The sequence below is a fragment of the Methanomethylovorans sp. genome (assembly GCF_041447285.1).
In the GTDB taxonomy this organism is placed as follows: domain Archaea; phylum Halobacteriota; class Methanosarcinia; order Methanosarcinales; family Methanosarcinaceae; genus Methanomethylovorans.
Window position 1 is genome coordinate 1 of the sequence record NZ_JBGMEB010000018.1, and the last position, 98,954, is coordinate 98,954.

Sequence of the window (98,954 nt, forward strand, 5' to 3'; positions counted from 1 at the left end):
TGAAGAAATTAAGGCAAAAAACTACTGGAATCAAGTAAAAGAGGTTAAAATCAAGTTATTGATACATAACCTTGACAGGCATGTCAAAGTTATATGTATTGCTCAAATGAGGATTTCTACAAAGCCGTTAATTGAGTATCCCATTCAATTTCCCGTATAAGATTGGGATCCATGTATCGTACAACAATAATTGTACCTGCAACCGAATCGACATCTAAGCTTTTTGTTATGGGATTAGCCGCGATCAATGCAGGTCCTTCTGGTGTATTAATCATACCACTCATATAACTGAGATTTAGTGGTTTAGAAAATAGTTTTTTATTGGAATCAATTGTTTGCAACAACCCAATTGATACATCTGTTTTTTCATAAGTATCATGATTAACACCGACAATATGATACAATTGACCATTGATATCGTAAAAAAGCATTGCATCTATCTGAAGGTTAGCAATCGCATCAATATCAAGGTTATTGGTAACATAATATTCCGATTCTCCAAGTAAGAAATAATATGTATCGTCCCACTGCCCCCAATCGCTTGCAATAATTGCAAGGTTTTTAGATTGTGTATTTATTGCTGCGGTTGCCCTTGCGACATTCTTTGTAACTTCCTCTTGCTCCAATTCGCCAAAACTATTGCCAACAATCTGGTCAGCAGTAACGAACAATAATAAAACCAGGCAAAAGAAAGTTATTCCCAGAATAGTCAAAGTCTTATTACGGATTTTCATAGGAACAACACGCATAGTAGACAGAAAGTACACATACTACCAACAGAGCAACTATTTATTGTGAAATAATGGATTTTTTTCAATCTGTTCCCCTTGCTTGATCAGATTAATATTATCGATAAATTACAATCTTATTGCAATATGTTCAGGCAGTGAATAAATATGAACTTTTTGGATGTAGTCTATATATATAATTTCTTAATTATCTAAGGCATTAAATATTATATACTAAAGATATCTGCGGAGTAAAATATCATCCACAATAAAAAAACTACATCTCGGATTCATAGAAAGTATATATAACTCCATCATGGATAGTGAAATAAACGCCTTTTTTGTCATCATGGATAACTCTCATATCCATTTCCGAGGCTGTATCCACAAGCCCCTGAAGTGAGGTTAACTTAACCTCTATCAAGTCTTTGTGTTCAACAGGTATTTCTCCTTGGCTTATCCAGCTGTTAAACTTTGCAAGGTCAGCTATTTTTTCCAGCTGAAGTATTTCAGATGGATCAACTGGTTCTCTTGACCTTAATTTCCTTAAAACAAATAAACAAGTAGCAGAGACAATCAACAATAATAAAAGAATGGCAATTCTTGCTAAATGAGGCGAATCCCTTATAGTTTGTGTACTGTAAGTATCCACAGTATTATTTGATTCAAGCTTTTTAGCTACCTGGTAGTAAGAGTCTGTGGTTAGGAGAGGCACCCTGTACTCTAAAACCTCGTCTATATTCTTTCCGTTGATGCTACCTTCAAGATCAACATAAGTAATAATAGTCAAATTTGTTTCCTGGGTGTACTGCAAGTCATCCTTAACGGCTTGGACAACAGCATCTACCTGTGCTAAATTTATAGAAAAATTATGTGATGCTATGTCACCGTTTGAAAGCCTCGCATCACCTGCGTTTACAACAGGAAATTCTTTCTGCCATAATATAGATTCCTGTATTTGCTCATAACTTTCTGCTGTTGCCAGAATAATGGTTTTTCTGCTTACACTTACATCAGCCGAATCGGACGCATCGATATCAAAAGTAAATCCCATATTTAAGATTGGAGACACTGAGTAGAAATATGCAGGTTGATCAGGAGGAAGCACAGTGCCTACAGGATATAATGGATTAGAACCATTCACATAGGCTGTATAAGTATACACCCCTTTAGTGGAATATGAGGAGGTTACATATTCCTGTTCAACATAAGAAGGTATGAAAAGAGAATAAGCCATCAAAATAACTGATAACAGAATTACAATAGAAAGAAACGTGTTTATGGGCTTATATTGTTCAATAATTATGTTCTGTAACTTAAGAAGTTCAACCTTCAAACTTTTTCCTCCATCTCCAATATATACATAAGTTACAGATAATGCATCTTATTGGTATTTATTAATACTGTTTGGTTCAGACAAAATGAAGATAACGCCTTAGTCGATACAACCTCTGCCTATAATTTTGTCTCTTCTTTTTGATTATTTTCCTATACCATATAGGTAAAGTTAGTAAGAGAATTAACGTTGTATATAAAATAAAGATAGAAATCATAGGCATCAAAGGATGTAATTGAGAAAGGGAAATTATCCAGAAAACCGGTAGAATGTATGGCACATAGGAAACACTGGTTCTTGCTTCCTGTTTAAGATCCATAGTGGTGGAATTAGAGGGGGAGATAACACTATACCCTGGATAGAAAGGATTTTGTATGCCATTCTCGCTTGTCAGTACAAGCACAGATGATAGTTCGTTTGGATTATTTTTTGTATATTCATTTGGCAGGGTGAACCAGCCATTAGCACCAAAATAAGGACTAAGCAACAGCAGGAATAATATGCAACATAAACATGTTATAGAGACTAGATACTTGCTCTGAACAGTGTAAGAGGTGCGTCTTGACAGTTTTCTTTTCCTTTTCTCTGCTTTGCGGGCCTTTACCGGATTGCTATACAGGACTATGTTCTTAATCTCGTCAAGTATGAGTATCGTGGCGGGCAAAAGTATAAGGAGAACAAAAAGTGTCTTGTTCTTTGAATTTTGAGGCAAGTATCCTGCATATGGAATTACAAAAACGATCTTACCTTTAACAGCATCTCCTGAAACAAAGAAAGGATCCAGATCCTCGTTAGCATCACCTTTTGTCTGAAAAACCAAAGGATCTTCGCTGATTATGGAGATAATGCGATGTGTTACAAACACATCTTCCTCTGCAGTAGGTGGGTGGAAAGTTATCACATCTCCAATAACAAGATCATCTGGTGAGACCGATTGTGATATTACAATATCTCCTACTCGCATGAAAGGATGCATACTGCCACTGAGCACAATCAGGGGAAGTGCTGAACCATTGAAAATCGGCATAAGGAAGTGTAAGAGTATCAGCAAAAGGAAAAAAAACACAACAGCTGACAGCATTCCTTTGCTTTTCATGAAAATATATTAGCATCTGTACTATTTTAGGTATTCGGAGCACTATACACAAATTAGACTATCATTATAGTTTATGTATGTGTGGGAGCTGGTGCACCTTGCTGTATCAGGAGCACATCAAAAACAAAATTTGCTGCAGTGCCTTGACCTTCAGTTACATCTTTATCCATAGAATACACGATAGGTAGATCAATAGTTTCGCCAGCACCAAGAGTACCTATTTTTATGTACTCATCACCTAGTTCACGTTCATATCCATCAACTGGAGTCGTCGCTGTGAAATAGTTGATGCAATCTTTATTTTCAGAACTCATTTTAATATAAAGATCGCCTGTAACAGTCCCATCGTTCTTTATTGGTATTGAACCGGAGACTGATTGACCAGGAACTAGGTATGCATCACCACTATCAGTGATTGTTTTTGTTGTTTGCATCTCCAGTTTAAGAGTTCCAGCTGTAAGCGCGTTTGAACCGCTTGTTTCTATATCGCTGAAGTACGCCCACGTACCTGCACTTGCCATAGATGCGATTGAGAAAATGGTAAGTATACTCAAGAATATTTTCTTGTTCATACTAGCTAGTTATATATTATATTTTAATGGATATCAAGTTGTTGGAAGTAGTGTATAGACGACATATCTTGAAAAAGAGTTTTATATGTGCGTATATTTGATATTCTCACATACCGGAAGCTACAAAGAAAAATAAGTTGCTATAAATAATCCGACAAACATTGAAGATACAGATACACTTGGAAATTAAAAAACTATAAAGATAATTCTCTAGGATTCATCAATATCTGTACCATTTAGGTATCAGTAGAATTTCCAGTTGCTGGGCTATCAGTAGTATCAGTTGTGTTGTCAGAAGCTAGATTCTCCAGAGAATCAGAAGTATAATCAGCAGCTGGTTTATCTGTAGGGTCAGTGGTATTTCCACTCGTTAGATTATCTGTGGGGTCAGTGGTATTTCCATTAGTTGGATTATCAGTGGGGTCAGTGGTATTTCCACTCGTTGGATTATCTGTGGGATCAGTGGTATTCCCACTTGCTGGATTATCTGTGGGATCAGTAGAATTTCCATTCGTTGGATTATCTGTGGGGTTGGTAGTATTTCCATTCGTTGGATTATCTGTAGGATCAGTGGTATTTCCACTCGTTGGATTATCTGTGGGGTCAGTGGTATTTCCACTCGTTGGATTATCTGTGGGGTTGGTAGTATTTCCATTCGTTGGATTATCTGTAGGATCAGTGGTATTTCCACTCGTTGGATTATCTGTGGGGTCAGTGGTATTTCCACTCGTTGGATTATCTGTGGGGTTGGTAGTATTTCCATTCGTTGGATTATCCGTGGGATCAGTAGTGTTCCCACCCGCTGTAGTGTTTGTAGTCTCCGTTATGTTGCCTACAACTGTAGTATTTATGAAATCAGTAGTATTGCCAACGACTGTAATATTTAGGCTTGCAGTAGTGTTGTTAGCAGCTGTAATATTAGAAGTATCTGTAATATTGCCAACCACTGTGGTATTTATGAAATCCGTAGTATTACCTGCGACTGTAGTATTTGTATTCTCTATAGTATCATCGGCATCTGAATGATGAGAAGAACCTAAACTGCCCCCGCTACCTGCAGTCTTATATGTAGATGTATTATTGGAAGACAGCATAGTGTCAATAGAAAATGAATTATCTGGAATGCTCATTGGAGCGAAGTATGGTTGCTGTTCCTTAGTATCCCATACACCTGCTTGTAGCGTATTCGAGGAGGTGGATGTGGTATCCCCTAAATAAGAAAAAGTGCCTCCTATAGAGACAATGGTAATTAGCATGAGGCTCAACAGTATCAATTTTGCAGCTGTCCTCATTGTGATTCACCTTTCATTAACCTTTCATTATCCTTTTGTAGGCTCCATACTAGTGCCTGATACCAGTATAAAATCAAAAATTTCAGTAAAAAACAATGAAGTTACAATCTGCAACACGATTATGAGTACTACATAAACTAAAAATATGTCACTAACTGTAATATTCATGTCTATTAATGGAAATTAGAAGGATAAGAAAACTCCTATCCTTTTGTTTATCTTATTCTACTAAATAGATTCATACGTTATTGTCCTTGACCTTGACCTTGTCCTTGACCTTGACCTTGACCTTGTCCTTGACCTTGACCTTGACCTTGTCCTTGACCTTGACCTTGACCTTGTCCTTGTCCTTGTCCTTGACCTTGACCTTGTCCTTGACTGCCTGTATTGAGTGTTGAAGGAGTTAGATCTTTCTCATCCTGTATAAGTATGAAATCAACTGTGAAGTGTGTTGTACTGGTCTGTAGAGCATTTGTTGTAGCTGGATCAAGTGTGCATTTAAATGTTAGTGTAGAACCATGACCCCCTCCTATAGTATCAACATAAATATAACTGTCAGTCAAGGCAGACTCACCAATAACTGAGGAGTCAACAGTGAAATCTAAGTTATCATTAAGGGCACTAGAATCTGGAGTTATCTTTGCATAAAGTTTTCCCGGAACGTTTCCAGCGTTGCGTACAACTAGATGATCTGTGTAAGAATGTCCTGGAAGTATCATCCCTGCATTATCGAAGATTACTTCTGAGGTTATTTCCTGATTGATCTTAAGAGTTCCTGTTGTAAGAGTGTTTGAAGCAGTTGTTTTCTCATCACTAAAGTATGCCCATGTGCCTGCACTATACATATCTAAATTATACCTCTAATTTTCACAGTTGTTTAGTAGTATAATATTAGTTGAGTATGTTAGTCGCCTATCACGCTAAAGGCACTGTTGTGGTATAGTTATTGGCGCATTAAACACAAAAAACCAGGAGAAATGATAGATTACCGGTATCAGAAGACAGGGTAATTTCTCGCACTCTAAATAGCTCATTAACAGAAGTAATGTTATATTATCTTTTAGTTGTTTAATGATATAACAATAGAAGACTAACATAATATTAGCGAACAGAACTAAATGTGAGATGATAATGTAGCAAGAGTCTATATTTAACCCATAAGTTTTGAGAAATGAGTGATTACCAATATCAATAGAACTAGTAATCCAATGTTTTCAATAACTCATTAACAAGGGTAATGGTTTATTTTTTCTTGTAATGTTTCATTCTATTCACATGGACAATGGAAGCTCCAAGGAAGATCACATTGGTAAAAACCAGCCAGTAAATACTGTAGATCCACTTTACAAAATTAAAAGCTATGGAAATAGTGCCCATAACTGCAACTATACTGAAACCCAGGTAAAAATGGCTCCAGGGGATATCCCCTTTTTTCACTGTTTCCAGATACAAAGTAACCCCTTCTGCGGCAGGAGTCAATTCTAATCTATCACTGTCTCTGTTATATGCAATTATACCCATGTTCTCCATTTTTGGTACATGGGTTTGCAACATAGAGACATATATGCTTTTGCGCACGTTGCTCACAGGCTCATTGGAATTAGATTCAATCCTTGCTATGGTTTCTGATATATCACGGAGGCTTTTGGGTCCATCCTTGTGAAGGATTTCCAACATCATCCTTCTACGTTCATTTTGCAGAACTGAAAAGATCTCGCTTTGGTTTATAGCTGGTTTCTGCTCTATCTCCAAAGGAGCTTCATTATCGTTATTAACCACCTATACACCTCCAATTCGATTTTATTTGTAATTATTATAAAATAACTTACAGTATTTCAAGAGTTATTCCTGCAATTTATTTTCTATGTTTGATATACTATATTTCTCAATAAAAATATTCCGGTATAGCTATATAAATTTATACACTAAACTAATATACAACATTATTTTTAATATGAAGCAAAATATCCAACTAAATATAGCAAGACCATTAATAATCGAGCTTCAATGTAGAGTTTGATTATTAATTGACGTTATCATTATAGATGTCAACAATTAATCATTCACTTTATATTCCTTGACACTGTTAATGGATCTGTTGCTTCAATTAGTCTCATTTGCTTCTAGATTGGAGAAAGAAGTACTGTTAAGGTATAGTTATTGCTACATTAAACAGATATTTTGAAGAGAAATGGGAAATTAACATTATCAATAGAACTGGAACTTCATACTTACAAAAGTATAAAAGAAGTGTATATTTAATAATTTCTTGAAAAGTGTAGTACTCATGAATTCTTAACAAGTATGGAAAGACATAAACGGAAAATGTTTTATCAAAAAAGACGTTTAGCCTTCCATTCAAATTCTCCTTTTTGTAAATTATGGGGCTGTCTTACGATGGATGTTTCTGAATTGGTAAACAAACTAAAGTCTTCAAGAAAATACGAAGGCCAGATAATGCACATTGAAGACATACCTGCAAAGGAGCCCGTTTATAGCTCTGCTGAGCTAAAACCACTTCTCAATTACGCTTTAGGTGAAATGGGAATAAAACAGCTGTATATGCATCAGGCAGAAGCTGTGGAGAAATCCAGGGAAAGAAAAAATATAGTGCTGTCTACCAGCACCGCCAGCGGAAAATCCCTCTGCTACATGCTCCCCATATTTGAGACCATTATGGAAGATCCTTCAGCAACCGCGCTTTACATCTCACCCCTGAATGCACTGGTAAATGACCAGCTCCAAACTTTCAGGAATTTCAGTCAGCTTATGGGATTGGACATCAACATAAACAGGTTCATTGGAAGTATGCCTAAAGATGAAAAGGATGCTGTCAAATACAACAACCCAAGGATAGTTTTCACCAATCCTGATATGCTTCATCTAAGCTTTCTGCAGTGGAAGCACCAATGGAAACGTTTTCTTTCAAATCTCAGGTACATCGTCCTTGATGAAAGCCATACATACAGCGGTGTAATGGGCAGCCACATGGCAAATCTTCTCAGAAGACTGAACAGGGTATGCGATCATTATGGTGCACATCCGCAATACATCTGCTGCACAGCCACAATCGGTAACCCTGTTCAACATACTTCTGCTTTAATAGGCAAAGATGTGGTGCTAATAGACAACGACAGCTCCGGCAGAGGACTGCAGAAATTCGTTTTCTGGAATCCCCCATTGTACCTGAAATATGGTAATTTCACCATGAGAAAAGCCAGTTTTGGAGAAACTGTAGATATTTTCACAACATTTGTCCAGAGCGGCTTCCAGACAATCGCCTTTGCAAGATCAAGACAGAAAGTGGAAAGGATGTATATTGAATCAAAGAACACTCTTGCTCACAGAGGTGTTGAAAAAAAGATAAGTCCGTACAGAGGCGGTTACCACGGGAACGAGCGTGAGGTAATCGAGAAGGGTCTGTCCAATGGAGAAATTGCAGGAGTTATTTCCACCAATGCCCTTGAATTAGGTATCGACATTGGAGGACTTGATGCCTGTATTATGGATGGTTTTCCAGGAACAATAATGAGTGCAAGGCAGCAGGCAGGAAGGGCAGGGCGCGGATTTGCTGAAAGTATAGTAGCGCTTGTTGCAGATCCTAATGCTCTTGACCAATATTACATGCGAAACCCACGAGACTTTTTCAGAAGACAGTGTGAAGAAGCTGTGATCAATGTTTCTAACCGTTACATTCAGGCAGGCCATTTGCTGTGTGCCGCCAGGGAGATCCCTTTGAGAGAAGAAGATGTACAGTATTTTGGAAGCGAGTTCAGCCGTATAATAACAGTGCTTGAAGAAGAAGGATTACTGGAAGGTACTTCTGAAAAGAGGTCACTTGATACAAATGCTCACATGCATGTATCCATACGGGATATTGACAGTGATGCTTATACTATTATTGACAAGGCTTCCAAAAGACCTCTGGAGAACTCTCTTAGCAGGCTGCAGGCATACAGGGAAGCGTTTGAAGGTGCAGTATATATTAACAAAGGAACAGCCTATGTTGTCACTTCACTGGACCATGAAAAAAGGCAAATACACGTAGAACACACTCAGGATGAATACTATACAAGATCAATGGTATCCTCAGACGTTTTAATAAGAGATGTTATTGAAACTAAAGCGCTGGAAACCTGCCCAGATGTAAAGGTCGGTTTTGGAAGCGTGGATGTGACACAGCAAGTAACAGGGTACAAGAAGTTGCAGCAGCGCACAGATAAGGAACTTGGACAATCTGAACTGAAAATGCCAAAATTCACTCTTGAAACCGAAGCCCTCTGGCTTGAACTGCCCGGAAGAATGATGGGATCGGTTGCAGTATATGATAGAGATTTTGCTGGTGGGATTCATGCTATCGAACATGCCATGATAGCAATGTATCCTTTACACCTGCTCGCCGACCGCAATGATGTGGGAGGACTTTCCACACCAGAACACACTGACCTGGGAGGCAACAGCGGCATATTCGTATATGACGGACACCAGGGAGGTGTTGGTTACGCTGAAAGCGGATATGACAAGATCGGTGAAATGCTTGAGGTCACTTTGAGGTCAATTGAAAGCTGCCCTTGTAGTGAAGGCTGCCCTTCCTGTATACAATCTCCAAAATGTGGCAACAATAACAATCCGCTGGACAAGGATGCTGCCATAATTATACTTCACAAAGTTCTCGGAAAACCCGACTATATCCCTCAGAAGAAAAAGACCGCTGGCGAGATGAAAAAGCGGGAAAAGAGTGTTATTGATATCCCTGAGAACAAAGAGAAAGTGGAGCAGAGATTTGATCCGATTAATGCTCTTAACCGAGCTCGGAGAAAACTTCGCCAGAGGCAGACAAGCACAGCAGCCGAATGGATAAAGGCCGGCATCTTGGCAGGGAAAGATAAAAAAGATCATGAACAGGCGTATGAATGCTTTGAAGCTGCTTTACAACTTGATCCAGACAATCCCAGCGCACTTCTGAACAAGGGTATAACCTGCTTGAATCTTGGTCAGAATCAGGCTGCACTTACATGCTTCAACAGGCTTCTTAATCTGGGTGCCAACCAGAGCGTAGTATGGAAAAACAAAGGCACTGCATTATATAGACTGGGAGATATCAAAGGAGCTGTTGGTGCATACGATGAAGCCCTCAGACTGAAACCCGACGACCAAAAAGTGCACGAACTAAAAGAAAGAGCAAAAAAGACGTTAAGGTAACATTAAGAGGAAAGAATATATCTCTTATAACCATTAACTAAGTGGACCAAAACTTTATATAATGAAAGTGTCACCTATTGACAGATTTTTAAATCAAGCAGTAAGTAGCGAATTATTCTTAGAAGCTGCGTAATGGATGGAAAATGTCGGTCAAACATCTTGCAAACCTGTATGCTTACAGACAACTGATATGGCAATTAGCTTGGAGCGAGTTCAAACTAAGGTATAAGAACTCTATTTTAGGATATTTCTGGTCTTTGCTAGAACCTCTGCTAATGCTTACGGTCCTTTATTATGTGTTTTCACACCTTATGAAAATGCAGATAGAAAATTACCAGCTTTTCCTTTTATTGGGTATTATTATCTGGAATTTCCTAAGCAGAGCAACCAGCATAGGAATGAACTGCATTGTTGGGAAAGCAAGCCTCATTAAAAAAGTATATTTCCCCAGGGATATATTTGTGATCTCAGCGTGCATAACCGCATTGCTCATGAGCGTGTTCGAGTCACTGGTTTTCATAATATACATGATCTATTTTAAAGTGTCTCTCTCTGTGTACATACTTGAAGCCCCTATCATTTTGATTTGCCTTTTGATCCTTTCCATCGGTCTTTCTTTGGCCTTAGCAGCTCTTAATGTGCTTTACCGGGATGTGCAATTTATCTGGGCTGTACTTTTGCAGGCAGGCTATTTTGCAACACCTATAATGTATGCCGTTGATATATTCCCGGAGAATTTACGTGCGATCGTACTTCTCAATCCGGTTGCAAGAGTAATTGTTGCTGCACGACAGACAATAATCTATTCAGCATCTGCACAAACAAACGATCTGATATTCATGGGTGTTGCATCGATAATTATTCTGTTCATAGGGTATGCTATATTCAATAAGATAGAAACTCGATTTGCGGAGGAGATTTAAATGTCAGTGATCGAAGTTGAGAAACTGGAGAAATCTTTCCGCATCCCACATGAAAAAAGAACTACACTTTTCGAGGCTCTTACTGGTGTATTCAAGCCTGAATCATATGAAGTGTTCAATGCTTTGCAGGACATTAATTTCGATGTTAAAGAAGGTGAATTCTTTGGAATTATTGGAGAGAACGGAAGCGGTAAAAGCACTCTCCTGAAGATAATTGCAGGTATCTTGTATCCTTCAGCAGGTGATGTGCGTATCCGCAAGAAAGTTACACCTTTCCTTGAGCTTGGCGTGGGATTTCAACCCGATATGACAGCCGTAGAGAACATAAAAACCTATGGTACTATAATGGGAATGTCAAAGCACGATATCAAGTCAAGAACAGATGACATTTTAGAATTTGCGGGGCTGGAGAAATTCAGGGATGCTAAATTAAAGAACTTTTCTTCCGGAATGCAGGTAAGACTTGCTTTTTCCACTGCGATCCAGACAGATCCAGAGATATTGCTGATGGATGAGGTACTCGCGGTAGGCGATATGGATTTCCAACAGAAATGCCTGGATGTCCTGAACAATTATCGCAAACAAGGAGTAACGATCGTATTTGTTTCACATGACCTTGGTTCTGTCAGAAGGTTCTGTGACAGGACTTTGCTACTGCATAAGGGGCAGCAAGTTGCATTAGGTGAAACGGGTGAAGTAATAGATAAGTACGTTTATGGGGAACAAGATAAAAACATTCAAGAACCTGCTGCTACTGCTGTTGAAAACAATCCTGGAACCCAAATAGAAGATACAAGTATCGTTAACAACTCCCGATGGGGAGACCAAAAGATAGAGATAGAAAAAGTAGAATTCTACGATAAGTTCGGTAATGTAAGTAACAGGTTCAATTCCTTTGATACAATGACCATAAGGATCTTTTATCATGCTCATGAAAAAGTTCTTGACCCTATTTTTGGTATTGCTCTGTATTCTGAAAAAGGAGAGAATCTTTATGGTACGAATACGGAACTTAGAAACATAACGATCGATTCTATTGAAGGTAAAGGCCATATAGACCTTAAGATAGAGAGCATCTCTATGCTCTCCGGAAGATTTCTATTAACTGTAGCTATACATAGTCGTACACATAATCCTTATGACTGGCATGATAAACTATACCATTTTGATGTGATCCCGACAAGCAGGGATGCAGGCCTATTCGATGTGCCTTGTAAATGGATAATATAATGGTGGGAATTACATTTATGAATACTTTTGAGATCAATGATGAAGAAGTGAATGTTGAAGAAATCATGAGAATGATCCGTGAAAACATCATTAAGCGGAAAGAACAAGGGACCTATCCGCCCCCACTTGAAGAAGCCAACAAACAGCTGATCTCAAATCAAAAGATTTCAATGGGAGAAATAAAAGGAGAGGTTGCTGATGACCTTGCTGCCCTGAATAGAAACTGTGATATTCAGAATAACAGCTATGTTATTAGTTCCCATCGTCCTGTTGTAGGAAAAGTACTCGTCAAAGGCAGAGAAGTCGTACATGGGGAAGTACGAAGATATGTGGACCCGATGATCTTTAAGCAGATTGAATTCAACCAAAATGCTTCTAAAGTGCTTACTAATACAGCTAATCGGCTTTCATTGATCGAAAATGAAATTGGTTTTGAAAGTGAAGAAGCAAAGCAATCCTGTTTTGAATCCAAGAGCCTGAAACTGCAACTTAAAGAGACGAATGAGAAACTCTTACAATTAGATAAAGAAACCGATGAACGACTATTTGAGGTCGAAGACAGGTTGCGTGCCCTGAAACAACAGATCAGTGATGAGGTAGCAGTCAACAGAAAAATGTATGAAATGGCCGAGCAGGTCCGAAATGATGTAAACACACTTCTTTCCCAGTTGAAGAATGAAATCAGGGAAGAAAACGAAGAGAGAATTCATTCACTTGTTTTGGCAATGAGTGATGATATCAGGACAAAAGCATGGCTTAGTAATTTGCTTGATGAAAAGAATTCACGTGGAATCTCACAGACGGAGATATTTTTACAGCCACCTCACGTGGATACTGGGGTGAATTACTTTGTTTTCGAGGAAAAGTTCCGTGGGGCCAGAGAGGAAATTGCTCAACGACAAACTGCTTTTCTCAGCTATTTTGAAGGGTGTAAAAATGTACTTGACATTGGCTGTGGTAGAGGAGAATTCCTTGAAACTATGCATAAACACGGAATAGGTGCCTGTGGAGTGGATCTTGATGAAACAATGGTAGATTTCTGTCGTTCAAAGGGTCTTGAAGTGGAACTAGAGGATGCATTTGATTATTTGGAAAAACTAGAAGATGCAAGTCTCGATGGTATATTTATAGACCAGGTGGTTGAACACCTTGAGCCTGCATATCTTGTCAGATTACTGAAACTGTGCTTCCAAAAGATGAAATATGGATTTTATCTTATAGCAGAGACAGTGAATCCATTATCATTCTCCTCGTTTGCAAATTTCTATATTGATCTTACCCACATCAAGCCTGTTCATCCGGAAACATTGAAATTCCTGTTAGAGTCCACAGGTTTTAGAGAAGTCAGACCTGTATTTTCATCACCGCTACCAGAAACCATGAGACTTCAGAAGCTTGTGCCAAATGAGGGAGTTACAGATATAGAAAGACATCAGGTTGATGTTTACAACCGGAACATAGAAATGCTAAATAATACTCTTTACGGGGCACAGGATTACGCGATGATTGGAAAGAAATAATCTAATCTAAATATTATATGTTGGCAGTGTGCAAATCCTTGACTGATAAAATGAAAATAGCGTTTGTTATACCATGGTATGGAGACATTCCCGGCGGTGCTGAGGCAGAGTGCAGACTCACTGCCGAAAACCTACAAAAGAGTGGAGTGGATGTTGAAATACTCACCACCTGTGTGAAACAGTTTTTAAGTGACTGGAATACAGATTACTACAAGGAAGGAACATACATAGAAAACGGCATAACCGTAAGGCGTTTCATTGTTCGTAAAAGGGATACTAACAAATTTGACCAGGTAAATTTCAAACTAATGAATAATTGCAGTATCTCTCCAATAGAAGAGCAGATCTATATGGAGAATATGATAAACAGCGATAATCTATACTCATACATAAGAGATCATGGTAATGAATATGATTATTTCTTCTTTATCCCATATATGTTTGGAACCACTTACTATGGCTCACAAATATATCCTCATAAATCGATATTGATACCCTGCTTGCATGATGAAAGCTATGCATATATGGACATCTTCAAAGATATGTTCAAAGATGTCAAAGCAGTAATATACAATTCTGAGCCCGAGAAAGAACTTGCAAATCAAATCTATGATATCAAAGGGCATCAACTCGTTCTGGGTGCAGGAATGAATACAGATATTTCGCATAATGGCCAGAGGTTTCGAGAAAAATATGATCTAAAGGACGATTTCCTCCTGTATGCAGGAAGAAGAGACTCGGGGAAAAATGTATCTATGCTTCTTGAATACTTTACCAGATACAAAGAGTCATATGGTGGCGAACTGAAACTGATACTTATAGGCAAAGGGGAAATTGATATTCCTAAAGGGCATCAGCATGATGTCATTGATCTGGGATTTGTTCCACCTCAGGATAAATTCGATGCTTATGCGGCTGCAACCTTGTTCTGCATGCCATCACTTAATGAAAGCTTCTCTATTGTAATTATGGAAGCATGGCTCTGTGGTACACCTGTTTTAGTGCATGCAGGCTGCGAAGTGACTAAAGATCACTGTATAAAAAGTAATGGCGGACTCTATTTTGGGGACTATGATGAATTCGAAGAATGTGTTAAATATTTCCTGACACATCCCACCAAGAGAGATCTGATGGCACAGAATGGAAAGAAATATGTGATCGGGAACTATAGCTGGGAAACAGTTATAAGGGGATATAAAAACCTATTAGGTGTGGTCTAAAATGGAGATTCATCAAATATTACCAACAATATCTTCTGGGGATGCAATTGGAAATGAAGTATTACTAATAAGGGATATTCTAAGGGGTTGGGGATATGAATCTGAAATATATGCACAAAATGTACATAAATCAATTGATTGTGCAAGTTTTTATCTGGATCACGAAAAGAGATCTTCTAAAAATAACATTCTGATTTATCATTTTTCCATAGGGTCAGAGGTTTCAAAATATGTAATGAAAGCTCCCGATAAAAAGATAATGATATATCATAATGTTACTCCTCCTCATTTTTTCTATAATATAAATGATAACCTTGCAATGGCTTTAGGAGCAGGAAGAGATGAGCTTAAATTGCTTGCTGATAAAATAGATATAGCCCTTGGAGTATCAGAATATAATCGTTTAGAACTGGAAAAAATGGGATATCGTGAAACAGAAGTATTACCTTTGATCATTGATCTCTCAAAATATGATAAATATAACCAAGGATTGATAACAAAATATAATGATGGCTGGACGAATATTCTCTTTGTAGGGAGAATAGCTCCAAATAAAAAACAAGAAGATATCATCAAATGCTTCTACTATTATAAGGCCATTAATCCACGTTCAAGGCTCTTTTTAGTTGGCGGGTTCAACGGATGCGAAGTTTACTATGAACAGTTGCAGAATTTAATCAAAGGACTGAAAATAAAAGATATACATATAATAGGAATGGTTGATTTTGCAGACCTTATTTCTTATTACATGCTTGCTGATGTATTTCTCTGTATGAGTGAACATGAAGGTTTTAGTGTACCTTTGATAGAAAGTATGCATTTTGGTATTCCCATCATTGCCTATAACTCAACGGCTGTGCCATATACAATGGGTGGAGCTGGTATTTTAGTAAACAAAAAATGCTATCCGGAAATAGCTGAAATGATCGACTTAGTAATTACAGATGATAATTTCCGGGACAAAATAATAAGAAGACAGAATATCAGAATAAAGGACTTCAGTTATGAAAAAACAATGGCCCTCTTTAAAGATCAGCTAAATAAGGTGATCCACAAATGGTAAAGAGAATTGGCCATGATTCAAATGTTCTTTTACCTGAAGAAACACAAGATCAAAATAAGAATAATGATCAGATAAGAAAATCTTATAAGATAGCATTTGTTGTCCAAAGATATGGACTTGAGATAAATGGAGGTGCGGAATTCCTTTGCAGGGATGTGGCAGAGCACCTTTCAAAATATTGTGACATAGATGTAATTACTACATGTGCAATTGATTACGTCACATGGAAAAATGAGTATGAACCCGGAGAATCATGCATAAATGGTGTATATGTCAAAAGATTCCCAGTAGATTTCCCAAGAGAAACAAAACGCTTTAATAAATGTTCTGAAAAAGTATTATGCAAAGAGCATTCTATCGACGAAGAAATCGAATGGATGAAACTGCAAGGTCCTTACTCCTCTAAACTTTTCCAGTATATCGAAGAGAAAAAAGATATTTATGATTATTTCTTTTTTTTCACATATCTGTATTGTACAACCTTCTTTGGGCTCCCACTTGTTGCTGATAAAGCGATTCTGGTTCCTGCTGCACATGATGAACCACCCATTTATCTTTCTATTTTTAATGACTTGTTTCATAAACCCAGGGCAATCATGTACAACACAAAGGAAGAAAAGGATTTTGTGTTACGAAAATTCCAGAATGGAAACATCCCCTATGATGTGGCTGGTTCCGGAGTATCTCTTTCTGAATATCTGGAAAACAATAATTCCAAGATGAGCATTAAAGAGAATTTCATAACCTATATCGGCAGAATTGACGAATCTAAAGGATGTGGAGAATTATTTGGATTTTTCAAAAAATACAAAGAAGAGAGTCATTCTCCCATTAAACTTGTAGTTTTGGGAAAAGCTATTATGAAAATACCGTCTCACCCAGACATTGCATACTTAGGTTTTGTTTCTGAAGAGGAAAAATACAACACCCTTAAAAATTGCGATGTGCTTATAATGCCATCAAAATACGAGAGTTTATCCATAGTACTACTTGAAGCATGGCTTTGCAAAAAACCTGTGCTGGTAAATGGACAGTGTGAAGTGCTGAAGGGACAATGTATCCGAAGCAATGGAGGTCTTTGGTATGAGAATTACGAAGAGTTCAGTGAATGCCTTAATTTGTTGCTTGCTGATGAAAATCTAAGAGATCAGCTTGGCAATAGGGGCAGGGAATTTGTGGATATGAATTATAGCTGGGAAAACATTGAGAAGAAGTACCTGGATTTGATAGAAATAATGACAGAGCAATAAAGTAATGTAAGTTACTGTCTTATTTATTCCTATTTAGTACTTTCTTCAGAAGGGAGAAAAATTAACCAGAGATTACAAAGCTTTTTCCTATACCACCAGACAAATATTGTTAGCCCAGAAAACCATCAAAGAACCTTGCAGAAGAACAAAGGACATCGTAATAAGGTCTTCTAAAAGACGGTTTTTAGTAATGCCAGCAAAAAGTATGTAAATTGGAAAAATGACTGAAATAAATCGGGGCATAGACATGATTCCCGTAGAAAGTGGGATGAAAATAGAATACATACAAAATAACCAATAAGAAAATCTGATCTTCCTGTAAGACAGTAGAATGATAAAACTAAATAGCAAGGTGAAGATGGCCTCAAAGGCTGTGTAAACACTACTTTTATAACCGGTGATAAGAACATATAGAGGATTTGTAAGATGACGATCCCATGCCAACTGAGCATGTGCAAAAGCCATAAAGTCTCCAGTTAAATAATAGTTAAATATCATGAAAAAAATTAGACCTAGTGGAATCAATAAAAGATAAAAAAGAGGACTTATTTCTTTCCTAGAGAATTTAATGCTTCTTAAATTCTTGTTTTCATTTAGCAATGGCACTATACCTTCATAAAGTAAAGGCAAAACAACAAGAACACCAGTAGACCTTGTTAGAGCTAAGAAGAAACCTATTATTCCAACCGTTTGCCATTTACCTGTCCTTGCATAATAGAAGCAAATCACAGTAAGGGCAAGATATAATGACTCAGAGAATACACCTGAAAGGATAAACGAAGTTGGGAAAAAAAGCAGATATTTTACCGATTTACTGGCAGTATATTTATCGAAATCAAGTTTTACTAACTTGTACAAATAAATGCAAGATATGAATAAACAAATATTTGATATAATTAATCCTGCAATATAATGATTTCCTAAAATATAACCAAAGAACCTCATTAGTAAGGGATATAAGGGAAAAAAAGCAATATTTGTCTGCTCTAAAATCAATTGTTCAAAAGGCCCAGCAGTATAACCATTTTGAGAAATAGTCATATACCAGCCAGCATCCCAAACTCCCCATATGTCTAGCCAGATGTTACCTGTCCAATAAGACTGACTTATACCAATTGACTCGTACCAAGTAACACCAAGTAACATGAAAACTTTGCGAGACATCACTCCGATTACGCTCAACATTATTCTTGTACTTAAGAGCATAAATAAGATATAGGTAAGTTCATGATTTTTCCAGTATTTAGATAATAATTTGACATTCATGTACTATAATTTCCTGAAAATGTATAAGCATATTGCATATTAACAAGATACAAATACTTGGCTTATTATTTAAAAGTCCTCATGGCTTCATTTTAAACTTATTAATTAAGGATCTCCACAACATTGAGTGGGTAAGTTAATATGTTATTTCATCTAAACCCTTTTTAATGGAAGACAAATATCTCATTCAACTTGCTCTGGGAATAAATCTCCCTGGTTTGTAAAAGAACTAAATCTCGATACTTCTAGAAAAAGATGGATATTTACCTTGATTTTATAAAAGGAAGCAAATTCCTCTGTCCTGTATGTAATGAATTGTGCCCTCTTCATGATACAAAAGAAAGAGTATGGAGACACCTGGATTTCTTTCATTACGAAACCTATCTTCATGCAAAGGTTCCTAGAATAAAGTGTAATTGACATGGTGTGAAGTTAATTGATCTTCCATGGACCAGACAGAACACTGGATTCACCCTGTTCTTTGAAGCATTGATCGTTACCATGTGCAAAGAAATGTCAGTAGCTTCAGTAGTTGATACTGTAAGTATTCATGAGGATTCTGTCTGGAGAATACTTAGTCATTATGTAGACAAAGCAAAAGAGGAAAGGGATATATCAGATCTTAAAACAATTGGAGTAGACGAAATCGCTGTAAAAAAAGGTCACAACTACGTCACTTTGTTCTATGATATGGATGAAGCAAGAGTCATACACATTGAAAATGGAAAAGGAAAGGATATTTTCGAAAAATTAAGGACAGAGATCTCTAACAAGGTGGATCATGAACAGATCCAATGCATATCTATGGATATGTATCCGGCATTTAAAAGTGGAGCCAGGGAATATTTCCCAAAAGCTACTATTGTTTTTGATAAGTTCCATGTGATCAGGATGATGAATGATTCAGTTAATAGAGTTAGAAGAACTGAATCAAAAGAAAACCATGTTCTTAAGAATACCAGGTTCATGTGGTTAAAGAACCCTGATAGATTGTCAGAGAAAGAAAATGTTATCATGGATTCAATCAAGAACCTTGATACAAAAACTGCTAAAGCATACCAGTTTAGATTGGCTCTTCAAAGATTGTGGACAATAAAAGAGATATCAATAGCAAGGGAGTATCTCGATAAATGGCATTTTTGGGGAACACATAGCAATATTCCGGAGATAATTTCAGTGTCAAAAGCAATCAAAAAACACTCTCAGGGAATTCTTGAAGCAATCAAGAACTGTCTAAACAATGGGGTTGCAGAGGGATTGAACAATAAAATTAAAACTGCCTTTAAAAGATCTTATGGTCTCAAAACGGAAAAATACAGAAATACCATGATCTATCTGATGGCGGGGAAATTGAGATTACCCACACGATTTGAAGAGAGCCATTTAAAAATAATTTACGGTAAAATGTGCGGCAAAGAGGGAGAACATTGCATCTATTATAGTTTATCGAAATACTTTTATATTAAAATGGTTATTCGCATTGTGTGAGTAGTTCAATATGATTAGTATGTTAAAAAAAAATATAGCGTTGATAGCTTCAATAGGGATATTATGGATAACAGTCGCATCCTTATTAATTACGTCAATTAAAATCAATCAAGGACATATCGCTTACGCTCTGGATGACGCGTATATTCACATGTCAATTGCAAAAAATTTTGCCCTACATGGCGTTTGGGGTATAACCCAGTATGATTTTGCATCATCATCTTCATCTTTACTTTATACCTTATTACTGTCTTTCATTTATTTCTTGTTCGGCGTAAATGAGGTAATTCCATTAATACTAAATATAATATTTGCAACACTTTCAATTTGGGTCATTTATTGTTTACTAAAACAAAATAATATAAAAGATATATACATATTCATTCTACTGCAGCTAATAATCTTTTTAACTCCATTACCAGCACTTATATTCACTGGCATGGAACACACATTACAGATACTCATTACAATACCATTTGTATATCTTTCCGCCAAAATAATTTCAGAAGGTAACTCAAGTAATAGAAACAACACTTTTCTTTTTATACTAGGAATATTTGTAACCATGGTGCGTTATGAAGGAATATTTTTACTTCTTGTTGTGAGCAGTCTATTCATACTGAATAAAAAGTGGAAATTTGCAGTTGGTTTATTAGTATCTGGATTTTTTCCAATAGTAATATATGGAATTATATCTTTATTAAAAGGTTGGTATTTTTTACCTAACTCTATCATTCTTAAGGGCAACACACCAACGTTCTCTATATTAGGACTCATTAATTTTTTTACAGTTTTCATTCATAAGATCATTGAAACTAGTCATATTTTTGTTCTTGTTTATGGAGCATTAATTCTTTTTATATACCAATTTCATAAACAAAAAAAGTGGTCAGATTCTACAACAATACTAAGTGTCTTTATACTCACTTCTATTTTACATATAATGTTTGCAAGTACTGGCTGGTTTTATAGATATGAAGCTTACCTAGTATGCCTTGGGATATTTGCAATAGCAATTGGTTTTCAAGAAAGTTTATCTCAAAATTTATCACTTTGCATCACTAAGAATATACTTACAAAATATATTGCAATTATACTTTTGGTGCTAATTGTGATTTCCCCTTTGACTGACAGGGGTTATATTTCATTGACACATGTTACTCAAGCTACTAACAATATTTATGAACAACAGTATCAAATGGGTCTATTCCTCAAACAGTTCTATGGAAAGGAGAGTGTCGCTGTAAATGACATTGGAGCTGTAAGTTATTTAAGCGATGTAAAAACAGTTGATTTAATTGGATTGGGAAATATAAAAGTAGCAAAGCTAAGAAGGGAGAATATTTACGATATTCAAAAAATACAAGATTTAGCTACAGAATACGATGTCAAAATTGCTATTATTTATGACAGTTGGTTTACTAAAGGTATGTTTGCTGAAGGTATACCATCAGATTGGATTGCGGTTGGCCAATGGACAATACCAAATAACGTAGTATGTGGCGGGGATACTGTTACATTCTATGCAACCAATCCTGAAGAAGAAAGGAAATTGAAAGAGAATCTGAGAATATTTTCTTCAAACTTGCCAATTGATATTAAACAGAGTGGGAGCTACTTATTGTAGATGTGGCCATTTACATTCCTTAATTTGAATCGACTTCAATATTTTGATAGTTCTATATTTTGACCGTGGGCATGTTTCAAAACTTCCCCCTAAACTTTTTCAAACCTAGTATGAATCATGCAACCCACTTTCCGCAGATGTCTTTTTATTTTTGGTAATTTTCATACAAACCTGTAAATACAGGGATTTGATATTGAATCTTTGATTCTTATGCACATTACCACTAGCTCTCTTGATCATCATGGTATAGTTTCTGGAATTTATGATGAACTTGAAATTGGTAGTGTCATTGATGAAGTGCTGCCCAAAGTTGGGCAGCACAAGTTAGCACATTCACATGTATTGAAAGCCATGATCCTTAATTGTCTTGGTTTTACTGATAGCCGATTGTACATGTACTCTCAGTACTTCGAAACTATCCCTATTGAAAGACTTCTTGGTCCAGGGATCAATGCATCTGACCTTACCGATGATGTTTTAGGCAGGACACTGGATAGCATCCATGATGTTGATCCAACTCAGCTTTTCATGAAGATCGCTCTGAAAATGATGGAAAAGATCAAACTAAAAACTCAACTACTGCATTATGATACCACGAATTTCAGTGTTTATGGTGATTACGAACATAGTAGTGATGGCTCTACAATTGAGATAACATATGGTCATGCCAAAGACAAAAGGGATGATCTGAAACGTTTTGGATTAGGGATGATCACAAATCAGTGTGGAATCCCATTGTTTGCAAAGGCTTATTCTGGTAACACTTCAGACAAGGAGAGTATAATCGAAGCCATGAAAAGACTTAAGGATAACATAACTTTTCCCGATGACGTTTATTACATTGCTGACAGTGCTCTGTATTCTGAGGATAACATAAGATCAATGGGAAAAGACATGAAGTGGATCACCAGAGTTCCTCAAACGCTCACTCTTTCTAAGGAGTTATTGAGTTCTGATCTGAAATTCACAACAGGAGAAGATCCTCGATACTCTTTCTATGAAACTTGTATTAACTACGCTGATGTAGAGCAAAAGTGGGTTGTTGTTCATTCTACTGAAATGCAGAAAAGAAAGGATGCATCTTTTGATAAGAAGGTTGAAAAGCACTTGCAGCAAGCTCAAAAAGAACTTAAACATCTTAAGAACATAGATTTTGCATGTGAGAATGATGCACGATCTTTTGTAGAAAAATGGAAGCAAGAGAATCCTTACTGTTCATTGGGAAATGTGGAGATATCGGAAGTTTCCAAAAAAGAAAATGTCAAAAGAGGACGACCGAGAAAAGATGAAAAAGTCATCAAGTGCTATGTTATCAATGCCGAAGTATCCAGGAATGAAGAATTCATACAACATGAAGCCGAATACCTTGGAAGGTTCATTATCGCTAGCAATGATCTGAATATCAGTGCTGAACAGATGCTGAACTATTACAAAAAACAGAGTAAGGTGGAGCAAGGGTTCAGATTTCTAAAAGATGGGAATTTCAGGGTTTCGGAGGTGTATTTGAAAAAACCAGAACGAATTGAAGCATTAACAATGGTAATGGTCTTGACACTGATGGTTTATTCTGTGGCGGAATGGAAGTTAAGACAGAGGTTAAAGGAAACAGGAGATTCAATACCTGATCAAGTAAAGAAACAGACTCAAAACCCAACATTAAAATGGGCCTTCATGTTGATGAAAGGTATCACAGAAGTAAAAGTAAGAATGGACTCAAATGTCCAAATGCAGATTGCAAATATGGATATGATTAAAGAGAAGATTATAAGGGTAATGGGAAAAAGCTGTGAAAAATACTATTTCTAAGGAGACATCTGCGGAAGGTCAGATGCAATATCTAACTTAGGTTTAACAATTTTCACTACTTGGTGAAGATCTTAGTTTATTTTTATGCCAATAGTTTCTTTTTCTATACATAAAATCTCTTTTACATTTTTGGCAATTTCATGTAAAATTCTATGGTATAGTCCTATTTTGCATTAAGATCAGTGTGTTTATGGCATCAAAGTCAGTATAAATATAGTTTTTCGCCTGGAATTTCAAGAAACAGACTGTAACTGTCAAATTCAATAAGCTTTTTTTGATGAATTTCGTGGACTTATGCTTGAGTTCCTTGAATTCATATCGCGCCAGCGATATGAACAGTTGTGCAATAAACCCTATAATCAAGGTACAATAAATACTATTCTCAGCTCACACTCTCAATGGTTTTATCTCAATCTCGTTCTTGAGAGAATGGATATCTTCTCGATGGCGTCTTCTCTCCGATATGTTTGAAGAGCTGGTTTCACTGTCAAATTCTTGGCTCGATTTCAGGCAGAAAAATCCTTCTCTGCCTAAGATTGAAACTCCCTACTATTTGTAAAGGACACATAAAAACATTAAATAAAGTAGTATCAATCATTTATGAATTTTCCCGTAATCATATAACTTGTAAAGCGGTTGCTTAGCATCAGTTTCACTGTAAAATAACTCATTGTTAGCATTAATGTAAATAAAATGATGTAGAAATTTAAGCTTGTAGGAAAAATCGAAAATCGGGGAAATATGCATATAAGAAGGAAATAATGGAAAAGTGCATGAATTAAAAATATTCCGTAAGAATATTCTCCAATTTTTTGCAATATTCCTAATCTTGGCTTGTATATTAATAAGAAATACAAACAAAACATAAATATGCATATATGAAGTATATGTGTGCTTACCAATGCCAGCTGATAATAATACGGAATGGAATTTGAGAATTGTGTGCCGCATCTAGGATCAACGAAAAGAAACATAGAAACAAATGGAAGAATTAAAATTAAAGCACCCAGTAATATAACTTTTTTCATCGTTATTCTTTCTAAAAGCCGGTATATTTTATCATAATTATCATTTGTGTATATCCCAAATAAAAAATATATCAAATACTTAAACGGTGTGCTTAGTGCAAATCCGAATGAAGGTATAAACGATCCTAAGAGATACATTATTAATATAGGTGAAAAAAGTGCAGTGACTGTATAAATTCCAAAACGATCTGTTGTAATCTCGTAGTAAGCAATGATGATAGGATAAAAAACATAAAATGTCAATATGAGTTTAATATACCAAAAATGGCCCGCTGCGCTGAAATTAAAAATACTAGTGATAACTGAATTTAATGTAAGTGTTGGAACTAAACCCAATTGTACAAATACTATACAGTAAACTACAGAGAAAATAATATAAGGGATAAGTATAGACATAAATCTTTTTTTATAGAAGTCCTTAACTAATAACTCTGATTTATATTTATTGTACAGAACAAATCCGGATACAAAAATAAACATTGGTACAGCAAACCTAACTAACTCTTCGATATACATAAGAGAAAAAGTCAATCCAGTTAAATTCTTTACTTCGGCTGTATTGTCGGTGGTATGTATAATGAGTACCCCTATGATAGCTATGGCTCGCAGATAGTTTATTTCTTCAAACCAATTTTTTGAAGACCTGGTCAATATAATTTTTCCTCCTAAAATAATGTAGTTTACTGCCCTCGCAACTGTTATATTTTTCTTTAACTTTTCTGTACTTCAGGACTACCTAATAGGTGTTTGCATATAAAAAATACGGGTCTGTGTATATATTGAAATTAGGAACTATATCATAAAGCTTGTTACAAAGCTATCTCCAATCCATCTGGACCGATATTTTGGAGTGTGGAGAAACAGGACCATTTGGACTAAATGAAATACCTGTTTTTGGTCAAAAACATGAATATTCAGAGTTTTTTAACCTGCTCACATTAAACTGATCAGCCCTTCCTTTAACCCATTTACAACATTCAATAAGGATTCCATTCCTTTACCTCTGGGAATTCAGGGAACTTACCATACTCATAAGTATCAAATAGCTTTCCCCATTCGGTTTTCTTGAAGTCATCAATATGCTTCTTTCCGGTGGTGGGATACCACAATTTATCATGGTAAAATCCTGATGCAAAGATAAAAGTCTTAAAGACGGGGGAATGGAACAAAATATTGTGCAGCCAATGTATGTTGGCAGTTCCCTTTCTCAATCTTTGGTCCCATTCGACTACAGGACTTTTGGCAGTAGAGAATTTAAAGTTCAACTTTTCTAACTCTTGTTTATCCATACCGCTGATCTCGATCTGGTCATAGTCGCCCATTCCAAGACCCTTATCATGGGCAATCCTGATATAATCAATATCTAGTGGGTCAAAGCCCATTATTTTGGCTGATATTGCATCGATAGCAACCTGGTCCTCGCTTGCCAAAAGCACATTCCCTATAAAAGGCTCCATAGTGCGTGGGCCAGCACCATTTCCACATACTCCACCATCCATGACCGCAAAAATACCTTTGTGGATCTCTTTCTGGATCGCCAGTAAGTCCACAAGTACTTCATGGATCTTCTTATGGGCATGATGCCTATATTTAGGTATAAGGCCACCGAAAGCATTTTTCATAGATCCGGTGGTAGTGGTGTGACCATGTGTCTTAACAGTGGGAAGATGAATTACATTGCTCTTGAAGAACTTTTTAGGCACAAGGATCTCTCCGAAAAGATCGTTCATTGCAAGCATTTCAGCTTTTGGTTTAAATGGAACCCATTCGGCATTTGTCAGAGGAACATAGTCTACATCATACTTTTTAAGAATAGGAAGCCATTTGTTCCCATAAGCTCCTTTCCATGGATGTGTAACAACTGTCTGATTTTCCACACAGGTTATGTCCTTGTAACTATCCTGGCGAAGTTTGCTTAATACTCCGTCAAGTTGCCATGGAGGAGTTGAACATGCAGGATAGAACAAACTCCATGAAAGATTTATTTTCAAGATCGTTGCATTGTCTTTTGGAACAGCTGATTTGTAATCTGCCAGATCCATCAACTTTTGATAGTCATCCAATATTGTCTTTGGTGACGTCTTTAGCACACTAACATTTGACATTTAATCCCTCAATTGATGATAATTAATCTTTATTCAGTCCATTTCCATTATTTGGAATGATCTTCTTTCTGAAAAGCAGGTATACAGCAAGACCTAATATCACACCGTACCAGAAAGAACCGAGGCGCACAACAAGTGCAGTGCCTATAGCTATAGTTGGACTAAAAGCATAATGTTGCAAAAAGCCTGTGATAGTGACTTCAGCGAGTCCTATCCCACCAGGAATCATACTTACACCACCGGCAAGTGAAGCAAAGCTGAAGATAAATGTTGAAAGCGGAATACTAAGAGATTGATTAAAACCCATTGCAACGAAGTAAAAACCAAGGCATTCGCAGAACCATGCTAGAACATTCAAGAGAGAAAGTGAAATAAAGATCTTTGGTTGCATCAGTTCCTGAAAAGTCCCATGCATGTTCTTAACATTACCTGAGAACTTTTTTGTCTTGTTCTCAATTAATCCAATGACTTTTTCGGAGACTCTCTTTGATGTGATAGAAATGTAAAAGATCAAGATCATCAAAAGTAATACAACTAAAAGATATATTCCTTCCTTATAAGAGAGAATCCCAAAAGCTGAAAGAATAACAAGACTTAAAACATCAGTTACACGATCCATTATGACTACTGGGACCGTTTTGTTAAGATCATCTCCGGAAATATCCTTAATAAGCCAGGCTTTCCATACCTCGCCAAGTTTTCCCGGGGTTACGATCATTGAAAGCCCACTTATGAATACAAAGAAATTTTGCTTGAAGGAAAGATGCACACCAGCTTTTTTAAGGAAAATATCCCATTTAAGATACCTGAAAAGGTATCCTATGCTTGTAAAGAGTAATAGGAGAGTGAAATAAGACCAATGAAACATCTGCATAGCAGCAGTCAGTTGACTGATATCGGCATAAATGCCCATTGCTGCATAAACAATCAATGCAAAGAAAATGATCAGAATGGTTTTATTTTTCGCCATAATTTAAGTCCTTTAGTGAAAGCATGGTTATATATACCACTTCGTTTACCAAATATTTCGATTTTTCTTGAGAGAATAGCTTCCCGTATATCTTCATCATCGGTAATTATTCCTGCATTACCGATCTCATTACTAAAATGGGCATCACTTCCGGCTGTAATAGCAAGTTTATGTTTCTTCCCAAATTCAATTGCATCCATGTTACTTTTCTGGTAAACATTCCTTGCATTGAACCCTTCTACCCCGTCAAGATATTTAACATCATCTTCTGTAGGCCTCAGTGCTGATTTTCTCAGTGTATCAAAAGGATGGGGGACAACTGCAACACCATTCTGGTCATGGATCTCTTCTACAACATCTATAAGATCAGTTGATTGAATCTCCTCTGACAGGAAAAGTCCGATCACTTCTCCTCTGGATGTCATTACCTCAGAGCCAATAATTATCTCCAGAGATTTCTCTGCATATTCCCTAGCCTTCACACTCCCTTTGATTGTATCATGGTCAGTAACCGCAATCCCATCCAATCCTCTTTTACGTGCAATTTTGACGAGGGTCTTTGGTTCCATAAACCCGCAGCGAGGTGAGTAGTTTGTATGTGAATGCATATCAAATTTCATAGAAACCCGCCATATAGGACAAAAATTGTAAGAAATGTCCATAGAATTAGATTAAAAATGAAAGGTTTGTCTATTAGCAATAGTTCTGTTTCTTCCCCGATGCCTTTCAAGTGCATGAGTTGAACATACCGGAAGATGCCATAGAATGCGAATGGAAGAGTTAGCATCATTGCAGAATTTATTGAAACCGTATAAAGAGCATATGACATCAATAGCAGTGAAACTGAGGTATTCAACATGCTCTCACTCATAGTGATGTTGTATTGTGACAAGCTATTCCTTGAATTTTGATCTCCGTCTAGTTCATGCCGTCTCTTTCCGAATGCAAGAACCAGTGCCAGAAGAAAAACACATAGTATCAACCATGGAGAAATAGTTACATTGATTGTAACACAACCAGCGATCGCCCTTATGACAAACCCAACAGCAATGAAAATAGCATCAACAATAGCATACTCTTTAAAGTAGAACGAATATACTATACTATTCGCAAGATACATAAAACTTACAAGTCCTATCAACTTTCCCATTGAAAAAGCAATGATGAGAGAGGTTACCATTATTGTCAAAGATATAACAAGCGCGACTTTAGCTGGAATTATCCCTGCTGCTATTGGTCTATATTTCTTCTTGGGGTGAAGCTTGTCTTTTTCTACGTCTTTTACATCGTTTAACATGTATTGTGAACCCGCAAGCAGGCAAAATACAATAAAGACCACAACAAGATCCATCCACATTTGTGGATTAAAAATATTCCTTGAAAAGATGATACAGATAAAAATAATAAAATTCTTGTACCACTGATGGGGACGCATGGATTTGATTACTGCTCTGAGCATTATATTCCTCATATACAAAATATTAAAGGAAGTGTTTTTAGAAAAAGTGTATCAGTTATTTAATTTAGAATGATGCACGGATCTTTTCAGCTAATTCTCCCAATTTGCTGGTATCCGGATTATTCTCCACTATACTATGCATAGATCCGCCATTATCCCCTTCTTTGCGTGGAATAATATGTACATGCACGTGCTGAACACTCTGTCCTGCAACTTCCCCTACATTCATCCCTATATTCATCCCTTGCAGATTAAATGATTTACACACGGCCTTAGAGATTTTATGTACTGAAGAAAACAGGTTTGCAGCATCAATTTCATCCATCTGAGTGAATCTTTCAATATGTCTTTTTGGAAGTACTACAGTGTGTCCATCTGAACACGGATAAATATCAAGGAAAGCAAAAACGAACTCATCTTCATAAACCTTGTAAGAAGGGATAGCCCCTGAGAGTATCTTGCAGAAAATGCATTCCAAGTACATCGCCTCAATCAAACGCCATAATCGCTCATATAAGATAAATATAACGCAATAGCCCCTTTGAAAAGTAAGCTCTATAAGTGGTTAAAGGATTAAAAAACAAAATATTGGGTCTTTCATGACCCAATTCAATGAGATCTTTCGATCATGTAATCCGCTATTGCGAGCAGTATTTCTTTTGCTTCTGAGTCTTCTAGTACATCCAGTTTCTTTTTTCCTTCACAGATATATGAAACAGCCGTATTTCTTGCATATTCAATGGATCCAGAATCTTCAAGCTGCTTTATAGCTTCTTCTAGCTGTCCCTTTGAGGCTTTACCCTTGCCAAAAATATCCAACTTTACGTCAGCATTGAGGGCATGAATAGCTATCAGAGTCTTTTTTCCTTCCATTATATCGCTGCCTCTTACTTTGCCAAGCACCTCTTCAGGGGTCACAATGTCCAGCACATCGTCATATATCTGGAAACCAATGCCTATCATGCGACCAAACTCGTACATCTGGTCCGCTATATCAAGAGGGGCACCGCCAAGCAAGGCGCCGATCTTACATGCAGCTCCATATAGCACAGCAGTCTTTTTCTCTACCATTTGCAGATACTGTTCTTCAGTGACTATGCTCCTATCCTCAAACTCTATATCCAACCACTGCCCTTCGCATATTTCTGTGCATGTTCTTGCTAGAAGGTCAATACATTTTACGATACGTACTGGATCGTTATCCATAGAGGTTATTATCTCAAAAGCCTTGGAATATAATGTATCGCCTGCAAGGATAGCTGCAGGCTCTCCCCATTTAACATGTACTGCAGGCCTTCCTCTGCGTACATCATCCTTGTCCATGATATCATCATGTACCAAGGTGAAATTATGTACCAGTTCTACTGCAACAGCAGCTGGAAGCACAGTTTGAAGATCAGATCCAACGGCTTCTGCAGCCAGTATGACAGCTGCAGGCCTTAGTCTTTTTCCACCTGCATCCGGCAAATATCTCGCAGCTTTGTATAATTCTGCAGGATGTGTGATGGGGAGCATTTCGCTGATTCCCTCATCAACATGTGAACTCCGTTTTTTTATTTCTTCTATCAGGTTCATGATACCCTCGTGAGTAGATGCGATATTAGTCTTCTATATATAATTCTTCTCCATTCCTTAACAGGTGAAGTGTGTCTCCCAGCACATATCCTGCATCTTCTGCCATTTCAATATATGCCGAATGCATTTCTATGGTTCCATGAGCAGGAATGACATGTTCAGGTTTAACCATTCTCAATAGTTCCCAGTGGTCCTCTCTGTATGCGTGTCCTGACACATGTACATTATCATAGATCCGTGCCCCTTTCATCCGAAGCTTTGTTTCCAAAGCATAGCGGTTAGCTTGTGTAAGAGGATTTGGGATTACATTAGCGGAAAATATGACCTTGTCTCCCGGTTCTATCATGTAAGGGGTATCGCCATTCGCTATGCGTATTAATATGGAACCTGGCTCTCCCTGATGTCCGGTAACAATAGGCAGATATTTGCTTTTACCTTCCCTCATTACTTTTTCCAAAGCCTTTTCAACTTCACGGCGCTGCCCATATATTTCTACATTCCTTGGAAGCTCAACGTATCCAAGTTCTTTGGCTGTGGTCATGTACCTATCCATGGACCTGCCCAGCAGGATAGGTATACGTCCCATTTCTTCAGCAAAGGAAATGATGGAATTCAGGCGGGATATGTGAGAAGCAAAAGTTGTGATTATCATTCCAACATTCGATTCTTCAGTACCCAGCAGTACATCCTTTACCAGGTCGTGTGCTATTTGTTCGGAAGGTGCTTTACCAGATCTTCCGGCATTAGTACTTTCGGTGATTAGTGCAATTACTCCCTCTTCTCCCAAAGCTTTAAGCCTGTTGAAATCCGGTGCTTCCCCCAAAGTAGGTGTCCTATCCAGTTTAAAGTCACAGGCGTACATTATAGCGCCTTTTGGAGTATGGATTACCACAAAAACAGTATCAATTATACTGTGCTGAGTATTAATGAACTCAATAGAGACATCTTTTGTTACTTCATAGGTTTCCCCGGCTTTCATAGAGATTAAATTATTCTTTACACCAAACTTGCGTTCCGAATCTATTTGGTGTTTTACCAGAGCGGTTGTATAAGGTGTACCAATAATAGGAGCAGTATAACGATGTGCCAGCTTTGAGACTGCACCAATATGGTCAAGATGGCCATGTGTGCATACAATAGCACGTACGTTCCCATTGACATCATTCATTATCGTGTCATCTGGTATGGCTCCCATATTGATAAGCTCAAGGGAATGCATTTTATCTATTTCTACATCTTCGTGGATCTGTACTCTATCTAATCTCAGACCCATATCCAGGATGATTATATCCTCATCAACTCTTATAGCAGTCATATTGCGGCCCATTTCATTGTAGCCTCCAACTGCTATTATTCCAATTTCTGTCATATTAAATCCTCAAAATCTAATTTTATTATCCCTTAGAAATGAATTTTATACAATCTGTAATTCACTACGGTTTGAGCGTAAAGCGAATTCTTTTACATTGAATCCACGTAATTCAAGATACTCTCTTGTCCACCCGGTGATCACTGTGGGTGTGGCATGCAATTTACACAGGTCTTTACATCCGCAGAGGAACATCGCGACTTTAAGCTCGTTCATCATGAGCTTTAGCCTGTTGAGCACCATGTCTTTTCCTTCTAGTGCCGGGGCTACAAAAGGAAGTGCTGCACTGGCTACACTAGCTCCAATTGCTATTGATTTTGCAATATCCATTCCTGTTCTTATTCCACCTGTGGCTATTATCGGTAAAGATACATTGCATTCTACTACACTTGCAGCCGTTGGGATACCAAAATCCCAGAATAGTTCGCCGATCATTTCTGATATTATGTCCTTTCTGTCCCTGGCTCTATATACTTCTACTCCGGACCAACTTGTGCCGCCGACTCCGCCTACATCAATAGCAGAAACACCTGCTTTCTTCAATAGCCATGCGTCCTCGTGGGAAATTCCAGCGCCTGTTTCCTTTACAATGATGGGTATGTCCAGGGAGCAGATTTCCTTGATAGCATCAAGAGCACCGCCTGCATCGGTATCTCCTTCAGGTTGTATTGCTTCTTGCAGGAAATTTAAATGGATTGCCATTGCATCTGCATCAAGCATTTCCACCAGATTCTCTATTTTTTCGATGCCATATTCTTTTATCTGGGCGGCTCCTATATTTCCATAGATAAAGGCATCTGGTGCAACATCTCTCATTATGGTGAATGAGTCTTCCTGAGTTGGATCTTCAATAGCAGCTCTCTGACTTCCCACACCTATACCAATGCCCATTTCCTCAGCTGCTTGTGCAAGAGCAGCGTTTATAGGCTTTGTATCAGGATGTCCTCCGGTGATCGAAGCTATAAGAAAAGGCGCTTTCATACTCTTTCCCAGAAAATTCGTATGAAGGTCTATGTCCTCTATATCAAATTCCGGAAGAGCCCGATGTACTAGCATTATGTCTTCGAGGCCGGTTCCCTTTACTCTAGACTCAACAGGACTTGAAGAACATAGCTTGAGGTGTTCTATTTTTCTCTGGGATGTACTCATATTAAAACCTACAATTCTAGTGTTCATTTGTTATAGCTGTCCCTATTTTCTCGCCTTTAAGAAACCGTTCTACATTTCCAGGCTTTCCAGCATCGAATATATGCGAAGTTATATTCGTACTATTACTGAGGTCCAGCATCTCTTTGACTTTTCCCAGCATACCGCCTGTAACATCAATATTTTCAGAGCCTTTTATATGCATTTTCACATTTTCGAAGTTCTTTGATGATATTATTGGAATAGTCATACTTTTATCGTCAAGAACTCCTTCTGTTGCACTCCCAATACCTAAAAGAGTTGCTTTCATCTGTTTTGCAATATAAGGAACTATCTGATCACCAGAAATGACGGATGTTCCAAGACTGCTATCCATTACCACATCTCCGTGTAAAACAGGAACAATCCCACGTTCCAGCATGCAGTATATATGGTCAAGGAACATAGTCTTAATTCTTCCATTATCTGCGAGCATGCAGCACATAGGATGAACTCCTACAGCACATGTACCATTTTCATTAAGTACATCTACTACTTTTCTGCATAGTTCTTTCACTGAGAGGTGGGTTACTATGGAGCCACTCACGTTAAACCCTTCGTTAAGGGCATATTTTTTTGCCTGAGGGTGTCCAAAAGAGCCGGCTCCATGTACTATTATCAACTTTCCTTTGAAACCGGATATTTCTTTTGCTATCCTCTGAATCTCATTTACTTTAACAACGCCATCTTCGGCTCTCTTATCGGTGATTACACTTCCTCCAAGTTTAAGTATAGTGAGATTTTCAGATGAAACCATATTAATTCTCCACTTTCACTCCATGTTCAGTTACTTTTGTTATAATGGCTTCTCCTCTGGCTTGTGATATCGCAGAAGCTATTTTTCCAACATCAGAAGGACGAGTTAATGCAACCATACATCCTCCACCTCCTGCACCTGTTATCTTTGCACTATATGCACCGTTGTTGCGGGCTGCATATATAAGATTTGCAAGCTCCGAACTGCTGACGCCAATAGCATCAAGAAGCCCCTGGTTTATATTCATGAGATTTCCTATAGATTCATATTCCTTCTTAATTACCAATTCTTCTCCGGTAATTGATATCTTTCCAATGGTTGAAAGAATAGGATCTATTATTTCAGGATAGTGTTTTTTAAGTAGTGCCACATTGGACACCAATTGCCTGGTAGAAGAGAACCTGCCAGTGTTTCCTATCACTATGCCACAATCAATGATATCAAGCTTCTTTTTCATAGGTACCATGATAACTCCGCCCATGGTACTGACATAAGTATCAGTTGGACTGGCAGCACCCTGTATCTTTCTTTCAATGCTGTGCCCAAGAGTTGCTATATCTTCTAATTGTAACCCATATCCAAATAACATGTTCAATGCTTGGATGGTAGCTATGGTCACTGCTGCAGATGAACCAAGGCCTGAGCCAACAGGTATATTAGACTCTATATGCAGGTTTACACCTTTGATGTCTGCTATTTCTGACATCTTTTCTATTACCGTTGAAACGTACGGGTACTTGTCGTAGTCAATTCCGGTGTCCCCTAATACAGAACTGATCCTTATGGTATCGCTGATTTCAGCCTTTACCCGGGTACGCAGATCTACAGCACAGCATATTGCGCTTTCTCCGTAAACTACTGCATGTTCACCGAACAGGTATATCTTCCCAGGAGCAGAGCATGTTATTGTTTGCGTCATATTCCACTCATTCTAAAATTAACGAAGCGTATCCTACTACAGCTGAATCATCGCCAGTCACTTCTCCGCTGTTTCCATACTTAAGAAGTTCTGCTCTGCCTGCTCCAAGCTCCTTTGTTGCAGTGATAGTTGCTGCAATAGGTCCAAAACCACATGCTGATATATCTTTTTCATACAGCCGATTGTAAAATTCATGCACGTTCATATTTAAAATGGATTTAATTAGATATCTGTCATTACTCTCTGCTACATGTGCAGGTTGATAATGTGTAAAATCGCTTGAAGCAATTATAACGGCTTTCCTATCGGTGTCCATGACTGCTCTAGCAATTTCCATGCCAACCTCAATGGCCGTTTCCTCATCCTGCATTCCCATACAAATAGGAAGTATCTTGAAATCATGCTTAAAACGGTACTGAAGGAAAGGTATCTGCACTTCGATCGAATGCTCATACCGATGAGCAAGCTCATCTTGGTCTATTATACTGCCAGCTATCTCTTCTTTCAATTCATGGTCTACTTCTACTTTTCCAAGAGGTGTAGACCAAGTGTCGATTGAAAGAGCAACTGGGGACCCATAGCCCGTGTGATTTGGGCCGAGCATTACATAAGTATCTGCTGGCGGCAGTACAGCATATGAGCGAGCTGCAACCCTTCCAGAGTAGATATAGCCGGCATGGGGTACTACCGTACCCTTTATGCCAGACTTCGCATCAATTCGGATGTCATTGAAACAATTATCTAACTCTTTTTTCAACGCAGTTGGATTAGCAGGGTAAAATTTACCCGCAACAATAGCCTGTCTCATACTACATCACCCCATGTAAATATTATGGGGCCATTATATATGTAGTATGCTTCCAAAGCAGGCTTTTTAAATGCCTGCTTCGAAGTCTTCAAACTGGTAATTGAAGTGTGTACCGTTTGCCTTTGCAATTTCTCTTGCGAGCAACCAGTAGATGAGTGACAGAGCCTTTCTTCCTTTGTTGTTGGTTGGTATTACCATATCTACATTGGAAGTCATATTGTTCGTATCACAAAGTGCAACTACTGGGATACCAATGTTAACAGCTTCTTTAATTACCTGTGCGTCTCCTGCAGGGTCTGTGACTATGATCACATCTGGCTCAAAGAATGCCTCTACAGTTGGGTTTGTGAGAGTGCCGGGTATAAAGCGGCCAACCATTGCCCTTGTTCCAATAGCTTTTGCGAATTTCATTGCCGGGTATTGACCATACTGTCTTGCAGAAACCACAAGTATCCTTGATGGTTCGTACTTGGAAAGGAAATTTGCTACCATCTTAATCCTTTCGTCTGTAGACTGGATGTCCAACACATAAAGTCCGTCGGTTCTTACTCTGTACACGAACTTCATCATGTTCTCTGTCTTCTGCTGGGTACCAATATGCACACCAGCTGCCAGATATTCGTCTATAGGAACGAGTGAGGTAGATTTCTCTGCATCTGCACTCACATCTAGCATCTTGTCATCACTACCCATATTTGCATTATCAGTAACACGTATTTCTTCTGTAGTCATTAAATCACCTTAAATTTATAGTCCCTTTTAACAGTAATGGGGATAACCCCAAGCTCTAATTCTTTCTTCGCTATATACAGAGATTGAGTACTGGAATCATCTATCAGGACGGGTGCGCCCATAGAGATTTGCAGGGATCTAGCGCCAATAATCCTTGCTCGCTCATATCTAGTATAATGTTCTGTGCTCAAAAAATCACCTTAAGGAATGATAGAACGTGATCAGTATTGTATTATTTCAGGTATCGTCAACTAAAAGCTGCATAGGTTACGCTTTATATCTGTGCGTGTTCTTTCCATACCTGAGATAGTTTTATTCGGAATCCCTCCGAATGTGGTCATACTTCTATTCTGTAGGCCAGTCCATATTTGCAGTAAGAGTAAGGGAAATGGGACCGCTGAGATTTGAACTCAGGTTCCGGCGTATTCCGCGCACTTTCAAGTACGTCCCGAACGCCGAAGGATGGTCCAGGCTACCCTACGGTCCCTTACTGATATGGTGCCAGTGTATCTACAAGCTCTACATGGGACAGGAGCATACGACGGCAACAGTAGCGTGTGATTCCCAGGTCATCCATGACCTGGGCAGGATCTTCGCCGTCTTTTGTTCTCCTTTTGTATTCATCCCAGCTGCTCGCGATTACTTTTCCACAACTGAAACAACGGACTGGTATCATCTATGTATGCCTTACCTGTATGATTTCTGATATTTAGCACGTGCACCAGGTCCACCAAACTTCTTAGTTTCTTTCTGCCTGGAGTCGTTTACAAGGAGGTTGCGGTCATATGCCATATAAGCATCACGAAGGTTAGTATCATTGGTCCATTCAACTATACCTCTTGCAATGGCTGTTCTTATAGCATTGGCCTGCCCAATTATTCCTCCACCACTTACTTTCACATCGATATCTATTCCCTCTGCAATTTCTCCTGCAAGCATCAGGGACTCATAGATCTTCATCTTTGCGAATTCAGGTTCATATATCTCGACAGGTTTCTTGTTAATGCGAGTTCTTCCTGCCCCTTTCTTGATAGTAGCACGGGCAATTGCGGTTTTGTTCTTACCTGATGAATTTACTACTTTGTTTGACATGATAATCCTCCTTAGAACTTGCCGCCTATTTTTGTGCTTACATCTCCAAGTCTCATATACTTGTTAGAACTAAGCCTTTTCATATTTGCTTCGGCAATCTGTATAATTTCCTTATCCTTTAGTTCAAGAGGAATTCCTACGTGGACCTTCAGGCGTGCCATTGCATCGCGTCCTCTTGCTCTCCTGTATGGCACCATTCCCCTTACAGTCCTCTTCAGTATACGATCAGGTCTTTTAGGGAAGTGAGGGCCAAATTCAGTTGAGCCGATATCGATCTTATTTCTGTATTCTGCAATTGTATCGAGCTTGGAACCGGAAATTACTGCCTTTTCAGCATTAACTACGTCAACTTTCTCTCCTGCAAGCAGTCTTTTTGCCACGTCGCTTGCAAGCCTTCCCAGAATAAGCCCATTGGCATCGATTATTGTCATCTTCAACACCTCTTACTGCAGTATCCTTATTTTAGAGCCCTTGGGGTTCTCTTCAAGGACCTGCTCGATTGTCAGGTATTTGCCACCAATCTCATTTATCTTATCAATAGCTGTGCCACTGAAATCAAGTGCAGCAATTGTCACTGATGTCTTCAGCTCACCCGCACCCAGCACTTTGCCGGGGATAAGCACAACTTCTCCTTCCTTAGCATATCTGTTGATCTTACTAAGATTGACCTGAGCATACTTACGGCTTGGTTTCTCAAGTCTCTTTGCAATGTCTCTCCAGATAAGAACATCATTATTCCTTGACTCTTCTTTAAGAGTGGATATTAGTTCAGGTATTCTGGGGTTAGTTTTTCTTGTAATTTTTCTTTGTGTCTTATTTCCCATAATGTCCCTCCGCAAGATCATCCGGACCTTACTCACGCGGGTAAACCACGTTCGAACATCCATGAGTGTTCTTCAGGGTATTCCATGTCCATAAAGGACATCTGAGTCTTGAATACTATTACTAGTACATAAAGATTGTGTGGCTCATTCCATATTTGGAAACATGCCTGCCATTACTTTAGGATAGATTTTGCTGATGTCGCATCCCATTTCTTTGGCTACAACAAGTGCTGCAACTTCTATATCCACCATGTCCCCCAAATTTTCCTGTTTCCTGCTTATCAAAGCAGCAACATTCCTGTTGTCCATTCCGGAACAAGCAGTGATCATTGCCATGATCTGTTCTATAAGTGGCTTTTCATGAAATATGCTTTCTGAAGGACGAAAACCACGAGGTATCTCTATTTTTTCCACATTAAATGTAGGAGCAAGCTTGTTGTCATTCAATTCCAACAGCTTCAAGCTAAGAGCAGCATCCCTCACCTTTGAAGCATTTTCTGGAGACATCCACTTCAAGCCAAAAGAAAGAGCAAATTCAAAATCCCTTATGGAAATAAAACTTGCAGCATGCTGCTTGAATGGTGCTGCTACAACATATAGGAACTCATCCATCAGGATCCGCGCCTAATTTCTTCTATTATGGTATCTGCAACTCTCCCGGCTTCTGTCCTGCCAGGCCCTTCTATCCTATGTATCTGAAGGACTAGCACTTCGTTCTCAAGGATAGCACGTACAAGATAAATATCCCCTCTAAAAGGCACACGGTTATATTTCCCATCCAGGTAACTATAATTAAGTGTCACCTTGAAATCAATTATACCTTCAGGTTCAATGGTATCGATCATCTGGTCTACATTCTTATAATTGAGTGGTTCAAAGTCCACTCCATTGCGCACAATTTCTACACTGATCTCTCTTTTTGCCTGTATCCTGTGACCTCTCTGTGCAACAGATTCAGTGACGAACATTCCGAATTTCCCGTCCATGTTCGCCATCACTTTGACAAAATAAGGAAGATCCGAGTAGTATCGGTACTTCTGCTCGAACTCGATCTCCCTATGCGGGAATTTGTGGTATATGCGCTTTCTCATGGTCTGGACCTTGGATGGGTCATATTACCATATACATCATTTAAATATTTATCTTCATCAGAGCTTGACGAGCTTTGCAGTAAGTATTCCATCAACACTACGCATTTCTTCCAGAATGGCAGGTGATACTTCAGAGTCAACATTGAGGGTCATAATTGTAACTCCTCCTATTGCTGCTCTGCCAACTTGCATTCCAGATATGTTGATGTTGTTCTTGCCAAGTACCATGCAGCATGGTCCTATTACGTTAGGCCTGTTGATGTGCTTTGCAACTATCATATATCCGGATGGAATAATGTCAACGCGTTCTCCATCGATTCCAATTATTCTAGCTTCGTTTCCTATGATGGTTCCTGCAACAGACACAGACTCTCCATTGTTGCTTAGTTTGATATGAATCTCAGAAGCCCTTTCTTCGGAAGTTTCTGACTTGCTCTCTCTTACTTCTATCTTTCTTGACTTTGCCACTGCAGGTGCATTCACGTAGTTCACGCTGGAGCCCATTGCGCTTTGCAGCATTCCCTTCAAGGCGGCAACTGTAACCGGCCTTGTGTCCTTCTCAGCTATCTCTCCATTATATGAGATTTCCACTTTCTCATAACTGGTTCCAAGTAACTGGGCACATACATCTGCCATGGTCTCTGCAAGATTGATATAAGGTGCAAGAACTCTCATTACTTCTGGTTTTACAGAAGGTATATTAATTGCATTCTTTGCAGTTCCGCCATTAAGGACTGAAATCACTTCCTCAGCTATGGTGATAGCTACATTGATCTGTGCCTCTTCGGTGGAAGCTCCCAGATGAGGTGTCATAATTAGGTTATCACATTCAAGCAAGGGGCTGTCCTTTGGGGGTTCATTGATATATACGTCAAGTGCAGCTCCTGCAATCTTGCCACTCTTGAGTGCATCAGCAAGAGCGTCTTCATTGATGATGCCTCCTCGTGCACAATTGATTACCCTTGCATTTTTCTTCATGACATTGAATTCTTCAGCATCAAGGATGTTTCTTGTTTCTTTGGTAAGAGGTGTGTGTACTGTGATAAAATCAGCAGCTTCTGCGATCTCTTTAACTGTAGCAAGCTTTATTCCAAGCTCATGTGCTTTTTCTTTTGAGATGTATGGGTCATAGCCCATTATAGTCATATTGAGCCCTTGTGCCCTTTTTGCCACTTCTGCCCCAATGCGTCCAAGGCCTATGACTCCCAGGATCTTGCCGTTGACTTCAACACCCATGAAGTTTTTACGTTCCCATTTTCCAGCTTTCATGGAAGCGTTTGCCTGAGGTATGTTCCTTGCCATGGACATCATCATAGCGATAGTGTGCTCAGCAGCAGAAAGCATATTTCCTTCTGGTGCATTGGTAACGATTATACCTTTTTCAGTAGCTGCTTCAACATCCACATTGTCCACACCTACTCCTGCACGGCCTATGATCTTCAGATTTCTGGTAGCTTCAATAACCTTTCTTGTAACCTGTGTTCCACTGCGGATAACCAGAGCGTCGTAGTTTACTATTTTTACTGCTAGCTCACTTTCTGACAAGCCCGTGATAACATCTACATCGAAATGTTTCTGGAGCATTGACAAGCCTTCTTCGGACAATGGATCACTGACTAATATCTTCATCTGTATGTCTCCTGTAATGGATGATATGGTTATGGCGATTTAAGCCAATTTCCACCATTTGAGCAAATTTATACATTTCTAACTACTATGCAAGCATATTTAGCAGTTGTTGTTTCAATGTAGAGCAGAAAAGATATTTTACATACATATATCTTCCTTCTTTACTCTGATGATACCTGTCATATATGCCAGAATCAGATACTAATAATCAACTACTCTTTGAAGCGGAAATATACTCTTCTGTTATTCTTACCTTTATTTTCGGCTTTGAATACTTCTATATAAGGTATTTCGCCAGTATTTGCAACATGTGTCCCTCCACAAGCCTGCCTGTCTATTTCAGGAATTGTGATAACTCTGATGCGTAAGGTTTCTGGAGGAAAAGCATCCTTAAGCTTTACTACTGAAGGTATTTGAAAGGCCTCTTCGCGATCCATTATTTCAATGCTTACAGGGATCTTTTTATCAATTATGTTATTAACTTTTGTCTCGTAGGCCTTCAGCTGTTCCCGGTCGAATTCCTCAAGAGAGAAATCCACTCTGGTTTTATCCTCAGATAACTGATTCCCGCTGATCTTTGCACCGGTTTCGCTATGTATGATGGCACTTAGGATATGGCATGCCGTGTGGTAGCGCATCAGCAAGTATCTCCTATCCCAGTTTATTACTCCTTTTACCGAATCTCCTTCCTTTAAACCAATAATCCCAATTTCGTGGCTTACTTTTCCATCCACTTTCCTTACGCTAATTACAGGATATTCTTTATCTTCACAGTACAGGAAACCTATGTCGCAAGGCTGGCCTCCGGCTTCAGGATAGAAAGCCGTTTTATCCAAGATCACATATTTGTCATCAATGACACTTTTTACAATCGCATTGAACTCTTTAAGATAACAGTCTTCAAAATACAGTTCTTCCATGCCTATAAATGATGATGTATGACATAAATGTATTTCTTAGGTATCTTTTGCAAAATTTCTAATATCTACAGATTCAATATCTTGAATAATGGCCGAATCCAAGATTTCCATATATCCTCTGCTTGCTGTTAATTTCATTGGTACCCTTGGTTTGAGCCTTGTTCTTCCCTTTCTTATTTTCCTTGTGGAAAGGTTCGGAGGCAATGCGATTATCTATGGTCTGACTGCTTCCATGTATCCAATTTTTCAACTATTTGGAGGGCCACTGCTTGGTCGATGGTCTGATATGTATGGTAGAAAGAAAATACTCTTGATAAGTCAGGTAGGTACTTTCATTTCCTGGATAATTTTTCTGGTTGCTATGTTAATTCCAGTCACCAAGATCATCGATGTTAAATCTGAGATATTGGGTACTTTTGTCCTCACAGTACCTTTGATTTTTATTTTTATAGCCCGGGCTTTTGATGGTATAACCGGAGGGAATGTATCTGTTGCTAATGCATATCTTGCAGATATCACCAGTGATGCAGACAGAAGCAGCGTATATGGTAAGCTTTCAGTTTCAACTAACCTTGGGTTCATATTTGGTCCTGCACTTGCAGGTATATTGAGTGTGACAATATACGGTGAAATACTGCCTGTTATTGCTGCAGTTCTTATTTCATTAGTAGGAATTTTGATGATTATTTTTCTACTGCCCGAATCCCCGGAACATACTATACACATGGCTCCTCATATTAGGGGCAGTAAAGCAGAATCTGGAATTCTAAAAGAAAACATATATTCTGTATCAAATAAAATGGGTTTTCTAGAAATAATGAAAATGCAAGGCATTTTCCGTATTTTGTCCATTTATTTCCTCATATTCCTGGCTTACAATGTTTTCTATACTGCTTTTCCTGTACACGCTGCAAATAATCTTAAATGGAATGCAGCTTCCCTTGGCTTATATTTTTCTATCTTGAGTTTGTTGCTTGTCTTTGTTGAAGGACCCTTGCTTTCATGGGTAAGCAAAAGATATTCGGATTATTTGCTTCTTACTTCTGGAAGTTTCATGCTAATTGCTAATTTTGTGCTGCTTGTTTACAGTACTGATTTTCTCACATACGTTTCACTGGTTTTCTTTGCACTGGGTAACGGATTCATGTGGCCTTCACTAATGTCCATCCTCTCCAAAACAACAAAAAAGGAATATCAAGGGGCTGTACAAGGAGTTTCCACCAGCTTTACAAGCCTGGCAAGCATTGTAGGACTTGTAGCTGGGGGTTTCATGTTCTCTTTTTTTGGTACAGCCACCTTTGTAATTGCAGCTTCGATCTTATTCGGTGTTTTTCTATTATCTTTAAAACTGGATTCTTCAAAAAAAGAAGACCCATAGAATAGGTAAATTTACTTTTGATTATTATTCCGATCAGCTGTGTTGAATCCTATAAGCAAATAAGGTGTACAGTGTCTTGTCATACCTGTAAAAAGTCCTGTGAATGCTACCAACGCTGTAATCCATTTCCATAATCCAGGTTCTATCAGGTCCATAGCAAGTGTAACTATTGCTACGGAACCTATCAGTGCTCTTAATAACAGATCATATCCTCCCACGTTCTGTTGGGTCAATACTTCTTTAAGGTTCACACAATACCTCCTTTTTAGCATTAGCAAGTGTCCCAATATTAAGATATGGAATGAATCGCAGATTATCTCACAGTGAAGGAAGAGATATGAATAAACATGACAAAGACGTTGATAGTTTACTTGGTTCCCTGCTGGGAAATGAGCTCTTTGCTGTGCTTGCCACTAAAGCTCCGCAATATCCTTATACTAACCTTGTGGCTTTTGCAGCTACTGAAGATCTACAAAAATTGTTATTTGTGACCACACGGTCCACACGTAAATATCTTTACCTTATCACCGATGAAAGAGCTTCTTTGCTTATTGACAATAGGTCAAACCGTTATACTGATCTAAAATATGCAATGGCAGTCAATGCAATGGGAAGGATAAGAGAAATTGACCGTGAGCAATATCCAGATCTTTGGGAAATATATCTTCATAAGCATCCTTATCTAAGTGATTTCTTCAGTTCACCTTCATCAGCTCTGATGTGTATGAAAGTAGAAAAATACATCATTGTACAGCAGTTCCAGAATGTAATGGAGATTGATATGTGATGCAATTGAACCCTTTTATCAATGCTCTGTTTGAAAATTTTACACAGTAGTTACCAATAATTATATTTATTGCCACATATTATATTTGATTGATGATAATACCAGTGGTTATCCTTTGTCTTGTTTTTTTCCTGACAATTACCAGACAGATAGGGAATGTTCGGCTTGACCTGTGGCAGATAATGGGTTTGGGTGCTCTTGCTGTGCTGCTGAGTGGTCAGATTCCTCTTCAGGAAGCTATGGAATCTATTAATGTTGATGTCATGTTGTTCCTTTTTGGTGTATTCGCAATTGGGCAGGCACTGGAAGCAAGTGGTTATCTTTCTCAGGTCTCATATAATTTCTTTAAAAGTGCCAAGAACATGGATGCTATTATACTCTTCGTACTCTTTGGAATGGGTTTAGCATCAGCTTTTCTTATGAACGATACTCTGGCAATTATAGGTACTCCCGTAGTGCTTTTGCTTGCAAGACAACATCAAATCAATCCGAAGGTACTTTTGCTTGCATTGGCTTTTGCAGTGACTACTGGCAGCGTTGCAAGTCCTATCGGTAATCCTCAGAATCTCTTAATAGCATTAAATAGTGGTATCAAAGACCCTTTTGTAGTCTTTGCCCGATATCTACTGTTACCAACTATAATCAATCTTATAGTGGTATATTTTGTGCTCAAGTTCTTTTTCAAAGAACATTTTTCTACAAATGTTTTGAACCATTCACAACCTCAGATATGTGATGCAAAACTCGCGGATTTGTCCAGATTATCGCTTATTTTGCTTATCTCGTTAGTATGTGTGAAGATCCTCATCCAGTTATTTTCCATCTCATTTGATTTCAGGCTAACCTACATTGCTCTTATAGCTGCTGTTCCGGTACTTGTCTTTAGCAAAAAGAGATTTGAGATCATTAAAAAAATGGATTGGCATACTTTGTTTTTCTTTGCTTCGATGTTCATACTCATGGAAAGTGTATGGGACTCAGGTTTTTTTCAGGGAATCCTGGTAAATACAAAACAAAATGTTGTTTCTATTCCTATGATCTTAAGTGTAAGTGTGGTATTAAGTCAGTTCATTTCGAATGTACCGCTTGTAGCCCTTTACTTACCTATCCTCTCTCATGCTTCAGTAGATACAGGAGGATTATTGGCACTTGCTGCTGGTAGCACGATTGCAGGAAATCTTTCTGTTCTGGGAGCAGCAAGTAATGTTATCATTATTCATAATGCAGAGAAAAAAGGTAATGTGACACTCAGTTTTATAGAATTTGCTAAAATCGGAGTGCCTCTTACAATAATCCAAACTGGAGTTTATTGGTTTTTCTTATCCCTTTAGGATTAGTCAGGAACAATCTTCTTATTTGCTGCAATCAACATTTAGGGTTCAATATGTAAGTCCTGAACACAGCCTTGGCTTTTTCCGGTCCTAACTTTTCGGTGACCAGATCGATAAATACCTGCATGTAATGGGGAGGCACACAGCTAAGACTTTCGCTTCCGTTTTCAATTAGTGATAGCAAATACTGCAGGTCTTCTAAAGTAAGTTTCTCTAATCTGTCTTTGAAATCACTCTCATTCACTGCAAAATGGTTTGCAAGAGGCGGTAGGATAGATTTATAGCTAGAACCGGAACCAGCACAGTCCAAGTCATTACACTCCGGGGCTAGATGTTTTAAGATTTCTATATCTTTTTGAGAAAGCTGTCGTGGCACTTCTATTCTCCTCTTCTCGTTTGTTTTTCTCTTATCTATTATGGTCCGATGTTATTTACCTACTCCTCTAGGCAATGTGGTTAATAATTATTTTCCAAGTGTTCTTTCTGTAACGATGTCTGTAGTTAATGTAAATAAAAAAATTCAAACCGCACACTCTTATATACTTAAGTGCTCAAGGACGTTCTAAGTTGGTGGAAGATATGAAGGACAAAAGGAATAAAAAGGGTAAAATCAAAAATAAAGGTTCTTTTAATGAAGTTTTTGGCCCAGATTATTTCAATCATATAGATTCTCTAATAATTAGGATGAAACAAAATCTGGGGACAGGTTTTAACAGATTCCCAGCACCTTTTATTTATGGCTTTTCTGTTATCGGGAATTCAGAAGAGGAATCTGAAATAAGGGAATTCGGTAGTCTGTATCTGGTATCTGGGGATGAATCAGGTGGGGAACAAAAATGCTTAATCCAAAAACACAAACCTTTGATAGATATAGTAGAAAAAGAAAATGAAATTTACGTTACTGCGGAGCTTCCCGGTATATCGAAAGGTCAGATTATTCTCAAAGCTACGGATAGTATCCTTGATTTAAAGGCTTCTCACGGCGAGCGCAAATATTCGGAGCAGATTGTACTTCCTTCAAAAGTTGACCCCCATAGTGCACGGGCCACTTGCCGCAATGGCATACTGGAGGTCATTTTAAAGGTATTTGATGCTGAAAAAACAGTACTTGTGTGCATAGAATAGGATGCTTTTTAAATCGCATTTTCTTCTCTATTGATTTTGTTATGATCTTTTTTTAGGTAAATCTTTCATATTTTATCATATCACTTTTGACTATATATAGTCTCCAATCTTCATTAAAAACAATTATATATGCGTGTGGTTATGGGGGTAGGCATGGACCCTTTCACATCGATAACATCGGCGGTATTTCTGCCATTTGTGTTGGCAGCTGTGGTGCCAGCATTAGAGAAGTTATTAAAACATAGAATTGGCTGGTTTGCTTCACTAATTGCTTTCATAAGCTTTCTTTTGATCGCCAGTATTATTCCTGTGGTAATGCATAATGATCCTTTTCAAGCTTCTGTGGAATGGCTTCCTTCAATGGGCGTGGACTTTAGCATATATGCAGACGGCCTAAGTGTTTTGTTCGGTATCATTATAACAGGTATAGGCATAATTATTATGTCCTATTCCACTGCTTACATGGGGCATAAAGAAGATTTGCCTCGATATTATCAATGGCTTCTTCTCTTCATGGGTTCAATGCTTGGAATGGTGTTCTCTGCCAATACTATAATGCTCTTTATATTCTGGGAACTTACCAGTATCACCTCTTTCATGCTCATCGGTTATTGGAGGCACAAACCAGAATCAGTCTATGGTGCTACTAAGTCTTTGCTTGTGACAGCAACTGGCGGACTTTTCATGCTTGCAGGTTTTATCGTGTTGCGTGCTATTACAGGCACATTTGATCTGCCTACAATCCTGCAAAATGAGGCACTTATACAGGCATTACAAAGCCACAAACTGTTCCTTGCAGCTCTTGTACTAATCTTCATAGGAGCAGCATCAAAATCTGCTCAGGGTCCTTTCTACATATGGCTTCCTAATGCGATGGAAGCTCCAACTCCAGTAAGCGCATTCCTGCACTCAGCTACGATGGTGAAAGCTGGTATATATCTCGTTGCCAGAGTCCATCCAATATTCTCAGGTACTGAAGCCTGGTTTGTGTTGGTTAGTGGTACAGGTATCATTACAATGCTGGTTGCAGGGTTCCTTGCATTCAGGCAGACTGATATAAAAGCCATACTTGCATATTCCACTATCAGCCAGTTGGCATACATAATGACCATGTTTGGCTACACCACATATCAGGAACCCGGAATGGGTGTTGCTGCTGCAACTTTCCACTTGCTCAACCATGCAACTTTTAAAGCATGTTTGTTCCTTGTAGCAGGTATTGTTGCACATGAAGCTGCAACTCGTGATATTACCCGGCTTGGTGGCTTAAGGCACGAAATGCCTATCACGTTCATTATCGCAACCATTGGTGCTCTTTCTATGGCAGGAGTGCCGCCTCTTAACGGATTCTTAAGCAAGGAAATGTTCTATGAGTCTTCCATAGAAATGGGACATGCCCTTGGAAGCCCTTTCACATTCATTATGCCTGCACTGGCAGTCGCTGGAGGAGTCTTCACTTTTGCATATTCAATAAAGTTCATAGCAGCTATTTTCTTGGGTAAGCGTCCTGAAAAAGGATTGCCACCTCATATCCACGATCCATCTTTTGTTATGATCGCTCCAGCAGCTTTCCTTGCCGGACTCATTATACTTTTCGGACTTGTACCATCTCTAGCTGTACAAACCTTCGTGGAACCTGCAGTTTCTTCCATTATGATGGAGACTCAGAATTTACATGTCCAGTTATGGCATGGGTTTACCACTTCTCTGGTAATGACCTTAGTTACGTTCCTGCTAGGAGCCTTGGTATACACAAAGTATGATTCTATAGCAGAATGGCAGAACAGCTTTAATCGTAAGTACCCACTGATCAGTGTAAATTATGTGTATGATGGTCTTGTAAACAACGCAAAAGGCACTCTAAAAGGCTTTTCGTCTTTCATGCAGCCAGGCCCTGTAAAGAATTATATGCTTGCCTTTTTGGGATTAATGGTCTTGTTGTTTGCAATACCTTTCTTCAAACTTGCAGGAAACTCCATGCCTGTCCTGAACTTTGATGTAGAACCTTACGAAGCACTTGTATTCATATTCATGATTATAGCTGCTGTAGGTGCAGCAGTATTACCTAAATATTTGCAGGCAATACTCTCTCTCTCCGCTCTTGGTTATCTCGTAAGTTTGTTCTTTATATATCTCTCAGCTCCAGACCTTGCACTTACACAGGTACTTGTAGAAACTCTTTCTACGATCATTTTCTTGCTTGCCATTGTCAAGATACCACAAACGTTCAAGGAGCATATTTCTCCATCTGTGTTTATTAGAGATGCTCTGATATCGGTTGTTGTAGCATCTGTTGTATTGATACTGTTGTTATATGCAAACCAGGGCATCGTACCTCCATTTGAGTCTTTGTCTTACTATTTCATAGAAAAGAGCTGGCCTCTGGCAGGTGGTCATAATATTGTTAACGTGATTATAGTAGACTTCAGAGGATATGATACATTGGGCGAAATATCTGTTATGTGCCTTGCAGCATTGGGTGTTTATAATATTATACGCAGCAGGGGTGAGAGTCAGTGACTACTGTAATTACAAAAATGATCACTAGAGTATGTTTACCTTTAGCGATATTATTCTCTATTTCACTTTTACTTGCAGGACATAACACTCCAGGAGGAGGTTTCATCGGAGGCGTTATGTTCGTTGCCGTGGTGGCTCTTACATATGTGGTGTATGGCATTAAAGAGATCAAAAAATCATTCAATCCGGATTGGGGTAAATGGTTTGGTTTTGGATTAACCATATCTGCACTAACAGCTTTTGCAGCCCTACCATTTGGTCATAACTTTTTCAGGAGTGCAGTAGAGTTTATTAATATACCGTTTGTAGGTGAGATTGGATTAGTTTCTGCCGGGTTATTTGATATAGGTGTGTATTTTGTGGTAATAGGTTCCTTGCTTACTATATTCCAGATGGTTGGTGAAGATAAATGAATAACGCATTGCTGTCCTTCATAATAGCCGTGCTTTTCGGGATAGGGACTTTCCTGATCCTGCGCAGAGACATTGTGAGGGTAATAATTGGTTTAAGTATAATGTCTCATGCTGTGAACTTGCTGATAGTATCTGTAGGAGTATTTAGCGGAAAGCAGATACCAATTCAAACAACAGATGAAGTCATTCCAACAAGCACTATATTCATTGACTCTCTGAAAACTGGTGTGCTTGCTCCAATATTGAATGGGACTGCACCAACTCAATATGTGGATCCACTTGTTCAGGCTTTGGTCCTGACAGCTATAGTAATTAGTCTTGCGACAACTGCTGTAATCATTATACTTGCATATCGTCTCCATGAAGAATACGGTACTACTGATATACAGAAAATAAAGAGGTTGTGGGGATGAGCTCGATAGTTGTTCATTTCCCTATTTTGCTGATAGCTACTCCTATATTAGCTGCAGCTTTTTCAATGATGCTGCGTTCAAAACCCACGATTCAGGCAGGACTCAGTTTACTGGTTTCTTTTTCACTTGTGGTCATGAGTGCCATTCTACTTCTGATAGTATGGAATTCAGGGATACAGGTTTATGAAGTAGGAGAATGGGGTAAGTACGGAATTGTACTTGTGGCAGACCTGCTCAGTGCAGGTATGGTTATGCTAAGTTCAAGTCTATCTTTCCTTTCGCTCATATATTCTCTGGATTATATTGAGAAACGCTCCTTATCCACTTATCATCCTCTGTTCAATCTCTTAGTAGCAGGATTGCATGGTTCTTTCCTCACAGGTGATATATTCAATTTATTCGTGTTCTTCGAAGTACTCCTGTTGTCATCCTGCGGACTTGTAATGGCCTTGGAAGCAGATGGAGTAACAAAGAGTTCGGATAAGTTAGAAGCAACTTTCAAATACCTTATTTTGAACATGCTAGGTTCTATAGTGATGTTAATAGCTGTTTCTTCATTATATGCGACCACAGGAACACTGAACATGGCTGATATCTCAGTAAAGCTCAGTGCAATGCAAGCTGCAGGGACCCTTCCGTGGTATATATTTCCCATTGGTCTGATGTTCATAGTCGTTTTCGGAAACAAAGCAGCTATATTCCCCCTACACTACTGGTTGCCGGATGTACATCCAACAGCGCCGTCCCCCATAAGCGCCATGCTAAGTGGTGTGCTCATAAAGGTAGGTGTCTATGGCATGCTGAGGGTATTCTTCTTTATATTCAGAGATGTACAGGGAATGTTCCAGTCTATCATAATTGTACTTGCCTTGTTTACAATAGGAGTTGGTGCTGCATCTGCAGTTGCCCAGACAGATGTTAAAAGATTACTTGCATATTCCAGTGTGAGCCAGATAGGTTATGTGTTTTTAGGCATTGGTTTTGGAAGCGTTGGTGCCGTTGCAGCTTCTCTTGTATACCTGGTCAATCATGCGCTTGCTAAGACTTTGTTGTTCCTTACTTCAGGAGGCATCATCCATCATGCAGGAACACGTGATATGCATAAAATGGGTGGAATGGTAAACAGTTCCCCTTTCATGGCAGCGGCTTTCCTAATAGGTGGAATGTCCATAGCAGGACTGCCCCCAATGGGAGGTTTCATTTCCAAATTCGTTCTCTTTGATGCCGGTATCGTTGGAGGACACTATACAGAAATAGCAATAGCTCTTCTGTTCGCTATATTTTCACTGTTTTATATGTTCAGAGCTTGGTTGCTTATGTTCTGGGGTGAAAAGAGAGATGTAAATGTACATGGGGAATATTCAAAACATGCTGCATCGCCTATGATGTACGTGCCAATTGTTATTCTGGCATTGATGGTGGTCTTTATTGGTGTGTATTCGGAACCTTTACTATCCCTGGCTCAGGCAACTGCGGCACAGATACTTGATCCGCAACCTTACATAGATGCAGTTCTCACGAGGGTGGTAAGATGAAAAAATTTATTCCTCTGGCAGCTCTGTTTGGAATAGTATGGTGCTTCGTGCATGGTACTTTCAGCATTAATAGCCTTGTGTTTGGCTTACTGGTAGGTTTGGTCTGCATAAGGCCATTCAAGTTCCTTTACAAGCCAGAATCAAATTTCAAATTATTCTCTCCTCCAACCCGCATAATTTCAATTATACGGTATTTCATGGTACTTATAAAGGAGATTATCAAAGCTAATATAGTGGTAGCTAAGATTGTATTAAAACCGAAAATCGATATAAAACCCGGTATTATTGCCGTACCTATCAGATGTAAGACAGATATGGGTATTACTGCAATAGCAAACACAATAACGCTTACTCCTGGTACTATTACTGTAGATATATCTGATGATAAATCACTTCTATATGTGCATTGCATAGATGCATCGGATCCCAAAGCAGTAGCTGCATCTGTTCGCAACGATCTTGAAAAATATGTACTGGAGGCTTTTGAATGATCAGTTTACTGGATTTTTCACTAATACTTATGGTTCTCGCATTCATACCCTGTATCTATCGTATAATTAAGGGCCCCACTATCGCTGATAGAGTTATATCTCTGGATGCTCTGACAACTGTAATTATAGTGATGCTTGGGGCATATTCATACGATCATAACTCTGCATTCTTCATGGATGTGGCTCTTGTTCTGGCAGTGATTTCCTTTGTGGGTACTGTAACTGTAGCCAAATATCTGGATGAAGGGGTGGTTCTGTGAGCATGATCAATACATTCTTGAATGTTCTGAGTGATATAGTGCTGCTAATAGGTTTGTTTTTCGTGTTCCTTGGCATGCTAGGTCTTCTGCGCTTGCCGGATGCCTACAATCGTTTGCATGCGACGGCCAAGATCGGTACCCTCGGAGCCTTTGGTGTAATGCTAAGCATAGTTCTGAGGACCGGATTCTCGCCTCTGGGAGTCAAGGCTATAGCTGTTGGTCTGTTTTTACTTCTCACAGCTCCCATAGCGGCTCATATGATAACAAGAGCAGCACACAGGCATGGAGTAGGGCTTTGTAAAGAATCTGTGGTAGATGAATATGGAAAGGCATGTAAGCTGTCAAAAAAATAAGACTTCATACTTTCATTTTTTTATTTTTAACTCGATGAGAATTTAAAAGAGCATGGAATAAGAAAAAATCCCCTTTTAGAGGGGAACCATTTTCTTTCCATACATTTCATTCAATACCTGGCCAAGTGCGGCGTATATGGCTGAAAAGCCTGTGAATATTCCTTCGAATCCAGCTATCTTAAGTATTGTAGGGTTGTTCAGATAGTTTCCTATGGCTAGCAGGAAGAACAATGTTGCAAGTGCCAGGAATATGACCTGCAGGGATCTTGTTGCTTTGAGTGTGCCTACGAACATGAAGAGAGTAAAGATTCCCCACATGAAGAGATAGGCTGCAAAAGCTGTTTTGACCGGAGCGAGCCCAGCAAAATTATCTCCTAGTTTTGGAAGTAGAATGAGTCCTACAAGGGTGAGCCAGAAAAGTCCATATGAAGTAAAAGCTGTAGTTCCAAATGTATTACCTTTTTTCCATTCCATTATTCCGGCAATGATCTGAGCTAGTCCACCATAGAAAAAGCCCATTGCAAGGATCATTGCATCCATAGGGTAATAACCTGCATTGTGCAAATTCAACAGTACTGTGGTCATTCCAAATCCCATCAAACCCAGGGGAGCAGGGTTTGAGGTTAGGTCCATTATTTTGACATGGTTTATGTCTGTATTAGTTGTGCTTTGACTCATTTTTACACTCCTTCCAGCTAACCTTCATATTTACCAGAAACTGGCGATCACCATTTTGTTTGCATATCTGGCAATTATTGGGTTGTTTTCGTGGCGCAGTGATAAATATCATTATTAATACTTATAGTTAAGCGGAATATGTATATTATTTATGATATATTTTGTGTGTTTCTCCAATATTGTCATTTATGTCTGAAAAGTTGTAGGTATCTTTGGTAACAAGAGTTGTTGATATCTTATTTTTACAATTCGCGAGTAAAAGAAATGTGAGGCTTAGACTGAAAAGTTATAACCATTACTTTTTCAGGATCATCTCTTGCATAAGTGTATCAACTACTTCTATATTTAAAGCTCGTAATCTTCAGCAGTTTCGAAAAGTTAATATGATCAAAATTAATATTTTAACTGGATTATATTATGAAGAAAATAGGATTGTATTTGTTTGTCGTTGTGTCAATTTTGGTCAGTGGTTGTATCTCTCTTTCAGTTGATTCAAAAGTGAACAGTAAAGGTGAACTGCTTAAATACAATATGGTAATAGACACGAATTCGTACGTTTATAATTTATTGGACTCAAATTCATATAAAGAATCTGGGAATTCATTGAGGGATGATATTACCTCCAGGGGTTTGAGATACAATGAGGCATGGGATGGGGATAATGTTAAAATAACCATTAATGGCAGTTCCTCGGACACGGTCAAAATAGAAAAAGTGGATGGTTATCTTGTGTACCAAGATAATATCACCTCTCTATCACCAAGTTATCAAATGGAAGATGGCTTTTTTGGCCTGAGTGATGCTGTAGATTCTGCAGTAACTGTTCACTATTATCTAGAAATGCCAAATGATATTATTGATTCCAATGCTAACGCTGTCAGTGGAAATAAAGCCGAATGGCACATGCTTAAGGCATCTCAGATGAGGGAAGTCTATGCAAAGTGCGAAACCCCTCTGTTGCCCGGAATTAGAACATTCGGCACTTTGTGCGTGCTTTTTCTTTCATTTTTCATATTGAGGAAAGAGTAATTCATTACTCTCTTCTTTCATATTCTAGTGAATAACTATCATGAACAAGTCATAACTTGCGTAGGATGAGTAAACTATCTATTGGGTTAAAACGCTTAAAACTTAAATTAATCATAAAATCTAAAGCATTTATTGATTTCAAAAGAAATAAATAAACACGCCTTTGTACAAAGGCATATACATATTTGAAATACATCAGCCGGGATTCGAACCCGGGTTCTAGCGTTGGCAACGCCAGGTGATAACCGCTACACTACTGATGTGCATTATTTTGGTGCCCAGACCCGGATTTGAACCGGGGACAACTGCCTCTTCAGGGCAGCGCTCTCCCAGACTGAGCTACCTGGGCCTTTTGGAGGGCCAACATAGCACCTTAATGCTGTTTTCCAATTTAAACTTAACTGTTTGATTGTTTTGCTGATGGGCCCGCTGAGAGTCGAACTCAGGACCTCCGCCATGTCAAGGCGACGTCATAACCAACTAGACCACGAGCCCTTATCGGCACCACTCCTACATTGACATAGTACATAAATCTTTTGTTCTGTCTATTCAAAAAAGGCTATCTTGTTGATGGAGGGTACTTACTCTATTTATACTCAGCAGTTTTATAGCATTGACAGAGTGAAAATTCAGGCAGTTTCAACAAAATACATTTCCATATGCCTGTATTTTTGCAATCATTATCCTCATTACATTGTAGTTAACTGGGCGATAACTGCGGCATCCTTTATGTCTCCCACAGTTTAGAATTTTTGATTTTCCCAGGCAGGAATCAGTAATCGAGTATTCTTATTATGTAATTTTAAATGTGGTTAATAGAATATGTTAGATGTTGATTCTGCATTCACTATCTGCTTGGTTGCACCACTTGGATAAACCAATATCAACAGGTCAACTCTTGAACCCAGTTTTCTGGAATCGTGTAAATAATATCCATCGCTGAAGTTGGACACATTACTGACGCTGAGTATTGCATAGTTTTTACCGATCTCAGAAATTGTGACCTCTCCAAAATCGCTGAACATATTTCTTATATCGCCTTCAAGGTTGTGGCTTCCCATTAGTAGCGTATAAGCCTCTGCAAATGCATCTAATTTGAAATAGATAGTTATAGTAGCATTTGTGCCACTGAATTTCATTGTCATCTGTTTGTAGTGTATATATTCAGTATCTTCAGTTGCTGCTGTTACAGGCAATGAAATAGTGATTATTACCAGCAGGAAAGCAATAAGTATATGAATAATGGATCGCATTTTCTAAACGCTTTCTGCATATCACCCTTAATATTCATATAGTTTTGCAATATAAAATGATACATTTGTTTTATATAGCATCTATTTATGCAGAAAAAATGAAAACAAGGAATAGTCAGGTTGACAACAGAAATCATAACTGTGAGCAAACCATGGATACAGAGATGACTACTATTGATCAGAGCGAACTTTATGATATCGATTTCAATACTACGGATTCGATAGATGTTCCAAAGTTATTGATAGATCAGATCATCGGGCAGGAGCGTGCTGTGGAAGTGGTCAGAAAGGCTGCAAGCCAGCGTAGGCATGTGATGATGATTGGTACTCCCGGTACTGGTAAATCATTGCTAGCTAAGGCTATGGCAGAACTTCTACCCAAGGAAGAACTACAGGATATCCTTGCTTACCCAAATCCCGAAGATCAGAATAACCCCAAGATTAGGACAGTGTCAGCTGGGAAGGGCAGGGAAATTGTTATGGCCCATAAAATGGAGGCCCAGAAGAAAGCCCAGTCCCGCAATTTGCTGATGATGTTACTCGTCTTTGGTATAGTCATATATTCTTTCTACGTTGACCAACTGTTATGGGGAATCATAGCTGCTATTATGATACTCCTGCTTACACGCCAGTTGCTGCCAAAAGAAGAAATGATGGTACCAAAACTCATTGTAAATAATTATAATAAAGAGCACGCTCCCTACATCGATGCAACAGGTACGCATGCCGGTGCACTTCTTGGTGATGTACGCCACGACCCATTCCAGTCAGGAGGACTTGAAACACCTGCACACGACAGGGTAGAGAGTGGAGATATACACAAATCACACAAGGGTGTTTTGTTCATAGACGAGATCAATACCCTTAGCCTTGAATCTCAGCAAAGCATGCTGACAGCGCTACAGGAGAAAGAATACGCTATCACCGGGCAATCAGAACGCAGTTCCGGTGCTCTGGTAAAAACAGAGCCCGTACCATGTGATTTCATCATGGTAGCTGCAGGTAACCTCGATGCAGTAGAGAAAATGCATCCAGCCCTCAGGTCAAGGATAAAAGGTTATGGGTATGAGATATTCATGCGTGACTCCATGGAAGATAACCTTGAGAACCGCAGGAACCTTGTACGCTTCGTCGCTCAGGAAGTAATGCGCGATGGTCACATTCCACCCTTTGATAGGTCAGCTGTCAATGAAGTCATCAGGGAGGCCAGGCGCAGAGCAGGAAGGAAAGGACACTTGACCCTGAAACTAAGGGATCTAGGCGGCCTTGTGAGGGTAGCCGGAGATATTGCTCATGCTGAAAATGCTCCCGTGACTACTGATAAACATGTACTTGCAGCAAAGAAAATAGCCCGTTCCATTGAACAGCAGTTGGCCGATAGTTATCTCGAAAGACGTAAAGATTACCAGCTGTTCCAGAAAGGTGGTTCAGCCGTGGGCAGGGTCAATGGTCTTGCTGTTATGGGAGGAGATTCTGGTATCGTATTGCCTATCATGGCCGAAGTGACTCCTGCTCAATCCAGTTCAGAAGGACGTGTCATAGCCACTGGTATGCTCAAGGACATAGCAAAGGAAGCTGTCCAGAACGTATCTGCTGTGATAAAGAACATCACCGGAAAGGATACCGCAAACCATGATATCCACATACAGTTCATAGGGACCTATGAAGGTGTGGAAGGAGACAGTGCGTCCATATCCATAGCTACTGCTGTGATCTCCGCCTTGGAGAACATACCTGTGGACCAGTCTGTGGCAATGACGGGTTCTCTCTCAGTCAGGGGAGATGTATTACCCATCGGTGGTGCCACCTACAAAATAGAGGCTGCAGCCTTAGCAGGCATCAAGAAAGTAATAATCCCCAAATCCAATGAGGATGACGTGCTTATAGAAGAAGCCTATAAGGGTAAGATCGAGATAGTGCCAGTAACGAACATTATAGAAGTTATGGAGCACAGCCTTGTGGGAGTCGATAAAAAGAGAATAGTGGAGAAGCTTACGAAACTGACAAACCTTAAGCTCAATCTCGATATTCCTGAAGTGGTTCCCACATGAGGATATTGGTTTTAATATGACCCACATGAAAAATGTTGACTTTTACGACGTAAGAGTGGTGGATGCCACTACTACGTCTATAATTATTGACAATGGAAATGTTGAAGAGATTTCTGTGAACTATACACGGGGTGGGGGTATCCGCGCTCTGTGCGGTGGTTCTTGGGGCTTTACTTCAGCTGATGGTTATTTCGATGAAAGAAAAGCACTAAATGCTGCTTCTGAACTTGCTATCAGCATGAATTCCCGGAATCCTAAGGAAAAAGTGGAGCTTAAACCAGTAGGGACACCAAAACTGAATAACATTCCCCGTATAAAGATAGACCCCAGGGATATAGCAATTGAAGAAAAGGTTGAACTGCTCAAGGAAATGAGCAAACGGGCCAGGCTTGAAGGGATCAGCAGCACAAGTGCTGTTTATTCTGAATCAGAAGTAAAAGTATGTTATACTAACATTGATGGACTGGATTGTGAGTATGAACTTATTAGGTCAGGCTTTGCCGTTAGTGCAGTAGCTTCAGAGAACGGTGTTTACCAGGCGGGAAGAGAAAGCAAGTTTGGTGTCAAGGGATATGAGATATTCGATGAGAACAATGCTCTTGATCTTGCAACAACTGCTGCAAACTCGGCTCTCGAACTAATACGTGCCAAGCCAGCTAAAGGCGGTAATATTCCGGTGATACTTGACCAGGAGTTGGCAGGTGTGTTCGTACATGAAGCTGTAGGTCATGCTTCAGAAGCCGATCTGGTGCTTGAAGGCAGTTCTATCCTTGAGAATATGGTGGGAAAACAAATAGCTTCGCCACTTATTACTATAATGGATGACCCCACTCTCCACGAATATGGTTACTTCCCATTTGATGATGAAGGGGCACAGGCCCAGAGGACCACAATAATAAAAGATGGTGTATTAAATTCATTCCTGCATTCCAGAGAGACGTCTGCAAAGCTTGGAGGAGAACCCGGGCACAGCAGATGCCAGGGTTATTCCATGCCTATCGTACGCATGAGTAATACCTATATTGATAATGGCAAGTCTACCTTTGAAGAAATGCTCGAGGAAATAGGCGACGGTATGTATCTTATTGGTTCAAGAGGGGGACAAGTCAATACAGGTGAAGGCATATTCCAGTTCAATGCCGAAAAAGCATATCTCATTGAGAAAGGAGAGATAACTACACTCATGAGAGATGTGTCTCTTTCTGGAAAAACACTTGAGATCCTCAACAATGTCACACATGTGGGCAATGATCTCAAAATGACCTCTGGCAGATGTGGAAAAGGTGGGCAACTGGTACCTGTAAGCGATGGTTCACCACATCTTTGTATTTCAAAGGCTGTTGTCGGAGGTGCCTGAATGTATGATCTTGCAAGGAGAGCCCTTAATGCTGCCTTAAGGGCCGGTGCTGATGAAGCTGAAGTTTATCTGGTAAAAAGTGAAGTGACCAGTATAGATATCCGCAAAGGTGTTATCGAAGGCTCCAAAGAGAACATCAATCAGGGCATGGGAATTCGTGCAGTTGTTAATGGTGCTGTTGGATTTGCAAGCACTAATATAGATACACGAATGGAAGATACCGCCAGGACTGCAGTCTCTTCGGCCAGGATACGAGGTACCGATCCGGAATGGAAATCCTTCCCCACCGATGGTAAATATCCTGAAATAAAGGGTACATTTGATCCCCAGATCAAAGATATGGAACTTGATGAATGCATAGAGCTTTCTTCAAATATGCTGGAGGGTGCATCATCATTACCTGAAGTACTTGTGACTGCAGGATCATTTTCCCGTGTAGCAAGCAGACGTTTAATACTCAATAGTAACGGTATTGAGGTAGAGGATAGGGGAACTGCAATAAGTGGGTTCGTAGACGTTATTACTGGTCAGGATGAACCAACTACTGCTTATGATTATGATATGTCCAGAAAAATGGACATTGATTTTTTTAATTTAGGAAAATCCGCAGCTGAACTTGCATCGAAGTCCAGGCAAGGCATTTCGATTGAACCTCATCGTACCGAAGTGATTCTGCATCCTTTTGCAGTTGCTGACCTTCTTACCGGAATTTTATCCTCTGCCATCGATGCGGATAATGTCCAAAAAGGAAGATCCAGCCTTATTGGCCGTAAAGGAGAAATGATCGCCACCGAGAAGCTCTCTATTATCGATGATGGATTGCTTGAAGCAGGTCTTGAGACAGCAATGGCAGATGACGAAGGTTTTCCCTCACAGACAACTCCTGTTATAGAGAAAGGTATTTTCAAGTCTTACCTTTACGACAATTATACAGCAGGTAAAGAAGGTACACGTAGTACAGGGAATGCTTCCAGACACTCCTATTCTGCACCTCCTTCTGTGGGTATTCGTAATTTTATCATTAAATATGATCAGAGCGACTTAATAGAGGAAACAGATAAAGGCATCTACATTAACACTGTAATAGGTGCGCATACTGCTAACTATATTTCCGGGGACTTTTCTGTAGAAGCAAGAAATGCTTTTATCATTGAGAAAGGAGAGCTCGTTAAACCAATTAAGTCACTTATGTTATCAGGAAATGTTTTTGATATTCTTAAGAGCATTAATGGTGCAGGCAAAGATGTAAGGCAAGTGGGTGGAACAGTCACACCTTCACTTAGAATAGCCGATATGAGTGTAGTCGGCTAATCTTTATTTTTAAGTTTCATTTTTAATCCATTTAGTAATATTGCATTAGAGTGCTCTATTCAAGGCTAAATAATATATCTAATAAACTGGATATTATATATGTTCTATTATGGAATTATATGAAGCTTTGAGAGTGGTATTTTAGTTATTTGCGTTTCAAAATGCTTTCCGCCAAAGCTAGAAAACTATTCAATTTAAACGCATGGATCTGATCAGATGGATTTTCGTATACTTGCAGATAATTCTAACGATATAGTGGTTGCATTTAATGAAAATATGGAGTGTTTGTATGCAAATGCTTCTATGGAACAAGCCACTGGGTTAAGTGCACGGCAGTTGATTGGCAAAAAGTTGCAAGAGGCAGAAATTCCGGAAGATGCAGTTAACTACTTGGAATATAAGATACAGCAAACATTTCTTACAGGTAAAGGTACAGAATATGAAATCCAGCTGCAACTCTCCAGTAAAAGTGGTTATCATAGCTGGCAGTGGCAATTAATTCCAGAAAAAGGTTCCAAAGGAAATACATTAACTGTTTTTTTAGTTGGAAGAGACATTACAGAGAAGAAACAATTAATAGATGCTCATTTTTTTGCAAGAAACAGATTCTATTCCCTTTTTGAGAACATTGTGGATATCTTTTTTGAAACCGATAAAAAGGGTACAATAACGTATATTAGCCCGCATGTAGAAAAATATGGATTTCAGGCAGAAGACATTATTTCCACTAATATCCTGGACATTGTTATTCCAGAAGATAGGGAGCATGTAACAAGAGCGTATCTTAAACTCAAAAGGTATGGACGAATATTTCCTGTGATCCTGAGGATCAAAGAGAAAAATGGAAAGGTTTGTTGGTTCGAGTCTAGGTGTTCAAGGCAAAAAGATGCAAATGGAACTTTTCTGGGTATTACGGGTATTCTAAAAGATATCACGGATCAAAAAATCACTGAAGAACGATTGTTGAAGATCAATCAGTGTTTATTGGCATTCACTACTGATCCTCTTGAGGCTATCGATCGTTTAATTGCAACATCTGCACAGCTTCTTGGAGCAGATCATGCTCGCTATTATTGGATCGGTGGACACATATCTCACAGCCAGGAAAAAGCCATTACAGTTTCTCAAAAATCTTACAATATCATTTCAAAAAAAATAAGTATTGGGGACGAACATATTAGTACCATCTTTCTTTATTTCCCCCATGAATATGTCTTCTTGCAGGAAGATGAATGGGTTCTGAATACCATAACTGCAGCAATAGCTTTGGAAGAAAAACGAAGAAAATCTTTAGAAGCGTTAAGGGAATCAGAGAACAAATATAAAATAATCTTTGAAAACTCTCCAATAGGCATTTTCTATATGGATCCCAGTGGCAAGATCCTTAATTGTAACGATGAATTGGTAAGAATAATTGGCAGCTCAAAAGAATTCATTCAGGGTTTGAATATCCTATCCGTACTTTCAAAAAATCCCTCTATTAAAGAAGGATTAAATAATATTTTAGGTGGAAAGCCATTTAAATATAGAGGAGAGTATATATCTCTTTTTTCAGGAAAAACAACTCCTATTGAAGCTTCATTAAGTACGCATGTTGCTGAAGACGGCAGTATTTTGGGTGGTATCTGCACAGTCCAAGATATCAGCGAACATCAGGAAAAAGAACAAGTGATACAGATACTTGAAGCTGTGAGTCTGGCAGCAAGTAAATTCCTGCAGATGGGTTCATCTTCAGAAAACTTCAATGAGGTTTTGGCTCAACTCGGAAAGGCCACGGATGTTAGCAGACTATACATTTTCCAGAATGAGATAGAAGAAGACGGAACGCTGTTGATGTCCCAAAAATACGAATGGGTAGCCCATGGAATCTCTCCTCAGATAGATAATCCACTTTTACAGAGGCTACCATATAGATATGCAGCTCCACGCTGGGAGAAAATAATGAAAAGACGGTACCACATTGCAGGTCTTATCAAAGATTTTCCAGATGAAGAGCGTGAATCACTGGGGGAACAAGGAATACTTTCGCTTGCAACTGTGCCTATATATGTTGGAAAAGAGTGGTGGGGATTCATTGGATTTGATGACTGTAAGCATGAAAGAGAGTGGTCTATGGTTGAAATGGATGCTCTTTGGGCAGCAGCCGATACCATAGGAGCTGCGATCCACAGACAACAGATCGAAGCGGAGGTGAAGAAAAGTCAGGAAAGGCAGAAGAAGATACTTGAAGCTGTCCAGGCTGGTGTCATGCTAATCGATGCAAAATCTCATACTATAGTCGATGTAAACCCCGTAGCAATGCAATTTTTAGGAAGGAAAAAAGAGGAAATGGTAGGGAAGGTTTGTCATGAATTCATATGCCCCGCAGAAAAAGGAAAATGTCCTATTACAGATCAGAAGCAGGTAATAGACTCTTTAGAACGTGTGCTTCTTACTGCAAAGGGCGAAAGATTACCCATTCTCAAGAAAGCAGCGTATATTGAACTTGATGATAGGCAGCTTATAGTGGAAAGTTTCCTTGACCTTTCTCATATTAAAGAAGCTGAAAGGGCACTTATGGAAAGCGAAGAGAAATTCAAGACTCTTTTTATGAGTGCTAACGATGCTATTTATATATATGATGATATGGGAGGCAAGATAAAAGAAGTCAATGATATCGCTTCCGATATGCTGGGGTATAGCAGAAATGAATTGCTGGGCATGTCTCCGCGGGATTTCAACGCACCGGAATATGCTGTAATGCTGCCGGATAGGCTGAAAGAACTTAAGAATAGGGGACATGCAATCTACGAAACCATCTATGTGGATAGTTCAGGTAAGAGAATTCCGGTGGAAGTCAGCAGCAGGGTAATTGAATATAATGGGCAAAAAGCAATTCTGACGGTTGCAAGGGATATAACGGAAAGAAAAATGGCAGAGGAAGTCCAGAAGAAGGAACTGCTTCTAAAAGAGATACACCATAGGGTTAAAAATAACCTTCAGGTGATTTCCAGCCTGCTGAACCTGCAAGCAAGGAACTTTCAAGAAAAAGATATCAAAAAAGCTTTCGCTGAAAGCCAAAACCGAATACGTGCAATGGCTATAGCTCATGAGAAACTGTACAAGTCAAAAGACTTGGAAAATATAGACACTGTAGACTATGTAAAAAATTTGGTAAATTATCTACTACAATCTAATTCTATAGGCACAGGAAAAGTTAGCCTTGAGCTCGATACCGATGAGATTTACCTGGATATAGATAAAATCATACCCATTGGCCTTATAATAAACGAAGTTATTACAAATTCTCTGAAATATGCTTTTAACCCAGGTGAACAAGGTATTATCAGAGTTTCTTTTAAAGTTTCAGATACTTCGCTTATACTTACTATCAGCGATAACGGTAAAGGCATACCTGAAACTATCGATATCTTCAACACAGATTCTCTAGGTACGCAACTGGTCACTACTTTGGTAGAGCAACTGGGAGGAAAATTAGAGCTTGATAGAAGTTCAGGTACTAGGTTCATTATGACTTTTAAGAACTTCAAAAGCCTTTGTCATTCCAATTAGGTTCAGAAACCTTATTCATTACTATTATCAGTGAAAAAGCCATCATGGCAGCACATACATAGAAAGGCATCGTAAAAGACACATATCCTCCAAGTAATCCCCCTATAAGAGGCCCAAAAGCCGTGCCTGCTGCCTGTGCACTGGTAATGAAGCTGACTCTCGAACTTATGGACGTCCCTCCTGCGATGTCTACTGCAAGAGCCATGACAGGTGTTTCCACGGCGGCCATACAAAGTCCCTGTACTGCACGCAATACTATAAGTTCCTCCACTCTGGTGACATATCCTAATCCAAGAACTACTGGTATATTGAGGAGTAAACCATATACTATCAGCTTTTTACGTCCATATCGGTCCGAAAGCACTCCCATGGGGGTTTGCAGTATTACTCTTGATATGACGTAGGCCGATACTGCAACGCTAAGTGACAGTTCTGAAGCTTGCAGACGAAATTCATATTCCGGAAGGAAGGCAAATATGATCATAATACCTACCATTATTATGAACATAGCTAGGGCCAGTGCATAGAACTGCGCTGTATCGGCATCATTCCTATTCAGTACTGTTTGTTTTTCATGCTGCTCATGCGTCTCGCCTACAAAAAATTGCACCAATAGCAAGCTTATCAGACCCAGCAGAGCACATAGGTAAAAACCAGCAGTATATCCGTAGTAAGTGGCTACAATTCCGCCAACCATTGCACCTATGCCATACCCAAATCCCCTCATACTTGAGTATATACCAATGGCTCTGCCTCTTGTACTTGATGTTGAGAAGTGTGTCACCATTGCCACGATAGCCGGTACTGTGGCACCCACAGTTATGCTCTGTATCGCCCTTAACAATACAACATATTCGAACACATGAGCACGGGAATAAAGCAGTGAAGCTGCCATAAATCCCGCAAGGCCAATGATTACAAAAGGCTTCCTTTTATCTAGCCTGTCAGACAACCTGCCTAAAAAGGGTTGGGAAAATGCATTAAAAATGCCATATACTGTGGTTACAATTCCCGCTTTTACCACATCAGGAATTTCAGGAGCAAAGATGCTATGTGTTTGCACGATGTAGAGTGGTATGAGAAAAGCAAGTATTCCTGTACCCAGGTCCTTGAAGAATTTGGAAATAGAAAGGATGTAAAGCTTAGGGTCGAGTTTCTCATTGTCAGAATCATTTTCCACCATCTAATGCCCTCTGCATATAAAACTCAGATCATATAGGACCACAAGTTATTCAATTCTTCCTGCACAAGTATATTTATGAATGAACCTGTTTTCCTGCGCAGGTATCAGCAAGTTGAGAAGAATGAACTGCTTCCAAGGTATAGGATAACCAGTTTAGTACCTGTATCATTCGAAAAAAACTCTTCTATGGAGGAACTATGGGATATTCATCAGATGAAGATGCAGGATTACCGGCAGCTTCTGGTATCGATAGATACTAATGGATATACTCCTCATCTTAGTGATCATAAATCTTCTCTTCTTGACCTGAAGGTTGCAATTATACAAAAGATGCTTGAAAATTGCTGTTTCTGCGAACGCAGATGCGGTGTTAACAGGAAAGAGAACCATAAGGGTTACTGTCGTGTCGGAGCTGTTTCAGGATATGCATCAGAATTCCTGCACACCGGCGAAGAGCCTGAACTTGTGCCTTCTCACACAATTTTCTTCGCAGGATGTGTATTTTCATGTATCTATTGCCAGAATTGGGATATAGCTACTCATCCGGAAACGGGTAAGATCGCTGATCCGCTGGAACTTGCTAAATTGATAGAAAAGCGCCATATGCAAGGATCAAAGAACGTGAACTTTGTCACTCCTACTCCACATCCGCATACAGTGCTCAGAATTATCAGAAATTTGTCAGTAAACATCCCTGTTATCTGGAACTCTAACATGTATCATTCCAGGGAAGTAGCAGATTTGCTGGAAGGTGTTGTAGATGTTTATCTCGCTGACCTGAGATATGGTAACGACGAATGCGCTGATAAATATTCAAAAGTTAAAAATTACATGCAGGTGGTCACTGAAAACCTGCTTAGAGCATATTCAGATGCAGAAATACTCCTGCGCCATCTGGTCTTACCCGGACATATTGATTGCTGTACAAGGCCTGCAGTGAAGTGGGTAGCAGAACGTATTCCTCATGTTCGGTTTAATTTGATGTTCCAGTATAGTCCACATTATCTTGCTTACAAATACCCAGAGATGAACAGACATCTTACTAAGCAGGAAATTGAAACGGCTGCGGAGATAGTACTCTCCGCTGGCCTCGAAGATGTGCTATTGTGACTTATTCCACTACTATTATACCGCCTTTTGTATAGGGATGTGTTGCAAGATAGCAATTGTATGTTCTGTTCTCATAGAACGTGTAGGTAAAGGTCATACCTTTGGTCAGAGTAGGGGACTGGAATGCACTGCTTTTGACAATATATGCCACAGAATCATTATTAGTCCACCGCACAGTATCCCCTCTGGAAATGGTAAGTGTTTGTGGATGGAAGTTATAATCGTCAATATAGATTTCCACGTATTCTATATCTTCAGCAGATGTATTGTTGCTAGTAACAGTCCCGTTCTCTTTATCCGCACATCCTGAAAATGCAAGAACAGCTATCAGCAAAATAGCTACGAATAATTTATTTCTCATATGTTTTGGGTTATGGTCTGATAGGTATAATAGTTTTTGAAACAAAAAGAAGCTATTGACTTTTTGCAGTTCCTCATTTACGCTGTGTCCTGTACATATCCTCAAGACGTTCCAGCGTATCAACTTCTTCTATTGACTTATCATCCCTTACACGCACAAGTCTTGGAAAGCGCAATGCATATCCGGATTCATAGTTTGTGCTCTTTTGTATCTCTTCAAAAGCCACTTCAAAGAGAACATGAGGTCTGATCTCCACAACAGTACCGGATTCTGAAATAATATGTTCCTTGAAAAGTTCTGTTAATTCTGATAATTGTTCATCAGATATCCCGGTAGCCACCTTGCCCACAGGCAGGAATCTGCCAGTGTCAGGATCATGGCAGGCCAATGCATAAGAACCAAGAAAACTTGTTCTTCTGCCATAGCCCCATTCAGCTCCTACTACCACGAGGTCCAGTGTTTCCATAACTGGCTTTTTCTTAAGCCAGTTCTTTCCCCTTTTTCCGGGTGAATATGGAGAATCAGGGTTTTTTAGCATAATTCCCTCATGCCCTGCTTGAAGTGCCTGCTCATACATACTGTTTATCTCTGAGATTTCCGATGTTATCAGCTGGTTATCCACACGCACAAGATCACTGTTCTCTACTGATGATACAAGGAATTCTCGTCTCTTTTGAAGTGGAAGCTCTATTAGGCTTTCACCTTCAAGATACATTATATCAAAGAGATTAAGAGTTAAAGGTATGTGACGTACTTTGTTTTCCACGTCATATTTTCTTCTGAAGCGTTTGAGGATCTCCTGGAATGGTTTAGGTCTGCCATCTTCATCAATAGCAACTGCTTCACCGTCAAGTATCGCAGAATTGGCCTTTACAGCTTTCTTCACTGCAGATACGATATCAGGGAGTGAGTCTGTTATATTCTCAAGACGGCGGGAATAGAGGGTGATTTCATCACCATTTTTATGTATCTGCACTCTTGCCCCATCGAATTTCCATTCTGCTGCAACGATGCCCAGGTCTTTGATAGCTGTTTCTATATCAGGTGTTACCTGAGCAAGCATCAGTTTTATCGGTCTGCCTACCTTCAAGCCAAGATTTAAAAGGGCGTCATTGCCACCTTCCTTAGCAGTGACAGCCACAAGTCCCATGTCATTGGTGAGCATATAACTCCTCTCAACCGACTCCACAGGTACATCAAAAGCTTTTGCAATAGCATCCCTTACAATACCTTCACCCACGCCTATTCTCATATCTTCAATGGCAAGTCTGGCTATATACCCAACTTCGTCAGGAGATGCCGAATTAAAGAGGTATTGTAAATGCTTTATCCTGGAGGTCTGGGATCCTTTGCCAGTTGCACTAGCTATATTTCTGAACCTTTCGAATACCTCCATTATGCTAAGTTCCACAGGTGTGTCCAGGAAAGATGAGAAGGTAGCCTGCCCTTTAGATATTTTGCTCAGGGCTTTCACTGCGGTTTTACCTATATCGCCGGTTTCCCTTACTATATCTTCTATCTTTTTAACTGAAAGACCTGAAGATTTGGAAAGGGCATTGAGAAGAAGCCCTGTTCCCAAACCGACCTCTTCATCGCTCCAGGCAGGGAATACCTCCCCCATGACAAAATGAGTGACAATCGGCAACTCTTCGCTTGTCACAAGGGAAAATAGTTCAGAGACAAGAGCTGTCATATCCAAAGATCCGGATGTCTCTTCTATGACTTTACATACCCTGCAGAACTCCTTGAAGCTTGTCATTCGATCAGCTTTTTTAATTCATGTAAATGGAAATAATGTCACTGAGAATGGCACTTGCAGTCTCTACTGACCCGGCGCCCCTGCCAACAACTGTTACAGGTCCCGCAAGGTCCGTTTGCAGTGAGGCTACATTCAGAGTTCCTCCAACTGCAAGTGGATGTCCTTTAGGAACCAGCCTCGGAGCTACCTGGATTCTCTGCCGGTTAACTTCTCCAATAAGTTTTACTACATATCCATTTGTCTCAGCAAGCATTAAAGCTTCAGGAGTGATGCGGGAAATGCCGGTGACATGTACATCTTCATATGCCACATTCATTCCGAATATAGCATTTGCAAGAATCACAAGTTTGCATGCTGAATCTATGCCTTCTACATCATATGTAGGGTCTTTTTCTGCTATGCCTAATTCCTGTGCTTCTGCAAGCATAAGTTCATAGGTTGCATGCTCTTCCATCATGCGGGTAAGAATATAGTTACAAGTACCATTGAAAATGCCTTCTATACTTATAACTTCGTTACCAGCAAGAGTATCCCTCACAAGGTTAAGTAAAGGCATTGCACCTCCGGCAGTTGCCTCAAACCTAAAAGCACATCCGCATTTAGAAGCTAGTGCTGAGAGCTCATTATATTTTAATGCAAGCGGACCTTTATTGGATGTTACAACATGTCTTTTTTTATTGAAGGCCATTATCATGTTCTGCAGACCCACACCGCCTGTATTAATGTTAGTAGGTGTTGTTTCTATGACAAGATCATGGTCTACATCACGAATAATGTCATGACCCGTGGTATTTGCATCGCCTACAATTCCTTCAGATACTTTACGCTCAAGGACATGGGCAAGGTCCAGGCCATTCATGTTGACTACAGAAGTTTTTGAGTCAGCAACTGCAACAACCTTAATATCAAGGCCCATTGACCTTAATTCTTCATTTTTACGAAGCAATACTTTTGCAACTCCCTGCCCAACAGAACCAAAACCAATGATTGATGCCTTTATTGTTTTCATGTTTAAAACCTCACAGGATCTCACTCTCAATCGGCTCTATCAGCACAAGGTCTTTCTTAATAGCAATTGATCTGAGTAATGATATAGCATCTTTCAATTCTTTTTTCCCTACCGCATCAATCTTGAAGGAGGCAGAAGATGATTTATTTATACTAGGCATTGAAAGGTGAAGTTCCACTACTTCTGCATATCCTGTCTTATCAATTGTATCAATAGTATCTTCTAGGTCCGTGTGTACTATATGGCCAATAAGTACGACTGTTCCCTTTTCGAGATATTTTTCCTCATTTACCCGAATTACTCCTACGCCGAGGTTTTCCAGCTTTCTGATAAGAGGAGATACGTTAAAGGCGTCTGTCTCAAATACTACCTGGACAGGAATAGTGCCACGGGGCGTTCTTTTCTCATGATGATGTACCACAGAGACAAGGTTACCCTTGAACTCAGATATTGGTTTTAGTGCCTGCACCAGTTGCCCTGGAGCATCCTGTAATTCTATATCCATAGAAACTCGCATCAGGTTGCCTCGTTTGATTTGAAATGAATATTAATCTCGAAAAGCATAGGTACTTAAAGCAATTATAAATTTTGGTGATCGTTCTCTTTAAGGACTATAATGTTGCCTCTGCCTTTCTTGAATTTCTCTACAATACCTCTATTTTCAAGATCTGACACCATTAGACTTACTTTCGCTTCAGAGTAACTCATTTTACTGCGAAGATCTCTTTGCGTTATACGTCCACCGTTGTTCTTGATTATATCAACTACTTGTTGAAGATCATGTGGCAATGAAGTTCCATCATCTGTTAAGGTTTCCTGATCTGTATATTCAAAATCATATAATCTGGTTTCAGGTTCGTTTTTCTGCGATGCTTTTCTCTTCGTTAATGCAAAAGCAGCTATTGTGCCAACAATAACTATAGCGCCCGCAGCTATCAGATAAACCGTGGTTTTAGATTCATTTCCATCCAGAATAAGAGATTTATTTTCAAGTCCTGTTGTAATTTCTGTAAGATCACTATCATTTAAGCTGCCTTTAGGATAAGCTGGCAGAAGCAACATGTCAAGAAGATAATCTCCACCGTCAGTAATATTGAGATTTTCTTCTGCGTAATATACCAATTCCCCATCCTCATAATAACTTGCATTGAGCAGGTAGATTCCCACTGGCAGATCAAAGGAGTACAGGCCGTATTTCGCTACTTGTGACTGAGGAGGTGTGGAATTGACTTCAACAATCGTATTCTCCAGAAGCTTAAATGTTTCCCATTCATATATAGCTCCATGGACAGTTGCTACTTCTGCGGCTGATGTTGTTTGAATAAAAAGCAAACATAAGATTGCAACTATCAATAAGTTACGTATTTTAGTTATAGTTTTTTTGAAAGGCACGGTTTTATATTAAATTCCAATATATGTAAATCTTTTCCAAGACCTTGTATCTGGGTGTTCATAAAGTTTATTCAAGTAAAATCAAGCCCATACCTCCTTAGAATTATCTTCGCATGAAGTGAAAGTGTCCCTAAAGTAAAGTATGCTTTTATTCGAATATTCGAACATAGTGTTTGACGAAAAACGTCTGATGTAAAAAAGGAGAAGTATAAATGAGAACCATACAAAAGATAGCATACGTTTCCGTTGCACTCCTGATTGTCAGCATGCTGGCGATTGGAGCAGTTTCTGCAAAAGCCGGAGAAGGCGGAAATGGAAAGATGTTGAATAATAATGGTGATTGTATCTGTGATGGGGTTTGCCCAAATGCTGGTGACTGTCCAAATGATGGCCAATGCGTGAACACAGGAGTATGTATACCTAATAATTATGGTGCCGACAACGTTCCTAATGACTATAATTATGGCAACAACTAAGTAATTTGTTTAATGTATAGTCTCTGTTGATCATGCAGAATATCTGATTTGTTTTATTTTGGATTTCTGCAGGATCGCTAATTTATTGAATACGTTAAAATCCATAAATATATATGCAAGGGGAGATAAAAACGAAAACCATGAAATTAATTGCTTATGTGGCTGTTGTGTTGGTACTTTTTAGTGTTCTCTCTACTGATGCTCTTGCTGCACCAGGGGAAGGCAATGGCAATTCCAATGGTAATTCTAATAGTGATTCCAATGGTAATTCCGGGATGGGAAACCAGGGCGGTGAGGCGAAAAACCAGGAAAGGGAACAAAATCGGATTTCTGTAAACTATAGCAATGATACAGACAATAACGGATCCTTTTTAAGATTAAGGGAATCAAAAAGAGAGTATTTTTCTGCAAAGGAAAAATTACAGCAATTAAATGCTAAAATGAACAGTGGCAAAATCAATGCTTCATCAAAGGAGGTATTTGATGTCAGACAGGAATACTTGCTTGAAACCATTGATTATACTGTATCCAGTTTAGAGGATTTGAAACAGAAAGTGGATGCATCTGAGAGGAAAGATGCCGACGTGGTGCTCATTGAAATTGATGGATATATCTCTGAACTGGATGCTGAAAAGAGCAATGTTGAAAATGCAACTACAACTAAGGAGCTTGCCAGATCTGCAAGAAATATCCGTGATATATGGAGAGATGCAGTTAAGCATGCCTCTAAGACACGGGCAGGATTCGTGGATGATAAAGTTGGTCTTTACCTGAATAAATCTGTGTCTCTTTCAGAACGTCTTTCTAATGAAATAAGACAACTTGAGCAACAGGGTGAGGATACCGCAGAGCTTGAGAAGCTGCTTGGAGAATATAATGACCTCATAGATAAGGCCCGGCAGAACAGGGAAAGTGCAAAAGAAGCTTATGGGAATGGTGATGAAACAGCATCCAAGGAATATTGGAACGCTGCAGCGGAAAACCTAAAAGATGCAAACTCTGTGCTTGTTGAGATATCTCAAATTCTTAGAAGTTATAGGCAAGGGCTAGTTTCTCTTAATGGGGATGGTACACTCAAGGCCATAGGTAACGGTACCGCAGTACTTTCAGGTGACATAGAAGCAGAGATGCAAATAAATGCTTCACAGCTTGTGATCAAAGATCTTGCAGGTGATGCAAAGATAAGGATCATTAGCAATGAATCTGAAGTTGTGCTGGAGCTGGATAATTCTCAGGCTGATGATCCAAAGAGGGCACTTGTCTACTCTAACCTTACAGGGAAAGTAAGTATCTCTGGAAGTAGGCTTACTGTCATGGTCAGAGGAAATATTCTTGATCTGGCAGTGGAAGGTACCGGAAACGCTGTACTCTCAGGAGATGGAACATATACTGCAGGCACTGGGGAAGACAGCAAACATTGGGCATCTCAATTTGATAGTGTATCTGAAGAGAATAATTCGCAGGAGGACTAAAAATGAAGTATACTAGTATTTGCATCTTAGCTATTTTCATCTGCGGTCTCGCATTCTCCGGATGTGTAGATAAAAAGGATAATAGTTCTGAATTGGCATCCTCTGCAATGATTTCTGTAAATGATACTGCAACTGCAGATGCGGTTCTTGCTGAAGGTAATGTAAGTATAACTGATACTGAGATACTGGACATGAACCAGGAAATGGAAGAACTGGAAGCTCTTATTAGCGAAATGGAAAAGGAAGAGAACATTACTATTGAAGATGTTTGATCTTTTCTCATTCTTTATTTTATATTTATTCTGATCGGGCATCTTTTTATAGATGAACATACATATAATCTATGCAAATTTATGAGAACTCGCCTAATGAGATCTATTGAGGAAATATAATATGGGAAACATGCTGAAAACAACTCTGTTATTGGCATCTTTGACCGGTTTGCTGGTCATCGTCGGAAGGCTCATCGGAGGCTTTTCCGGAATGATTATAGCATTCATATTCGCTATAATTCTGAACTTTGGTACCTATTGGTACAGTGATAAGATCGTATTGCGCATGTACAGGGCAGAAGAGGTTTCTGCTTCTGAGCACCCGCAATTGTATGGCATAGTAAAGAAACTTGCAACTCTTGCAGATATGCCTATGCCTAAAGTCTATATCGTGCATACTTCTATGCCCAATGCCTTTGCAACTGGAAGAGATCCAAAACATGCAGCTGTAGCAGCCACTACAGGTATATTGGATCTTCTCTCAACTGAAGAACTCGAAGGTGTTCTTGCACATGAAATGGCACATGTGAAGAACAGAGATACGCTTATAAGTGCAATTGCAGCAACCATTGCAGGTGTCATATCCATGATAGCCACATGGGCACAATGGGCAGCTATCTTCGGTGGATTTGGTGGAAATGATGATGAAGGGGGCAATAATATAATTGGCCTTATCGTGTTGGCTATTGTGGCTCCTCTGGCAGCTACCATTATACAGCTTGCCATATCCAGATCAAGGGAATTTGCTGCAGATCAAGAAGGAGCAAGGATCTGTAAAAAGCCATGGGCTCTTGCAAATGCTTTGGAAAAATTGGAATATGGTAGTGCTCTATACCGCCCAAGAAGAGGAGATGTGCAGGCATCAGATAGCACAGCACACATGTTCATAGTCAATCCTCTAAAGGGAGGCGGCTTGAGCAACTTGTTTAGAACACATCCTGCCACAGAAGAGAGGATAGCTCGTCTGCGTGCTATGTAATTTAATAATCAGGAGAAGCAACTTAAATCCATCTGGCCTGTTTCGGTCAGATGTATTACTTTTATCCCCATCTGTTCTAAATATAGTGCAAGATAACGCCTATGGCAGTCTTTTGGATTTTTTTCTGCACACATTAATACCACTTTCCCTCCCTTATTGCCAATCTTCTTTATGTACTCGAAGAGCTGTGCAGCACTGTTCCTAAATTCGCCAGTACCCATATATTCGATATATGTGGAGTCCCGGAGACCTCCAACTCCTTCACAATGGGCATATATTATGTTATTGAGAGGAAGAGATCTTTCCAGCGACTCTTTGTTATATTCTTCAAATGTTGAGTGTGGATACCTCCGGATATCTATAAGGTTAGTTATTCCGTTTTCAACAAGAATCTGCACAAAGTCATCAAAGGATCTGTTAGCATATCCTATACTGTAGCATTGAGCTTTTTCAACCATCAGTAAAGCTAATTATCTTTAATCTAATTTAATACTTCGAAAGAAAGAACGTTTGAGCAACAAGTTCCATGACTTCATTGGGTAAAAGGCTATTTTATTCATCATTTTTCTGATCAGGAATGGTAAAAATAAAAGTACTTCCTTTCCCTTCCTCGCTTTCTACCCAAATCTTTCCTTTGTGCATTTCAACGAACCTCCTGGTAAGCGCAAGCCCCAGGCCGGTACCACCGTATTTTCTCTTGTTTGATGCATCAACCTGTACAAATGGATCAAAGATCTCTTCGTGCATATTTTCAGGAATTCCAATACCTGTATCAGAAACCGATACTTCGATAGTATTATCGTTTTTCTTTGTAATAATTGATATCGAACCATTATCCGGAGTAAACTTGATAGCATTGTTGAGTAAATTATACATTATTTGTTTTATCTTCGTTTTGTCAGCAAATATCTCAAGTTCCTTACTTTTGTCGTGTATGCTTATCTCAATACCTTTCTTTGTAGCCAGAGGATAAAGGGCCTTTTTAACTTCCTCTATTAATCCGATAAGAGAGAAGTATTCATATTCCAGTTCCATTTTACCTGCTTCAATCTTCGACAGGTCCAGAACATCATTTATTACATCAAGAAGATGTTTTCCGCTATTATAAATGTGAGTTACAAAATCAAGTTGTTTCTTATTTAATTCACCATAATGCTGAGTGTTAAGAAGATCTGAAAAACCAATAATTGCTGTAAGTGGAGTACGTAGCTCATGGCTCATGTTTGCCAAGAACTCTGATTTCATGCGATTATTTTCTTCCGCCATCATTTTGGCTTTTACAAGAGAATGCTCAGCTTTCTTCTTTTGTGTGATATCGCTTGCAAATAGAAGATAACTGTTTTCTGATAACTTGCATGCATCTATTGCCAACCAACAAACTGTACCGTCTTTATGCGCAAAGGGTAGTTCAGCAGAACCGAAGCCACTGTTTTTAAGATCTATGAAATTCTGATATGCTTTCTTCCTGCATTCCTGGGTTATTAAGTCATTAAAATTCGTCCCTGTTAATTCTTCTTCTGAATATCCTGTTAACATACAGGCAGTTCTGTTGACTTCAAGGAACTCTGCATTGGCATCAGTTATAAGAATACCATGAGGTGCATTCTGAACATAGCTCCTGAATTTCTTCTCGCTTTCCTGTAAGGCTTTTTCTGCTTGTTTGCGATTGGTGATATCATGGACTATAGAATGAAGTAACTCTTTGTCTTTCATTTTTATAGTGCTGCTGAATACTTCAACATCCCTTATTGACCCATCTGCAAGACGATGTTTGAATTCAAAACAGATATTTTTTCGATTTTTAGCCCTGTTCATTTCCGACTTTATTTCTTCAGGAGTTAGAGTGTTAATCTGCTGGATACGCATCTGGCTGAGTTCTTCTCTGCTCCATCCGTAGTAAGCTGCAGCCGCATGATTACTCTGAACGATCTTGCCAGTATCGGGGTCAATAAGAAGTTTGATCGCGGAATGATCTTCAAATAATCTTCTATAATCTTCTTCACTTTTACGTAGTTCTTCTCTAGCCTCTAAAAGGGCATTTTGTGATTTCCTGAGAGATTCAATGCGCGGTTTAAGATATAGGTAGAATAATAATCCTGTAACAAGGACAAAAGCCCATCCTTTGTAAGTTTGCAGTCTGGCATAAAGGACCATGTCCGGAGCAAACAACTCTAAAACGGTATCAGAGAATCTGATCCAGATACTCGCTACAAAGAGATACAAAAGAGTAACTGCCCAGATCATTTTTATGTCCTGTTCGACATTGTTTTGCTCTTCCATATTATTACCTTATCTTATCTTCTGTAGACACTTCATTTATACATATCAAATGATAAGTTAATCCGTTATCTTGGACATTTTATTTCTGTATCTAAATGAAAGACGATTTATTACTTTATATTGCTAAGCACCATTATATATCAGAAAAGACATTCTAAAAATCAATTTTTAATAAGATGCTTTTTGATAGTTTTATATGTTCTAAATACAGCTTGGGACAGATATGTATAGATACCTATATATATCATCACTTCATGCTTGGATTCAAAAACATGCAAACGCTGCTGTTTATGAATACGATATCTGATGCATAAAATTCTGGTAACTTTTATCATATGAGGATAACATGAAAGTATCTGCTGGCATCTCTAAGATTAGTGGTGAGTTATTTGCACCCACATCAAAAAGCTATACGCATCGAGCTATTGCTATAGGTGCTCTTTCCAATGAATGTATTGTCAAAAAACCCTTATTGTCGGCAGACACCTTAGCAACTGTAGCAGCCTGTGAAAAATTAGGGGCTAAGATAGAAATAATCAATGGTGACCTCCATATAATAGGCATGAAAGGGAAACCAGGAGTACCTGATGATATAATAGACGTGAAGAACTCCGGTACTACTTTGCGCCTCATGACTGCCATATCTTCACTGGCAAACGGTGCTACAGTACTTACAGGTGACCATTCCATAAGGGGGAGGCCAAATCAGCCACTTCTGGATGTGCTCAACAAGATGAATGTGGAAGTTTTTTCCACACGGAATAACGGATGTGCTCCCATTGTAGTAAGGGGAGGGCTCAAAGGTTCAGCTGTGGAAATAGATGGTTCCATGAGTTCACAATTCGTTTCTGCACTATTAATGGCTTGTCCACTTGCTGCAGAAGATACTATTCTTTCTATTAAGGGTGAGATGAAGTCCAGGCCTTATGTGGATATTACCATTGAAATGTTAGCAGAAGCCGGCGTAAGGATATTAGTAGATGAAACCAATGGGATTAAATTCATAATTCCTGCAAATCAGAAGTATGATCTTAAAGAGTACACTGTGCCGGGCGATTTCTCTTCAGCTTCCTATTTACTTGCGTCTGCAGCAATGCTTGGTTCGCGTATCATTGTTCGTAATCTTTTTCCATCAAAACAGGGGGATTCTGAGATCATCAATGTGCTCAGACTGATGGGAGCTGATGTGCAATGGGATACAGAAACAGGCGTTGTGACCGTTATCGGCAAAACTTTAAAGGGAATAACATTCGATGCTGGAGCAACTCCGGATCTCGTGCCAACTGTGGCAGTGTTGGCTGCTGTTGCTGATGGTGTGACCGTTATCGGCAATGCTAAACATGTGCGTTACAAGGAAACGGATAGGCTGCATGCTATGGCAGTTGAGCTTTCAAAAATGGGTATTTTGGTCAAAGAAGAGCCTGATAGTCTTACCATCACCGGTGGCAAGCTTACAGGAGCAGATGTGCACGGATGGCATGATCACAGGATAGTAATGTCGTTGACCTTAGCAGGAATGGTAGCTGGAAACACCACTATAGATACCGCAGAATCCGTATCCATCTCATACCCTAACTTCTTTGAGGACATGAAATCCATTGGAGCAAAAATAAAAATGCTTGATGAATGATCATTTTCCGGAGTATGATCCATCAAGCGACTTGCTGAAGCTGAATGCCTTTTTACGCATATAGTCTGGAATGCAGTTCTTATCCATCACTATGCGGGAAGTTCCCACGCCTACAACAATGATCTTTGTTTCCATAGGCATCTCTCCTTCAGTTATCGCCATATCTTTTCTGGTGATGTCGATCTCAACCTCGTTATTGCAATAGCCCGCCGCTATCATGTAGTCCATTACCATTTTTTTGCCGGTATCCGTTGCGAATGCTATGGCATCAGCATGATCTCCAAAGGCCTTTCTACCTTCCGGAACGAAGACAAAATATTCAACAACTTCTTTTGCTTCTTTCAGTTCTTCATCCGAAACTCCTTCACCTGTAATAGGAGCAAAATGTTTCTTGATGAGGATCTCCACTCTCTTTATTCCCTTGCCTACCAAAGCACCTGCAGCATTGCCTACATCCGCATTTTCAGGCACAATGAACTGTGCATCAATGAGTTTTTCCATTTCTTCCTTGAATGCCCAGACAGGTCCCCCTAAAAGGACAACAGGTGTTTCTACTTTAAACTTTGTGAAATTCTCTCCGGATAATATCCTATCTACAATATCAGCAGGTATACCTTCAACAAGATAAGATATCAGATCAACCGCCATATTCCTTGCAACTTTTTGTTTAATTTGTCGGCATAGTTCGATCTTATCGACCTGTAATATTTTTGCGAGCTTTTCTGCACCAACAACAGAGGCTTCACCATTCCATTTCTGCAATTCTCCAAGTACATGGAGCATGTCAGTTGGAGTAAAACCAATGGGTTGTATCAGACGCTTTTTAATTAGATTATCTATTGCATAAGTGCTTGGCTGTTTTTTCATCTTCTGGAAGAGTTCAACATAGGACACAGGCGTGTGCAGAATGTAGTCATATATTTCGTCTTCACTTTTTGAAAGTCCAATTGGTTTAAAGCCGGTACGTACAAAGAATTTGGTAGCCTGTACGTTTTCGTCAAGAATCTTCTTTGAAGGACTCTTGCTTTCCTTAAGCTGTTGAAGGAAACCCGGATACTGCTGTGCTGCACGGCAGAGAGGGATGACCCTGCGAGGTCCCACATGGAATTTGTGGTCGCTGATCCATACATGACTGTCACCGCCAGTAGCTGAGGTTTCCATGCGGACAGCTTTCACCATGGTCTTCCAGCCTCCTACAATGGCACCATGTTCACTGAGTTCAGGCACCCCGTTCTTGATAAGGGCGACATCGGTACTGGTACCCCCTACGTCTATCATGGCGCAAGTGTCCAGTTTTGCAAGATATGAAGCACCTACAAGACTTGCGGCAGGACCCGAGAAGATAGATTCTATCGGACGTTCCAGCGCCTCTTCCATACCTACCACAGAACCGTCACACTTAAGCATAAGCAGGTTTGCATCGATCCCCCTTGCACGAATATCTTTAAGTATGGACTGTATGAACTGGTGTGTGATCGGGAGCAGCTGGGCATTAAGGTATGCGGTTATCGCACGATCATATGCTCCTACTTCCTGGGACAGTTCATGACCACATACCACAGGCAGCCCTGTTAGTTCTGTAATTATCTTCTTTACCCTTAGCTCGTGGTCCGAATTCCTATTGCTGAAGAAGGCAGAAACCGCAAAGGCAGCTACCTTGTCCTTTACCTCCAGAGCGAACGTCCTTACTTTTTCCTCATCCAGGGGAGCAGCCTCTTCACCATTGCTTGTATGACCGCCGTTCACCATTATATAGTCAGGAGTGGGGAACCCTTCCTGTGGTATGGCATAATCCCCAACGAGGATAGCAGCCACAGGAAATCCGGTGTCCTCAAGGATAGTATTGGTGGAAAGTGTGGTGGAAACCGATACCAGTTTGACATTGCGGACATATTCCTTATCGAGTTCATCGATGGCCCTGCTTATCCCGTCCAATGGATCAGGATATGTGGTTATTACCTTTGTTTTCTGCACTATCACCCCATCCGTATCACGAATGAGGACAGCATCTGTAAAAGTTCCGCCGGCATCTATTCCCAGACTATATTGCATAGGTGACACTCCATGAAAACGGGCACTATAAGCCTAAATGTACTATATGGAGAGGAATTGCATGATATATAATACTTAGGAAAGACAGCAGAATAAGCCGCTGAAATACGGATCTGTAGTAATGGAAAAAGAGAAAAAAGTAGGCATAAAGCCTACCTGTGTCTTATCTTTGGATTTACTTTGCCGGGATGATGAGTGATCTCTCACCAGCAGGCATGAACTCGCGCAGTGCGCCCCTACCGAATTCCTTCCTTGGTGCGGTAAAGTCAAAGGGCAGGAGGCTGTCTGCGAAACAGACCTTGATGAGTGGGTTCACTGCATATGCGTCGCCGCGGCCTGCGTGTGCTGCAGATGCTATTGCAGCATATCCACCCTGGTGACCTACGTTCATGGCGTAGTTGGGGTAGTTCGGTCCACGCAGCTCAACAGGCAGACCCTCGTCGGACTGGTAGGACAACACATTGGTTGCACCACACTGGTCCTGCAGGTCGAAACCGAAGAATCCGAGACGGCCATATGCTTCCTTGTGCAGGTACATGCAGAGGTACCATCCGGAAAGACCGGCGTTCCCGTTACCAGTTGCGATAGCTGTTGCGACACCTGCTGCTGCGGAAAGCACGGTTGCCCTCTGGGAACCTCCAAAGTGGTCCTCAAGTGCAGTCGGGTATTTCTCGTAGTTCTCAAGACCATACAGAGTGGACTCTGTGGCGATGTCCTTGACAACTTGCAGAGTTGCCTTTACCTTGTTGTCTGTACCCTTCTTGGCTGCGCCGTTGTACTTGTCGTTGATGTAGTCTACATCGTAGTACAGGTTGTCATCCAGGATATTGTTGGTGTATGCAGCGGTTGCGTACTGTGTGAAACCGACACCACCGGACATGTATGAACCGAGCCAGATCTGGTCGTAGAGCATACAGCCTGCACCGATTACCTCAAGGGCTACGTGTGCTGGGTCTTCTGGGTCTATACGGCTGGTCTGCACGATATCTGCGAGGTGACCGAAGGAGATACCTCCTGGCTCGTTTGGACCACGTGCACGCCTTGCTGGAAGCATTTCACCCATGGAGATGACACCAGCATGCTTTGCTGCGTATGAAAGGTCAGCGACCGCTGCCTCACCGGCACACATGCTGTATGCGGAGATGAAGGACATACCGACCTGCATGGCCATCCATCTGCTGGTCTGGGCACCATCTGTTACCCTGCTGACCACGGTTGGAATGTGAGCTGCCTGCCAGGTTGTCTTTCCGATAGCTGCCTTAAGCTGCTCTGCCTGTTCTGCTGGGAATTCCTTGTTGATGTCGATGAGGAACTGCTTGTCTATTTCGTCTGCAAGCTCATCGTCACCGGTAAAGATCTTACAGTAACAGTCGTCCACAAGTGCGGGGTGGGTCTCGACCATGTGTTCCTGGACCACTGCACCGCCTGGGAGGGCGTGGTTGAGGGTCTCAAGGTAGAAGTTGATGGTCTCTGGTGTAACTTCGATACCCAGTCTCTTCTCAAGGGTCTCGTGTGCAAGGTCGATACCGACAATTACAGTTCTCCTGATGTCGTCCCACATCTGCTGCATTGCTGCGTTGTTCACGTAGTGCAGATCGTCGATCTCCACCATCATGTCAGTGCCTGATATGAAGGATGGGGTAAGAGCTCTCTGACCGAGTGGTATACCACCGCAGTGCATCATTGGGTTGTATCCGACAAGTCCCCTCTTCTTTGCGATTTCCTGACCTGCCTTCTTCATTTCAAGTTTCCTTGGGTTCTGATCAACACCGAGCCTGTAGTACTTACCAACCATGTCGGTGATCTTTCCACCCTCCATCTTGTTGGTACCGTGCTCTTTTGTGAACTTGATCTCCAAGTGTTTTGCGAACATCTTCTTTCTGTCTGCTACCATTTATGTCACCTCGATTATTCCGGCTTGAATCCGTATTTTGTTCTCTGGTCGAACACTCTGTGGACCCATTCAAGAACCTCTTTGTCGCTTCTGAATGCAACGTTGTCCACGCGGTAGATGGTTGTCCTCTTTGCTGCTTCCTTTGGAGACATTGGTTTTCCCATCTCAACCTTCTTGTCGATAGGTCTTCCTACCTGGTCTTTGTGCATCTTCACTATGCCGTCTTTATCGAGTCTTGCCCTGTCGAGCATGTCGAACATTACACCATCTTCTGGAAGTCTCAGGGAGTGGCCGTGCACAGTTGCGCCTCTAAGGCTTGAAAGTGCTGGGTCGAACATCTCAGTCTCGATCTGGAACTTTGCAACCTGTTCCATGTCTCTCTCACGAGCCTCAACGACCTGACGTCCGGAAAGGGTTCCTGGGTCCACACCTCTGAATTTTATGGCTGCACTGTAGGACCTTACGTATGGTACTGAGGTACCGTTATACATTGAGTCTACGAACTGTACGTACCTTACTCTGTCACCGGCTTTTGCTCCAGGGGTTGGTTCGACAGTCTGTCTGATTGAGCACTCTGGCTCACCCATTTCTGCAAGTGGTGGGTGTGTGCTGCGGTAGTCGCTTCCGGGTGCGCGGTGTCCGAGGACCATTACGAGATCGTCATCGGAAATCTCCCTGAGCTTTTCCACATCGCCAGACATGTGTTTCCTTCTGTTTGCTGCAACAGATGTTGCACCTGGGTAGTATTGTGGTTTATATGCCATAATCATACACTCCTAACATCTAATGATTTCATTGTGGTTTTCACGGCTTTCACGAGTTCGTTCAATTTTTCCCTTGAACATGATTCTCCTCGTGTGACGCCTGTCACAATTTCCATTACTTTTCCTTTCGTCACAATATCCTTTTCTTTTGGTTTCACAAGCCTTGTCTTCACGCCTGCCTTTGCAAAATCCTCGAAATCAACGGGGGTTTGGCAAACAATAACGGCAGGAATATTCGCTTGTTCTAGTATAGCCCTTACTTTCTTTATCACATGGTCCCTTACGTTGCCTGTATGTATGACCGCAAGTTTATGCCTTGAGATCTGGGCTACTTCTTCGGGGTTTATTCCGAAGGTACCGGAACCCATGTTAGTGTCGGGTATACCCGATCCTGTATTCAGCACCAGGACACTCACCTGTATTTCTTCGCGACGCATACCGTATGTAAGTTCGCATACAGGTTTTGTGATATGCCTTCTTCCGGGACTCATTGCTATTGCAATCACATCGGATCTTCCGGTTTCGGAGAGTGTGCCTCTTTGTGCAAGACCACCGCCTCTTCCAAGCCCCATCCCATGTCTGCAATCAACAACTTGCGTTTCCCGGTCAAACATAACATCACTCCTTTTTAATGATGCATACCTGGTTTTTCAGTTTGCCTTTCGGATCAGTGATCCCAAGCATAAGTGGGTCTTGATCAGGTCCGAATCGCGCATAACCTGTGACTGTCTGCCGCCTTAGCATGAAATTACCTTCCCTGAACTCAAATGGGAAAGAGAATATCTTCTCGCATATTTCATGCACCTGTTCTTTCACGTCAGCATCTGTTACTTCCAGACGGATGCTACCTACACTGACCATCAATTCCACTGTATTGCCTTCTATTTCTATAAGGCGTCGGGAATCATGGGTCATAGGAGTTCCCTTTGCAGGACCATACGGCACTGTTCCGGGTAATCTCGGGCCATGAATGAACAGCCTGACGACTCCTTTCAGTTCCAGAATCTCATTAAGAAGAGTCTGGGCGGTTTCCGGCTTTAGCAAACGCTGAGGAACTATTTCAAGCTGCAAATGCTTTGTTGTGTCTGAAGACGTATCTGTCATCTGATTACCTTTGATATTATGACTAAGGTATTAATGGATTTAGAGGGCTCCTGCAATTGCCTTGATTGGTTCTCTGAACTCCTCTATTGAACCAAACACGTTGCCCACAAGTGAAGATGTCTTCTCAATAGTGAACATCTGGGTACCTGCATCAAGTGAAACTGCTGCACATACACAAGGAATTGCAAATCCTCTGGAGTGTCTGGTAACTACGTGGTTACCGTTGAAGATACCTGGTCCGCCTCCACCGTAGATTGAGTGGCTGAAGAAGGAGAATCCGACTGCTGTACCCTGGGCCCTTCCCATGTCACAGCCTGGAAGTCCTGTCTCTTTCTCTAAGATGTCGTTGAAGTACAGGATAGTTGAAGAAACGTTCTGTGCTGCTCTTCCTGCACCACAGTTTACCATGGTTGCTGCAAGCAGACCTGCTGCTGCATATGCGTTCCACTTTGAAACATCATTTGCCTTGTAGAAGTTGTATCCGGATGGTGCCTTCTTGTCAACTGCAATGACGCCGTCCTCGATAGCTCTCTCTACTGTGGACTCAATTACAGTACCGATTGTACCGTTCTTGTTCTTAGTAACAATGTCACATACCATGTTGTTAGCGTTCAGACCCTGGTATGCAAGACCGAGGAGCTGGTGCCTCTCAAACAAACCGACAGTGTTACCCATCTCGTACATACTTACCTGCTCGAAGATGGATGAGAGTGCTGCGGCGTTCATGGCCTTCTTACCTGTGATGGCTGCAATGTGGTTGGTGGTGATGTTCCTCAGAGAGTAACCAAGACCTTCGTTGTTCTGTGGGATACTGAGGATGGATGCAACGTTGCTGCCCATCATGTCCATTGTCTGTGGGTAGCTTCCCCAGACTGCTCCCTTAACGATAGGTGCGTCGAACATGTCTACCTTGTACATGTCAATGATGGTTTGTACTACAGCTGCTGCACCTACAGTGCTTGCTGAAATGTAGTCTGCACCTATTGCGGTCCTTATGGATGGAACCTGCACGCGTAGCTGCTTTCCGCCAGCAAGTACTTGTACATTGGTGTCATCATCTTTGTTGACTCTTATTAATTTCTCAACAGAGTCCTGGATGGCACTGGCATTTGCAACTATGTCATACTTAAGTCCTCTTCCAAGGATACGGCGGCCTGCGCCACCCATTTTACCACTGGCAAGAGCATTCTCGATACCTGCAAGGTTAACTGCAACAGTCCTTTTGGTGTCTTTGACGATATTCTGTATGGCTGCGTTTCTTGTTGGCGCAATGTCCATAAGATCGACGCCGCTTTCCAACAGCTTACCTTTGTCGTCGTAAATGTCTATTTTATCAGACACGTATGTTTCCTCCTATTTGTTAAGATCCATCCTGGAAAAAGTACAGACAACGAGTTAAGAAAAAATCTGTACAATCGTTAAAGAGTACGATATTTTCCATCGGGATTACCCACTAGTTAAGAGTAATTAGGTTTTAAACCTTTTGCATCAATATCCTCTCTGCTTTCAATGTTTAGATAAATGATATATATTATAAATTATATACTGTCTTGGCAAGTTCAGTGCTACAAAGGGGAATGCTTTTCCAATCATTTTTAAGCTATATGGTTATTTTTATTCACATAAAGTAATATTTATCTTATTAACTAAATATATATGTGTACCATGTCTATTTTAAAAATAACGTTTTTCTGTGTTATCACAAAGGTTTAAGTAATACCTCTGTTATGACACGATACAAATGGAAATAGTAGCCGATGTTGGTGGAAGTCCGGGCATAGACTGCAATGGATTCTGTACCTATTGTTATTTCAAGAAAGTAAAAGAAATAACACCCTTTGGGTGCAAGTATTGTTTTCCTTTCCAAAAAGGTTGTGATTACTGTACCAGGGGTGTGAAGGAAGCTTATAGTGGCTTTAAACCTATACAGTTTGTTCTTCATAGTCTATCAGATATCTTCAGGTTCAGAGCTAATGAGATCACAAAAATAACCATTAGCGGAGGAGGAGATGTTAGTTGTTATCCACAATTAAAGGAACTTGTATCTATGCTTTCACAGCTTGAAAGACCGATACATTTAGGGTATACCAGTGGTAAAGGATTCAATTCCCCTGATGATGCACGCTTTTTCATAGAGCACGGTGTAAAAGAAGTTTCTTTTACTGTATTCTCCACCGACCCCAAACTTCGTGGAGAGTATATGCGTGATCCGAATCCTGAAGCTTCTCTGGAGGTACTAAAGGATTTCAGTAAACATTGCGATGTCTATGCTGCTATTGTGCTCTTACCGGGTATAAATGATGGGGAAGAATTGTGGAAAACACTTTCCGATCTGCAAGAAATGGGAACAAAAGGAGTTATTCTCATGCGCTTTGCAAATAGCAGGGAAGAAGGGCTGATCCTTGGAAATGGTCCTATCCTACAAAATCTAAAAACACATACGATAGATGAATTTCTTGCTATTGTGAGAGAAGCTGCTTCCAGATATAATATCAGGATAACAGGAACTCCTCTGGAAGACCCATTAATTGGTTGTCCATTTGCACTGCGCAATGATGAGAAAGCACTAGCCCAGCTCCCGCAGATAAGGAAACAGGCAACGCTTATCTCTAGTAAAGCAGCTTCACCGCGACTTACAGACATTTTTGCTAAATTGGGAGGATATGTGAACGTTGTTTCCGTTGACAAGGACATTGGTTGTCTCATCACCATCGAAGATCTGAAAAATCTTGAATTGGCAGATGTCAAAGAAACAGTATTGATTCCCGGTAGAGCATTCGTGCACGATCCTGAAGCAAAAGCAGTATTATCCAGGGACGGTGTGGACAGGTTCGTACGCAGAGGTCCTGAAATGCTTAGCTACGATGGGGAAATGTCCATTAGCATGACCCGGGAAGAAGTGATAGCCTTTGAAGTAGAGCAGTTCACAGAGCTCATTAATCAGATCAATGCTTTTGGCCTGCCAGCCAAGTAATTAATCACATGAACTCTGAAAGGCCTGTCTGCTTTGATTTGTCGTTCTCGAAAAGAGACTTAATGTCAAGTCCGATAAGTTCTATACGCTGCTTTGTATAAGCTGAAACATTATAATCTATAGCTACCTTTTTTGACACTTCGAGATATTTCTTTACAGCTCCTTCATGCACTGTTAGTATCACACGGCCTCCGCATTTTGGGCATACTCCTGTAAGAGGAGGTCTACGGAATTTCTCATCGCATTTGATACAACGTGTGCTTTGCCTGGAAAAAGCCCTGAGGTTACCGAACAGGTCAGGGAGGAAATGCGAAACAAGAACTCTTTCTGCAACATCTGATGCATCAACAGCCCTTATCTTATCCGCCAAAGCAAGCTGAGCATCCATTTTCTCCACCATGCTTCCAAGGGTCTTATAAGCACTTACCGTAGGTCCCATGGCAATATCTGATGTATCATATGTGAACATGAATTTATCATACTGCAAGGGAGTACCCAGCCGACTGCTCACAAGGTCCATTTTGCTCTCTAGTTCCTTTGGGTTAGTGTACTTTAGTGTAGCTTCGTAGAATTCAAGGGGATAATGGTCGCATACGTCTATGTTGTGAGCTTCCTTGTCTACCTCACTTGGATCTAAACGGGTGGTCAGTACAAGCGGAGCATCCATCTTTCCGCCTCTTTTGTCAGGCAGGTATTCTCTTGAGAAGTTGACCAGACCATCCATGAGCAACATTACACAATCCTCATCACCGTCACAGTTACGCCGTTTAGCTGCATGGAAAAAGGGATGAGCATAGCCCACTGCAGCTCTTGTGAAACCTACAAGCCTTCCCAGCACACCTGCGGACGTATGAGGTGCAAGACCCATAACTAGTGTACCTACAAGATCCTCGATATTCTGGGCATTGTAATAAGGTTCCAGATGATAATATTTGGACAAAAGATCATCTATGTATCTTGTAGTCTTTAACAGGTATTCGGCGCAGTCGTATGAAACGACAATATCCTGGACCTTTAGGCAGACCACTTGATCCTCGCTGGTGAGGGGTTTACCATATATATCTTCAGAATAACCTATTTCCACCAGTTTCTCTACACGTATGCCCAGCTCATCAGCCCTGATGTGTGTCAACGGTATATCTGACATATCATATCTTACAGTTCCGTCCTTGAAAGTAAACAGCTCATGCTTGGCGCGCAGAATTCCTTTTTCAAGTGGTTCCGGTGTCATATTGCGTGACATCATTCTTTTGACGCCTTTGATAGCATCAAGATTTGATTCACGCTCGCCCAGTTTCTCAAAAGCCCGCTGATATATGTTCTTGAAATCAAGGTTCTGCATGCGGGCACATGTAGTGTTCACACCGCACTTAGGACAGGTTTCCTTGTTTATGGAAAGACCACATCTTGGACAGGATAACTTGGGAATTGTAAATTCACCACATTCACATCTGAACTCGTATGAATCCATACCGCATGCAGGACATATTCTTGAGCCAATTTCAACTCTAATTAGCCCCACTTTAGCATTGACGGACTCTTTGTAACTGGCAGCATCCTCCAACTTGCGAGTGTTTCCGCCGGTCTCACCGATGGGAAACAGTACATGTGGTGCTGGTGACATCATTCTTTTATCTGATTTCTCAGGTCTTCCCATACGTGCACCGATTCTTGAAGGAGCACGTGCCCGTACAATCAGTCCACTGACCTTGTTGACCGCGTCAAGACCAGTTTCTGTATCAATGTTTGTCCAATTTCTGTGAAGGTCCGTTCCTATGCCTAAGCATCTTAGTAACGCAAGAGGCTGTGAGATCAATAAAGCTCCTTCAGATACTTTGTGAAACACCAGCATGTTCTCAAGGAGGACCTTGATTCCGCTATCAACACTTAATTTATGAGGCAGCGATAGTGTCGAATGTTTTTCATCCAAAGACCCATGTTCTTCGATGAACTCTGCCAGCCTTATAAAATCACTTACATTTATATCATGCCACAAGTAAGTGAAATCCGGATGCAAAGGTACATTATATTTCTCACAGATTTCCAGGGCAACTTCCTGGGAAGGATGCTTCAGTTCCGGTTTTAATGATCCGTCTTCGCCTGTAGCAACAGAACATTCCTGTATCCACCACTCAAAACAATATGGTGAAGGGACTAATACATGATTGTTCTCCAGGAAATCCCCGTAATTGATCAATATCTCGCCGATATCGATAATGTACTCCACTTCTTTGTGCAGGAGACGTGCTTCTTCCACATCATCTATCCTGAGGACATCCCCTGATCTTAGTCTTACTGTAGGGCCTTCAATGGAATCCACAGGAGCCATTCCTGCAGCTTTTCCCGGTCTTTCAACTTTAAGCTGGGTCCCCGGGGCAATGAACTCATCTAGTATGACCATGCTTGCCGGACTTATACCAGCAGCAGCAAAAGAAGTATTACGTGACCTTCCATACCTTAATCGAAATCCTCCAGGCCTTGAAGGATGAGAGAATACGGGTCTTCCTGCTATAAGATCTCTCAGATACTTGTCTTTAGGTTTTACACCCACAGTCTTTTGATCTTCTTCATCTCCGCTGCTCTTTGTACCTGCTATGAGCGTTTCCAGCCAGTCCCACCCGTCCATCTGTAGCTTTTTTACATGTTTCAGGACTTTCGGGGCTTTCAGAGCAAGACCTTCTGCCAGCACAAGGGCCATACCGCCTCTGACACGGTTTGTTTCTATTCTCTCCAGATTCCTGTGTCCTTCCACTTCTTCTTCTTCAGTAGGTTCCCCATCTATGCAGATAGGACAATTCTCTACTATCAGCTTGATCTCTGATTCTGAAGGTGTATACTGCAAGCTTGCCACTCTTCTGTAGAGCAATATTTCTTCTACATATCTCTCTACTTCTTCCTTACGTGGCTTGTACCTGTCAATACCCACGCCTCTGCGCACATAATCTCCCACCAGTACAGAAAGGGCCTGTGCAGTACCACCGGCACTACGTATGGGACCTGCGTAAAGGATGCGGATATACTCGCTTCCGTCGTCGTTTTTTCCCACGTCCACCCGGTCAATACCCTCAATGGGCGCTGCCACTACTCCTTCAGTAAGCATTGCCATGGATACACGGATAGCTGCTTCTATGGCTTTTTTCCTGTCATCGAATTTACCTACAGTGCCCACAGCTACATCCCTGCCTAGAGCAAGTGCAGCCTCCTCACGAGACATGGTTGTTTCTAATTCTCTGATGCGTTGGGCTACGCCTTTTACACCAATGAGGTTCTCTACTCTATCTGCCAGGTCTTTAGCAAGCGGTATCTCGACAAAGGGCTTTGGATCACGTCCCCTTTTCCTGGCTTCATTAGCTATGTCCATCTCCCGTTTTAGCTTTGCATCAAGCCAGTGGAAATATTCCCACATAGAGTCGCTTGCTATTATTTCTCCCATCCTGGTAAACCTCAAAGTGTATACATGTAAAGAAAAATCATAAGGATCGTGTAAGGCAATATCCTTTATCACTCCACGATATAAAAAACAATCTCTGGCTAGAATATTGGCTCATATCTGGATATTTCCTATTGTTCTTTACTAAACGAACAAGGTTATATATCAGAAAAAGAAACAAAACATGCAGGAAAAATCCTGATTATATACTAAAAAAGGGGTTTCATATGAAGAAGACCTTATGCATGTTAATTCTCATGTTTTTCATTACAATGGGCACTACCAGTGCAGAACTTTTTAGCGATCTTGACAGGGCAGTTCTTGAATACAATGCTTACTACGAAGAACTTCCCGGTTATCTAAAGACGCTTCTCGGTAATGAGAGGATCCTGGCTAACGTTACAATGAATGATGGCAGTGAACTGAATGTATATTTAGTCACGGAAAATGGTAGGGTTGATGAATTTGAAAAGGTCACCCAAGTTGAAGACTATCAGCCTACAGTGATCATAACTGCGGACGAAGATACAGTTATAAGCCTCATAAATACCACAGATCCTCTTTCAGTCTATGAAGCTGCGTCTGAAAATGGGTCCATTACTGTTGATCCAGTTGGCCTTGTAAGTACTGCTAAGTTTCTGGTTTATGAAAATGTTCTTGAACCTGGCTGGAATATTCTGAAGGGTCTTTAATAAGAGTATAAAATCAATATAATGCCACTTCAAAAGTGGCCTTTTTTATTTTTAAGTTGTTAGTTTTGTTCAGCGGTTTATTTATGTTTTTTATCTTTTCATCAACAAGAAGTCCTTTGACTTTTGAATATCTGCGAAAAAAAGATAAACAATGGAAATATCATAGAAAACCCTCATGAGTGCAATTGAGATTAACGGCCTGACAAAAACATTTGGCAACCTTACTGCAGTTGACAAAATGGATCTTTCAATTGATCGCGAGATCTTCGGTCTTCTCGGACCCAATGGTTCCGGCAAGACAACAACTGTTAAAATGCTGACCACTATCCTTTCTCCCACTTCAGGTGATGCATCCATATGTGGTCACTCAATCATCAAAGATCCACGGAAAGTAAGGGACAGGATAAGTTATGTACCACAGGATATGGCTGTGGATGCCAAGTTGACAGGCAGAGAAAACGTAATCTTTTTTGCAAGGCTCTATGGTGTAAAGAGACCCCGCGATATAGCTGATGAAGTTCTTGCCAAGATGGAGCTTGGTGACCGCGCAGATGACCTTGCAAGGACTTACTCAGGTGGTATGCGCAGAAGACTTGAACTTGCACAAGCTCTTGTTCATGATCCTGAAGTGCTCTTCCTAGACGAGCCGACCATAGGACTTGACGTTGCAGGCCGAAAAAAGATATGGGAGCATATCATTGATCTGAAGGACAATGGAATGACCGTTTTTGTGACAACCCATTACATGGATGAGGCTGATTATGCCTGTGACAGAGTAGGAATTATTGATCATGGTGTTGTAGTTGCGAATGATTCTCCGGAAGGGCTCAAAGCAAACTGTTGCAGTGATATCATTGTTATTGGAGCTGATGGTCAATATCAGGGCAATGTCGTTGAAGGAGTTAAGTTCATCGGGCAAAACGGTGATGAATTGAAGTTTGAGGCTCCTTCGGGAGGGGAAACTGGTTTTGCTCTTGCCCGTGCACTTTCCGATTCCGGAATGAAAATAAAGTCTTTTGCTATAAGGCAACCTACCTTAGATGATGTTTTTCTTTCTCTGGTTGCTGAACAGGAAGATACGAGTGCATTTGATTATCGGCGATTTAGGACAATGCTCAGGAGAAGAGGATGATTCAAACTCTGTATTATCTGGAACGTGATTTCCGACGCTGGGTGCGTGGGAAGATAAATGTTGTATCTGCTCTTGTTATGCCTGCGGCATGGCTCATATTTGTAGGTCTGGCTCTCCCTATCCGTTTTACTGATAATTATCTTGATTTTATCACCCCGGGCATACTTGTATTGACAATGCTTGGTGCTTCTTTGCAGGGAGGTGCTCTTCTGATGTTTGACAAGGTGCTGGGTTTCCTGCCCAAATTCCTTGCGATGCCTGCCCCGCGGGAGACCATCTTGTTTGGTAAGATCCTTTTCATAACTCTGCGGGGACTGATACAGTCCACTGTTATTCTCATCTTTGCGGTGATACTTGGAGCGCACTTTTTGGATCCATTGTTACTTATCCAGACTTATCTTATACTTATGATTTTTGGAATGTTGCTGTCTTCAGTAATGACTACTGTTGCTCTTTCTCTTGAGGACCATGATTCTTATTCAGCTTTCAATGCCATGATTTCCATGCCTCTTTTCTTCACAAGCAGTGCACTGATGCCATATGATCAGATGCCAGCATGGCTTGCTTCAATTGCCAGACTGAACCCAGTAAGTTACGCAATAGATGGTGTTCGGGAAGTACAGGCAGGTATTTTTCCTGCAGATACATTTTTTGGATTGATTGTCGGCACTCTCATTGTGCTTGCAATCAGCATATATGTATTCAGAAAAGCTACAGTATAGCTGTATGTAGTGTATAGTTCCAAGACAAAATAGAGTTTCAGGAAAGAGGTTTTTTTCTTTCCGATCTTTATATCACTTCATCTTCTTAAGAGAACGGCGTACCATAATGTTTGATAACATGGTATAAAGGAAAACGATAATTCCTGTCCATAGTAACGGAACTCCGAATGTTTCTTTTCCCAGATACGATAGGACTAATCCTATAGACAAAATAACGACGTTTAGTCGTGCCAGTTGCTTATTTGTCTTTAATATTTGAATGTATCGTTGCTTTGCATGTAGCTGATCCTTTTTGTACTCTTTCATAATACTCCTATAGTTGAATTATCATTTCTGAGGCTTTTCTTAGCCTGTTCATTACAGCTGTACCTACGCCTTCGTGTGTAAAAGAACCATCGGCAAGTATGATATTTACTCCTTTCTCATCCAAAGCACGCAGTCCCAGGAAAAGATTTCGTGCGACCTCTTCAGGTTCATCTTTTGCGCCAAGATATACAATATCATTTGTAAGAGAAGAAAGTGCCATATCAGTAACAAGTAAACCTACTCTGTCGCCTTTGCAAGTGAGTTCGGCATACATCTCACGGATCTTATTTGATACATGATCCTGAGTTCCTTCCAGAAGCATAACAGTTGCACTTGGAGAATAATGGGTATATTTCATACCTGGTGACCTTACAATACCTGGGGGGTCTGTAAGATGGTTGTTATATCCTATCTCGACTTCTCCTATTATCTCCTCTATTTTCTTTGCGGATACATAACCGGGTCTTAATATTGCAGGTTTTTCTCCGCTCATATCGATAACTGTAGACTCCACACCTATGCAGGTATTTCCTGCATCTATTACAGCATCTATTTTTCCATCCAGGTCGTATAATACATGGGCTGCGTTTGTAGGGCTTGGACGGCCTGAAATGTTTGCACTTGGCGCTGCAATGGGTTTACCAGCTACTCTTATTAGCTCCCGGGCAACAATATCACTTGGCATCCTTACAGCAACTGTATCCAGTCCTCCGGTAGTGATATCTGGTACGATTCCTTTTCTTTTAAGAATTAATGTCAACGGCCCTGGCCAGAAAGCTTCGATGAGGGATAGGGCTTTCGGGGGAATTTCTAATACTAATTCTTCTAACTGTTGCACAGAAGCCACATGTACAATAAGCGGATTGTCTGCAGGCCTACCTTTTGCATAAAATATCCTGTTGACGGCTATGGGATCAAGTGCATTGGCTCCAAGCCCATATACGGTTTCCGTGGGAATGGCAACAGTTCCGCCTCTTTGGATTATATCAGCACATTCCCTGATTACTTCAGATAAATTGCTGGAGGTTATTTTGAAGACTCTTGTCTGCTTATTCATTTTTGTAGTATTATGCGCCATTATTCAAGGCAACTTGTAATTCTGCATGGACTTCTCCGTACTCCTCTAGGGATGTACCAGCGAGCATTGCATCAATAGCTTGTCTGCAAGCTTTTGCACCTGCAACAGTACCCATTGGATGTGAGTGTATAGTACTGTCGAATTGTATTATAACATCTTTGCCAAAGACATTTATCACTTCAGTTACTAATGTAGGCTCTAAAATACAGGAAGCAACAGGTAGCATAGGCTTGATACCATCCCAATTTTGAGAAAGAATATGCATTTTTTCCTTTTCTTTGACTTTATCCATGGTGCAACAATCGCGCAGAACGATCAATTCTTTCTTGTTTTCCTGAATTTTATCAATAGTTCCGATATGCAGCTGGTCAAATCCTGCAAGACGTGCAAGTTTTGTCATCAGGTATGCACTGATTCCGTGATTATTCATTCGGGCAAAAGCATCATATTCCATACCATTTGCATGTATTGCAAGTTCCAGTTCTTCAGTGATATCTCGCAATGTCTGAAGAGCACTCCAGCCAGTGTGAAGCGTATCTATCATTACATAATGGCCACCTATATTGCTTATGAAACTTGCTCTCCTTATCATTTCTTCACATGTGGGGGCAGTGATGTTACATATGTACATCTTTCGTTCACCTGTAGTTTCTTCTGCATCATCTTTGGCTTTGAATGCAAGTTCAGCACGCTTTTCAAACCTGTTGAACTTCTGATCTGTCAGATTATTATCGTCCTTTACGAGATCACAGCCTCCTATGAAACAATTGTATGCTACTTTAGCATGTGTTACAGGATCAAGGCCAATAGTTGGCGTTACTGTGGTACATAAAAAAGGACGGTCATAAACACCAAGAAGTTCTCTTACTCCTTCTACACCATATTTCGGTCCCCAGAATTCGCTTAACGGATCTGGCGGGAAGACAATATCATTCAATTTCAGCTTACTAATTATCTTGCTGTCGAACACGTTATCTGCAACAGCATTAAGTATCTGGGTCAATGAGCAAAACTCAAACAGGTCCTGCGAATAGGAAACTTTAACAGTGTGCTTTTTCTTGTCAACATAGAATACATGGGGTTTAAGTTTCTCTGCAAGTTTTGGACTCAATATGGATATATCGTTCCATTTGCCAATGGAACTTTCTCTTGCCAGATAACTACAGGCCTCCTCAAACACAACTCCTGAAGCCGGTTCAAGATTATATTCACATATAAACTCATTTTCGTATGGAATATATCCAATGTCTATGTACTCTTTTAACATTCCCATCTTCCCTTCATATCCTTAACAGTTAAGGATATAAATTATATAATGCACCACACTAAGAGCAGGAGGTAATGACTTATCTTCTAATATATTGAAAGGTTATCAGATAAGTATTGTGTTGTGTCTATATGTCCTGTACTCATTATTCTGGACAATTGCTTTATGTTTTAAATGTAAATTTGGACTAAATCTTTAAATCCTGTCCTCAAGATAAACTATATATATCATTAATTCGTATGAAGGGCAAGTGAGCGGGTACAACATTTTTAACCCCACTCCCACACTAACCCCCACTCCCCAACCCGCTCACATGATTATTGGGAGTAAATATCAATCTACTTTTTGTAGACGTCTGTCTTTGATGATTCTAATATCTGGTTACTTCGTTGTATTTACAGAGTTTTAGGGTATATTTTTGACACAGAAGAATTAGCTTTATTAGTGTTGTAAATAGGATAAAAACTAAAATCCTTAATAGAATATATCATAAAAAGAATTCTGCCGACCATAATAATGTCGGCAATAGAATAATTAACGTATACTAATGATGAGATAATTAGTATCTCTTTGGTGGCCTGTGAGCTGGTAGGCAGTCCCTACAGTATACTGGTCTGTCGGGGTCAGGTGCGAAAGGTACCTGTGTTTCCTTACCACAGTCTGCGCAGGTTGCATTGTGCATTTCTCTGTTTTCCCTGTTGAAGCCACCGTGGCCACTGCCGCCTCTGCTTCCATGGGATGATCCGGATCCTCTGCGGTCCATATCTTTTACCTCCTATTTAGTTTATTATCAATCTATCCAAAAGAGACACTCTGTTTCTGATAGGAGGCTTTTTGAACATAATTGACTAGTTTATACATTGTTTTTTTAAATATAATGCTTTTGCTCCATATTAGCTAGAAAATCCTTATGATATCAAACGGTTGATTGTGATTTTATTTAAAACCAATAAGTAATATATAATTTTTGCTATAATATCATTAAGATTCATATTTAGTAGGTTTATATGTATTGGTCCTATAGAAATAGGATTCATAAGGTATCAGATGCAGATGGTAATCTATGGATCAGAAAGCAGGTAAGAAACTAAAGGGCAAATCCATTTTCACTACCGAAGTTCTCGAAGATGAGGAAGCAGAAAAGTCCAACGTTGAGAATGATGTCAATACTCTTTCTCTAGAAAGATTACTTGAACCCGATACTTCAGAAATAAAGAGTCTAAAAACACTTCACAAAAAAGAAGAGGAATATTCCCCTTATTTGCTTGCTTTTGAATACCCCATCGCTTATTATTATCTCGAGTATGATAGGAAATTAACTGACAAAGACGTGGTTAGAGTACTGCGAAATATTAAAAAAGGTATTGGTGTCAATCTCTCTTGTTTTGATGATCCGTTGGGAGCAACTATACTTGAAGCCCTTGCAGAAGCACTTGCTGAAAAGCCAATCAGCAAACATGAATTAGTGCTTGTAATTGATTACATTTTATGGTGTATAGACAACCGTTCGTGGATGGGGGATAAGCAGTCATATGTAAAAGGACTATGTTACATGTTCAATCTCTATAGTGAACTTGAAGAAAGGCAATATGTCCAGCATATTGAAAAATTAGGTAAAAAACTGGGTTTTGATAAGAATACTATCGATGGTTTGCTGCTGAAGAACGAAGAACCTGTTGACAATACTGATGAGGAGTCCAGGGCATTACTTCTTGAAAGTGAGTTCTTTGCTATGGATGACAAATCAAAAGTTAGCTTCTTGTTAGGGCATGGTTATGAACATTTTGATCTGTTTGAAAAATATGTCGTGGAACTCGGGGAAAGAAAGGAATTTGGTGTTATCAAAGAACTAGTAAACCATTACATTAAGGAATGTGATGACAAAACAGAGTTATATGTGCTTGCAGGTACTATTTTGTTTGAGGAAGACAAGAACCGTGCTAAAAGTTATTATTGTAAAGCTCTCCACGAACTTGAACAAGATAACAATGTACCTGAAAGAACAAAGATGGTGATCACAAAAGAGTTAAAAAAACTGATTAAAAAATGTGATAAACATAATTGAGATTGATATGTGCAAGGAATATGTTCGCAGTTTTGCGTTAACTATCTATTAAAAATAGATGCAAAATCGTAAGAATATTTAAATATCTTTGAATAAAAGACTCATGTATCATATTTTACTAGAAAAACGTTTTTAATATTCCGGGGTTTTAATGAAACAAGTGAAAAAGGGCTTAGAAGGCGTTGTAGCTCTGGACACACAAATATCTTTTATAGATGGTGTACAGGGTATACTGAAATATAGGGGTATAGAAATAGAACAACTTGCAGGTTTGTCCTATGATGCAGTTTCCTACCTACTTATATACGGTAAAATGCCTGATACGGGAGAACTGGCAGAGTTTTCTATAAATCTGCGTAAGGAGCGAAAAGTAGATCCACGTCTTTTAAACATGTTAAAGTTCTGTGATTTTGAAAATGAATCCCTCGATGCCTTGAGAACTGCCATCTCTGTATGTGCACATTTTGATGAAGATTCCCATGATATCTCTAAACAGGCTAACGTTAGAAAAACCATAAGGCTCATTGCCAGATTTCCAACAATAGTAGCTGCTTTCTATAGGATGGCAAATGGATTGGAAGTAGTAGCACCTGATCCATCTCTTGCTCATGGAGCAAATTTTCTATATATGTTAAGAGGTAACCGTCCTACGGAACTGGAAGCACAAGCAATGGAAAAGGACTTTATTCTCAGTGCAGAACATGAGTTAAACCCTTCTACTTTTGCTTTGAGGATTACCGCTTCCACTCTTTCCGATCTGCATTCTGCTGTTATATCCGGTCTATGTACTCTCAAAGGTCCTTTGCACGGTGGAGCAAGGAAAGGAGTAATGGACATGCTTGATGATATTGGTTCAATGGATAATATAGGAAAATATGTTCAAGAACACCTGGAGCATAAGCAGAGAATAATGGGATTCGGGCACAGGGTCTATAAAACCTATGATCCCAGGGCCCGTATCTATAAGGATATAGCGATGAAAGTGGCGATGGAAAAAGGAAATAACCACTGGTTTGACCTTGCCCGAGAAATAGAATCGATAATGTATCATGAAATGGTCGAAAATCAACATAAGCCCATATATCCAAATGTGGATTTCTATTCAGGAGTGCTATACAAGGATCTGGAAATTCCTCCATACCTTGCAACTTCTATCTTTGCAATAGGGCGTATTTCTGGGTGGATAGCCCACTGCCTTGAGCAATATTCTGATAACAGGGTAATAAGGCCAAGGGCACATTTTGTTTAAAAAGTTGAATATGGCATATTCAATGTGTATGAAGTGTTTTCGACAGAGTTCTCAAAGAGATCTCCTCTTTACATCATTAGTTTATATGGCATATCTTTTTAGTGATCGATCTGGCCAAATTTATTGTCTTTATATCTAATGCTATCTCTAAAAAACGATATTGTCCGCATCGACTAAACAAAAAATAGTTTTTAAAATCAATGTTCTAATACTAGTGCCATGCCCCAACATTAGTTACAAAGTCAGTTGTGGGCGGCAGGTATTTATAGTAGTGTGTACTTCTAGGGGTGCTCGCAAGGGGCTTTGCGGCGCGGAAACGCAATGCAGCTCGCTTGAGAGATCTAAAGTTAAGCAATCATCGATAAATGTTCGTTTTTGCATGT

The 98,954-nt window shown here is 39.9% G+C and carries 89 protein-coding genes, 4 tRNA genes and 2 pseudogenes; 38 read left to right on the top strand and 57 right to left on the bottom strand.

What is annotated here, in order from left to right; all coding sequences use genetic code 11:
* Positions 1-116: 116 nt before the first annotated feature.
* The 7 genes from ACC612_RS10800 to ACC612_RS10830 form a co-directional block, all read right to left on the bottom strand.
* Positions 117-734: a CHASE4 domain-containing protein gene (locus ACC612_RS10800; protein ID WP_371854544.1), complete on the bottom strand. Its 618-nt coding sequence runs from the start codon at positions 732-734 to the stop codon at positions 117-119.
* 271 nt (positions 735-1,005) lie between these two features.
* Positions 1,006-2,064: a DUF5305 family protein gene (locus ACC612_RS10805; protein ID WP_371854546.1), complete on the bottom strand. Its 1,059-nt coding sequence runs from the start codon at positions 2,062-2,064 to the stop codon at positions 1,006-1,008.
* Between the two features lie 76 nt (positions 2,065-2,140).
* Positions 2,141-3,160, bottom strand: a complete 1,020-nt coding sequence (locus tag ACC612_RS10810) for a signal peptidase I (RefSeq protein WP_371854547.1) — start codon at positions 3,158-3,160, stop codon at positions 2,141-2,143.
* 71 nt (positions 3,161-3,231) lie between these two features.
* Positions 3,232-3,732, bottom strand: a complete 501-nt coding sequence (locus ACC612_RS10815) for a TasA family protein (protein WP_371854548.1) — start codon at positions 3,730-3,732, stop codon at positions 3,232-3,234.
* Positions 3,733-3,968: 236 nt separating this feature from the next.
* Complete coding sequence (locus ACC612_RS10820) at positions 3,969-5,024, bottom strand: PKD domain-containing protein (RefSeq protein WP_371854549.1); 1,056 nt, start codon at positions 5,022-5,024, stop codon at positions 3,969-3,971.
* Positions 5,025-5,269: 245 nt separating this feature from the next.
* Entirely contained in the window at positions 5,270-5,869 is a 600-nt protein-coding gene (locus ACC612_RS10825) for a TasA family protein (RefSeq protein WP_371854551.1), read from the bottom strand.
* Positions 5,870-6,266: 397 nt separating this feature from the next.
* The gene (locus ACC612_RS10830) at positions 6,267-6,803 is read right to left on the bottom strand and encodes a hypothetical protein (protein ID WP_371854552.1); all 537 of its coding nucleotides are present in this window, start codon (positions 6,801-6,803) and stop codon (positions 6,267-6,269) included.
* 618 nt (positions 6,804-7,421) lie between these two features.
* Here ACC612_RS10830 and ACC612_RS10835 point away from each other — a divergent pair.
* The 7 genes from ACC612_RS10835 to ACC612_RS10865 all read left to right on the top strand — a co-directional run bounded on the left by ACC612_RS10835 (position 7,422) and on the right by ACC612_RS10865 (position 17,432).
* Positions 7,422-10,226: a DEAD/DEAH box helicase gene (locus tag ACC612_RS10835; RefSeq protein WP_371854553.1), complete on the top strand. Its 2,805-nt coding sequence runs from the start codon at positions 7,422-7,424 to the stop codon at positions 10,224-10,226.
* Between the two features lie 143 nt (positions 10,227-10,369).
* Positions 10,370-11,149 (top strand): ABC transporter permease, encoded by a 780-nt coding sequence (locus ACC612_RS10840; RefSeq protein ID WP_371854554.1) that lies wholly within the window; start codon positions 10,370-10,372, stop codon positions 11,147-11,149.
* Entirely contained in the window at positions 11,150-12,379 is a 1,230-nt protein-coding gene (locus ACC612_RS10845; protein ID WP_371854555.1) for an ABC transporter ATP-binding protein, read from the top strand.
* The gene (locus tag ACC612_RS10850) at positions 12,367-13,899 is read left to right on the top strand and encodes a class I SAM-dependent methyltransferase (RefSeq protein WP_371854556.1); all 1,533 of its coding nucleotides are present in this window, start codon (positions 12,367-12,369) and stop codon (positions 13,897-13,899) included. The genes ACC612_RS10845 and ACC612_RS10850 overlap by 13 nt, the downstream gene beginning before the upstream one ends.
* A gap of 38 nt (positions 13,900-13,937) precedes the next feature.
* A complete protein-coding gene (locus tag ACC612_RS10855; RefSeq protein ID WP_371854557.1) occupies positions 13,938-15,119 on the top strand; it encodes a glycosyltransferase family 4 protein in 1,182 nt (393 codons plus the stop codon).
* A 1-nt stretch (position 15,120) separates the two neighbouring features.
* Positions 15,121-16,182 carry a glycosyltransferase gene (locus ACC612_RS10860; RefSeq protein ID WP_371854558.1) on the top strand — a complete coding sequence of 354 codons (1,062 nt, stop codon included), beginning with the start codon at positions 15,121-15,123 and terminating at the stop codon, positions 16,180-16,182.
* Positions 16,176-17,432, top strand: a complete 1,257-nt coding sequence (locus ACC612_RS10865) for a glycosyltransferase family 4 protein (RefSeq protein WP_371854559.1) — start codon at positions 16,176-16,178, stop codon at positions 17,430-17,432. Before ACC612_RS10860 ends, ACC612_RS10865 begins: the two co-directional genes overlap by 7 nt.
* An 87-nt stretch (positions 17,433-17,519) precedes the next feature.
* Here the strand turns inward: ACC612_RS10865 and ACC612_RS10870 are convergent, their stop codons facing one another.
* Positions 17,520-18,698, bottom strand: coding sequence for a hypothetical protein (locus tag ACC612_RS10870; RefSeq protein WP_371854560.1), 1,179 nt, complete (start codon positions 18,696-18,698; stop codon positions 17,520-17,522).
* A 167-nt stretch (positions 18,699-18,865) separates the two neighbouring features.
* Between ACC612_RS10870 and ACC612_RS10875 the strand changes: the two are divergent.
* From ACC612_RS10875 to ACC612_RS10885, 3 genes and pseudogenes are all read left to right on the top strand, one after another.
* Positions 18,866-20,066 (top strand): annotated as a pseudogene (locus tag ACC612_RS10875) (ISL3 family transposase); the annotation flags it as partial.
* A gap of 139 nt (positions 20,067-20,205) precedes the next feature.
* Entirely contained in the window at positions 20,206-21,813 is a 1,608-nt protein-coding gene (locus ACC612_RS10880) for a hypothetical protein (protein ID WP_371854561.1), read from the top strand.
* 210 nt (positions 21,814-22,023) lie between these two features.
* Positions 22,024-23,619, top strand: a complete 1,596-nt coding sequence (locus ACC612_RS10885) for an IS1634 family transposase (protein ID WP_371854562.1) — start codon at positions 22,024-22,026, stop codon at positions 23,617-23,619.
* A gap of 150 nt (positions 23,620-23,769) precedes the next feature.
* Here the strand turns inward: ACC612_RS10885 and ACC612_RS10890 are convergent.
* From ACC612_RS10890 to alaXM, 24 genes and pseudogenes are all read right to left on the bottom strand, one after another.
* Positions 23,770-24,156: pseudogene (locus tag ACC612_RS10890) on the bottom strand (IS1634 family transposase); the annotation flags it as partial.
* Positions 24,157-24,209: 53 nt separating this feature from the next.
* Positions 24,210-25,298 (bottom strand): acyltransferase, encoded by a 1,089-nt coding sequence (locus ACC612_RS10895; RefSeq protein ID WP_371854563.1) that lies wholly within the window; start codon positions 25,296-25,298, stop codon positions 24,210-24,212.
* A gap of 326 nt (positions 25,299-25,624) precedes the next feature.
* Positions 25,625-26,752, bottom strand: a complete 1,128-nt coding sequence (locus ACC612_RS10900) for a DUF362 domain-containing protein (RefSeq protein ID WP_371854564.1) — start codon at positions 26,750-26,752, stop codon at positions 25,625-25,627.
* Between the two features lie 22 nt (positions 26,753-26,774).
* Positions 26,775-27,722 (bottom strand): YbhN family protein, encoded by a 948-nt coding sequence (locus ACC612_RS10905; protein ID WP_371854565.1) that lies wholly within the window; start codon positions 27,720-27,722, stop codon positions 26,775-26,777.
* A complete protein-coding gene (locus ACC612_RS10910) occupies positions 27,698-28,342 on the bottom strand; it encodes a PHP domain-containing protein (protein ID WP_371854566.1) in 645 nt (214 codons plus the stop codon). Before ACC612_RS10910 ends, ACC612_RS10905 begins: the two co-directional genes overlap by 25 nt.
* Entirely contained in the window at positions 28,339-29,181 is an 843-nt protein-coding gene (locus ACC612_RS10915; RefSeq protein ID WP_371854567.1) for a decaprenyl-phosphate phosphoribosyltransferase, read from the bottom strand. The genes ACC612_RS10910 and ACC612_RS10915 overlap by 4 nt, the downstream gene beginning before the upstream one ends.
* A 64-nt stretch (positions 29,182-29,245) precedes the next feature.
* A complete protein-coding gene (locus ACC612_RS10920) occupies positions 29,246-29,665 on the bottom strand; it encodes an HIT family protein (protein ID WP_371854568.1) in 420 nt (139 codons plus the stop codon).
* 125 nt (positions 29,666-29,790) lie between these two features.
* Positions 29,791-30,756 (bottom strand): polyprenyl synthetase family protein, encoded by a 966-nt coding sequence (locus tag ACC612_RS10925; RefSeq protein WP_371854569.1) that lies wholly within the window; start codon positions 30,754-30,756, stop codon positions 29,791-29,793.
* 25 nt (positions 30,757-30,781) lie between these two features.
* The gene (locus ACC612_RS10930; protein ID WP_371854570.1) at positions 30,782-32,125 is read right to left on the bottom strand and encodes an RNase J family beta-CASP ribonuclease; all 1,344 of its coding nucleotides are present in this window, start codon (positions 32,123-32,125) and stop codon (positions 30,782-30,784) included.
* Between the two features lie 45 nt (positions 32,126-32,170).
* The gene (fni, locus tag ACC612_RS10935; RefSeq protein WP_371854635.1) at positions 32,171-33,274 is read right to left on the bottom strand and encodes a type 2 isopentenyl-diphosphate Delta-isomerase; all 1,104 of its coding nucleotides are present in this window, start codon (positions 33,272-33,274) and stop codon (positions 32,171-32,173) included.
* 16 nt (positions 33,275-33,290) lie between these two features.
* The gene (locus tag ACC612_RS10940; RefSeq protein WP_371854571.1) at positions 33,291-34,067 is read right to left on the bottom strand and encodes an isopentenyl phosphate kinase; all 777 of its coding nucleotides are present in this window, start codon (positions 34,065-34,067) and stop codon (positions 33,291-33,293) included.
* Position 34,068: 1 nt separating this feature from the next.
* Positions 34,069-34,986 carry a mevalonate kinase gene (locus ACC612_RS10945; RefSeq protein WP_371854572.1) on the bottom strand — a complete coding sequence of 306 codons (918 nt, stop codon included), beginning with the start codon at positions 34,984-34,986 and terminating at the stop codon, positions 34,069-34,071.
* Between the two features lie 7 nt (positions 34,987-34,993).
* Complete coding sequence (locus tag ACC612_RS10950) at positions 34,994-35,794, bottom strand: MEMO1 family protein (RefSeq protein ID WP_371854573.1); 801 nt, start codon at positions 35,792-35,794, stop codon at positions 34,994-34,996.
* A gap of 66 nt (positions 35,795-35,860) precedes the next feature.
* Positions 35,861-36,487: a 30S ribosomal protein S2 gene (gene rpsB, locus ACC612_RS10955; protein ID WP_371854636.1), complete on the bottom strand. Its 627-nt coding sequence runs from the start codon at positions 36,485-36,487 to the stop codon at positions 35,861-35,863.
* A 38-nt stretch (positions 36,488-36,525) separates the two neighbouring features.
* Positions 36,526-36,717 (bottom strand): DNA-directed RNA polymerase subunit K, encoded by a 192-nt coding sequence (locus ACC612_RS10960; RefSeq protein WP_321417392.1) that lies wholly within the window; start codon positions 36,715-36,717, stop codon positions 36,526-36,528.
* A gap of 198 nt (positions 36,718-36,915) precedes the next feature.
* Positions 36,916-37,013 (bottom strand) — tRNA-Pro (locus ACC612_RS10965).
* Positions 37,014-37,202: a DNA-directed RNA polymerase subunit N gene (locus ACC612_RS10970; protein WP_371854574.1), complete on the bottom strand. Its 189-nt coding sequence runs from the start codon at positions 37,200-37,202 to the stop codon at positions 37,014-37,016.
* A gap of 11 nt (positions 37,203-37,213) precedes the next feature.
* Positions 37,214-37,618: a 30S ribosomal protein S9 gene (locus ACC612_RS10975; RefSeq protein ID WP_371854575.1), complete on the bottom strand. Its 405-nt coding sequence runs from the start codon at positions 37,616-37,618 to the stop codon at positions 37,214-37,216.
* An 11-nt stretch (positions 37,619-37,629) separates the two neighbouring features.
* Positions 37,630-38,049 (bottom strand): 50S ribosomal protein L13, encoded by a 420-nt coding sequence (locus ACC612_RS10980; protein WP_371854576.1) that lies wholly within the window; start codon positions 38,047-38,049, stop codon positions 37,630-37,632.
* 12 nt (positions 38,050-38,061) lie between these two features.
* The gene (locus ACC612_RS10985; RefSeq protein ID WP_371854577.1) at positions 38,062-38,442 is read right to left on the bottom strand and encodes a 50S ribosomal protein L18e; all 381 of its coding nucleotides are present in this window, start codon (positions 38,440-38,442) and stop codon (positions 38,062-38,064) included.
* A 144-nt stretch (positions 38,443-38,586) separates the two neighbouring features.
* On the bottom strand, positions 38,587-39,054 hold the full coding sequence (locus ACC612_RS10990; RefSeq protein WP_371854578.1) for a DUF2240 family protein: 468 nt from the start codon (positions 39,052-39,054) through the stop codon (positions 38,587-38,589).
* On the bottom strand, positions 39,054-39,533 hold the full coding sequence (locus ACC612_RS10995) for a hypothetical protein (RefSeq protein ID WP_371854579.1): 480 nt from the start codon (positions 39,531-39,533) through the stop codon (positions 39,054-39,056). Before ACC612_RS10995 ends, ACC612_RS10990 begins: the two co-directional genes overlap by 1 nt.
* 57 nt (positions 39,534-39,590) lie before the next feature.
* Positions 39,591-41,162 carry a phosphoglycerate dehydrogenase gene (gene serA / locus ACC612_RS11000; RefSeq protein WP_371854580.1) on the bottom strand — a complete coding sequence of 524 codons (1,572 nt, stop codon included), beginning with the start codon at positions 41,160-41,162 and terminating at the stop codon, positions 39,591-39,593.
* Positions 41,163-41,374: 212 nt separating this feature from the next.
* Positions 41,375-42,082, bottom strand: coding sequence for an alanyl-tRNA editing protein AlaXM (gene alaXM, locus ACC612_RS11005; protein ID WP_371854581.1), 708 nt, complete (start codon positions 42,080-42,082; stop codon positions 41,375-41,377).
* 88 nt (positions 42,083-42,170) lie between these two features.
* Here alaXM and ACC612_RS11010 point away from each other — a divergent pair, with 88 nt between their 5' ends.
* Positions 42,171-43,460: an MFS transporter gene (locus ACC612_RS11010; protein WP_371854582.1), complete on the top strand. Its 1,290-nt coding sequence runs from the start codon at positions 42,171-42,173 to the stop codon at positions 43,458-43,460.
* 11 nt (positions 43,461-43,471) lie between these two features.
* Here the strand turns inward: ACC612_RS11010 and ACC612_RS11015 are convergent, their stop codons facing one another.
* Positions 43,472-43,711, bottom strand: a complete 240-nt coding sequence (locus tag ACC612_RS11015) for a DUF2892 domain-containing protein (RefSeq protein ID WP_371854583.1) — start codon at positions 43,709-43,711, stop codon at positions 43,472-43,474.
* Between the two features lie 86 nt (positions 43,712-43,797).
* Here ACC612_RS11015 and ACC612_RS11020 point away from each other — a divergent pair, with 86 nt between their 5' ends.
* Both ACC612_RS11020 and ACC612_RS11025 read left to right on the top strand, forming a co-directional pair.
* Positions 43,798-44,247 (top strand): pyridoxamine 5'-phosphate oxidase family protein, encoded by a 450-nt coding sequence (locus tag ACC612_RS11020; protein ID WP_371854584.1) that lies wholly within the window; start codon positions 43,798-43,800, stop codon positions 44,245-44,247.
* Positions 44,248-44,339: 92 nt separating this feature from the next.
* On the top strand, positions 44,340-45,578 hold the full coding sequence (locus ACC612_RS11025; protein ID WP_371854585.1) for an SLC13 family permease: 1,239 nt from the start codon (positions 44,340-44,342) through the stop codon (positions 45,576-45,578).
* Between the two features lie 34 nt (positions 45,579-45,612).
* On the opposite strand, the gene ACC612_RS11030 is transcribed toward ACC612_RS11025, so the two are convergent.
* The gene (locus ACC612_RS11030; protein WP_371854586.1) at positions 45,613-45,954 is read right to left on the bottom strand and encodes a hypothetical protein; all 342 of its coding nucleotides are present in this window, start codon (positions 45,952-45,954) and stop codon (positions 45,613-45,615) included.
* A 203-nt stretch (positions 45,955-46,157) separates the two neighbouring features.
* Between ACC612_RS11030 and ACC612_RS11035 the strand changes: the two genes are divergently transcribed.
* From ACC612_RS11035 to mnhG, 8 genes are all read left to right on the top strand, one after another.
* Positions 46,158-46,703 carry an Hsp20/alpha crystallin family protein gene (locus tag ACC612_RS11035; RefSeq protein WP_371854587.1) on the top strand — a complete coding sequence of 182 codons (546 nt, stop codon included), beginning with the start codon at positions 46,158-46,160 and terminating at the stop codon, positions 46,701-46,703.
* Positions 46,704-46,856: 153 nt separating this feature from the next.
* Positions 46,857-49,223 (top strand): hydrogen gas-evolving membrane-bound hydrogenase subunit E, encoded by a 2,367-nt coding sequence (gene mbhE / locus ACC612_RS11040; protein WP_371854588.1) that lies wholly within the window; start codon positions 46,857-46,859, stop codon positions 49,221-49,223.
* On the top strand, positions 49,220-49,636 hold the full coding sequence (locus ACC612_RS11045; RefSeq protein ID WP_371854589.1) for a monovalent cation/H+ antiporter subunit B: 417 nt from the start codon (positions 49,220-49,222) through the stop codon (positions 49,634-49,636). Before mbhE ends, ACC612_RS11045 begins: the two co-directional genes overlap by 4 nt.
* On the top strand, positions 49,633-50,049 hold the full coding sequence (locus ACC612_RS11050; protein WP_371854590.1) for an NADH-quinone oxidoreductase subunit K: 417 nt from the start codon (positions 49,633-49,635) through the stop codon (positions 50,047-50,049). Before ACC612_RS11045 ends, ACC612_RS11050 begins: the two co-directional genes overlap by 4 nt.
* Entirely contained in the window at positions 50,046-51,584 is a 1,539-nt protein-coding gene (locus tag ACC612_RS11055) for a proton-conducting transporter membrane subunit (protein ID WP_371854591.1), read from the top strand. Before ACC612_RS11050 ends, ACC612_RS11055 begins: the two co-directional genes overlap by 4 nt.
* A complete protein-coding gene (locus tag ACC612_RS11060; RefSeq protein WP_371854592.1) occupies positions 51,581-52,075 on the top strand; it encodes a Na+/H+ antiporter subunit E in 495 nt (164 codons plus the stop codon). Before ACC612_RS11055 ends, ACC612_RS11060 begins: the two co-directional genes overlap by 4 nt.
* Entirely contained in the window at positions 52,072-52,335 is a 264-nt protein-coding gene (locus tag ACC612_RS11065) for a cation:proton antiporter (protein ID WP_371854593.1), read from the top strand. Before ACC612_RS11060 ends, ACC612_RS11065 begins: the two co-directional genes overlap by 4 nt.
* Before the next feature lie 2 nt (positions 52,336-52,337).
* Positions 52,338-52,688 carry a monovalent cation/H(+) antiporter subunit G gene (mnhG, locus tag ACC612_RS11070; RefSeq protein ID WP_371854594.1) on the top strand — a complete coding sequence of 117 codons (351 nt, stop codon included), beginning with the start codon at positions 52,338-52,340 and terminating at the stop codon, positions 52,686-52,688.
* Positions 52,689-52,763: 75 nt separating this feature from the next.
* On the opposite strand, the gene ACC612_RS11075 is transcribed toward mnhG, so the two are convergent.
* Positions 52,764-53,366: an acetate uptake transporter gene (locus ACC612_RS11075; protein ID WP_371854595.1), complete on the bottom strand. Its 603-nt coding sequence runs from the start codon at positions 53,364-53,366 to the stop codon at positions 52,764-52,766.
* 417 nt (positions 53,367-53,783) lie between these two features.
* On the opposite strand from ACC612_RS11075, the gene ACC612_RS11080 reads away from it, so the two are divergent.
* Positions 53,784-54,395, top strand: a complete 612-nt coding sequence (locus ACC612_RS11080; RefSeq protein WP_371854596.1) for a hypothetical protein — start codon at positions 53,784-53,786, stop codon at positions 54,393-54,395.
* Positions 54,396-54,586: 191 nt separating this feature from the next.
* On the opposite strand, the gene ACC612_RS11085 is transcribed toward ACC612_RS11080, so the two are convergent.
* From ACC612_RS11085 to ACC612_RS11100, 4 genes are all read right to left on the bottom strand, one after another.
* Positions 54,587-54,658, bottom strand: a tRNA-Gly gene (locus tag ACC612_RS11085).
* Between the two features lie 9 nt (positions 54,659-54,667).
* Positions 54,668-54,744, bottom strand: a tRNA-Phe gene (locus tag ACC612_RS11090).
* Between the two features lie 72 nt (positions 54,745-54,816).
* Positions 54,817-54,890 (bottom strand) — tRNA-Val (locus ACC612_RS11095).
* Between the two features lie 317 nt (positions 54,891-55,207).
* Entirely contained in the window at positions 55,208-55,648 is a 441-nt protein-coding gene (locus ACC612_RS11100; RefSeq protein WP_371854597.1) for a hypothetical protein, read from the bottom strand.
* Positions 55,649-55,800: 152 nt separating this feature from the next.
* Here ACC612_RS11100 and lonB point away from each other — a divergent pair, with 152 nt between their 5' ends.
* From lonB to ACC612_RS11120, 4 genes are all read left to right on the top strand, one after another.
* Positions 55,801-57,699: an ATP-dependent protease LonB gene (gene lonB, locus ACC612_RS11105; protein WP_371854598.1), complete on the top strand. Its 1,899-nt coding sequence runs from the start codon at positions 55,801-55,803 to the stop codon at positions 57,697-57,699.
* A gap of 25 nt (positions 57,700-57,724) precedes the next feature.
* Positions 57,725-59,056, top strand: a complete 1,332-nt coding sequence (locus tag ACC612_RS11110) for a TldD/PmbA family protein (RefSeq protein WP_371854599.1) — start codon at positions 57,725-57,727, stop codon at positions 59,054-59,056.
* The gene (locus ACC612_RS11115) at positions 59,057-60,367 is read left to right on the top strand and encodes a TldD/PmbA family protein (RefSeq protein WP_371854600.1); all 1,311 of its coding nucleotides are present in this window, start codon (positions 59,057-59,059) and stop codon (positions 60,365-60,367) included.
* A 216-nt stretch (positions 60,368-60,583) separates the two neighbouring features.
* Positions 60,584-63,919 carry a PAS domain S-box protein gene (locus ACC612_RS11120; RefSeq protein ID WP_371854601.1) on the top strand — a complete coding sequence of 1,112 codons (3,336 nt, stop codon included), beginning with the start codon at positions 60,584-60,586 and terminating at the stop codon, positions 63,917-63,919.
* Here the strand turns inward: ACC612_RS11120 and ACC612_RS11125 are convergent.
* Positions 63,894-65,102, bottom strand: a complete 1,209-nt coding sequence (locus ACC612_RS11125; RefSeq protein WP_371854602.1) for an MFS transporter — start codon at positions 65,100-65,102, stop codon at positions 63,894-63,896. The genes ACC612_RS11120 and ACC612_RS11125 overlap by 26 nt on opposite strands.
* Positions 65,103-65,177: 75 nt before the next feature.
* Here ACC612_RS11125 and ACC612_RS11130 point away from each other — a divergent pair, with 75 nt between their 5' ends.
* The gene (locus tag ACC612_RS11130) at positions 65,178-66,212 is read left to right on the top strand and encodes a radical SAM protein (RefSeq protein WP_371854604.1); all 1,035 of its coding nucleotides are present in this window, start codon (positions 65,178-65,180) and stop codon (positions 66,210-66,212) included.
* 1 nt (position 66,213) lies between these two features.
* On the opposite strand, the gene ACC612_RS11135 is transcribed toward ACC612_RS11130, so the two are convergent.
* From ACC612_RS11135 to ACC612_RS11155, 5 genes are all read right to left on the bottom strand, one after another.
* Positions 66,214-66,573, bottom strand: a complete 360-nt coding sequence (locus ACC612_RS11135; protein WP_371854605.1) for a hypothetical protein — start codon at positions 66,571-66,573, stop codon at positions 66,214-66,216.
* Positions 66,574-66,646: 73 nt separating this feature from the next.
* Positions 66,647-68,332: an ATP-dependent DNA ligase gene (locus ACC612_RS11140; RefSeq protein WP_371854606.1), complete on the bottom strand. Its 1,686-nt coding sequence runs from the start codon at positions 68,330-68,332 to the stop codon at positions 66,647-66,649.
* A 13-nt stretch (positions 68,333-68,345) separates the two neighbouring features.
* Entirely contained in the window at positions 68,346-69,341 is a 996-nt protein-coding gene (locus ACC612_RS11145; protein ID WP_371854607.1) for a homoserine dehydrogenase, read from the bottom strand.
* A 10-nt stretch (positions 69,342-69,351) separates the two neighbouring features.
* A complete protein-coding gene (locus ACC612_RS11150) occupies positions 69,352-69,858 on the bottom strand; it encodes an amino acid-binding protein (protein ID WP_371854608.1) in 507 nt (168 codons plus the stop codon).
* Positions 69,859-69,920: 62 nt separating this feature from the next.
* Complete coding sequence (locus tag ACC612_RS11155) at positions 69,921-70,733, bottom strand: helix-turn-helix transcriptional regulator (protein WP_371854609.1); 813 nt, start codon at positions 70,731-70,733, stop codon at positions 69,921-69,923.
* A gap of 212 nt (positions 70,734-70,945) precedes the next feature.
* On the opposite strand from ACC612_RS11155, the gene ACC612_RS11160 reads away from it, so the two are divergent.
* From ACC612_RS11160 to htpX, 4 genes are all read left to right on the top strand, one after another.
* Entirely contained in the window at positions 70,946-71,209 is a 264-nt protein-coding gene (locus ACC612_RS11160; RefSeq protein WP_371854611.1) for a hypothetical protein, read from the top strand.
* Positions 71,210-71,349: 140 nt separating this feature from the next.
* A complete protein-coding gene (locus ACC612_RS11165) occupies positions 71,350-72,681 on the top strand; it encodes a hypothetical protein (RefSeq protein WP_371854612.1) in 1,332 nt (443 codons plus the stop codon).
* A 2-nt stretch (positions 72,682-72,683) separates the two neighbouring features.
* Entirely contained in the window at positions 72,684-72,953 is a 270-nt protein-coding gene (locus tag ACC612_RS11170; protein WP_371854614.1) for a hypothetical protein, read from the top strand.
* A 121-nt stretch (positions 72,954-73,074) separates the two neighbouring features.
* On the top strand, positions 73,075-73,932 hold the full coding sequence (htpX, locus tag ACC612_RS11175; protein ID WP_371854615.1) for a zinc metalloprotease HtpX: 858 nt from the start codon (positions 73,075-73,077) through the stop codon (positions 73,930-73,932).
* Between the two features lie 8 nt (positions 73,933-73,940).
* Here htpX and ACC612_RS11180 read toward each other — a convergent pair whose 3' ends face one another.
* Positions 73,941-74,390, bottom strand: a complete 450-nt coding sequence (locus ACC612_RS11180) for a DUF488 family protein (protein ID WP_371854616.1) — start codon at positions 74,388-74,390, stop codon at positions 73,941-73,943.
* A gap of 94 nt (positions 74,391-74,484) precedes the next feature.
* Positions 74,485-76,212, bottom strand: a complete 1,728-nt coding sequence (locus ACC612_RS11185; protein WP_371854617.1) for a PAS domain S-box protein — start codon at positions 76,210-76,212, stop codon at positions 74,485-74,487.
* Between the two features lie 346 nt (positions 76,213-76,558).
* Between ACC612_RS11185 and aroA the strand changes: the two genes are divergently transcribed.
* Positions 76,559-77,842, top strand: a complete 1,284-nt coding sequence (aroA, locus tag ACC612_RS11190) for a 3-phosphoshikimate 1-carboxyvinyltransferase (RefSeq protein ID WP_371854618.1) — start codon at positions 76,559-76,561, stop codon at positions 77,840-77,842.
* Here aroA and ACC612_RS11195 read toward each other — a convergent pair whose 3' ends face one another.
* The 6 genes from ACC612_RS11195 to mcrB all read right to left on the bottom strand — a co-directional run bounded on the left by ACC612_RS11195 (position 77,843) and on the right by mcrB (position 84,997).
* Positions 77,843-79,894 carry a hydantoinase/oxoprolinase N-terminal domain-containing protein gene (locus tag ACC612_RS11195; RefSeq protein ID WP_371854619.1) on the bottom strand — a complete coding sequence of 684 codons (2,052 nt, stop codon included), beginning with the start codon at positions 79,892-79,894 and terminating at the stop codon, positions 77,843-77,845.
* A gap of 175 nt (positions 79,895-80,069) precedes the next feature.
* The gene (mcrA, locus tag ACC612_RS11200; protein ID WP_371854620.1) at positions 80,070-81,788 is read right to left on the bottom strand and encodes a coenzyme-B sulfoethylthiotransferase subunit alpha; all 1,719 of its coding nucleotides are present in this window, start codon (positions 81,786-81,788) and stop codon (positions 80,070-80,072) included.
* Between the two features lie 14 nt (positions 81,789-81,802).
* Complete coding sequence (gene mcrG / locus ACC612_RS11205) at positions 81,803-82,552, bottom strand: coenzyme-B sulfoethylthiotransferase subunit gamma (protein ID WP_371854621.1); 750 nt, start codon at positions 82,550-82,552, stop codon at positions 81,803-81,805.
* A 2-nt stretch (positions 82,553-82,554) separates the two neighbouring features.
* Entirely contained in the window at positions 82,555-83,166 is a 612-nt protein-coding gene (gene mcrC / locus ACC612_RS11210; protein WP_371854622.1) for a methyl-coenzyme M reductase I operon protein C, read from the bottom strand.
* Between the two features lie 4 nt (positions 83,167-83,170).
* The gene (gene mcrD / locus ACC612_RS11215) at positions 83,171-83,656 is read right to left on the bottom strand and encodes a methyl-coenzyme M reductase operon protein D (RefSeq protein WP_371854623.1); all 486 of its coding nucleotides are present in this window, start codon (positions 83,654-83,656) and stop codon (positions 83,171-83,173) included.
* 39 nt (positions 83,657-83,695) lie between these two features.
* Positions 83,696-84,997, bottom strand: coding sequence for a coenzyme-B sulfoethylthiotransferase subunit beta (gene mcrB / locus ACC612_RS11220; RefSeq protein WP_371854624.1), 1,302 nt, complete (start codon positions 84,995-84,997; stop codon positions 83,696-83,698).
* A gap of 400 nt (positions 84,998-85,397) precedes the next feature.
* Between mcrB and mmp10 the strand changes: the two genes are divergently transcribed.
* Positions 85,398-86,630 carry a methyl coenzyme M reductase-arginine methyltransferase Mmp10 gene (gene mmp10, locus ACC612_RS11225; RefSeq protein WP_371854625.1) on the top strand — a complete coding sequence of 411 codons (1,233 nt, stop codon included), beginning with the start codon at positions 85,398-85,400 and terminating at the stop codon, positions 86,628-86,630.
* 4 nt (positions 86,631-86,634) lie between these two features.
* Here mmp10 and ACC612_RS11230 read toward each other — a convergent pair whose 3' ends face one another.
* Entirely contained in the window at positions 86,635-90,063 is a 3,429-nt protein-coding gene (locus tag ACC612_RS11230) for a DNA polymerase II large subunit (RefSeq protein ID WP_371854626.1), read from the bottom strand.
* 224 nt (positions 90,064-90,287) lie between these two features.
* Here ACC612_RS11230 and ACC612_RS11235 point away from each other — a divergent pair, with 224 nt between their 5' ends.
* The 3 genes from ACC612_RS11235 to ACC612_RS11245 all read left to right on the top strand — a co-directional run bounded on the left by ACC612_RS11235 (position 90,288) and on the right by ACC612_RS11245 (position 92,606).
* Positions 90,288-90,752: a hypothetical protein gene (locus ACC612_RS11235; RefSeq protein WP_371854627.1), complete on the top strand. Its 465-nt coding sequence runs from the start codon at positions 90,288-90,290 to the stop codon at positions 90,750-90,752.
* Between the two features lie 175 nt (positions 90,753-90,927).
* Positions 90,928-91,884: an ATP-binding cassette domain-containing protein gene (locus ACC612_RS11240; protein WP_371854628.1), complete on the top strand. Its 957-nt coding sequence runs from the start codon at positions 90,928-90,930 to the stop codon at positions 91,882-91,884.
* Positions 91,881-92,606, top strand: coding sequence for an ABC transporter permease (locus tag ACC612_RS11245; protein ID WP_371854629.1), 726 nt, complete (start codon positions 91,881-91,883; stop codon positions 92,604-92,606). The genes ACC612_RS11240 and ACC612_RS11245 overlap by 4 nt, the downstream gene beginning before the upstream one ends.
* A 313-nt stretch (positions 92,607-92,919) precedes the next feature.
* Here the strand turns inward: ACC612_RS11245 and ACC612_RS11250 are convergent, their stop codons facing one another.
* From ACC612_RS11250 to ACC612_RS11260, 3 genes are all read right to left on the bottom strand, one after another.
* Positions 92,920-93,990, bottom strand: coding sequence for an L-threonylcarbamoyladenylate synthase (locus ACC612_RS11250; RefSeq protein WP_371854630.1), 1,071 nt, complete (start codon positions 93,988-93,990; stop codon positions 92,920-92,922).
* The gene (locus ACC612_RS11255; RefSeq protein ID WP_371854631.1) at positions 93,980-95,257 is read right to left on the bottom strand and encodes a RuBisCO large subunit C-terminal-like domain-containing protein; all 1,278 of its coding nucleotides are present in this window, start codon (positions 95,255-95,257) and stop codon (positions 93,980-93,982) included. Before ACC612_RS11255 ends, ACC612_RS11250 begins: the two co-directional genes overlap by 11 nt.
* A gap of 559 nt (positions 95,258-95,816) precedes the next feature.
* Positions 95,817-96,020 (bottom strand): CxxC-x17-CxxC domain-containing protein, encoded by a 204-nt coding sequence (locus ACC612_RS11260; protein WP_371854632.1) that lies wholly within the window; start codon positions 96,018-96,020, stop codon positions 95,817-95,819.
* Positions 96,021-96,320: 300 nt separating this feature from the next.
* Here ACC612_RS11260 and ACC612_RS11265 point away from each other — a divergent pair, with 300 nt between their 5' ends.
* Together ACC612_RS11265 and ACC612_RS11270 are read left to right on the top strand one after the other, a co-directional pair.
* The gene (locus ACC612_RS11265; protein ID WP_371854633.1) at positions 96,321-97,322 is read left to right on the top strand and encodes a hypothetical protein; all 1,002 of its coding nucleotides are present in this window, start codon (positions 96,321-96,323) and stop codon (positions 97,320-97,322) included.
* A gap of 151 nt (positions 97,323-97,473) precedes the next feature.
* Positions 97,474-98,571: a citrate/2-methylcitrate synthase gene (locus ACC612_RS11270; RefSeq protein WP_371854634.1), complete on the top strand. Its 1,098-nt coding sequence runs from the start codon at positions 97,474-97,476 to the stop codon at positions 98,569-98,571.
* The last annotated feature ends 383 nt before the right edge of the window (positions 98,572-98,954 follow it).

What these genes read in the sequence shown, in the direction of transcription:
- ACC612_RS10800 (WP_371854544.1), bottom strand. Translation starts at nt 734, where the DNA reads ATGAAAATCCGTAATAAGACTTTGACTATTCTGGGAATAACTTTCTTT.
- ACC612_RS10810 (WP_371854547.1), bottom strand. Translation starts at nt 3,160, where the DNA reads ATGAAAAGCAAAGGAATGCTGTCAGCTGTTGTGTTTTTTTTCCTTTTG.
- ACC612_RS10815 (WP_371854548.1), bottom strand. Translation starts at nt 3,732, where the DNA reads ATGAACAAGAAAATATTCTTGAGTATACTTACCATTTTCTCAATCGCA.
- ACC612_RS10820 (WP_371854549.1), bottom strand. Translation starts at nt 5,024, where the DNA reads ATGAGGACAGCTGCAAAATTGATACTGTTGAGCCTCATGCTAATTACC.
- ACC612_RS10825 (WP_371854551.1), bottom strand. Translation starts at nt 5,869, where the DNA reads ATGTATAGTGCAGGCACATGGGCATACTTTAGTGATGAGAAAACAACT.
- ACC612_RS10835 (WP_371854553.1), top strand. Translation starts at nt 7,422, where the DNA reads ATGGATGTTTCTGAATTGGTAAACAAACTAAAGTCTTCAAGAAAATAC.
- ACC612_RS10840 (WP_371854554.1), top strand. Translation starts at nt 10,370, where the DNA reads ATGTCGGTCAAACATCTTGCAAACCTGTATGCTTACAGACAACTGATA.
- ACC612_RS10845 (WP_371854555.1), top strand. Translation starts at nt 11,150, where the DNA reads ATGTCAGTGATCGAAGTTGAGAAACTGGAGAAATCTTTCCGCATCCCA.
- ACC612_RS10850 (WP_371854556.1), top strand. Translation starts at nt 12,367, where the DNA reads ATGGATAATATAATGGTGGGAATTACATTTATGAATACTTTTGAGATC.
- ACC612_RS10860 (WP_371854558.1), top strand. Translation starts at nt 15,121, where the DNA reads ATGGAGATTCATCAAATATTACCAACAATATCTTCTGGGGATGCAATT.
- ACC612_RS10865 (WP_371854559.1), top strand. Translation starts at nt 16,176, where the DNA reads ATGGTAAAGAGAATTGGCCATGATTCAAATGTTCTTTTACCTGAAGAA.
- ACC612_RS10870 (WP_371854560.1), bottom strand. Translation starts at nt 18,698, where the DNA reads ATGAATGTCAAATTATTATCTAAATACTGGAAAAATCATGAACTTACC.
- ACC612_RS10880 (WP_371854561.1), top strand. Translation starts at nt 20,206, where the DNA reads ATGTTAAAAAAAAATATAGCGTTGATAGCTTCAATAGGGATATTATGG.
- ACC612_RS10885 (WP_371854562.1), top strand. Translation starts at nt 22,024, where the DNA reads ATGCACATTACCACTAGCTCTCTTGATCATCATGGTATAGTTTCTGGA.
- ACC612_RS10900 (WP_371854564.1), bottom strand. Translation starts at nt 26,752, where the DNA reads ATGTCAAATGTTAGTGTGCTAAAGACGTCACCAAAGACAATATTGGAT.
- ACC612_RS10905 (WP_371854565.1), bottom strand. Translation starts at nt 27,722, where the DNA reads ATGGCGAAAAATAAAACCATTCTGATCATTTTCTTTGCATTGATTGTT.
- ACC612_RS10910 (WP_371854566.1), bottom strand. Translation starts at nt 28,342, where the DNA reads ATGAAATTTGATATGCATTCACATACAAACTACTCACCTCGCTGCGGG.
- ACC612_RS10915 (WP_371854567.1), bottom strand. Translation starts at nt 29,181, where the DNA reads ATGCTCAGAGCAGTAATCAAATCCATGCGTCCCCATCAGTGGTACAAG.
- ACC612_RS10920 (WP_371854568.1), bottom strand. Translation starts at nt 29,665, where the DNA reads ATGTACTTGGAATGCATTTTCTGCAAGATACTCTCAGGGGCTATCCCT.
- ACC612_RS10925 (WP_371854569.1), bottom strand. Translation starts at nt 30,756, where the DNA reads ATGAACCTGATAGAAGAAATAAAAAAACGGAGTTCACATGTTGATGAG.
- ACC612_RS10930 (WP_371854570.1), bottom strand. Translation starts at nt 32,125, where the DNA reads ATGACAGAAATTGGAATAATAGCAGTTGGAGGCTACAATGAAATGGGC.
- fni (WP_371854635.1), bottom strand. Translation starts at nt 33,274, where the DNA reads ATGAGTACATCCCAGAGAAAAATAGAACACCTCAAGCTATGTTCTTCA.
- ACC612_RS10940 (WP_371854571.1), bottom strand. Translation starts at nt 34,067, where the DNA reads ATGGTTTCATCTGAAAATCTCACTATACTTAAACTTGGAGGAAGTGTA.
- ACC612_RS10945 (WP_371854572.1), bottom strand. Translation starts at nt 34,986, where the DNA reads ATGACGCAAACAATAACATGCTCTGCTCCTGGGAAGATATACCTGTTC.
- ACC612_RS10950 (WP_371854573.1), bottom strand. Translation starts at nt 35,794, where the DNA reads ATGAGACAGGCTATTGTTGCGGGTAAATTTTACCCTGCTAATCCAACT.
- rpsB (WP_371854636.1), bottom strand. Translation starts at nt 36,487, where the DNA reads ATGGGTAGTGATGACAAGATGCTAGATGTGAGTGCAGATGCAGAGAAA.
- ACC612_RS10970 (WP_371854574.1), bottom strand. Translation starts at nt 37,202, where the DNA reads ATGATACCAGTCCGTTGTTTCAGTTGTGGAAAAGTAATCGCGAGCAGC.
- ACC612_RS10975 (WP_371854575.1), bottom strand. Translation starts at nt 37,618, where the DNA reads ATGTCAAACAAAGTAGTAAATTCATCAGGTAAGAACAAAACCGCAATT.
- ACC612_RS10980 (WP_371854576.1), bottom strand. Translation starts at nt 38,049, where the DNA reads ATGACAATAATCGATGCCAATGGGCTTATTCTGGGAAGGCTTGCAAGC.
- ACC612_RS10985 (WP_371854577.1), bottom strand. Translation starts at nt 38,442, where the DNA reads ATGGGAAATAAGACACAAAGAAAAATTACAAGAAAAACTAACCCCAGA.
- ACC612_RS10990 (WP_371854578.1), bottom strand. Translation starts at nt 39,054, where the DNA reads ATGGATGAGTTCCTATATGTTGTAGCAGCACCATTCAAGCAGCATGCT.
- ACC612_RS10995 (WP_371854579.1), bottom strand. Translation starts at nt 39,533, where the DNA reads ATGAGAAAGCGCATATACCACAAATTCCCGCATAGGGAGATCGAGTTC.
- serA (WP_371854580.1), bottom strand. Translation starts at nt 41,162, where the DNA reads ATGAAGATATTAGTCAGTGATCCATTGTCCGAAGAAGGCTTGTCAATG.
- alaXM (WP_371854581.1), bottom strand. Translation starts at nt 42,082, where the DNA reads ATGGAAGAACTGTATTTTGAAGACTGTTATCTTAAAGAGTTCAATGCG.
- ACC612_RS11010 (WP_371854582.1), top strand. Translation starts at nt 42,171, where the DNA reads ATGGCCGAATCCAAGATTTCCATATATCCTCTGCTTGCTGTTAATTTC.
- ACC612_RS11020 (WP_371854584.1), top strand. Translation starts at nt 43,798, where the DNA reads ATGAATAAACATGACAAAGACGTTGATAGTTTACTTGGTTCCCTGCTG.
- ACC612_RS11025 (WP_371854585.1), top strand. Translation starts at nt 44,340, where the DNA reads ATGATAATACCAGTGGTTATCCTTTGTCTTGTTTTTTTCCTGACAATT.
- ACC612_RS11035 (WP_371854587.1), top strand. Translation starts at nt 46,158, where the DNA reads ATGAAGGACAAAAGGAATAAAAAGGGTAAAATCAAAAATAAAGGTTCT.
- mbhE (WP_371854588.1), top strand. Translation starts at nt 46,857, where the DNA reads ATGGACCCTTTCACATCGATAACATCGGCGGTATTTCTGCCATTTGTG.
- ACC612_RS11050 (WP_371854590.1), top strand. Translation starts at nt 49,633, where the DNA reads ATGAATAACGCATTGCTGTCCTTCATAATAGCCGTGCTTTTCGGGATA.
- ACC612_RS11055 (WP_371854591.1), top strand. Translation starts at nt 50,046, where the DNA reads ATGAGCTCGATAGTTGTTCATTTCCCTATTTTGCTGATAGCTACTCCT.
- ACC612_RS11060 (WP_371854592.1), top strand. Translation starts at nt 51,581, where the DNA reads ATGAAAAAATTTATTCCTCTGGCAGCTCTGTTTGGAATAGTATGGTGC.
- ACC612_RS11065 (WP_371854593.1), top strand. Translation starts at nt 52,072, where the DNA reads ATGATCAGTTTACTGGATTTTTCACTAATACTTATGGTTCTCGCATTC.
- mnhG (WP_371854594.1), top strand. Translation starts at nt 52,338, where the DNA reads ATGATCAATACATTCTTGAATGTTCTGAGTGATATAGTGCTGCTAATA.
- ACC612_RS11075 (WP_371854595.1), bottom strand. Translation starts at nt 53,366, where the DNA reads ATGAGTCAAAGCACAACTAATACAGACATAAACCATGTCAAAATAATG.
- ACC612_RS11080 (WP_371854596.1), top strand. Translation starts at nt 53,784, where the DNA reads ATGAAGAAAATAGGATTGTATTTGTTTGTCGTTGTGTCAATTTTGGTC.
- ACC612_RS11100 (WP_371854597.1), bottom strand. Translation starts at nt 55,648, where the DNA reads ATGCGATCCATTATTCATATACTTATTGCTTTCCTGCTGGTAATAATC.
- lonB (WP_371854598.1), top strand. Translation starts at nt 55,801, where the DNA reads ATGGATACAGAGATGACTACTATTGATCAGAGCGAACTTTATGATATC.
- ACC612_RS11110 (WP_371854599.1), top strand. Translation starts at nt 57,725, where the DNA reads ATGAAAAATGTTGACTTTTACGACGTAAGAGTGGTGGATGCCACTACT.
- ACC612_RS11115 (WP_371854600.1), top strand. Translation starts at nt 59,057, where the DNA reads ATGTATGATCTTGCAAGGAGAGCCCTTAATGCTGCCTTAAGGGCCGGT.
- ACC612_RS11120 (WP_371854601.1), top strand. Translation starts at nt 60,584, where the DNA reads ATGGATTTTCGTATACTTGCAGATAATTCTAACGATATAGTGGTTGCA.
- ACC612_RS11125 (WP_371854602.1), bottom strand. Translation starts at nt 65,102, where the DNA reads ATGGTGGAAAATGATTCTGACAATGAGAAACTCGACCCTAAGCTTTAC.
- ACC612_RS11130 (WP_371854604.1), top strand. Translation starts at nt 65,178, where the DNA reads ATGAATGAACCTGTTTTCCTGCGCAGGTATCAGCAAGTTGAGAAGAAT.
- ACC612_RS11135 (WP_371854605.1), bottom strand. Translation starts at nt 66,573, where the DNA reads ATGAGAAATAAATTATTCGTAGCTATTTTGCTGATAGCTGTTCTTGCA.
- ACC612_RS11140 (WP_371854606.1), bottom strand. Translation starts at nt 68,332, where the DNA reads ATGACAAGCTTCAAGGAGTTCTGCAGGGTATGTAAAGTCATAGAAGAG.
- ACC612_RS11145 (WP_371854607.1), bottom strand. Translation starts at nt 69,341, where the DNA reads ATGAAAACAATAAAGGCATCAATCATTGGTTTTGGTTCTGTTGGGCAG.
- ACC612_RS11150 (WP_371854608.1), bottom strand. Translation starts at nt 69,858, where the DNA reads ATGCGAGTTTCTATGGATATAGAATTACAGGATGCTCCAGGGCAACTG.
- ACC612_RS11160 (WP_371854611.1), top strand. Translation starts at nt 70,946, where the DNA reads ATGAGAACCATACAAAAGATAGCATACGTTTCCGTTGCACTCCTGATT.
- ACC612_RS11165 (WP_371854612.1), top strand. Translation starts at nt 71,350, where the DNA reads ATGAAATTAATTGCTTATGTGGCTGTTGTGTTGGTACTTTTTAGTGTT.
- ACC612_RS11170 (WP_371854614.1), top strand. Translation starts at nt 72,684, where the DNA reads ATGAAGTATACTAGTATTTGCATCTTAGCTATTTTCATCTGCGGTCTC.
- htpX (WP_371854615.1), top strand. Translation starts at nt 73,075, where the DNA reads ATGGGAAACATGCTGAAAACAACTCTGTTATTGGCATCTTTGACCGGT.
- ACC612_RS11180 (WP_371854616.1), bottom strand. Translation starts at nt 74,390, where the DNA reads ATGGTTGAAAAAGCTCAATGCTACAGTATAGGATATGCTAACAGATCC.
- ACC612_RS11185 (WP_371854617.1), bottom strand. Translation starts at nt 76,212, where the DNA reads ATGGAAGAGCAAAACAATGTCGAACAGGACATAAAAATGATCTGGGCA.
- aroA (WP_371854618.1), top strand. Translation starts at nt 76,559, where the DNA reads ATGAAAGTATCTGCTGGCATCTCTAAGATTAGTGGTGAGTTATTTGCA.
- ACC612_RS11195 (WP_371854619.1), bottom strand. Translation starts at nt 79,894, where the DNA reads ATGCAATATAGTCTGGGAATAGATGCCGGCGGAACTTTTACAGATGCT.
- mcrA (WP_371854620.1), bottom strand. Translation starts at nt 81,788, where the DNA reads ATGGTAGCAGACAGAAAGAAGATGTTCGCAAAACACTTGGAGATCAAG.
- mcrG (WP_371854621.1), bottom strand. Translation starts at nt 82,552, where the DNA reads ATGGCATATAAACCACAATACTACCCAGGTGCAACATCTGTTGCAGCA.
- mcrC (WP_371854622.1), bottom strand. Translation starts at nt 83,166, where the DNA reads ATGTTTGACCGGGAAACGCAAGTTGTTGATTGCAGACATGGGATGGGG.
- mcrD (WP_371854623.1), bottom strand. Translation starts at nt 83,656, where the DNA reads ATGACAGATACGTCTTCAGACACAACAAAGCATTTGCAGCTTGAAATA.
- mmp10 (WP_371854625.1), top strand. Translation starts at nt 85,398, where the DNA reads ATGGAAATAGTAGCCGATGTTGGTGGAAGTCCGGGCATAGACTGCAAT.
- ACC612_RS11230 (WP_371854626.1), bottom strand. Translation starts at nt 90,063, where the DNA reads ATGGGAGAAATAATAGCAAGCGACTCTATGTGGGAATATTTCCACTGG.
- ACC612_RS11235 (WP_371854627.1), top strand. Translation starts at nt 90,288, where the DNA reads ATGAAGAAGACCTTATGCATGTTAATTCTCATGTTTTTCATTACAATG.
- ACC612_RS11240 (WP_371854628.1), top strand. Translation starts at nt 90,928, where the DNA reads ATGAGTGCAATTGAGATTAACGGCCTGACAAAAACATTTGGCAACCTT.
- ACC612_RS11245 (WP_371854629.1), top strand. Translation starts at nt 91,881, where the DNA reads ATGATTCAAACTCTGTATTATCTGGAACGTGATTTCCGACGCTGGGTG.
- ACC612_RS11250 (WP_371854630.1), bottom strand. Translation starts at nt 93,990, where the DNA reads ATGGCGCATAATACTACAAAAATGAATAAGCAGACAAGAGTCTTCAAA.
- ACC612_RS11255 (WP_371854631.1), bottom strand. Translation starts at nt 95,257, where the DNA reads ATGTTAAAAGAGTACATAGACATTGGATATATTCCATACGAAAATGAG.
- ACC612_RS11260 (WP_371854632.1), bottom strand. Translation starts at nt 96,020, where the DNA reads ATGGACCGCAGAGGATCCGGATCATCCCATGGAAGCAGAGGCGGCAGT.
- ACC612_RS11265 (WP_371854633.1), top strand. Translation starts at nt 96,321, where the DNA reads ATGGATCAGAAAGCAGGTAAGAAACTAAAGGGCAAATCCATTTTCACT.
- ACC612_RS11270 (WP_371854634.1), top strand. Translation starts at nt 97,474, where the DNA reads ATGAAACAAGTGAAAAAGGGCTTAGAAGGCGTTGTAGCTCTGGACACA.